The following is an 89,775-nucleotide window of genomic DNA, read 5'->3' on the forward strand; positions in this document are numbered from 1 at the left end:
ATTGTGCAGTCCGGTTTTTTCGATTTCTTTTCTACAAGTATGAAAAAGGTGTTTTACCGTAAACATGTACAAAGTGATTTGAAAACGATGCGACCACCTTCTGAAGCCATATCAATGAAAGCTTCATTTTTCTTCCTTTCCGGATTGCCAATCATCCTTTTCATGCTTGTTGCACTATTCTTCTATTCAGCCTAAACGATTCATCGTGTTTATGTGTATGGAAAGAGTGGTACCGATTAGGTAAGTGTAAAAGTATTGGATTGGAGTGATAGGTGGATGGAGATTCTCCTCTATATAAGTGCAAGCATAGCAGCTGCATCCTTACTATTGATCGCTATCTTTGTCATTATCGCTATACGGAATGCGAAAAAGATGATGAATGAAGTATCCGAAACGATGGCCAGGATGGAAAATAAGATAAGTGGCATTACGACAAAATCCGATCAGTTGATGGAAAGGACAAATCGATTAGCCGCCGATGTGGAAAGCAAGGTGCAATCCCTTGAAAGCCTTGCACAATCAACCCAGCATTTCAGACAGTCTTCTGAAAATCTCAATCGTTCTTTTCATTCGATTTCCGAGAAGATTGCTGCACCTGACCCGAAGCGTCTTGAATTGATGGAGAAACTGGCGGCATTGACGGAAGCAGCTTCCCGAATCTACTTTAAATTCAAATCAGAGAAACAGAATCAAAATTCATACGTTCAGCAAGAGTTGAAGCAACTCCCTTCACCACAAAAAGTGAAGTAATCTAAATACGGAGGGGATTCTTATGGATTGGCTCGGTATAGGGGTTCTGATCATCGGTATCGCTTTTGCGGTACTGACAGTGCTACTGATCAGACCTTTACGGAAATTGACTGATGCATTGGATGGGATGAAACAGGCAACAGATCGCCTGCCTGAAATGGTTGACGACCTATCCACTCAAACAACCGAATTGATGCAATCAAGCAATGAGACAATTGCAAATGTCAATGAACAAGTAAGGGAAGTCAGCCCTTTCTTCCATATTATCGGCGACACTGGCGAGGCAACCCGGAAACTGACACTTTCGGCACTCGGAAAAGCGAATGCGTTGAAAACAAATACAGATGATGCATCCGATTTTACCAAACGTGAAAAGTATGAAGGCATTTACGGCATCCTTTCATTCATCTTCTTTCTATCGGAACGAAAAAACAATTCGAAGAGTGTTCCAAGTAAAAAATAAAAGTAAGAAGCTATGGAGGATCATTGATCCCCCATAGCTTCTTACTTGTCTTGGCTAATGTATTTTCCTTCTCTTGCAGCCTCTTTCGCTTCCTCTTTCATCCTGTCGACGTCGAATGCACGTTGTTCACCGGATATATATAAGGAAGATGGCCGTTTGTAAGATCCTTTATTCCGTTCCTTGCCATTCTGGAATGCATAAAATGCAAGTGCCGCTGATCCATATAATCCACCTAACCGATTATTTCGAGTCTCCTCATCAACCGATTCCGTCTTCTTTTTGACGGATCCCGCGAAATCGTTGAGGGAAGATGTGAGTTTTCTTGTTGATTCTCCTACGTCACCAACAATATGGAAGAGAGGTGTAAGCGTGCCTAACTTTTCATTCACATCCGCAAGTGTGTTGTTGGAATTCTGGATCATCTGTCCTGTTTCATACAATACATCGTCCAGTTGATCTGGCAGCTTTTCGACGGTACGGCCAACACCTTCCAAAATGGATGCCGTATTACTGAGCACCTTTGCAAGGTAAATGGAAAGAATGAGAAATGCAATTCCTATTAATAAAACACCGACTCCAGTCAAGCTCAATTTGCTCTCCCCTTTCTATTTCGAGGAAAACGCTTGTCCGCGTTTCCATGATTTCAGTAAACTTTTTGCAAATTCCGCACCTTGGATCATAAGAATGAACGGTTTTACACCCGGTGTACCTACACTGTTTGAATAATCTTTTGTTAAATTTTCCATTTCCTTACCCATTGCATTCGCTGCATCCCCTAATTTTTCCGCGGAAAAGAACACACTATCAAGCGCATTCAATTTTACTTCCATATCGGATATGGTTCCGCTCGCCTCATCCAATGTTCCTTCAAGCACTTGAAGCGTTCCATCCAATTTGGTTTCCATCTTTCCTGCAGCAAATTGGATTGCCTCTATGCTTGTTGATGCACGAAGCAGCAACTTCGAGAGAGCGGCCGCAAAGATGGCAAAGGAAACAGCCATTATGAATACTCCGATTTGCACTAACATCTAGTCATCCCTCCCTTTCCGTCTATACCACATATTGTTTGACGATAAGCTTCTTCTATTATAATAGATAAAACCCTATTCCAATAATGACGTATGCTGCGAGCAATGTCAGGCCTTCAAACCAGTTCGACTCACCATCGTTCGAGAGGTTGATGACAAGGAATGTGGCAGTTATCATTGCAACGAGTTCAGGTATCGTGAAAACGAGCGGCATTGATTGAGGCATCATAAGAGATAACAGTACGAGTATCGGAGCTACAAACATCGCAACTTGCAATGTAGAACCGACTGCAATTTCCACGGCGACATCCATCCTGTTCTTCATTGCCATCGTAATAGCGGAAAAGTGTTCAGCCGCATTGCCGACAATCGCTACGATGATGACACCGATAAACAATTCTGACCATCCGAACTTCTCGCCAAGCGTCTCAAAAGTATGTACAAGTTGTTCTGAGACGTATGCAACCGCAATGGTCGATAGAAGCAAGATGATAATCGCCTTCCCCTTGGACCATTCGGGGATCTCCTCTTCTTCCTTATTCGTATCGGCAGATGAAAATACACCCCTGTGCGTGACGAGCTTAAAAAACAGGCCAGCAAGATATAAAGTGATTAAAATGATGGAAATGCCAATACTTAAAGTGACCGTATCCACCTGATCCATCGTCTGCGTAAAAATTTCAGGGATGACAAAAGCGACAATAACTGCAAAGATCAATAATCCCGAATTGTATCTTGCGTCATGGATGCCAAATTTCTGCGTTTTGAATTTAATGCCTCCTGCAAAGAACGAAACGCCAAGTACGAGTAATAGATTCCCTAATACCGAACCGGTTAATGATGCCAGTACAATTCCTATTAACCCTGCTTTCAAAGTGAAAAATGAAATGATCAATTCGACAGCATTACCGAATGTTGCGTTCAAGAATCCACCGATTCTTGGGCCGCTTACTATTGCAAGGCTTTCTGTCGCTCTTCCAATGAATCCCGCAAGCGCAATGATGCTGATACAACTGATAATGAATATCGGAATATCGGGCCAATCCATCACTGATCCGATGATGATCATCGGCACGCCAATAAATGCAAGCAAAGTAAATATTCGATTCACCGGATCACTTCCTTTCTAATCGCTTCCCACATATCTTTCCCTGTAAGCGAACGAAACAAACAGATTTCAACATGGTGAACTCCCGACTGGAATATATTTTCATTGATAATTTCTATTTTAAAGTGTAGTATATATACATAAGCTGCATTGTTCGTATACACATTAAGTTTTAACCTTTAAGCTGTAAAAGGGAGTTTTATATCGGGGCTGGAATGGTATGCCTGATTCATTTTCAATCAGGACGGACAGGATCGCCTCTGCGGACACCCACTTTGAGGAGTGGTGGTTTAAAACTTTCATGATTAACGATACGGCAAAGGCGGCTTTTAAATTTATTAATGTCAACCGTCATCCATAAAGGATGATGGTTTTTTTTACCCAAATATAGGAAAACGGATAATTTTAAAGACAAGGGACATCATACATCATGTAGGTGGATTCATTTCACTTAACAAAAAATTTTAAAGGAGATGTCTCACACATGCGGGATAACCGAAATCGGGATAACAATCCGAACAACCGTAACGACAGGAACAACAACAACAACAACAACAACAACAACAACAGGAACACAGAATTTGCCGATGACTTTTTCGGGCAGAACAATAACGACAGAAACAACAATAACAACAACAGAAACAACGACAACAACAACCGCAATAACCGAAACGACAACCGCTAACGACAAAAGAGACCCGTATCGCTTACTATTTGCGATGCGGGTCATTTTATTATGTTAAAAACGAAAAAATTTCATGTTCAAAGCATTTTCAAAAGAGCGTCTTCCCCTGTCATTCCAACACGAATGCCTAGCGTCTCCGCTTCCAAAGTAACGGATTCAAGAGGTGCCTTCAACAATTGGTCAATCGTCTTCACTCCGACCGCCCTGCCAGCGACTATTTTACGATCAGCCAACACATTGTTCAGCAGTCCGACATCCAAAGCACCGCACATGATATATCCCTTGTCATTTGAAACGGTCAATAAAGTTGTTTTCGGCAAACGGACAGTTACAGCCGTAAACGGATTCCCTTCGATAAGTATAGGCGTCAATGTTACCAATCAGCTCTCCCCTTTCACCATTATACATATGGACTTTCATACAAAGTTGTGCCCTTATATGCCCGTCCCGATTCACTGCTATAATAGTAGTAATGAATAACGAGCGACGAGGGAAGTGATATGAATGATAGATGAACAGAATAAAGAAGTTATCCATCCTGATGACGAAAATTTTGAGGACTTGAGTGAGGAAGAAATGCATGAGCTGGTATTGCAGGCACAACAGGATGCACTAATGCAACAGCGGGATGAAACAAAAGTGAAGAAAGAAATCCCGAAATGGTTCATCTGGCTTTTATCGGTAATGCTATTCCTCAGTACCTTTGCTGGACTTTTTCAGGTTTTTTCAATTCCCGCTCTCGATTTTCTCATGGTCTCCGCATCATTGTCCAAACAGGAAGACATCGCAGCGTATAAAAAATCGGTCGTTGTCGTTATCACGGAAGATGGAAAAGGCACAGGCTTCTCCATTTCAGATGATGGGATAATCCTTACCAATTATCATGTCGTAGAGGAAAACCGTGCTATTTCGGTTGTTTTTCCGGAAGATGGCCGGTACGAAGCAAGAGTCAAAAACTCATATCCGATGATCGATATGGCGGTGCTTGAAATTGAGGGCCAAGGACTTCCATCCCTAACGATTGATCATTCCGTGGAAATGGTAAAAAATGACCCGATCACTTTTATTGGCAATCCACTTAGTTTCAAAGGGATTGCAAATGAAGGCTCGATTTTAGCACCTATTAAACTCTCCGGGTGGACAGACGAAGTGATGATGATCAAAGCACCTGTTTATCGTGGAAATAGCGGTAGTCCTGTACTGAACGAAGACGGCAAGGTCATCGGAATTATTTTTGCTACTATGGACCATGAAAAATATGGAAAAGTTGGTTTATTCATCCCGTCAGCCCTGCTTCATGTATATGAAACAAACGATAACGAAGCCCCAAAATGAATTGGTGTCTCTATCACCTCCAATACACAAATACAGGAAAGCATCATTCAGTAATTTTGTGGAACGATACAAGTACGGAGGTGAGAGGATGACTCAGCGAATATTATGTGAAGTGAATAATTGCACGTATTGGGGAGATGGCAATAAGTGTAACGCAGATGTCATTTACGTGGTCAGTCAAACCGGTGATCAGGCGGAAGATAGTGGAGACACGGATTGCAAGACATTTGAACCTGAAGAATGACTCATGGAGAAATGGCCAAGCGGAATACTATCCGCCTGGCCATTTCCGTTGAATTATTTCATACTCACTAATTGCCTTTCCACCACTTCGTATTTCACTTCGGAATTATTCTTAATCAAAAGTTCCTCATGCATAAAATTCCCTGTACGTTTATTAATCGTTTTTCTCCAAATTTCATTTTGCCGAAAAGTCTTTCCATCCTTTTTATAAAATTGATGTTCCCTTTCTTCGATATGGTAGCTAGTTGCAACTTCTTCATTGGAAAAAATAGCGCCTTTCAAATGACGATCTGTCACCCATACACGGATTTGAAAAGCATACTCAGTTGTATTTTTGAATCGGAAGTCGACATAATTATAAAAAACACTTGCCCCGCTCCCGAAAGGAAGAACCCTTCCTTCATCCGGAAATGGATCAAAGCTGTGATGATGCCTTTCAATAACAGTCAACGGCGTATGAAGCACCATCCAATATAGCAGATTTGCAAGTTGGCAAATGCCCCCACCGACGCCTGTTTTCACTTCTCCTCTAGAAAGCTGCATGCCTTCTATATAGCCTTTTTTCTTCGTAGCCCTTCCGACTAATGCCCAAAAAGAAAATATCTCGCCAGGTTGAATGATAATCCCGTCAATACGACTTGCCGCCAAGGAGAGATTCACAATTTTGTTTTCCTGCAACACCGGATCACTGTTCCCTAACCTTCTGCGTAATAGCGACTGATGCCTTTTACATGTGAAAAGGAAATTGGATTCAGCTTTCTGTTTTGCAAATCTTTTTCTCTCTCTTAAATTCTTGATGAAACGGAAAAATCTCTTTTGCTCGATTCGTGCATAGTAAAAAAACGGATGAATTTCTGATAACCTCAATTTTCTCTCCCCTTGTTCGTAGCGTACTCCCTCCTCTACTGTATTCACTTCAGATACTTTTTTTCCTTCCTGTTCTAAAAATATATTTCTATCTTACTAAATCATTCATAAATTCCACTGACACAATTTCCTTTTCGAAATACACAAATATGTCTTCCAACTGTACATTTATTTCCTCCAAGTCAAACGCTTCATTAAATAGATATTCATAATAGATTGTTTCCCGATCTGTTTTAATGACAATCCGAAGCATTTGAAGTGGTTGTCGGCCAGCGGTATCTTCATCCGAAAGAATCGGCTCTTCAAAATTATGATTTGCCTGGTTCACATATATTTTTCCTTTGACTCCTTTATCCATCATCTCCATTGCAAAATCTTTAAGTCCGTTTACTTCCGCTGTTTGCTTCAAGATAATGCCTCCTTTTATTCCACTACCTTTTCCATTCCCTTTCCTTCAAGTTCTATGCATAGGTGAGACGAAAGGAATACAAGCAGCCAAGCAAGGGTATAGAAACATATATGTAGAATTTGGAAATATTATTTTGTTGAAAATGAAAACTTTTTACACTGTATAACGTCTATATGTAGTGGAAATAGTCCTTGCCCATCGAGCGATTAGGTGTTATGATACGCGTGCTAAACAATCTCTTGTTAGATTTTTATAATAGGTGGTGATTTATTTGAGCAGAATAGATATACGAAAGAAGAAAAAAAAGAAGAAATTCGGCATTATCATCAGTATTGTCTTAGTCTTGCTCGGATTAGGCATTTACTACTGGTTTGATCAATATTATCAAGGCTTGGCACTCTCTGATGATGGTACATTAAAGGAGCAAAATGAGGATTTCGGTATTTTCGACGGACCGGAACCACAATTTGGCGAAATCAATATCATGTTGCTTGGATCTGATGCGCGGAAAGATGAAGACGGCCGTTCGGATACATTGATGATAGCGAATTACAACCAAAAAACCGAAAAAGTGAAACTTATATCGATCATGCGTGATACGTATGTCGAGATTCCCGGATATGGCATGCAGAAAATGAATTCTGCATACACACTTGGCGGACCCGAGCTCGTACGTCAGACCATCAAGGAAAACTTCGGCTTGGATGTTCATTACTATGCTATGGTTAATTTTAATGGGTTTCCTAAAATTATAGATATCATTGCGCCAGACGGGATTGAAGTCGACATTCCTTATACGATGTCACACGGAATTTACATGACGCTCCATCCAGGAGTCCAACGATTGCATGGTGATCAGTTATTAGGTTATGTCCGTTTCCGTCACGATAGCAAAAACGACTTCGGTCGGGTGGCACGTCAGCAAGAAGTGCTCTCAAAATTAAAAGATGAAGCAGTGGGAGTACACAGCCTCATGAATTTACCGAAGTTATTAGGGGCAGCGGATGCCTATATTGACACGAATGTTGATAAGATGACAATGCTTTCCATCGGTAAAGGAATTTTGGACAATAAATCCGAAAAAATCGATACACTTCGAATTCCTGTTGACAATTCTTATAGGGATCTTGATGTCCGTGCCGGTAGGGTTCTTGATATTGATTTTGAAAAAAACATTGAGGAATTGAATAAATTCCTAGAAGGCAAGACAGACATTGTCGATAAGGAAAATGGCGTAAAATAAAAACAAGGTATCCCAATTTTACAGGGATACCTTGTTTTAAGTTGTTCTTCGTTCCGGCAGTTCGTCTTCTCTTCTAAAGAAGCCAAAGATACCAACTGTTTGGACGATGTTAGTGAAAGCTTGCGGATCGACTTCGTTAATGATCTTTTCGAGATCATATAACTCGTACCTTGTAATGACCAAATAAAGCATGCTTTTCTCTTCCCTCGAATAAGCGCCTTTTGCAGGTACAATTGTAATACCACGCACCATTTTCTGATGAATCGCCTGCTGAAGCTCTTCGGCCTTATGGGTAATGATCATCGCTGTCACTTTCTCGTGGCGAGTATGGATCATGTCAATGACTGAAGTCGTAACGTAAAGCGCAACCATTGTATATAAAGCGTTCTCCGGTTCATATAATACACCTGCAAGAACAATAATGATTCCGTTCAGCAATAAGAAGTAAGTTCCAATCGGTTTATCCTGCAGACGGGACAATACCATTGCAACAATATCCATACCACCTGTAGATGCTCCTAATTTCAACGATATGCCGACGCCGACACCCGCAATTACTCCACCGAAAACTGCATTCAAGATAATATCATTAGAAAGGGAGAGGACTGGTAAAAGTTCAAGAAAAATCGTTGTGAAGACGACCGAGATGATGCTGTAAATCGTAAACCCCCTACCAACTTTGAACCAACCTAAAATGAATACCGGAATGTTGAATATGAACAGAAGTATTCCCGTGCTGACCGAAACACCCAATTGATCAGACAAAATACTTGAAACAAGCTGGGCAGCCCCCGAAAATCCACTTGCATAAACGTTTGCATTGATCAGGAAAAAGTTCAAGGAAACCGCCATCAGTAAAGAACCGAAAATGACGACCAAAATTCGTTTTGCTTCAATAAAAAACATAAGTACCTCCTCATACAGATCACAATAGCTATTTGATTATACTTCATTAGTGAATAAATTTCCTTGATTGACCATCAAAAAAACACCAGGACGACTGGTGTTTAGGAACTGATCATCTGTTTTTTATATTCAATATAGAAGAAGGAAGTAATTCCGAATAAAAAGATGAGTGAAATGAGTCCAATCAATGCCCCTTCCATGTCAAATCCTTTTAAAAAGGATATTGCTGAAATACTTACGACAGAACCTGCCAACCACGCCATTACGATTATTCGAAGCATGAACTTCATCCTCTCCATCTTTAATGATTGAGAAACATTCTCAAATATATAGTACTGCAAATGAGAAGTTTTATCAATTAAAAACAGGATACCTTAATAATTATGCCGAAATGGCGCTTCCTATGCATTTTTTAAAAACAACTTAAATAGAGTCTTGTATTTCGTGTAACGAAGTATATAATTCAGATTAGCAGGTTGTTCAAATGAATAGAAATGTGGAGAGATTATGCGTACATACAATGAGAAAATCAGCATTTACCACGGAATGGCATCGACCATTGCATTAAATTTTTCAAATAACTTTTTCCCGATTTTTGCAATAACGATGTTAAGCGCGACCAATTACCAAGTCGGTCTAATCAGTTCATTGCCTCCTCTGATGGCATTGATCATGACAATACCCGCCGCAATTTTATTGAACCAGTCGCAAGCACAGAAAAAGCTTGTGGCATTATCAGTCTTACTGGCGCGACTCATGTTCCTACTCATCATCGGAATCGTATACTTGCCTTCCCCATCTACACATGCATGGATCTTTTTAGTTATTATCGCGTTAATGAGTTTGCCGAATACAGTTGCCAATATTGGATGGCAAACTTTCATCAGCGGGCTTGTCGAAGAATCAAGGCGTGGAGCATATTTTAGTGATCGAAACCGGCTGTTGACGGTTGTAGGTTTGGTTTCCATGCTAGTGATCGGGCTTTTGATGAGGGATGCTTCCTCTAGCGTGACAGCCTACCAATTATTGTTTGGATTTGCTTTTTGTTTCGGTATGCTTGAAGTGTTCTTATTGATGAAGCATGAAGAAGAGCCTTTACAATCGGCTGGCGCGTTATTGAAGAAGAAAACGATGGATTGGACCATTTTCAAATATAAAAATTATGTTTCTTTCCTAATAGCGGCTCTATTCTTCAATTTCGCTTGGCAGATGGCTTGGGGCATTTTCAATATTTATCATGTCCGTTATGTAGGCGTGACGATATTCTGGGTGAGTATGTTCGCTGTTGGCAATATGTTGGCACAGTTCCTGTCGTTCCCTCTTTGGAAGAAGTGGGCGGAAAAGCGTTCGAATACGTTAGTTTTTGTGTGGGCTGCGGTTGGAATGGCGACGACTCCGTTTCTGACGGTCCTGTCGACAAATTTGTATTATATCGCGCTAGTGCAGACTTCTTCGGGATTTTTCTTGGCGGGTATTGTGTTATTATTGTTCAATTTATTGCTGGAACAGTCCCCCGATCATGTCAGGACGTATTGCATAACGACTTATAATGTTCTGTTATCAATTGTCGCCTTTGCAGCTCCTCAAATTGGTATTTGGTTATTGGAGCAGCTGGGTGTTGAAGTGGCAATGTATATAAATTCAATGCTAAGGTTGTTGAGTGCTGGTTTGTTCTTTATTGTTTATGTGAGGTATGCAAGGAATCCAAAAGTGAATGTTGTATAATGATTACGATTGAGAGGGGTTATGGTGATGGCAGAACATCTTTTTCATCTTAAGGCGAATTGGCCTGGAGTGCGCAATGACATTGGAACGATTGAAACGTTGAATTTGAAGACAGAAGTATCTATTCCTACCGAAATGGACGGACCTGGGATCGGGACGAATCCGGATGAGATGCTGCTTGGTGCGGCTGCAACATGTTATATCATTACGCTTGCGGCAATGCTTGCGAGGAGCGGTGTTGAAAAGGAAAGCTTGACGATGGAGTCAATCGGGGTCGTCGATTACACAAATGGAATTGTTACATACAAAAAGATCATCCATAAGCCTGAAATTGTTTTAACTGAAGGAATGGCTAATAAGCGGAGTATTGTAGAAAGACTAGTGTTGAAAGCGGAAGCTTCATGCATGATCAGCAGAGCATTACAAGGAAATGTTGAAGTTACAGCAGAAGCAATCATAAAATAGGAAAAAGTCTCTTGTCCGACTTAACGGCCAAGAGACTTTATTTATGCCACATGCATTACTTCAAATTTACATGATCCGTAGTTCCGTCTTCCTGCATGATGAACTGAAGTTCAAAATCCCCAACTTGATAAATATAATTTGTTTCATTTGTTGAATTCATTTCCCTTTTTTGATCAGGTTCTCCGATGTTTTCGATCAAATCCTTTGTCGTAATTCCACCAAGATTTGTTTGACGTTCCACATTTGTTCCGAAATAGCGTGCTTCCTTAAGTATTCCTTTTTCGTTATAGGCTAAATCATAAGATGCATTCCCCATTGACCCGTGATAATGATCGAACGTATCCTTCTCCTCCGGTTCTCCGATCATTTCAATTACCTCTTTACGTGTTGTTTTCCCTATATAAATACCATCAGATAATCGATAAACCTTACCGGTTTTAGCATCTTCAAATATCCCGGCTAATACATCAAGCGCCATCTCCTTTTGCACCTTATCATCAGATGATGTTTCATCTTCATTTTCTGTTTCGTTCCCAATAATTACGTCCGAATCATCAATTGATTGTTCGACATTCTCTATCGGCGTTTCTATTTCTTTTTCATCTTTATTTGTAGTACAAGCGGACAGTATTCCGATTAGAAAAAGTGGCAGCAGGAATGAAAGAAATTTATCCATAGTTAACACCTTCTATCTAAAAATTTATTACTACATATGGATTCCCTATCTCGCCTCCGATAAACTCAAGTCTGCCTAGTTATGATCGAGAAATTCATTCATAGCTAAAAACCGATGGAACACATCCATCGGTTTTTTCAGGTTATGCATTTTGCCACTTCTGAACGAAAAAAGAAGATGTACTTTGCAACTTATGATATCGTTTGGACTTTTTCAAAGCGAAATACAGTGTTTTCATGAACTGCATAATGTTTGTGCGCGCATGATAGAACGATTGAGAATATCCTTGTTCAGGTATTTTCCTATCCAATTTGTCAAAGACTTGCTCGGTCCACTCCACTAAAATGTCTTCTGGATAATCTATCTTCGCCAAGGATACGATAATAGCGACTAACCGTTCATCTTCATCGTCGACGTAGACGCCGCCTTTCCAAAAGCACGATGCCACCCCTTCAAGAATGACCGGAATGAGTCTTTTTTCCACAAGAGGGTGACTTGCAATGATCGCCGCAAGATCCGCGCCGTGAGCAATGCTATGCGCCCAACCTTTCCCATCTATTAATCCACGTGTATCTTGTTCTTTTAATAGGTAAGTTGCACTTTTCTCCATCGCATGACTTCGTAATTCCGAATTCATGAATGGCTGTTCTTGATCCAACCAAAATAATCCGGTCAGCCAAAGTGTTGAGAATGAGCGGGTGAACACATCATCCGAGTCTTTTCCGCCAATTGATAATAATAAATATCGATCGGTAATTAACTCCTTACAGGCATGAATTAATTGATTTGATTCCAAGTGCTGCCCTGTAAGCAACTTAACGAGCAATCTGTAGATCAATTCATCGCGCAATTCGCCATCCGTGGACCCAAGGTTTTCTAACATGAACTCAAAAAGCTGCTCTCCATGCAACTCCATATAGTTTTGACACTGAATATCATCCATTTCCAGCACCATTTTCATCTGCTTTTTCATGAGGGACCTCTTTTCCTTTGCTTCATTCCTCAAATTCAGATTCAAGCCGTTTCTTGAATTCTTCTGCAGCGCTATAACCTTGCTGCTGTAAATACCAGTTATTCGCAGCAGCTTCGATTAAACCTGCTACGTCCCTTCCCGGCTGCAATTGAATTTGGATATGTGGAATCGGGACGTCCATATATGTCTTGAATTTCGTATCCAGTTCAAGTTCATTATTCAATGCATTGTCTTGCCACTCGGTCAATTCGATATCAAGCGCAATCCGACTCTCCTCTTGAAACGCCGCTCGTCCATAAAGCCTGACTACATTGAGGAGACCGATGCTCCGCAACGCGAGGAATTCCTTGTTCTTTTCGTCGTGCGTCCCTAAAAGCGTCTGCGGACTCAGCTTTTTCAGTACTACAATGTCATCTGCAATCAATCGATGCCCTCTGCCGATCAACGTATGTGCCGTTTCACTCTTCCCAACTCCCGACTTTCCACGGAGCAGGATTCCGATGCCGGCTACGTTGACACACACTCCGTGGACCGCTATTTCAGGGGCCATTTCTTTTGTGACATAAGCATCCAGCTTTGCGCTCATTTCGCTCGTCGAGTCGGGAGTCCGCAAGACGGGTATATGTTCCTCCGTGCAGTATTGTCGCAAACCGAGCGGCTCTTCCTGATTGGATGTAATAATAATGCATGGCGGATCATATTGGACAATATTGGCAATCCTCAGCTTACATTCATCATCTGAGAGCGTATGTAAATAGTTGATTTCATTCTTGCCAAGGATTTGGACATGTTCTGTCGCAATAAAATCAAATTTATCCATGAATTCCAAGCCTGGTCTTCTTACTTTTGTCTTTTTCAGGCATTTATCCAGCATATGATGTCCTACTAGAACTTCCAATGAGAATCGCTTGACGATATGTTCGATTGTTACAGTTTTCATATCCAAGCTCACCTCCCGTTTCAATTCGATTTTGTTAATTATTTCATTTCGTTTTAGTATAACATGTTGGACTGCATATGCATTCATGAAGCATTGTTTCGTAACATCATTTTTCATTTTCGGGAAAGACTATGGTTGAAAGGAGATGAGAGGATGGGACGCAATAATCGTATTTTAGTTCCCGAGGCACGAAAGCAATTGGATCAGCTGAAAGTGGATGTGATGAAAGCAAAAGGATACCCGGTGGATGCCGAACAGCCTGATGCAGTGAAGTTTGAAATTGCTAAGGAATTAGGCATTCCCCTATCTGAAGACTACAATGGCAAGCTGACTTCTGAACTGGCGGGGAAAATCGGCGGGCCGATCGGCGGAAATATGGTAAAAGAAATGGTCAGATTAGCTCAAGAACAATTGGCCAAAGATAAAAGATGAAAAAACTTTCGAAAAAGATGTTTATCCAATAAATGAGATGGGTATTTGTAGAATACAAGGCAGAACGAAAGTGGATGAGATTGAAGGATTGTTGATTCCACGAAGATTTGCACAGCCTTGGCGGAAAATTTGCTTTACTGGCAAGTGGAACACTCGTCCGGAGCAAAACGGTAAGAGCTTCGGCCACTTTTAGTACGGTAAGAGGTAGGTTTTTTGTGGAAGTGCAACTTGAAGCTGACACCCAGTATGGCCGATCATGAAAAGGGCTAAACTTTTTAAAGTTAGGGGTCAGAACAATCAAACTGCGCTGACGGGCGTTTACTGTTTGTCAGAAAGAACGGTTTGAGCAAGTGAACAAACAATCAAATTTTCCGGTGCGGAAAGAAGAGCATGGTCCTCTATAGGGATCATGCTCTTTCTATGTGTATGTATATGTAACATTATCCAGGTGTGCCGACTATGAAGGAGAAGTCCAAGTACAAATGAGAATTTATTACAGATGAATGACAAGTCCAAACGCGTGAAAGAGAACTCATGTGATCACTCGAAGCCTGTCATCAATTTTACTCCCCCTTATTACAGCACCGCATTCCAATTTACAGGTTTACATTTCTTATCCATCCATTTTTTATCCGGCGCATCATACGGTGCAGAAGCAACCAAACGGTCATCATGCCATATTGCTGCCTCGGAACGTATCATTTCATCCAGCAGGATTCGAGTAAATTCTTCAGGTTGAAGTTGAAATGAAAAACGAGCGAAGTCGTTGAACCAACCACATGATAATAAATAGTCATCAATATCCTTTTTCGCCAGACCATCTTTAAGCATTAGCGAGAATGCAAAGATTCTCTTACAAGCATGCCATGAAACTTTTTCCGGCGCACCAAGCCACTTTTCTAGTCTAGTTCTTGCCAAATCGATTGAGGCATGTGGATTTTCCATTTCTGGTCCATGTCCTGAAAAAGCCTTTTGAATCCTGAGATTGGATAATCGGTCCAGACTTTCTAAAGACCGCTGAATTGATGAAACACCTTCTCGAAACATATTCAACCATCCGATATCGTTTCCGTGAAAAAGATCACCGGCAATCAAAATCTGTTCCGTCGGATCGTATAAAGAAATATGGCCTAATGTATGACCTGGTGTGTGCAGGACTGTCAATGTTCTGTTCCCCGTTTGGATCTCTTCATTATCCGCGAGTTTTCTATTGACTTCATAAGGCTCGACAGGCTGGTCCAGCCACTCTGCACTACATGCTTCAGCAGCGCGTGAATTAACTAGTTCAGCATCCCATTTATGAGCAGCAGTTGAAACACCATAGTTTTTTTGAAAATGATAATTCCCGCCCACATGGTCGCTATGATAATGTGTATTCACAATGAGGTGTAAATCTTCCGGTGAAACACCAGCTTGTTGGATCAACTGTTCCGTCTCCGTAGCATCACTCCCAAAGCCGGTATCTATAAGAATTGGCAGTTCGTCATTGATGAGAATCATATTTGCACTCGGAAATTTTCTTTCAAAGAAAATAATATTGGAATGTTTCATTTGCATATTTCCCCCTTCAGAATTATTTCTTCATGAAATACTTACGGCCTAATTTTTCCACAAGTCCAGGAGTGAGTGCATACAATTTGCTCGATATTCCCATAATGCCAGGCAGGTTGATTTCCCGAACAGGTTTTTCGATCGTTTGAAGGACTGCATCGGCGACAGTGCCGACTTGCAACAGGTGCTTTCCTAGCGAAGAACGATAGTTTCCGGTTCTATCCGCCGAGTCTATGAACGGCGTGTCAATCGGACCCGGATGGATAATGGAAACATGAATGCCGAAAGGGGCGACTTCCATGCGCAGCGCGTTCGTATAACCGATCAGTGCATGCTTGGTAGCTGCATAGACAGAAGCCTTTGGTGTCGCTACCTTTCCAGCCTGTGAACCAATATAAATGAGATGCCCATCCTGTTGTTCCATCATTTGCGGAAGGACTCGCTTCGTCAGTTCTACCGGCGCAATGAAATTTGTATCCATCATCGATCGGATCGCATCGTCAGAAATCAGATGTGCGGCCTCGAAATGCCCCACTCCAGCTGAAAAGATAACGATATCCAACGGGCCGGTCTGCTCTAATAGGCTATCCAGCTCTTCCACCTTTGTAATATCCGCAGGAATGGCAATTGCCCCTTCATTTTGCAATTCCAACAATTTATCCGGCGCCCTTCCTGTCGCATAAACCGTATAACGGTCGGTGTCGGATAATAGCCGCATGGCCGTTGCATAACCGACACCGCTCGTCGCTCCAGTTACTAAAACTGTCTTACGTTTGTTCATAATACAAAATACCGCCTTCTCCGACCGTTTCTTGTACTAGTCCTTTTGATAGTAAATAATCCGTTTGCCCGATCGTTTCAGATAGTGTAAGACCTAGTTCCCTTTCATACACAGCCGGGAACAATTGCTGCGTCAGCTCATAAATTGTCTTGCTTCCATTTTTCAGCATGGCATGAACTTTCATTGCCCGTTCATGCTGTTTCTGAAGTCTGGATTCAATTAAAGGATGGACATTTCGCACTTCATTCCCATGTCCGCCGTAAACAATGTCAATCGGCAAACCTAAAAGTCGTGTCAATGAAGCATTGTATTGCAATAATGACTTTGGACGCGCCGCTTCACGGTTTGCAGGAGGTTCGATCAATGGATTCGACGATACCTTCTCAAGAACGAGGTCCCCGCCAATCATCTCGCCTGTTTTTTCATTGAAGAGCGCAATATGGCTTTGGGCATGCCCGAGCGTTTCCATGACAATCCATCCCGGATGCCCTGTCCATTCGTCGCCTTCCCCGATCATTCGGTCGAGCGTCCTGTCCCCCATCAATCGTATCGGCCGCTTCATCTTTTCCACCCAATTGAAAAAGGTTTCCGGTACGCCTTCTTCCTTCAAGCATTGCAAATAGAAGCGATCATGGTATTCCATGAAGGACGCATCTCTTTTAAGCCACAGGTCGTTGTATGAATGTCCGATCACTTCCGCCTGATCGAAGGCATCCATCCAGCCGGCATGATCCGGATGATGATGGGTTAAAATGACCTGCTCTATATCATTGAATGAATAACCGATTTCTTTAAGGCCTTGTTTTAGCGCTTCATACGCGTCAGGGGTTTTTGGGCCTGCATCGACGAGCGATAAAGCATCCCCTTTTACAACAAAAGCATTGACATCACCGACTGCGAACGGCGTTGGGATTTCAATTTTATGTATCATATAGGTAAACTCCTTCGACTTAATTCAGATTTAATAGTTATGAATGGTTATTCAGTCCATTGTACCTCTTTTACCAGATCACGTCACTCTTGAAAAACCCCCATTCTTGAAACCTTTAGTAGCGCAATCCGTAGTATACTATAATAAAGATATCTTTTTTTTGAGGGGGATGAATATGGGGATATTCAATTTTTTCAAAAGTCAATTCATCGAAGTCATTGAATGGACAGACCAAAATTCCAATACGATGGTATACCGTTTTCCGGTACAAAACAATGAAATAAAAATGGGCGCGAGTCTTATCGTCCGCGAGTCACAAGTCGCCGTCTTCGTGAATGAAGGAGAAATTGCCGATGTGTTCACTCCTGGACACCATGTCCTTTATACGCAAAATATGCCTATATTGACGAAGCTGAAATCCTGGAAAACCGGATTCAATTCTCCATTCAAGGCAGAAGTCTACTTTGTGAATACCAAGCAATTCATTAACCAAAAATGGGGAACTTCCAATCCGATTATGATGCGTGATGCGGATTTCGGAATGATACGGTTGCGTGGCTACGGCATTTATTCATATAAGGTTTCCGATGCTGCTGTTTTCTTGAGGGAACTATTTGGAACAAACAGTTCTTATGACACGAGCAGCATTGAAAATCATTTGAAGAAGATGATTCTATCCGGCTTGACAGATCTGTTTGCAGAATCACAAATCCCTGCATTAGACCTTGCGATGTATTATGACGAACTAAGTCTGCAAGGAAGAGAGAAGATGAAAGAGCGTTTCGCCGAATTCGGCTTCGATATTACTTCCCTCTATATTGAAAACTTGTCGCTTCCAAAAGAAGTCGAGGAGGCAATGGACAAGCGGACGACGATGGGCGTCCTGGGAAATATGAACACATACACCCAATACCAGGCGGCTGAGGCGATCCGCGATGCTGCAAGAAATGAAGGCGGAGGTATGGCAGCAACCGGAGCCGGTATCGGAGCTGGCGCCGCCATCGGAAATGCGATGGCAGGGGCTTTCAGTGCGAATCAACAGCAGACAGCCCCTTCAGCCGAACCGGCTAAAATCGTTTGCCCACACTGCCAAGCGCAAATTCGGGCAACAGCAAAATTCTGCCCGGAGTGCGGAAATTCTGTTCAGAAGAAGAAAGTTCCTTGTGTCAATTGCCAAGCGGAAATTAATGAAGGATCGAAATTCTGCGGAGAATGCGGCGCCAAACAAATAACGGAGAAAAAATGTACTGGATGCGGAGCAGTTAATGGCCCGACTGCAAAGTTCTGCGGAGATTGCGGAGAGGGCCTTGATGGCTGAACGTAACGGGGTGACGGGATGACGAATGTGGATAATGAATTCGTTGAAGATGGAATCATTGAAGAAACAGAAGTGAATCAATGCAGTTCTTGCGGAGGAAATACAGTATATGATCCTGTTACCCGAGGCTTGAAATGCCCTTTCTGCGGAACTGAAGTGGAAATTGAAGCAACCCGTGAGAATACGACCGAACATGATTATTTAGAGGCATTGGATCAAGCGGACCATAGTTGGAGCAATGAAAAACGTGTATTCAAATGTGAGAACTGTGGTGCAGAAACCTTGTTGGATAATGATAAGGTGGCAGATTTCTGTGCCTTTTGCGGCTCATCTCATATCGCGGTCACTCAGCATGATGCAGGTATCAAGCCCGCTTTGGTGCTTCCCTTTCAAATTTCGAAAGAACAGGCTGTTGAGAAATTCAAAAAATGGATTTCCAAACGATATTTCGCGCCTTCCAGATTAAAAAAGGATCATGAACTGAAAAAAATCAGCGGGGCTTATATCCCCTATTGGACATTCGACTCTCATACAAAATCTGCCTATACGGTCAGGATAGGCACATATTATTATGTCATGGAAACAAGAACTGTCCACCGCGATGGAAAGACGGAGCAAGTTACGGAACAAGTCAGGAAAATTAGATGGCGCACCGAATACGGTAGATATAATAAATTTTTTGATGATGTATTGGTTAAGGCATCACGAAATGTCGCTTCCGGTTTGATTGACAAAGTCGAGCCCTTCCAACTTGACGGTTTACTTGATTATCGAACTGAATATTTATCAGGCTTCCTCGCAGAACGTTATTCGATCCCATTGAAAGAGGGCTGGTATTCAGCGCGAGGTATTATCGATCAACGGATACGGAATGGCATCTTACGAAAGGAAACGGGCGATGAAGTACAAATCGTGAATGTGGATACGTCCTATGATGGCATAACATTCAAGCATATATTATTGCCGCTATGGATATCCTCCTTTGCCTTCAACAATAAAATTTACCGCTTCCTAGTGAATGGGCAGACTGGAAAAGTAAGCGGCAAAGCCCCGATCAGTGTGTGGAAAGTGATGTTCACCATTCTCATGATAGCCCTTGTCGCCGGCATTGTTTATCTATTCCAAGATGTACTATAATCATTGACTTTTATCTGACAACGTGCAATAATCACTATAATTTACAATACTAAGCATTGAAGAAGACGAGTACGGACAGTGAAGGAAACAGGAAATGCGGCCACCGACTGAAAGCCGCTATCCCACTCCTGCCCCGAACCTGCTTCCGAGCTGCCATGGAAACATGGCCGTCCCTTTCACGTTACGAAAGCTAGTAAGTTGTGCCGGACAGATTCCGGCAAATTTAGGTGGTACCGCGGAAACATGCGTTTTCGTCCTGATTTTTCGGGACGGAAGCGCTTTTTTTATTTACAAGAAAGGACGGATGAGGATGGGTACGATTGTGTTCGTAGGAGCCGGTTCAATGGCAGAGGCGATTATTGCTGGTATACTGAATAATGAAGTCATGCAGGCCAAAGATGTTTATCTGATGAATAAATCAGATGATGAGCGGCTTTCCTTCATGCAGAAAACGTATGGGATTTCACTCGTTTGTCAAGAGCGGATCGCTTTGCGGGAGGCGGACCTTATTGTGTTGGCGACAAAACCGAAGGATATCAAGGAGGCGATGCGTGATATCACTAGGTTTCTGAATGACGATGCAGCTGTATTATCCGTCATTGCAGGTGTTTCAATGGAAACGATTGAAAAAGGTCTTGGCAAACGCCCTATCGCCCGTTCCATGCCAAATACTTCTGCAACGATCGGAAAATCTGCAAGCGGTGTTTCGATGAATGATTTAGTGGATTCAACGTTGAGGAAACAGATTTTGGATCTGTTGTCATCCATCGGGGTTGTAAAAGAGGTCCAAGAAGATGAGTTGCATACAGTGACGGCTTTATCCGGCAGCGGACCTGCTTATATTTATTTTATGGTAGAAGCTTTGGAAGAAGCTGCAATTGCAAGGGGGCTCTCCAATGATGTCGCACGCGAGCTGATCATCCAGACATTCGAAGGAGCTGCCGCAATGTTACGCCAAACCGGTGAAGAACCTGAACTGTTAAGAAAGAACGTGACAAGCCCCGGCGGCACAACGGAAGCCGGATTGAAGGCACTTGAAAGTCGGCTATTTAAAGAGACGATTCAAGAGTGCATCAATAGCGCGGAAAGGCGTTCCAGAGAACTGGGAGCTTTGTCTTGATTGATAAGATTAGGGGGTTATTGTATTGGCAAAGTTATTTAAACCTTATACAATTCGTGGAATGGAAATGAAAAACAGGATTGTCATGGCACCAATGTGCATGTATTCTAGCCACAACTTGAACGGAAAAGTTGAGGATTGGCATAAGATCCATTATGCCACACGAGCTGTCGGGCAAGTCGGACTGATCATCGTGGAGGCGACCGCTGTATTGCCGGAAGGCCGTATATCGGATCGGGACCTTGGTATTTGGAGCGATGACCATGTAGAAGGACTTTCTGAAATCGTTCGTTTGATGAAACAGCATGGTGCGAAGGCTGGCATCCAGCTAGCGCATGCAGGCAGAAAGGCAACGGTGGAAGGTGATATTTACGCGCCAAGCGCTATCCGTTTCAATGAACAATATAAAACGCCCGTTGAAATGTCGCTTGCGGAAATCCGGGAGACAGTTGACGCTTTCAAGCAAGGCGCTATCCGGGCGAAAAAAGCCGGGTTTGATTGTCTTGAGCTGCATGCCGCCCATGGTTATTTGATCAATGAATTCCTAACGCCGCTTGCAAATAAAAGAGAAGACGAATATGGAGGCCCTTCGGAAAATAGGTATCGTATTTTGCGCGAAATTATCGATGCTGTCCGTTCTGTGTGGGAGGGTCCATTGTTCGTGCGGATTTCTGCGGAGGATTATTCGGATGGCGGGATGACGACGTCTCAATACATTGAAATGGTGAATTGGATGAAATCACAGGATGTTGACCTGATCGATGTCAGTTCAGGCGCGGTTGTCCCTGCAAAAATCGATGCGTTTCCGGGCTATCAAGTGCCTTTCGCCGAGCAGATTCGAAAAGAGTCCGGTATTGCAACGGGTGCAGTCGGATTGATCACGACAGGTTTGCAGGCTGAGGAAATTTTGAAGAACGGCCGGGCGGATGTCGTACTGTTAGCAAGGGAATTGCTCCGTAATCCATATTGGGCATATTCTGCCGCGAAGGAATTAGGTGTGACAATCGATCCACCTAAGCAATATGATCGAGGATGGATCTTTTAATGAACATATAAAGCTGCCGCTTGTCGATAATGACGGCGGCAGCTTATTTCTTTATCAACTGTTCATTTTTCCATTCAAAATGGCTGAAGTCTTCTGCAATATGGATGTTCGGGAAAATAGCCCTTCCTTGTTCCTTAAGGCTCGTAATATCCCCTGGCATGAACCTTGCGCTAATATGATTTGCAATTAGTGCTTTCACATTTGCCCCTTTCGCTGTTTGCGCTGCATCGCCTACCGTTGAATGGCCATAGTCTTTCGCAAGGTCTCCGGTTTCGTTATCAAAAGTAGCTTCATGAATTAGGATGTCTGCTTCATCCGCCAATTCAATAGCAGCTGAACAGTATTTGGTATCCCCGAGAATAGCAACCGTAAATCCTTTTTGCGCATCGCCCGTTACGTCTTTGCTGTAAACGATTCGCCCATCGGCAAGCTCAATGTCTTCCCCGTCTTTTAACCTTTTAAGCAAAGGTCCTTTTGGCACACCCGCTTCGAATGCTTTATCTACAAGAAGCTTGCCAGGCAGAGGCTTTTGTTCAACTCTGAATCCGAAACATTCGATGACATGCTCAAGTTCTTTTGCTGACACTTTGAACCGGTCATCTTCAAAAATGCTGCCTTCTTGAATCTCCTCTATCTTCAAAGGATATGTCAGGTGTGTTTTCGTTAAACGAAGCGATGTCATGATCCATTCCTTTATGCCAACTGGACCGTAAATAGTTAATTCTTCATCCCCGCCTAAAAAGGAACGCGATCCGAGGAAGCCTGGCAATCCGAAAATGTGGTCGCCATGTAGATGTGTGATGAAAATCTTATTGATTTTACGAGGTTTGATGGACGTTCTCAGCAGTTGATGCTGCGTCGCTTCTCCGCAATCAAACATCCAATAGCCCATCTGTTCCGCGGATAGGTTGAGGATCAGCGACGATGTGTTGCGTTGTTTGGATGGCATGCCGGCACCTGTGCCTAAGAAAAATAACTCCATTATGTTCGCCTACCTTTCTCCAAGTCCTCGTTTGACGGAATTCGGACCGAATTTCTTCTCAAGTTCTGTTACAAGTTCATCCATTTTCGCTTCTTTGGCGTACCTCTCAAAGCTGTCAAACGATAATTGTTCATTCAACTCATTTATCGGAATGACATTCGATACTGTAATTCCTAATAGCCTGATTGGATCTCCATCCCAATGCTGTTTGAAAAGAGCTGCCGCTTCTTTATATAAATCCGGGGCTTTATAAAGCGGATTGATGAGTGTCCTGCTTCGCGTCTGGTTTCGCCAATCAGACGTACGGATCTGAATCATAATAACATTTCCCGCAAGTTGTCTTCTGTCCAATCTTTGGGCAACTTTTTCCGACAACTGCTTGAACACCTCGAGACAGGCAGAAAGCTCCGTTTCGTCGATTGGCAATGTTGTAGAGCTGCCGACGCTTTTCCTTTCTTCTGCTGCATCAGGATCCACCGGCCTGTAATCAACGCCATTCGCCCGGTTCCGGAGTCTAATGCCGTTTTTGCCCAATGTGTTCTTTATTAAAGATTCATCAGCTATCGCCAAATCCCCAATCGTGGAAATACCGATTTCATTCAATCGTTTTTCAGTGCTTTTTCCGATTCCGTGCATTTCAATGACGGGCAGCGGCCACAAAATATCGGGCACTTGCCTTTTTCGCAAAATCGTGATGCCCATCGGTTTCTTCATATCAGAAGCGGTCTTTGCTAAAAATTTATTCGGTGCAATTCCGATGGAGCAAGGCAAGTCCAATTCATGCAGGATCCGCTGTTGCATATGCTCTGCAATTTGCCTGGCATTCGTCAAGCCGCCGATATTTGTAATGTCAATATATGCTTCATCGATTGAGACGGGCTCGACAAGATCGGTGTATAATCTCAAAATCGTGAAGACGGCGTTAGAAGCAACCCGGTATTTTTCATGGTCGGGCGGCACGATGACGAGATTGGGGCAAATCCTTTTCGCTTCGCCGACAGGCATTGTCGTGTAAATGCCAAGCGCTCTTGCCTCGTATGAGCAAGTGACGAGTATGCCCCTCCGTTCTTTAGGATTTCCAGCAACAGCCATCGGTATCCCTTTCAATTTTGGATCATGGGCCTGCTCAACGGAAGCGAAAAAACTATTCATATCAAGATGAAGGATGACTCTTGGCTGTCGTTCCCGGTCGGTAGTCATTCACCTCACCTCCATTGCTTCATTGAAAAACCGGATGGATGGACCCATCCGGTTCTCTTTCATTTTTCCTGCATTCGCTGTGTATGCACATATTCACCGATTTCATCCATGCCAGTCAAAGTCCGTGAAAGGATTTCAGCATCGACAACGGTGATCATCCGATCTTCCAGGTTAGCGACAGTCTTAAAATAAGGGGTTCTCGAATATGCCATCAAGCCTGATGACGTCAATTTGCTTTCAGGGATATCCAAAATCTCCTTCGCATCAAGAACAAGCAAACCAATAAATAAATTTTCGGTTTGCACGACAACGACCCTTGCATTCATGTCGTCTTTGGCAGAGTTGCCGTAAAGGATTTGCTGAAAATCCAATATCGGGACCAATTCTCCTCTGATTTTCATCAAGCCCAGCATATAATCAGGCAAATGTGGAATTGGGTTCACCCGTTCCAGTTTTTCAATCGAGACGACCGTATCAACTGGCAAAGCATATTCCTCTTGACCGCATTGAATGATAACCGCTTTCATGTCATTCATGTCTTAAGCCCCCTTCGTCGCCACAACGCGTACGATTTCAATTAATAATTCAGTGAGCTTATTCAATTCTTCCACTGGCATGCGTTCATTTTTCGTATGGATTTCCTCATATCCGACCGACAATGTCACGGTTGGAACACCCATCCCATTGAACACGTTGCCGTCGCTTCCGCCCCCGCTCGTCATGAGTTCGGGTTCTCTGCCGACATTACGGATCGCTTCCATAGCCGTTTGGACGACTTCCGTGTCTTCCCCGAAGCTGAAGCCCGGATACATGAGCTTCACTTCCGTTTCCGCTTTACCGCCCATCGCAGCTGCCGTTTTTTCAAACGTTTCCACCATATGGGCAGTTTGTTTTTCAAGCTTATCGGAATTGATGGAACGGGCTTCCGCTAAAATATGGACTTCATCACAGACGATATTTGTCGCTTGTCCACCTTCGAAATGGCCGATGTTTGCTGTCGTTTCCGAATCAATTCGTCCCAGTGTCATCGCGGCGATTGATTTTGCAGCAATATTGATTGCCGAAACTCCCTTTTCAGGTGCAACTCCTGCATGGGCTGTCTTACCATGGATAGTTGTCCAAAGCTTAGCCTGGTAAGGGGCCGCTGTAACAATCCCACCAACTTTCCCATCACTATCGACAGCATAGCCATATTTCGCTTTCAATAGCGCCGCGTCCATCGCTTTTGCGCCGACAAGTCCACTTTCTTCTCCCGCCGTAATGATGAATTGAATATCTCCATGTGGCGTGCCTTCTTCCTTTAACACTCTTGCCATTTCAAATAAAGCCGCAATCCCTGCCTTATCGTCCGCTCCTAAAATTGTTGTTCCGTCCGAATAAATATATCCGTCATCACGCAATTCAGGTTTGATTCCTTTTCCGGGAACGACTGTATCCATATGGCATGTAAAGTAAATCGGATCCGCGCCATCGACTGTACCTTTCAATGTTGCGATAAGGTTGCCGGCACCATGTCCAGTCACTTCTTTGGAGTCATCTTCAACAACTGTGAACCCGAGATTCTCCATTTTCTCCTTCAATACAGTGACAATACCTTCTTCATGCTTCGTTTCTGAATCAATCTGTACAAGCTCAAAAAATTCATCCAATAACCGCTGTGCATTCACAATGCATCGCTCCTTCGTTTTAATACCTTACAATGGAATGTTTCCATGTTTTTTCTTCGGTCTCGTCTCTTGCTTATTCCTCATCATTTCAAGTGCCTGCAACAGTTTAATTCTTGTCTCCCTTGGATCGATGACGTCATCAACCATCCCGTGGGAAGCGGCAACATACGGGTTAGCAAACTTCGCACGATATTCTTCGATTTTTTCCGCTCTTGTCGAATCCGGATCATCGCTATTGGCGATTTCACGGGCAAAAATGATATTGGCTGCCCCTTCAGCCCCCATGACGGCTATTTCAGCGTTCGGCCATGCATAGACAACGTCCGCGCCGATCGCTTTAGAGTTCAATGCGACATAGGCTCCGCCGAATGCTTTTCGTAAAATGACTGTAATTTTAGGGACTGTCGCTTCCGAATAGGCATACAAGATCTTCGCGCCATGACGGATGATGCCCCCGTGCTCCTGCTTCACGCCCGGGAAGAATCCGGTGACATCTTCAAACGTGATAAGCGGGATATTGAATGAATCACAAGTTCTGATAAATCGGGCAATCTTATCTGATGAATTAATATCCAATCCGCCTGCCATCACTCTTGGTTGATTGCATATTAACCCGACAGATTCGCCTTTCATTCTGGCGAAACCGACAACCGCATTCTTGGCGAATTCTGCCTGCACTTCGAGGAACGAATTTTCATCGACGACTTGTTCGATGACTTTGCGCACATCATAAGGCCGTATCGTCTCAAATGGCACGACATCCGCCAGATCGTTTCGATAGTCCTCTTCAAATCTTCCTTCAAGGATAGGGGCCTTTTCTTCATTGTTTTGCGGAAGATAGGAAAGGAGATTTCGCACTTGCTCCAATACAGTCTTCTCGTCTTTTCCGCGGAAGTGTGCGTTCCCGCTAATGGAATTATGTACTTTCGATCCACCTAAATCTTCGGATGAAATTTTTTCTCCTGTCACCGTTTCAATAACTTTCGGTCCTGTAATGAACATTTGGCTTGTTTCATCTGTCATGAACACGAAATCAGTGATTGCAGGAGAATAGACCGCCCCACCTGCACATGGCCCTAAAATGACGGAAATTTGCGGAATGACCCCTGAATAAATTGCATTGCGATAGAAGATTTCGCCGTATCCATCCAGTGATACGACCCCTTCTTGAATACGTGCACCGCCCGAATCATTCAAGCCAATGAAAGGTGCGCCATTTTTTGCGGCCAAGTCCATGACATTCGCAATCTTCATTGCATGCATTTCCCCTAGTGCCCCGCCAAAAACGGTGAAATCCTGTGAGAATAAATAGACCGGACGTCCATCGATCTTTCCATATCCTGTTACGACGCCGTCGCCTGGTCCGATTTGCTTGTCCATGCCAAAATCGCGTGTCCTATGTATGACGAAAGGATTCAATTCGACAAAAGTGCCTTCATCGAGCAAAAGATTGATTCGCTCCCTTGCTGTCAATTTCCCTTTTTCATGCTGCTTGGCAATCCGGTCGTCTCCCCCGCCAAGTTCAATTTCTCTTTTTCTATCGTATAATTCATTGATTTTATCATAAATGTCCATTCGGCTTATCCCCTTTGTCACATAGTTCGTACAGCACTCCGAAAGATGACTTCGGATGCATGAAGGCCACTTGAGCACCGCCTGCTCCTAGTTTTGGTTCATCTTGCAGCAATTGAACGCCTTTTTCCTTTAACTCTTTCATCCGCGTCCGGATATCAGAAACACCGAAAGCAATATGATGGATGCCTTCTCCCCGTTTTTCAAGGAATTTAGCAATCGCACAGTCTTCTCCGATCGGCTCAAGGAGCTCGATCTTACAATTTCCTGCATCAATGAAAGCCACTTTCACTTTTTGACTTTCAACCTCTTCGATTCCAATTAATTTCAATCCTAACGTTTCTATGTAATAGGGCAGAGCATTATTCAAATCTTTAATGGCAATTCCGATATGATCCACTTTTTTCATTTGAACGCCTCCTTCAATCCATTGTAACGTTTTCTAATTAAATCCGCTACATCTTGAGAATTTTAAGGAATCTGTTAAAATGGAAGTATCTATAACGGTGAGGAGATTAGCCCGATGAGCAATAAAAAAGTGCAGAAAATTGTCGTCTATCTAATGATTGCGGCTATGGTCGCTTCAAGTGTCCTTATTGGTTTAAGCGTATTTTTATAAGAAAAAAACAGTCCTTGGTGGACTGTTTTTTATATTTCCTCACAATGCTCTTCAAATTGGCCTTGCAAGTTGGTTACAACTGACATTGGGTCATGACCTTCAATCTCATAGCGGCCCACTTCAGCAACAAGCTTTCCATCTTTCAATAATGCAAAGGATGGGGACGAAGGCAGATGATCTTCACCGAATATCATGCGTGCGTATGCAGTCGCTTCCTTGTCTTGTCCTGCAAACACAGTGACAAGATGGTCAGGTCGTTTATCATAATGGATAGCATGTGCTGCAGCAGGACGAGCAATGCCTCCTGCACAACCACAAACGGAGTTCACCATGACAAGAGTCGTTCCCGGGCGTTTAAATGCCGCTTCCACTTCCTCCGGTGTTGTCAACTGTTCATAGCCGCTTGCTTCCATTTCTGACCGCGCTTGCTTCGTAATATCTTCCATATAGAAATTAAAATCCATAGTCATTCGAATTGGCCCCTTTCAAAATATATTTTCATCATAGCAGTTGGTTGTTACACTTGCAAAAAAGCGGATTAAAAGATTGGTTTTTTCATTCCATCGGAAGAATGGAATCTACAGCGCCGGCAACTGTCATTTCACCGGTGAGCAATTGTTTTTCAAGTTCCACTACGAGCTCTTTTTTCCCTTGCTGTGAAAAGAAACTATCGATCAACCGATCCCTTATCATCGAATGGAACCAATCTTTCGTCTGGGACTGCCTACGTTCATGCCAGACGCCGCTTGCTTCCATTTGTTTACGGAACTCTGTGATTGTTTCCCACACCGTTTCAAAGCCGGTACGTTCGAGCGATGATACGGGCAGCGCTGTCGTTGTCCAGCCAGGTGTTGCGGGTTGTAGGAAATGGAGAAGTTGGCGGTATTCCCTAACCGTTTTTTTCGCAAGCTTTAAATTGTCACCATCTGCCTTATGCACGATCATGCAATCTGCAAGCTCCATGATTCCTTTTTTCATGCCTTGCAGCTCATCCCCCGCACCCGTCAAAACGAGCAGCATGAAGAAATCGACCATTCCTCTTACAACGGTTTCACTTTGACCGACCCCAACCGTTTCAATCAGGATGATGTCATAGCCTGCAGCTTCGCAAAGCAGCATCGTTTCGCGAGTCTTTTTATGAACGCCGCCAAGTGTCCCCGATGAAGGCGAAGGCCGGATAAAGGCGTTCGGATGTTTCGCTAGCGCCTCCATTCTCGTCTTATCTCCCAAAATGCTTCCGCCTGTCACCGTTGAACTAGGATCGATGGCGAGCACAGACACCTTATGTCCCGCTTCCGCTAATTGGAGGCCGAACGATTCGATGAAAGTGCTCTTCCCAGCGCCAGGGACCCCTGTCACGCCGATCCGAATGCTATTCCCCGCTTTCGGCAACAGCTTGCGCAGCAACTCCTGTCCTGCTTTCTGATCTTGAACTGCCCGGCTTTCCAATAGTGTGATCGCTTTGGAAAGATACAGCCTCGATCCTTTGCTGATTTCCTCGTACATTCCATCGATGTCGATCGTCTTTTCTTTCTTCACAAATCTTTTGCGTTTAGGGGCAACCATTCCATCATGCCGTGACTCAATGCCGTTCATTACATGCATTGCACTGTCATCCTGTAAACGTTTCTTCTTGTTCACTCCGTCACTTCCTCGTAACCGAGAGCTCTGTAAATGTCCTCTATCACTTTCTGTGCAGCGACTGGTATGACTGTCCCAGGGCCAAAAATCGCCGTCGCGCCATTCTCCCTGAGGAAATTATAATCCTGTGCAGGAATGACTCCGCCGACAACGATCAGAATGTCTGCCCTTCCAATTTTCGAAAGCTCATCGCGCAATGCCGGAACGAGTGTTTTATGCCCCGCGGCAAGCGAACTGACACCGATGACATGGACATCATTTTCCGCCGCCTGCAAAGCTGTCTCTTCTGGAGTCTGGAATAAAGGACCGATATCCACATCAAATCCTAAATCAGCAAATGAGGATGCAATTACTTTCGCTCCTCGGTCATGGCCGTCCTGCCCCATCTTAGCGATAAGAATGCGGGGGCGTCTGCCTTCATTGTCCAAAAACTCGTCTGCCATCGCCTTCACTTCTTCAATCTCTTCCGCGTTGGAGAAGTTGGAGCTGTAGACACCGCTCACAGAACGAATCACCGCTTTATGCCTCCCTGACACTTTCTCGATTGCGTCGGATATTTCACCTATTGTTGCCCTTGCCCTGGCAGCATTCACGGATAACGCCAGGAGATTTCCATTTCCGTTGCGTGCCGCCTCAGTCAACTCTTCCAAAGCCGCAGTAACCTTCATTTCATCCCGCATACTTTTCATGTGTTGGATGCGATCGATCTGTTTTTGGCGTACAACTGTATTGTCAATTTCCAATATATCGATAGGCTCTTCCTTTTCAAGCCTATACTTATTCACACCTACGATCGTTTCCGAACGGGAATCGATTTTCGCTTGGCGCTTGGCAGCAGCTTCTTCGATCTTCATCTTCGGCAAACCGGTTTCAATCGCCTTCGCCATTCCGCCCAAGTCTTCGATTTCCTCGATCAGTTCCCATGCTTTTTCCATAAGATCGGCGGTCAGCCTTTCGACATAATAAGAGCCGCCCCACGGATCGATTGTCTTCGTCATATTCGTTTCTTCTTGCAAGAACAATTGCGTGTTCCGGGCAATCCTTGCCGAGAAATCCGTCGGCAACGCAATCGCTTCATCGAGCGCATTTGTATGCAAAGACTGTGTATGGCCCATAGCGGCTGCATTCGCTTCAACCAATGTTCGCGTCACATTGTTGAAAGGATCCTGCTCCGTCAAACTCCATCCTGACGTCTGGGAATGCGTACGCAATGCAAGAGATTTAGGGTTGGACGGATTGAAGGACTGCATCATTTGTGCCCAGATCTTTCGCGCCGCCCTCATTTTTGCAATTTCCATGAAATAATTCATGCCGATTGCCCAAAAGAACGACAGACGCGGCGCAAATGAATCAATGTCGATGCCTGCCTTCAAGCCGGTACGAACATACTCAAGCCCATCTGCCAATGTGTATGCAAGCTCGATATCCGCCGTTGCCCCCGCTTCCTGCATATGGTAACCCGAAATTGAAATGGAGTTGAATTTCGGCATGTTTTTGGATGTGTACTCAAAAATGTCGGCGATGATGCGCATCGACATTTCCGGCGGAAAAATGTATGTGTTCCGCACCATATATTCTTTTAAAATATCGTTTTGAATCGTGCCCGCAAGCTGCTCAGGGGACACACCCTGTTCCTCCGCCGCAACAATGTAAAAAGCCATGATTGGCAAAACAGCGCCATTCATCGTCATTGATACGGACATTTGGTCAAGCGGTATACCGTCGAAAAGGATTTTCATGTCTTCAACGGAATCGATTGCGACTCCTGCTTTTCCAACGTCTCCTGTCACACGGGGATGATCGGAATCATAACCACGGTGTGTCGCCAGGTCAAACGCTACCGAAAGTCCCTTCTGCCCCATCGCCAAGTTCCTTCTATAAAACGCATTACTCTCTTCTGCCGTTGAGAAACCGGCATATTGACGGACAGTCCATGGTCGCGCGACGTACATTGTCGGGTATGGACCTCTCGTATTCGGGGCGATACCCGGCATGTCATTCAAATGAGCAATGCCTTCTACATCTTTAGTTGTGTAGCTTGATTTGATCGAAATACCCTCATTCGTTAGAAAAGGCGTTTCGTTACCGGAAGGATTTACAGCTGTGTTCAGTTTGCTTATATCAACTTTATTGAAGTCAGGTTTATTCATTCCCGGGTCCCTCCCTGCCACGAAGTCAGTACGCTCTGCAATTTCTCTATTTTGTTCTGGCGATTGAAAATCATACCGTTAAGGCCGAGTTGCTTCCATTTGTGCATTGTATTTTGGTCGATTTTCCCCGCCACGTCCAGCATGATATCCGCCGGCAGCTTTTCAAGGAGACTTTCCATTTCAGCCGATACAATCTCATCTTTGCCGCAGACAATTGCGTAATCGGGCTTTTCAGTATCCAGCCATTCGACTGCCTGCTCAACATTTTCGAAAGCAGGGCTCCAACTGCTCTTAATCCCGCCGGAAGCCAGGAAACTAGTTACGAAATCCGCACGAGGCTTAAAGTCTTTCAATTTGCCGAATGTCAATAGTACCGTTTTCGGTTGATTTTCACTGAATGATTGACGGAGTTTTTCAAAAGGTTCAGACAAACGAGCGATTTGATTAATACCACCCCATTCATCAAAGTTCGTCGAAGTAAGCTCAGCGTACACATTCGTACCGATAAGCGACCGTTTACCGGTAGCAATCTCGTTTTGAAGTTTTAAGAAGTTTTCCTCCAATCGGCCGCTTGCAAGGAATGGATTGATACCGCCCTTGCTCTCAATTTCCAAAAACAGCTTCCAGGACTTTTCGACAAGCTCTTCCGTCAGTTGTTCAATAAAATAAGAACCTCCTGCCGGATCAAGAACTTTTTCCACATGTGCTTCTTCTTTTAAGACTAGTTGCATATTTCGGCTATTCCGTATTGAACTCGCATTTGGACCGGTCAGTATATTATGCGGATGCGCTTGTATAACATCGGCTCCCCCTAAAATAGCGGCAAATGTTTCATTCCCTGCCCGAAGCATGTTGACGTTCGGATCCAGCTTTGAAAAAGAACGCAAAGATGTAACAGCAAACACCGGAATAAATGGGGGCTCGTTGACACCATAGGCTTGTGCGAATGCTTGCCATAACACACGGAATGCCCGCAGCTTAGCGATTTCCATGAAAAAATGTGTGTCAATTGGAAGGCGGACGAAAAAGTTGTCTGCAAATGCTTGGAAGCTTTCGGAACTTGAAGCGATCCGTGAGGCTTCGGACAATGCAATCGCTAGTTCAGTTACCGCATCAGCTCCGTCATGATGCGCTTTCCATAAGTCCGCACCTGCAGTCCGGATGTTGTTATAACCGACAGGAACAGTCCAATCAGCCACCTGTATGATTCCTGTTACTGACTCCCGAACTTCATGATGTACAAAATCGAATGCCCTTAAAATTGCGTCATCTTTACGTACGTTGAAATAAAATACAGGGAATTTTGCTATGAATGAAGATAATTTTTGCAGCTGGTCATCAGTCCAGTTGAATGGATGTTCACCATCATACACAATGGCTTCATTCCCTTTTTCGATCGATTCCTCCAATTGTTCTATGTAGTCTGCTCCGTCACTAGCTATCGTCTGTTGCGCAATGATCCATCCTGCATTCCGTTTAGACGATCGAACTACGGAAGCGCCATCAAAAGCTTTCCTTTCATAATAAAGCGGCTGAAGATCTATGCCTTCTAATGTTTTCGTTGTTAATGCTTCATACGGTTTCCCTCTCAGGGAATTAACAGCAAGTTCTTTCCATTGATTGAAATCCGCTTTTTCAAAGGTCGTTTTTTTCATATTATCAATTGTCAACTTGGTTGCTCCTTTCGTATTGAGCATGCGCGGTCGGCTTCACTGGGACTTCTCCGACTGGGCCAACCTTAAAAATGGAAATACATCAAATACTTCTTCAACTACTTCTAGTTTACCTGACTGGCCAACTGTTTGAAAGCGCAAAAGGGGCGTAGATCAAGTCGATTGGAATCCCGAAAAGAAAAAGCCGCCCCTCTTTACTAGAGGGACAGCCATGCATTTCATCAATAAACAGATGTGTTGTCTGCTGAAATGTTCTCAAGGATTTCCTTGACCCGTGCAAGGAAACGGCCAGCCACTAAACCATCAAGCACGCGATGGTCGAGTGATAGACAGAGGTTTACCATGTCACGGACTGCGATCATACCGCCGTTCATGACAACAGGGCGCTTGACGATCGATTCGACTTGCAGGATTGCTGCTTGTGGGTAGTTGATAATACCCATCGATTGGACCGAACCGAATGAACCTGTGTTATTGACGGTGAATGTCCCGCCTTGCATCTCATCGGACTTCAGCTTGCCAGAACGCACTTTGGATGCTAGCTCATTGATGTCGCGGCCGATGCCTTTAATTGTTTTTTCGTCGGCATGTTTAATGACCGGCACATAAAGGGCATCTTCGGTAGCTACTGCGATGGAGATGTTGATATCTTTTTTCTGGATGATCTTATCCCCCGCCCACATTGAATTCATCATCGGGAATTCTTTTAAGGCTTGGGATACCGCCTTCACGAAGAACGCGAAGTATGTGAGATTGAAGCCTTCCTTCTGCTTGAAATCATTTTTCAAGGAGTCACGGTACTGGACAAGATTCGTTACATCCACTTCAATCATCGTCCACGCGTGAGGCGCTTCGTGTTTAGAACGAAGCATATTCGTCGCTATTGCACGTCGCACTCCCGTAATCGGAATTTCGATATCACCCGCGGCAGTTGGAACTGATGCTGGTTCCGCCGGCTTGCTTGCAGGTGCACTTTGTACAGGAGCAGATGTTTGCTGTTCAACATTTTTCGGCGCCTGTTCGATTTGCACCGTTTCCGCAGTTGGAATTTCACCGCTATCAATAATTCTTTGGAGATCTTTACGTGTGATGCGTCCTTCTTTACCTGAACCCTGGACAAGTGAAAGGTCAATATTATTTTCTTGCGCCATCCGCATGACCGCTGGAGAGTAACGCGCTGCTCCTGCTTCACGTTTAATCGGCGCTGCAGGTTTTTGTGAGCCTGCTGCAGGCATTTCATTAGCCGGTTCTTCTTTTGCAGGAACAGCTTCCACAGGTGCTTCCGTGCCGCCTTCCGTTTCAATCGTACAGACGACGATTCCAACTTCTACGGTTTCACCTTCCTGTACGATGATTTCCTTTATCGTTCCAGCAAATGAGGACGGTATTTCAGCAGTTACTTTATCCGTATTCACTTCTGCCAAAGGGTCGTACTTATTGACAGTGTCACCCGGCTTTACTAACCACTTTTCAATCGTTCCCTCAGTAACACTTTCTCCAAGCTTCGGCATTTCGATTTTTTCGATTGTCATATCATAACCCTCCTTTCCAATTAAAATTCTGCGAGTTCACGTGCAGCTTTTTCAACTTTATCCGGGTTGACCATGAAGAATTTCTCCATCGTAGGCGCGTATGGCATTGCCGGGATATCCGGACCCGCAAGACGCCTAATCGGTGCATCAAGATCGAATAGGCAGTTTTCTGCAATAATTGCAGATACTTCACTCATGATGCTGCCTTCCAAATTGTCCTCCGTGACGAGCAACACTTTCCCCGTTTTCGAAGCCGCTTCAATGATCGCTTCTTTATCTAACGGATAAACGGTGCGCAAGTCTAGGATATGAGTGGAAATTCCATCCTCAGCCAATCTTTCCGCCGCCTGTAAAGCGAAGTGTACACAAAGCCCGTAAGTGATAATTGTAATATCATCCCCTTCACGCTTCACGTCCGCTTTTCCGATAGGCAATACGTATTCCTCTTCAGGCACTTCCCCTTTGATCAATCGGTATGCACGTTTATGTTCGAAGAATAGAACCGGATCATCATCACGGATCGCCGCTTTCAACAACCCTTTTGCATCATAAGGAGTCGAAGGAATGACGATTTTCAAGCCTGGTGTGCTTGCGAACATGGACTCGACTGATTGGGAATGATATAAAGCGCCGTGGATTCCGCCGCCGAACGGAGCACGGATCACGATCGGACAAGACCAGTCATTATTGGATCGATAACGGATTTTTGCAGCTTCAGATACGATTTGGTTCACAGCTGGCATAATGAAATCCGCAAATTGCATTTCAGCGATTGGACGCATGCCATACATTGCGGCTCCGATCCCAACGCCGGCGATTGCGGATTCAGCAAGCGGCGTATCGAGTGCGCGATATTCACCGAATTGATCGTAAAGGCCGGTAGTCGCTTTAAAAACGCCGCCTTTCCTTCCAACGTCTTCTCCAAGAACGAATACATTTTCGTCTCTTTCCATCTCTTCTTTCATGGCAAGTGTAATTGCATCAATATACGAAATGACGGCCATTATTCGTTCCCCCCTTCTTCTTTATAAACATGGCGAAGCGCATATTCTGGTTCTGCGTATGGTGCTTTTTCGGCATAGTCAGTCGCTTCATTGACGATTGCCATGATACGTTCTTCCATTTCTTTTTCATATGCTTCATCGATGACGCCTGCTTCGCGTAAATAAGAAGCAAACTTAGGAATCGGATCGAGCTTTCTTTCGTTTTCAAGCTCCTCAGGATCCCTATAAAGACGATGATCGTCGTCTGAAGAGTGGGCTGTCAATCGATAGCAGATTGTTTCAACAAGGCTTGGACCTTCCCCATTGCGCGCGCGATCAGCAGCTTCCTTCACTACCCTGTATACTTCAAGCGGATCTGTCCCGTCTACAGTTACACCCGGCATTCCGTATCCGATAGCGCGATCGGAAACATTTTCACAAGCGAGCTGTTTTTCAACTGGCACCGAAATGGCATACTTATTGTTTTCGACCATAATGACCGTAGGTAATTTATGGACGCCTGCAAAGTTCATCCCTTCATGGAAATCACCTTGGTTGGAAGAGCCTTCCCCTAAAGTGACGAATGTGATGAAGTCTTCATTTTTCATCTTCGCAGCTAATGCAACGCCGACCGCATGCGGAAGTTGCGTTGTAACTGGGGATGACCCAGTCAAAATGCGGTTTTTCCGTTGTCCGAAGTGACCGGGCATTTGGCGGCCGCCCGAGTTCGGGTCTTCCGCTTTTGCGAATGCCGAAAGCATCAATTCCTTTGGTGTCATTCCAAAATGGAGGACAACGCCCATATCACGGTAATAAGGTGCAATCCAATCTCTTTCCTTATCAAGTGCAAACGCAGCGCCAGCTTGGGCCGCCTCCTGTCCTTGACATGAAATGACAAACGGGATTTTACCCGCACGGTTCAATAGCCACATACGCTCATCCAAACGTCTTGCCATAACCATCGTTTCATATATTTCCAATACGTCTTCATTCGTCAATCCCAGCTCTTCATGACGTGATTTAGTCATGTTTGAAACCCCCTTCTTTTCCAAATCAAAGGATCGGTGTTCCATTCACACGGACAGCCGATGCCGATTAGTTATATTACATATGAATTGCAATACCATCAACTGCAAGGGACGCTTCCCCCATCACTTCAGAAAGCGAAGGATGTGGATGGATTGTTGAAGCCACTTCCCATGGAGTCGCGTCAAGGACCATTGCGAGACCGGCTTCGGAGATCAAATCCGTTACATGCCCGCCAATCATATGGACACCTAAAATATCATTTGATTTTTTTTCGGCGATGATTTTGACAAACCCGTCAGCATTGCCATTGACAAGCGCTTTCCCGATTGCAGCAAACGGGAACTTGCCGACTTTGACGTCAAATCCTTGTTCTTTAGCCTGAACTTCCGTTAGACCGACACTTGCGGCTTCGGGACTTGAATAGATGCATCGGGAAATGTTCGTATAATTGATTGGTTCTGTCATGTGTCCGGCGATATGTTCCACTGCAGCGATTCCTTCATGGGATGCCACATGTGCCAGCTGAAGTCCACCTATACAATCACCAATTGCGTAAATGTGATTTTCTTTCGTCTGGAATGTCGGCCTCGTCTGAATAAAACCGTTTTCAATTTGAATTTCCGTGTTTTCAATGCCAATTCCTTCAACATTAGCTTGCCGTCCTACCGAAACAAGCATCTTTTCAGCAGTGAATTCCTTCATTTCACCTGAAACGTCAGCAGAAATCGAGACAGAGTCCTCCGTTTTTGAAAGACTGTCCGCCGCCACTTTCGCTCCTGTTACGAACGTAATTCCCTTTTTCGACAGCAGCTTTTTCATTTCTTTTGAAATGTCTTCATCTTCCGTAGGGATGATCCGATCTGCATATTCGATCACCGTGACATCGACCCCGAAATCATTCAGCATCGAAGCCCATTCAATTCCAATGACGCCGCCACCGACAATGAGCATTGATTTCGGAAGTTCGGTCATTTGTAAAGCACCATCCGAGGAAAGAACTTGCTGTTCATCAATTTCCAATCCGGGTAACGTGCGAGGTCTGGAACCAGTTGCGATGATAAGGTTTTTCAGGATTAGCATTTCATTTTCTTCTCCGTTATTCATTTCAACGGAAATCGTCCCTGGCATCGGGCTGAAGATTGACGGACCTAACATGCGGCCATAGCCTTCGTAGACATCAATTTTCCCTTTTTTCATCAATCCGATGACACCTTTGTGCAACTGTTGAACAATTTCTTCTTTCCTTGCTTGGACACGCGCGAAATTCAATGAGGCGCCGCTCGTATCGACACCGAAATGGGCTGCTTCATTTTTCGTCATTTGATAAACTTCCGCACTTTTCAATAAGGCTTTGCTTGGAATGCAGCCTCTATGCAAACAAGTCCCGCCGAGTGCATCTTTTTCAACGAGTGCTGTCTTAAGTCCCAATTGTGCGGCTCTTATTGCGGCAACGTATCCGCCGGTCCCTCCGCCTAAAATCACTACATCGTATTCGTTCGCCATAAGTATTCATGGCCTCCTATTCGCTATCCATCAAGCCGGATAGGTTTTTGCTTGCTCTTCTCCGTTCATGACTCGCAGAGCGCCTTCAGCAAGGGCTTGCAATTCGTCTTCACCTGGATAAATGATAACCTCGGAAATCCATCCGACACGTTTTTTAATCATCTCCACATATTCCTTGCCGTATGCGAGACCGCCAGTCAATAAAATCGCATCGACCTTGCCTTCTAGCACTGTAGCGGCGCTTCCGATTTCTTTTGCAACTTGATATGCCATTGCTTCATAGACTAAAGCCGCCTCTTCATCACCGGCTTCTATCCTTTTTTCAACAGTGACAGCATCGTTCGTGCCTAAATAGCCGACAAGTCCGCCTTGCCCGACCAATTTCGCCATGATTTCTTTCCGGTAATACGTACCTGAATAACATAGATCGACCAACTCGCCAATCGGGACAGTTCCGGAACGTTCGGGACTGAATGGCCCGTCGCCATGCAAGCCATTATTGACATCAATTACCTTGCCCTGGCAGTGAGCCCCGACCGTAATGCCGCCTCCCATATGTGTGACGATTAAACGGAGATCCTCATAACCTTTGCCCACTTGCTTCGCATATCTTCTGGCAACCGCTTTCTGATTGAGAGCGTGAAAAATCGATTTTCTGCTTATTGGTGCAAACCCTGAAATTCGGGCTATCGGCTGCATTTCATCGACGACTACAGGGTCGACGATGAATGCAGGGATATTCACTTCAGAAGCAATCTCATGTGCAAGGATGCCGCCAAGATTAGAAGCGTGCTGTCCGGAAAAACCTTTTTCCAAGTCGTTGAGCATCGCTTCATTGACGATATATGTACCGCCCGAAATGGGTCGGAGCAATCCTCCTCTTCCACAGACGGCATCCAAATCCGACGGCTGAATGCCGCAAGTTTCCAAAGAGGAGAGGATGGCGTCTTTCCGGAAATCGTATTGATCGATGACAGAAGCGTATAGTGCAATTTTATCCGCTTGATGCCTCAATGTGTCCTCAAAAATGATCTGATCATTAGCGTACACACCGATTTTCGTTGATGTAGATCCGGGATTGATAATGAGAATCCGGTAACTTTTCTTTTGCACGGCCATCCTCCTCTCGATCGGCACCTGTAAACTAATGATTTTCTATGATGTTTTATTTTTTGCGAGAAAGGACGCTTTTTTCATTTTGCAGGAACTGGCCGCGTGATTTCGCAACTCTGGCAATACGTTCTTCAGCTAGACGGTCCGCTGCGACATAGGACGGGATATTGTCACGCTTGGAAATCGCAAAAATCTTTTCAATCGTATCGTAAATTCCAGCGACGCGTTTCAATGCACGTTCCCGGTTATAACCTGCTAGTTCATCTGCCACATTGATAACGCCGCCAGAGTTGATGACGTAGTCAGGTGCATAGACGATGCCCATTTCATGGATCGTATCTCCGTGCTCTGGATTTTTCAATTGGTTATTCGCTGATCCTGCAATCACTTTCACTTTCAATTGAGGGATCGTTTCATCGTTGATGATGGCGCCTAATGCACAAGGTGCGAAAATATCTGCGTCTTGTGAATAGATTTCGTCCGTCTCGACAGCAGTTGCACCAAACGCATCAACCGCACGTTGAACCGCTTCTTTATTAATATCCGTGACAATCAGCTTTGCGCCTTCTTCATGCAAGTATTCGCAAAGCGTGTAAGCGACGTTGCCAACGCCCTGTACAGCGACAATTTTGCCTTCTAGGGAGTCGCTGCCGAATGCTTCTTTTGCAGCTGCTTTCATTCCTTTATAAACGCCAAATGCCGTCACTGGTGAAGGGTTGCCCGAAGATCCGAACTCCGCTGATACGCCGGTTACATAATCCGTTTCCAAATGAATCAAGTCCATATCCGCTTCTGTCGTGCCCACGTCTTCGGCAGTAATATATCTTCCGTTCAATCCTTCGATGAAGCGTCCGAACGCACGGAACATCTCGTCATTTTTATCCGTTTTTGGGTTGCCGATGATGACTGTCTTTCCGCCGCCTAGATCCAGCCCAGCCGCCGCGTTTTTATACGTCATGCCTTTCGCCAGACGGAGTGCATCCTCGATCGCTTCCTCTTCACTTGCATACGTCCACATCCGTGTACCGCCTAGTGCAGGTCCGAGTGTCGTATCGTGGATTGCGATGATTGCCTTCAACCCTGAAGTTTTGTCCTGACAAATGACCAGTTGTTCGTAATCGTGAGTTTCCATATATTTAAAAATTTCCATGATGTAGTTCCTCCTCCGGAAAAGTCCGTTTTAGTTTTTGGATGTTTGGATGGCTAACGCCAATGAATAAAGCTTAGTTTCTGCACTATCAGATCGCGATGTCAATACGATCGGTGCACTTGCACCTTGTATGATTCCGCCGACCTTCGCTTTCGCAAAGTACATAAGCGATTTATATAAGATATTACCTGCCTCGATTGAAGGCACTACGAGGATGTCCGCAAGTCCGGCAGTTTCGCTCGTTATCCCTTTATGCCTTGCGGAATCGATGGACACCGCATTATCCAACGCAAGTGGGCCGTCAATGATGCAATTCGTTATTTGCCCTCTTTGATTCATGACGACAAGCGATGCAGCATCCGTAGTCGGCGTCATCACCGGATTAATCGTCTCGATTGCTGCAAGCGGAGCAACAATTGGCATGTCGACGCCGCACGCATTTGCTGCTGCAACCGAATTCCTTATGATTTGTGCTTTCTCTTCCAAGTTCGGAGCGATGTTCATGCCAGCGTCCGTCACAAAAAGCAACCGATCATAGCCTTCCACTTCAAAAGCCGCTACATGGGAGAGGACTTTACCTGTCCGTAACCCATACTCGCCGTTCAATACAGCTTTCAGGATGACTGCAGTCGGCAGGTTGCCTTTCATCAGCACTTGCGCATGCCCGCTTGAAACGGCGCGTACGGATTTTTCCGCTGCCTCTTCCTTGCTGTTAGTATGAAATAGTGTGATAAAAGGATGTCCTTCCAGTTCAGGGAAGTGTTCTTTTATCGTCCGATGCATTTTTTCTTCATCATCAAATAGAAGAAAAGATGCAATTCCTTTCATAATTGACATTTCCACTGCCTCTAACACTTCCGAATCCGCAGCGCATGCCACGGATACGACTTGCGTTCCGGAAGCAGCCGTTCTTTCAACTAAAGCGTCCAGTGTCGACATTTCAGCAGCCTCCTTTAGATGAGTTTATATTTCTCCATTTTGTAATATAAGGAACGCAATGAAATGCCTAGACGGTTCGCTGTCAATGATTTATTTCCGTCATGTTCATCCAACGCCTTTTCGAGCACAGTCCGTTCGTAATCATCCATTACAGAGGCCAATGTGCTTTTTTCAGGAAGGACATCTTCGCCTGCTTTCACTTCATTCGTGAAAAGGGACCTTCTTATATCTTCTTCCCCGATGACATCTGATCCATGCTTCATAAAAATCATTGCACGGCTTAAAACATTTTCAAGTTCCCGGACATTGCCCGGCCATTCGTAGCTTTGAAGCCTACGTATCGCTTCTTCCGATAATCTTTCCACATTCATGCCAAACTCCTGATTCAACTTCTTTAAAAGATGAAGTGCAACTTCCGGGATATCCGTCTTCCGCGTTCGCAATGGCGGAATTCGGATAGACAACCGAGTCAGCATATAATAGAAATCCATGTTGAATGTACCTTCATGGATTGCCTTTTCAAGGTTTTTGGATGATGCCACGATGATCCGTGCACTCTCGGAAGAATATTGGCTTACAAAATACTCGAGGAGCCGAGATTGGACCGATAATGGCAAACTTGTCACTTCGTCCAAAAAGAGAGTTCCTTTTCCGGCTTCCTCAAGCAAGCCTGCCCTTAGACTTTTTCCTGGATCCTGTTCTACGTTTTCCCCGAAGATCTCTTTTTCGATTACAGCCGGATCAATCGCTCCGCAGTTCAGGCGGATAAACTTATTGGACTTTCTGTCGCTCCCGCTATGAATGGCGTTTGCGAACAACTCTTTCCCTGCTCCCGCTTCTCCGCGCAACATGACCGGGATATCCGATTTCGAGGCGATTTTTGCCTGATCAATCGCAAGGCCGATATCCGCGGAACTTCCATGGATATCATCGAATGTACATGTCGACTCCAATTTCCTTATCGTTTGTCTTGCCCAATCCAATTCTTTCATCAAACTGCGCATTTCGGTTATGTCATGAATGACACCGATGCTGCCCTTCACTTGCTGATCGACGATAATAGGGGCAACATTCACGATGACATCCCGATTATCTTCCCCGATCCGCATATTGACGCCTCTGACCGGTTTTTTTGTCTTCAACACTTTCATATGAATGCTTTCACCTTCATTGATGTCGACCGATGCGGGTTTTCCGATGACCTCATCTTCAGTTAAGCCAGTGATCCGCGTATAAGCCGGATTGACAAGAATTCCATTCCCTTTTTCATCGACAACTGAAATTGCGTCATCACTTGAATGAATAATTGCCTCCAGCATCGTTTTCACTGATTTCAAATCGGTGATTTCTTCGGCGAGTTTGATCATCTCAGACATATCCTTGAATAATGCAAACGCGCCAAACGTCTCCCCTTCCGCCGAAATAAGCGGATACCGGGAACTGACGATTTTCACACCATTCGGCAGGATCATTTCATCATTCACTTCGGGTTGACCGGATGAAAGCACCCTGACCAATTTGCTGTCAGGTATGATTTCAAAAATCGATTTGCCGATCGCTTCGAAATCAGAAACTTCCAACATCGTGCAAGCGCTTTCATTAATGAAATCGATTACACCTTCATGATTAATTCCAATCATGCCTTCATCAATCGAATTAAAAATGTGACGCTGCCTATACATTTCCGTTTGAATCTTTTGGATGAACTGCTTATTTTCATTCAAGAGACCTACTAGAAGATTCGCGACTGAGCCGGGAATCAATAACGTATTCATCTTAACATTTTTCAGCAATTCATCAAAAACCGCTTTCTCACCTGTTACATCAAATACAATCTGGACATCATTTGTCAGGAACGGCTTCCAATCGGTGCCGTGCGAGATTCCTAGATTCCTGGCAATGGTTAGCCCTGGTGCCTGTTCATCAATGTCGACAATTGCCGACACATTCATGAATTTCGAGTTCAAGAGAAGGTTTAGTATGTTCGTGCCACCAGACCCAGCTCCAACAATGAGTACATTTTGCAAGGATATTCATTCTCCTTTTAGCACCATGCAATCTTTTGCAAATCTATTTTCATCATACACGATTGCACTGTTCTTGACAATATTTGTTGTGCGGGTAAAATTAACTTTGGTAAGGAGACTGATATTATGGCACGTATGGCGGCATTTGTCGTTCTTTTGATTCCTATTCTTATCACTGCAGGCGGCATTAAGCTCATGCGTGATTCACTTTTCGGAATCCAATTCAATCCTTTCCCTTTCATCTGGCTTCAATTCACGGTTGGCTTCCTCATGTTCGGAGCGGGCCTCGCATTCTTTGCAGGTTTTCTCCTACGCCGTGACCGCCGAAAGGGACGGGTACAAGATCGATTCAAATAAATCATTGATACGAATAAAGGACATCGGCTATTTGGCCGATGTCCTTTTATTATTTAAATCTGTCTGGAAAATCCGTTATCCAGCCGTCGATGTATGCAGGCGGTTGGAGAGCGATTGCCTCCTTGCCCGTAACCCCATAGACTCTCAATCTTTTTCCGCTGGCAATCATTGCGCCAATATACGGTTCTTTCAACAAACGTTTATGAAAGTTGAAGCCATTTACGAAATCGTACTTTTCCAAGTGATCCCAATCCGTTGTTTTTGCTTTTACAAGTAATGCCGTTTCAAGAAACGGAGCCATCGCTTTTACCTTCATTAGAATTTCAGGATCGAATGAAGACAAATGGACATCATCCAAAAGCATAGCCATATCGATAATTTCACGCAAAAATTCCGGCCTTTCGGAAACAGTCTCTTTTAACTCAATGTTTAATGCGAGTCGATTCAATTCACAGAATGAAACGACCTCCCGCAATGTCGGTATGCGATGCCCTTTAAAGCGCCTGAAAAACTTGCTGCCGATTTTCACACTTTGCAATTCACTGAAATGGAGGGCGGAAACGCTTTTCCGGATTCCTGCTATTCTGTAAAGATCCGCGTCATGCACCACAACAGGTACTCCGTCAGCTGTCAATTGAACGTCCAATTCAATTCCGTCTGCACTTTGCCTTGCAGCTTCCTTGAATGCACGCATCGTATTTTCAAAACAGATACCTGAAGCACCCCTATGCGCGAATACAATAGGTTTAGACATTAAGGACTTTGTCGACAACTTCGAAGACACCTTTCGTCGTTTTATTCAGCAAGCTTGATTTTGAGCCGATTTGAATGATGACACCTGGATATGCCTCTCGCGCAACTTCAATTTGCGGCGGCTTTGCAGTTTTTATTTTGTAGAGGCCTACTTGGATCTCTCGGTCCAGTTCAAACATCTTATCTCTGCTGGCTTGAAGTGCTTTTTGTAATTTATCATATGCATCTGCCTGCTCTCCGCGCAACTGACTTGAAAGCCCGCCATCAATTACAGCTAATTGCGTTTCAACATTTCCGGCTGTTTTTTGCAGCTCTTTCAATTCCAAAGCCATTTGTTGTATTTCCTGATAGATCACATCTTTATCGATCCCCTTAGCGTACAAATGGGTTGTCCTTTCATGTGTATTGCCGGCGAATCCGCATTCAATCCTGTAAAGCGCTTCAATCCGACCACCGATGATTTTCCCCCTAAGTTTATCTACCAAAACCGTTTCGCCGACTACGTCTGAGCCCAATATGTATAATCCCACATTGATGTTTTTCGCGAAAAGCCTGCAATTGTTTGCATGCTTGATGTACATATCTCCACTTGCCTCAATGAGGGAAATATCCCCGCCGAAGACCCCACCCTTAATATAAAGATCCCCTTCAGACGAACAGATCTCCTTGGCATTCGTCACACCTTCATTCCCCTCAATCGAAATATCACCGGTTGCATTCACAGAGTATCCCGCTATGACAGTTCCATATACTGTCACTGCTCCGTCAAATGTAATTGAACCTGTTTCAGGACCGACGTCACCGTTAATGATCAAATGTTTTCCGACACTTACATTGTCATCAACGAATTCAAGGGCACCGCCGAAAAGGGCGCGAAGCACGATCTTCCCCTGTTCAACCACTTCGACAACAGATTTTCTATCAAATCGAAGCTTTGCATCATTTCCTCGTACTGCAGCCACGTTAATCCCGAAAACATCTTTTCCCGGTTTGCCATCGGTGGGCGGTATTTTCTCGCCTAACCAATCGCCTTCTTCTACATGTGTAACAAAATTCATTTCATAGTAATCCGCCAGGCCATCTTCCCGAATCACAGGCTTTTTCTCAGGCTTTTCGATATATGTAATTTGGGCGTCATCGCCTTTTTCAGGTTCCCGGCCTACAGCCGCCAAGATCGGAGTTCCTGGGTACAACTCATCCTCTGTCAGGTTAGTTATGCCAAAGATGACACCATGATCATCCAATGATTTTCTAATTAAATGGAGCAGTCGGGGCTTCTCTGTTTGAAATTCGGTTATCGTCATATTCATAATGACTTCTGCTTTCATGTGATCCGGAGATACGATCACTTCGATAAGAGGTAAATAATAACCGATTTTATGTCCATCCCCAACTTCCGTGAGCGCTTTTCTTAAAGCCGGAAAGGAAGCTATTTTGATTCTTGGGTGTTGATTCGTAATCATATCGAATGATTTTAACGGAAATCCGGTTTTTTTCAAGTCGATTACAACATCTTCTTCTATTACGTACAAGTCAAAAAAATCATTCTGAACTAGCAATTCGACACCTCTTTTACTCAACTCATCTCCCCTATTATAAAGTTTAAATAATATTTCCACAATAGGAGATGAAAAAAGCACCGCTGCATACACGGTGCCGAGTAAGAAAATTATTTAATAATAACAGTTAGCTTGCTACGTGCTCGAGACGGATCTTATCCGCAATCATTGCAATGAACTCAGAGTTTGTAGGCTTACTTTTCAAATGATGGACTGTATAGCCGAATGTTTTTGAAATAACGTCGTAATTTCCTCGATTCCAAGCCACTTCAATCGCATGCCGAATTGCCCTTTCCACACGAGAAGGGGTTGTTTTGTATTTCTCCGCAATGTCCGGATAAAGAATCTTCGTTACGGAACCAAGCAGATCGACGTCAGTGTAAACCATTTGAATTGCCTCTCTTAAAAATGCATATCCTTTAATATGGGCGGGAACTCCGATTTCCTTTATGATCGAAGTAATCGTATTATCGAGCGCCCTTTGTGTCATCGTTGTATCTGCTTCAACTTGTTTTTGAACGATTGGCCTTGAAGTTTTTGCAGTACCTGAAATTTGGAAGATCTGTGAAACCAATCTGTCAAATTCAAATGGTTTCAACATGAAATAAGAAGCGCCAAGGCTTCCCGCCTGCGCCATGACATCCTCTTGCCCGAATGCGGTCAACATAATGATGTGCATATCCGATAATACTGGATCCGTTTTAATCGTATCCAAAACAGCAATCCCATCCAAATGCGGCATGATAATGTCTAAAAGAAGAAGATCCGGTTTATTTTCCTGCAGCATAGAAAGACATACTTTCCCATTATGCGCTGTCCAAATCACTTCCAATTCAGGGTGTTGCCCGAAATATGCATCCATTGTGCTAACCAGTTCCTTGTTATCGTCCGCTATTGCAATTCTTACTTTCCCCATCCAATTTTCCCCCTACTCGTTTTTCATCCATTACATTTATTCCCATGAATCTATTATTCGCATGAAAACGTTTTGCTGTAAAGGAAAAATTCGACAAACATTTGAACAATCCTCTTGTTTTTCGAAAAATGAAACTTACGGATTACGGTTTCGTCATTATTCGACGAAATTCAATGGAAAAACCGATCCGTGCCCGGATCGGCTATTCCATTTATTTTCGTCTTTCACCGTCTCGCATCGTCACTAAAAACAAGCCCGCGCCTTTTTTCGGTTCGTCGACAAACATATGAGTGACCGCTCCGACGAACTTTCCATTTTGGATAACAGGGCTGCCACTCATTCCTTGTAAGATTCCACCGGTGGCTTCCAGCAATTTCGAATCGGTTAAGATGAAATGAAATTGCTCCTCCTCAACGTCAGTGATTCGGATGGAGAATTTTTCGACTTCCGTCCCTTTTACTGTAGTAAAAATTTCCGCTGCCCCAGCCTGTAATTCCGTGGGCTGCATAATTTCGAGAGGTTCAGCTAACACTTTCTTGTAAGCATCGTTCCACGTCCCGAAAATCCCGTATACTCCATTTTTTTTGATCGTTCCTAAATATTCTTCATCGTCTACAATAGAGGAGATTTTGTATCCTGGAGTTCCTGGTACACTTTTCTTGATCTGTTCAATTTCTGAAAGGTAGATCGCGCCATGTTTAAAAGGAGGTGGTGATTTCAAGGAGCTGTCGACGATTTGGTGGCCTAGGGCTCCGTAAGTGCCTGTCTGCGGATCTACATAGGTAAGTGTCCCGGTTCCTTCCGTTCGGTCTTTGAGGAAAGGCAGAAGGCGTTTCACCGCATCTTTTTCCGCCAGCACTTCAACCGCTGCACCTTTTCGACTGATATTCATGTGGATTTTCTCTTTCTTCGCTTTCATCATGGCGTGTTCAAAATCGCCAAGACTTATGATGTCCGTTCCATTAAGTCGGACGATTGAATCGCCTGCCTTAAGCCATTGTTCATTGTTAACCAGTACATCATTCGTAACGAAAATACCCGACAAATCCATTTGAATACCAATTGAATGGCCCATCGGAATAACCCGGTCACCGGATGAAGCTGAAATATCATGTTGGAACGGCAGGAAAAACAACAGCGTGGCAAACGAAGTGGATAACATCAGTCGTTTACTCCATCCCATGGTTCACCTCCTCAACTGAAAGATACTATTGGTATGTCCGTTCAGGTGAATCTTATGAAAGGTTAAATCATGAAAAAAAACGCATACATAATGTATGCGCCTAAACCCGGAAGGCAATTTTCCGTTCGTCAGCCATTGTCAATAATTCATTGGCATGCTGCAATGTCAGTGAAGTGATTTCCGCTCCCGACAGCATTCTTGATAATTCCTTTGTTCTTTCCAAGTCGGTAATTTCGACAACTCCTGTCGTTGTCCGATTCCCTTTCACTTCCTTCTTGATAAGCAAGTGATGGTCAGCCATTGCTGCAACTTGTGGAAGATGCGATATGCAAAGCACTTGCGAATGAGTGGCGATCATCGCGATTTTATCCGCTATGGCTTGGGCAACGCGTCCGCTTACTCCCGTATCAACTTCATCGAAAATGATGGATGTTACTCCTTGGTGCTTGGAGAAGATTGTTTTCAACGCCAACATGATCCTCGACAATTCGCCTCCGGATGCAATTTTCACAAGCGGTTTCAATGGTTCTCCCAGATTTGTTGAAATGAGGAAGAACACTTCATCAAAACCATTGCTGTCATAACTATTCGACGCTTTTCGATCGATGGAAACCTTGAAAGTCGACTTCTCCATGTGCAGCTCTTTCAGTTGTTGCATAATCGCTTCCTCTAATCGGACTGCCGCTTCTTGTCTGATAATGGATAATTCATTCGCTTCCACTTCTAGATCTTTTTCAAGCTGAGCGAGTTTTTCCTGTTCTTGGCCAAGTCTTTCATCCCGATTGAGCAGTTGGTCAAGATCGTCTGCAATTTTCTCCCGGTAAAGGAGGATATCTTCTATCGTTGCGCCGTACTTCCGCTTTAGCGATACAATCATTGCGAGTCGATCCTCGACCACCGGCAACCTTGTAGGATCATACTCCATACGGTCAATGAGGCTTTTCAATTCATGTGCAGTATCTTGCAATGAATAAAAAGCGCTTGAAATGATTTCCGAGTGGGATTCCAGATCCTTGTCGATTGAAGCTGCGTCTTCCAAATCACTCATTGCGGATCCCACCCAGTCCAATGCATGGTTGTCGCCGCTGATCGACTCATATGCAGTGTTCAAACGTTCAAAGATCCTGTTGAAATGTTGAAGTTTCAGCTTTTCGTCTTCAAGCTCCTCCTCTTCCCCGATGACCAGTTCAGCACTGTCAATTTCTTTAAGTTGGAAGGAATAAAGATCGATGCGCTGCGCCACTTGCTGTTCATTCTCATTTGCCGTTTCAAGCCTGCGTTTCAACTTCGTGTATTGACTATAAATATCGGCATAGTTGCCATGCGCTTCGGCCAAAGGGACTCCCGCAAATTGATCAAGCAGATGGATATGCCGCTTTTCATGCATCAATTCCTGATTATCATGTTGTCCATGAATATCTATCAATTGCGAACCAATTTCCCTTAAACTTGCAATCGTTACTAGTTTGCCATTTACCCGGCAAGTTGTTTTGCCATTCGCGTTCAAATCGCGTCTTAGGATGATACTGCCATCCTCGCATTCAATGCCGAATTCAGAGAGTTTTTCAAAGACAGGATGATGCTCATCATCGATTGTGAACATCCCCTCCAATTCAGCCTTTTTTGCTCCATGTCGGATGAATTCCTGCGAGCCCCTGGCACCGGCAAGAAGCTGAACGGCATCAATGATGATGGACTTTCCAGCACCTGTTTCACCAGTCAGGACAGTCAGTCCTTCTTCAAAAGTCACTTCGAGATGCTCTATGATGGCAAAATTATGAATGGAAATTTCACTTAACATTCAAGTATGCACCTCCTTCATCGAACGTTCAGCTTATATGAGAGCTAATAGCCTGTCTTTCACTTCAACCGTCAAAGACTCATCCCTGCAAATGATCATGCACGTATCATCTCCGCAAATCGTTCCGAGCATTTCATTCCATCCCAAGTTATCGATGAGAGAGCCGACTGCATGCGCATTTCCAGGCAATGTCTTAAGGATGATGAAATGACTCGCGCTGTCAATACCGACGAATGCATCCGTCAACATCCGGCTGAGTTTTTCTTCTGTGTTGTATTTATGGACAGGCGGCAAACTATATTTGTAACGACCGTCAGGCAATGGGACTTTGATCAGATGTAATTCTTTAATATCGCGGGAGACTGTTGCTTGTGTTACGTCCACTCCTGCGTTTTTCAATTTATCGACGAGCTGATCCTGGGTTTCCACTTCTTCATGTGTAATGATTTCCCGGATGCGCAGATGCCGTTGTCCTTTATTCAATACGATTCCTCCCATGCTTTTATTCACACCTTTCTTTTGGAATTATGTCAACGCTTCGTAAGCTTCAGTCACCAATGCACTGAAAGCCGAATCATCATAAGGATTGACCGGATCTTTCTCTGATTGCAAGTGGAATAGGAACTCGATATTCCCTTCCCCGCCTGTTACTGGAGAAAAGGAGATGCCACGTAATGAAAATCCGTTCGATATGGATGAATCCGCTATCTTTCGCAAAACTTCCAAATGAACAGCTCTATCTTTCACAATCCCTTTTTTCCCTACTTTGTCTTTTCCCGCCTCGAATTGAGGTTTGACGAGGGCAACTACGTCACCGCCTTCAGAAATGATTCTTTTCAGCGGCGGCAATATCAAAGCAAGTGATATGAAAGAGACGTCAATTGTAGCTACTTGTGGCGCCCCATTCATGAAATGTTCGGGTACCGCATGCCTGAAGTTTGTTTTCTCCATGACGGTCACCCGCTCATCACTTCGTATTTTCCAGGCAAGCTGGTTTGTTCCAACGTCAAGTGCATAGCAATGCTTTGCACCGTTTTGCAATGCGCAATCAGTAAAGCCGCCCGTTGAAGAACCGATGTCCAAAACGATTTTATCTTCGACTGAGATATCGAAAACTTCAAGGGCTTTTTCTAGCTTCAAGCCGCCCCTACTCACGTATTTTAAAGCGGACCCTTTAACGGATAGCGGCGAGTCCACCCTGATCTTCTCGCCCGGCTTGTCCAATCTTGTTTCGGCAGAGAACACAATTCCCGCCATTATTGAACGTTTCGCCTGCTCCCTCGTCTCGACTAGACCTCTTTGGACAAGGAGAACATCGACGCGTTCTTTTGGTTGGCCGTTCGTCATACGATTTCCCTTTCAGCATGGGTCAAACCTTTTACAGCCAGTTCCATCGTCCTTACAACATTCTCCGCAGTAAAATCAATTTCTTCAAGTAATTTTTCGACACTGCCATGTTCGATGAATTCATCGGGAATGCCTATACGGCTAATGGAAACAGTTGAAGAAACATCATGCGCGTATTCAATGACTGCACTGCCAAACCCACCTGCCAATGCTGCTTCTTCCACTGTGACAATTGGTTTGCCGGTACTGAAAAGTTGATCGAGCATAGCGGTATCCAAAGGTTTGATGAACCTAGCGTTGACCACTTTTACATGAATGCCTTTTTCCGCAAGAGTTTCAGCTGCTTCGAGTGCCATCGGAATCGTCGTTCCGAACGTCAAAATTGTTCCGTCCCTACCTTCACGCAATACTTCCCAAGTACCGATAGGAATCGTTTTCAGTTTCTCGTCCATCACGACGCCCAGACCGTTTCCTCTTGGATATCTCATGGCGATTGGGCCATCATTGTACTCGATAGCCGTCTTTACCATGTGCTGTCCTTCGTTTTCGTCTTTTGGCATCATGATAACAAGATTTGGCATATGCCGTAAAAATGAAATGTCATACACACCATGATGGGTTTCGCCGTCTGCACCTACGAGTCCCGCACGATCGATGCCGATAAATACATTCAGCTTCTGCCTTGTAATATCGTGAAGCATCTGGTCATATGCCCGTTGAAGGAAAGTCGAGTAGATTGCCAAAAATGGTTTCATCCCTTGTGTTGCCAAGCCGGCAGCCATTGTAGTCGCATGCTGTTCAGCAATTCCTACATCAAAGAAACGCTCCGGGAATTCAGCTGCAAATGACTCCAATTTCGAACCTACAGGCATTGCTGGTGTAATTGCAGCAATACGCTTGTCTTCCCTCGCGAGTTTCCTTACAGTTTCAGCTACTAATCCACTCCATGATGGTGCTGTCGTCGGGGATTTCACAAAATCACCAGTTTCGATCTTATACGGACCCGTGCCGTGCCAAGTACCGATTTTGTCATTTTCCGCCGGTCGATAGCCTTTCCCCTTTTTCGTCAGGACATGAAGAAGGACCGGACCTTCAACCTTCTTGGCGTACTGGAGATTCCGTTCCAAGTCATTGAAATCATGGCCGTCAATAGGGCCTAAATAAGTAAATCCGAGCTCTTCGAAAAACACGCCGGAAACGAGCAGATATTTCAAGCTATCCTTTACCCGTTCAGCTGCCGCAGCCACTTTTCCGCCGACCGCCGGTATCTTTTTCAATATATATTCCAACTCGTCTTTAACGCTATTGTATTTACCGGCAGTCCTTAACTTGCCTAGGATATCATGCAGCGCACCGACGTTCGGAGCAATCGACATTTCATTATCATTTAAAATGACAATCATATTCGTCTTCAGATGACCGATATGATTCAATGCCTCCAACGCCATGCCGCCTGTCAGTGCACCGTCGCCGATGACCGGAATGACATGGTTTGAACCGCCCTGCATGTCTCTTGCAGCAGCCATTCCTAAAGCGGCGGACAGGGATGTTGAGCTATGTCCCGTCTCCCAGACATCATGCTCACTTTCCGACATTTTCGGGAAGCCGCTTAAGCCCTTGTATTGGCGGAGAGTCCCGAATTGACCGGCACGTCCTGTCAAAATCTTATGCACATAAGCTTGGTGCCCGACATCCCAAATAATCTTATCTTTAGGGCTGTCGAACAATTTATGCAAAACCATCGTCAATTCGACGACACCCAAGTTCGGACCGATATGACCACCTGTCACCGATAAATTTTCAATGAGAAATTTCCTGATTTCATTTGCCACTTCCGTCATTTGTTCTTTATCAAGTTTTTTTAGAAAAGACGGATTTGAAATTTTAGTGAGATCCACTTCTATCACACACCTTCATAAATTATTGCCGCGTAAGTCCAAGTAATGTTTTCATTATAACAAGAAGGCTCTACAATAGGAACTATTGGACCATTATCCGATCAAAGCTGTTTTCATACCAAAGGAATATCATGTATTTCTTTGGACGATATAATCGGCAAAAAGTTTTAACATGGAGTCTTCCTTCTCTAAAAAGGCGAGGCTCTCCACTGCATCGCGGTGATATCTATCCAGTTGCTGCTGGGCGCCTTCCAGCCCCAAAAGGGAAGGATACGTCGACTTGTCGCTGGCTGCATCGCTATTCGCTGTTTTTCCTAGCTGTTCGGTCGTTGACGTGACATCTAATATATCGTCCTTGATCTGGAATGCCAGCCCAATGTTTTTGGCGTATTTGCGAAGCTGTTCCAACTCATCATCCTGCGCATCGGAAAGGATAGCGCCCGCTTCAATACAGAATGATAATAAAGCGCCGGTTTTATGCAGATGCACCTCTTCAAGCTCCCGAAGCGATAAGGAAGCCGTTTCGCCTTCCATATCAAGGACTTGACCTCCGACCATGCCGCCCGCACCCGAGGCATCCGCCAAAGATGCGACCAATCTGATAACCTGCTCAGGTCTTGTGTGTTCCAACGAAGCCAATACCCCAAATGCTCTCGTCTGCAATGCATCTCCGCCAAGTACAGCTGTCGCTTCGCCGAATACTTTATGATTCGTCGGTTTCCCCCGTCTGAAATCATCATCGTCCATGCAAGGCAGATCGTCGTGGATGAGAGAGTATGTATGGATGAATTCCGCAGCACAAGCGACCTTCAATGCATCTTCTGAATGCTTGCCGAAATCAGCAAGGACCGCCAAGACAAGAAGCGGACGGATTCTTTTGCCGCCTGCATTCACAGAATAGAGCATGGACTCCTTTAATGAGGAAGGGGAAATCTCAGAGTTGATCAACCGATTCATTTCGGCTTCGATTAACGGCGCATTTTCTGAAATGAACGTCTCCAATCGTTTATCCATTCGAATCCCCTCCTTTGGATGGATCGAACGGAGCCGACTGTCCATTATTGTCTATTATTGAAATTAATTGTTTTTCCGCGTCCTGCAATTTCCCATGGCAATAAGCGGAAAGTTCCATTCCTTGCTTATATAATGTGATGGCGTCCTCTAAAGGAACGTCACCCGATTCCAATTTTTGCACAATGCCTTCCAACTTCGACATCGCTTCTTCAAATCGAAGTGTTTCCTCGCTCATTATTTTTCCTCCTCATCCTTCATCGTGATCGACTTGATTTCCGACTCTACTATACCGTCTTGCATCCTGACCTGCAGCGTCTCGCCAATCTCAAGCCCGATGATAGAGTTTGCGACAGTTCCATCTTTATAGGCAATTGAAAATCCGCGTTCCATGACTTCCAGCGGATTTAACGCTTTCAGCATTCTGATTGCTGAACCGAATTGTTCGGTCTTATTCCGCAGTTCACTTTGTATCGCCCTTGTCATTCTTTCGTTTACTAACTTGAGGTTTCGATCTTCTTCTTTAATCCGTTGCAAAGGTGAATAAAATGAAAGCATCCTGTCCAAGCGATTGTGCTCCGCTTTCCTGTTTGCAGTGAGCTCATTCCTGCTCCTGAGAAGCCGGTCATCCAATCCGCTCAACTTTTCCGTGAATGGCCGATAGAGCCTTTCAGGAAATTGCAACGGATAAGATTGCCGAAATGTTGTCAGACGTTTGCGTTCATGTTTGATTTGATTTGAAAGCGAGATATAAATCGAGCGCTTTCGTTCCAATATCCTCTCAAATAACTCTTCCCTTGAAGGCACTGCCAGTTCAGCAGCAGCAGTAGGGGTAGGTGCCCTCATATCGGCTACAAAATCTGCGATTGTCGTATCCGTTTCATGGCCGACGGCGCTAATTATTGGTATCCTGCAAGAAAAGATCGCCCTTGCAACCGCCTCTTCATTGAATGCCCAAAGATCCTCTATGGAACCGCCGCCCCGTCCGAGAATCAAAACGTCAATCGAACCATGTGATTCCGCAAGCTCCAATGCTCGTACGACAGAAGGCGCCGCCTGAGGTCCTTGCACGATTGCGGGGAATAGACAAATTTCGGCTAACGGATATCGCCGCTCTAGCGTGGAGCAGATATCCCGGATTGCAGCACCCGACTGGGCTGTGATGACGCCAATCTTCTGTGGCAAAGCGGGCAGCCGTTGTTTCCAACGCGCATCGAACAGCCCTTCTTTCGCAAGCGTCTTTTTCAATTGTTCATATGCGAGATATAACGCTCCAACGCCGTCCGGCTGCATCGATTGGACATATAGCTGATATTGGCCGCTTGATTCGTAAACATTCACGTCACCGGTGATCAGGACATTCATCCCTTCTTCAGGCTTGAACTTTAATGATCCGGCAGCGGAACGGAACATGGCGGACTGTATCCTGCTTTTATCGTCCTTCAATGTGAAATAAATATGTCCGCTTGGATGAATTTTCACATTGGAAAGCTCACCTTTCACAAATACATTTCTCAAATATGGATCGGCTTCAAATTTACGTTTTATGTATTTTGTCAATGAATGCACAGAGAGATACGCATTTTCACTCAATAACTTCACCCCCTAAGTTTCCGACGTATAGAAACGCTGTCTTTCCTTTGAAAAACAGCGTCGTCCTTCTTTTATTCAGCTTGGAGATCGCCTTTCTTGCAAGCCATCTCAGCGCTTTGCAATGTATTCTTGAGCAGCATCGTAATGGTCATCGGGCCGACACCGCCTGGAACAGGTGTAATTGCGGAAGCAACTGTCTTCGCCTTCTCAAAATCGACGTCTCCACATAATTTGCCATTTTCATCCCGGTTCATTCCGACGTCAATGACAATTGCACCGTCCTTTATATGTTCGTCCGTCACGAATTTCGCACGGCCAATGGCAACAATCAGGATATCTGCCTGCTTCGTGAACGATGGAAGGTCCTTCGTTCTTGAGTGGCAATACGTTACTGTAGCATCTTTTTGGAGCAGCAATTGACCCATCGGTTTTCCGACGATGTTACTTCTTCCGATGATAACAGCATGTTTACCTGCGATTTCAACGCCTGTACGATTCAGCATTTCCATAATTCCATGTGGGGTGCAAGGGAGGAACGTTTCTTGTCCGATCATCATCTTTCCGACACTTTGAGGATGGAAACCGTCTACGTCCTTGCGAGGATCGATTGCTTGAATGACAAGATCTTCATTGATATGTTTCGGCAAAGGTAGTTGGACTAAAATACCATGGATGGTCTCGTCTTTATTCAATTGATCTACATGAGACAATAATTCTTTTTCGGTCACAGTCGCCGGCAATCTGATCAACTCTGATTTCATGCCCGCTTCCACACTGGATTTTTCTTTATTCTTCACATATGTTTGTGATGCGGGATCTTCCCCAACAAGAATGACTGCAAGACCCGGTTTGCATCCGGAAGCTTCCAGAATGCTAACCCCTTCTTTGATTTCGCCTCTGAGTTCTTTGCCGATTGCCACACCATCTATTATTTTTGCTGTCATCCGATTTTCCTCCGCATTACAGTTTTATTTTTCTTCGAATTTCGAAAGGACGCCATTGACAAAGCGGCCCGATTTTTCATCTCCGAATTCTTTACATAGCTCAACAGCTTCGTTCAAAATGACTTTATGGGGTACATCTTCGTGATACAACAGCTCATAGACTGCCAATCTCAGGATCGTTCTTTCGATTTTCGGCAATCTGTCAAGCGACCATTTTTCAAGTTTACTTGCAAGTGCTTCATCCACTTCGTCCCGATGTTCAGTCGTCCCTTTTACGAGTGACTCGTAAAAAGGATCAATCGGCCGTTCCATTATATAGGGAATCGCTTCCTCAATCGACATTTCCGTATTATCCAATTGAAAAAGCGTTTGAACCGCCTTTTCACGTGCTTCTCTTCGTTTCATTCGTTTGTCTCCTCCACTACTGTGTCTCTTGGGCTTTATCATAGCATATTCAGGTGTCGAAGATATAGCAGGACAAGTTGAAAAGCACCATCCAATGGACGATGCTTTTCAGATCATTCAGATTCCGCATTCGTATCGAAATCGATGCCGGTTATATGAACATTTATTTCTTCGGTCTCAAGCGAAGTCATGTTATAGACAGCGTGACGGATCTGCCTTTGGATCTCTGTCGCTACAGTGGGTATCGAGTGGCCATATTGGACGACACAATAGACATCGATGACGAGTTTATCACCAGTCCAATCCGTCTTGACCCCTTTTCCATGGAACACCTTGCCGAACTTCTCCGCAACACCAGTTGCAAAGTTGCCTTTCGTCGTTGCGACGCCGTCGACTTCGTTCGTTGCAATGCCGATGATGACTTCAAGCACTTCAGGAGCCAATTGAACGCGGCCTAGAACCTCGTCACCTTTTGAACTCTTTCCTGCGAATGAAGGATTTGCCTTATCAGCCATTCCACTTCTCCTCCCTCTCATATGCATTTACTCTGACTTACTTCATGACTGTATATTTCTCAAGGAACTTCGTATCAAAATCGCCTGACTTGAACACTTCATGGTCCATCAAATTCAGATGGAAAGGAATCGTCGTATCGACCCCTTCAATAATGAATTCATCGAGTGCACGCTTCATTCTTGCTACAGCTTCCTCGCGTGTATCTGCATGGACGATTAGTTTCGCAACCATGGAATCATAGAACGGTGGAATCGAGTATCCCGTATACATCGCCGAATCGACCCTGACCCCGAATCCGCCCGGTGGCATATACATTGTCACTTTCCCGGGAGACGGCATGAAGTTCTTTGCGGGGTTTTCTGCATTGATGCGGCACTCGATCGCCCATCCGTTGATCTTAATATCCTTTTGACGGTAAGCAAGCTTTTCGCCTGCTGCGACTTTCAGTTGTTGCTGAATGAGATCGATACCGGTGATCATCTCGGTTACTGGATGTTCAACCTGGATTCGTGTATTCATTTCCATGAAGTAAAATTCATTGTTAATATGATCGAAAATGAACTCGACAGTCCCGGCCCCCCGATAGTTGACAGCTTCGGCGGCTTTAACTGCCGCTTCACCCATTCTTTCGCGCAGTTTCGGAGTAAGGGCAGGAGAAGGAGCTTCCTCTACGAGCTTTTGCATCCTTCTTTGAATGGAACAATCGCGTTCCCCCAAGTGGATCGTATTGCCATGCTTATCTGCAAGGACTTGCACTTCAACGTGCCTGAACTCTTCGATAAACTTTTCAAGATACACACCAGGATTGCCGAATGCTGCGGCAGCTTCCTTTTGCGTGATCTTGATGCCTTTGGCGAGTTCTTCTTCATTTCTGGCAACCCGGATTCCTTTACCGCCACCGCCGGCTGTCGCTTTGATAATGACCGGAAAACCGATCTCCTTCGCGACTTTCAAGCCTTCGATTTCATCCGCGACAATTCCATCTGATCCTGGGACAATTGGAACGCCCGCTTGCTTCATCGTTTCTCTTGCTACGTCTTTTGTTCCCATTCTGGAAATCGCGTCGGCAGTAGGTCCGATGAATTCAATATTCACTTCTTCACAAAGTTCTGCGAAGCTTGCATTTTCTGCGAGGAAACCATAACCCGGATGAATACCGTCACACCCGGTCAATTTGGCGATGCTGATGATATTGGAAAAATTCAAGTAGCTGTCTTTTGAAAGTTTCGGTCCGATGCAGTACGCTTCATCGGCAAGCTCTACATGAAGTGCTTCCCGGTCCGCTTCCGAATAAACGGCAACCGTTTGAATATCCAATTCCTTGCATGCACGGATGATTCTTACCGCAATTTCACCCCGGTTTGCTATTAATACTTTTTTCATTTTTGCATTCCCCCTCACTTCTGTTTGACAAGGAAGAGAGGCTGTCCATATTCGACCAATTGACCGTCTTCCACTAGGATCTCCACGATTTCTCCGGAAACTTCCGCTTCGATTTCATTGAAGAGCTTCATTGCTTCAACAATGCAAACGATTGAATCCGATTTTACGGAGTCGCCTTTTTGCACATAAGGATCTGCATCTGGCGATGAAGACTTGTAGAATGTGCCGACCATAGGCGATGTGATTTTATGCAAAGATGGATCGTTTTCTGCAGCTGAAGTACTTGCAGAAGGCTCTTGGCTCTCTTGCTTCGCTGGTGCTTCTTGCTCAGGCTGTTCTTTCTTCGTTTCTTGGACAGCAGGCTGAACATGCTGAACGGGTTCCTCTTTCTTTTGCTCAACTTGTACGGGGTGTTGAACGCCGTTTGCTTTTTCAAGCTTGATTTTTGTTCCTTCTGATTCGAATGTAAATTTTTCAATTGATGATTGATCGATTAATTTAATGATTTCACGGATTTCTTGAATTTTCAACATGACAATTCTCCTGACTCTTTTTTATTTACGAACCTCCTCCCTATTTTAGACGTTTTTCATGCATATTGAAATAGATATACTGTATTTGCTGTGAAATACGGCAAAATAAAAAGAAAAAGACCCATTTAGGGCCTCATTTAATCATTTTTCCATAAAGTCGACTTGGACAGTACGTGCATCTTCCCAGCTTGTTAAAATATATTGCGTAATTTCCGCCGCCATTTTTGTGGAATGGCCGCCGTCTTCCGAAATTACAGACACGCTCACTTTTCCGTTATCTTTACGGACGAACGCATCCGGATAGCCTAGCGCCTTTAATTGCGTTTCCATCAAGTCTTCAGCAGATGTGCGTTTGGTGAGTTCTGCCATTTCATCATATGCCGCGCTTTTTTCTTCCGCTGTTGTATCAGGAGATTGCACTTTAGTAAGCAATTGATCCTTCAAAGAACTTCTTTCATTTAGGACTTGCATTCTCATTTCCTCAAAAAGCATCGAGTCTGCATAGACGGTTTTCGTTTCGCCTTCATTCCCCGGTTTTGAAACGGTCACTGCATCGTTATCACCGAAAATCGCCATTCCATCTAAGGACATCGGTGTTTCCTTTTTCAAATAGTAGATTGAGATGACCGCAACAAGACTTAGTAAAGTCAAGAACCATACTGTACGTTTATTCGCTTTCAACATGTATCCCCCTTTTCATTTCTTCGACGACTATCCGATGTTCAGGCAATTGAAGAACCGTCGACAAGATTCGAGTCAATTCTTTTTTTGTTCTAGGATTGTCCGCCCCTTCTGCAATAACTAAAACCCCTTGGAGCGGATTCTTTTTTACCGATGAAGACCCGGTGCCCGAAAAATATCCGGATAATGGGCTTGGTTCTTCTTTTTGTTCGTAATGGAAGTGGATGTACACTTCCCCAACCCCTTCTATCTTCATCAATGCTTGTTCAAGTTGAGCTTCGTCCCGGCTCTCCTCCCCTTTCCCTTTCTCCCCTCCCATCGAACCAATCGTCGAATTGATGAAAATGATGAAGATCGCGAGCAGCGTCCCAATGAAGAGCATATGAATTTTTCGTTTTGGTTTTTGCATATGATCACCATTTCATCCCTTCAAGACGGATATGGTTCGTGTTATCTATGATGCATATTATGCTTGTTCAGAAGAGGCTATGACCAAAAAATCTCGTGATGGAATGAATGATCCAAATTCCCATCGCAATTTTTACGAGCGGCAGCAATTCCTCCTCCTTGTCATCAGGCAGCAATAATAATATTACGGAGGACAGGACAGTGATGAACAACACGCCTGTCAAAAACTCTAGCATACCAGCCATACCAGCCCTCATTTCACCGCAGTTATCAATTTGACGAGGATGACCGTAAACAGGGCAGTATAGATGAAAGCGAAAGCAACGAGGAAAGAGACTGCGCAAAGTACGAATAACGTCTTTCCGATATCATCGAGTATGCCTGTTATGTCTTCATCTGCGAATGGTTCGATAAGTGCGGCTGTCCACCGATATAAAAAACCTGTCAACAGCGTCTTTAACGTTGGCAAAAGGGCTACCGACCATATTGTGATGATGAGCCATGCCCCGATAAAAACACTCGCGCCTGATGAATAACGTCCGATTGCACCTAAACTATCAGTCATAAAAGAGCCGACGAGAGGAATATTTTGACTGATCAACTTTTTAATCGGTTCACTCGTTACACCCGTCAAAGCCCACGAAATCGTACCGCCTGCAGTGATGAAGATGGAATAGGCAGCAACGAGGGCGGAAACTAGGCCGATCAGTGTCCCCCTGAGCAAATCTGCCATCTTCGTAAATGGAACTGCTGGATGGAATCTTGAAACTATGTCGAACAGCATCGCTGCAGACAACATGGGAATGAGAATCTTGTCCGATAGAATAACAGCACCGTTTGCAAACAACAGCATGGCAGGCTGAAAGTTAAGCATGCTGAAGGAGCCGCCGGAGGCTATGATGCTAGCCGTCAATAACGGATAAATCGAAATGAACATTGTTGCAACCGTTTGTGTGATGGATCGTATCATTTGCAGATGCTCATAGGCAGGGTAAAGGACGACTGTAAGAACGATGAAAAACAGGAAGGTTCTCGTCCACCTGCTGAATGAAGGAAAAAGGAAATCGAGCACCAACGCCATGAAAGTTGAAATGATGACAATAATGAAACTGGAGAGGACTGTCCCGATTACGGATTCTAGCATAGGCATCATGGATTCTTCATCCGATCATTTAATGATAAATTTGGAGAGCGTGTCGAGCAGCATTGACAGCTGTGGGAGCCAGAGCGATAGTATTGCAATTTTAATAGCCAAATGAGCAACCGTTGCAATGGATTCATACCCTGCTTCGGAAACGTGCTTTGCAATCAATTCGGAGAAATAAAACAAAAAGACGCTTCCGATCAAAAGCTTCGCATAGGATCCCGGCAACGGTTCGAACAGATGAATGAAGGTTTTTCCAAATGGTATGATGATTGTCATACCGACATACGACAGAAAGAAGATGAAGATAGCTGCGTAAATGATGGGCTGCAAGCTCTTGGAAGCGAAGGACACAATTAGCAGAAGGAGGTAGATGACGACCAGTTGGAAAAGCGTAACCATTAAAATGCCAAGGAAAGCCATTGAAAGAACTCGGCAATTTCCGAAAAGAAAATTCTAAGGAAACGGAGCATTTCGGCGGCAATGTAAATGTAGGCTACAAAGAAAAGGAAAAACGAGAACTCCTTCTTACCGGTCTGTTCAAAAAAGACATGTAGAAAGCCGATGACCAGCCCAATTCCGGCAATTCGCAATAAATCATTCAATTCCAATTCGGGGTCCCCCTTCATGAACAACTTATGAAAGGGTCAGGGGAAATATGATGGAGTTATTATGAGAAAAAAGGATTTTCAACACACAAAAAAACACCCCGTTCCCCCATTTGGAGGTTCGGAGTGTTCATTAACACATTATGCTCTAGAAACGTATTCGCCTTCTTCTGTGTTGATGATCAATTTGTCGCCAACGTTGACGAAGAATGGAACTTGGACGACGAGGCCAGTTTCCAATGTAGCCGGCTTCGAACCGCCGCTTGCCGTATCGCCTTTGATGCCCGGCTCAGTTTCAGTCACTTCGAGAGTGACAGTAACAGGCAGTTCCACACCGAGGATTTCGCCTTTGAAGGAAACGATATGGATTTCCATATTTTCTCTCAAATAGTTCAGTTCCTCTTCGATTTGTGCTGAAGGCAACTCGATCTGCTCGTAAGATTCGTTGTCCATGAATACATGATCATCGCCGTTTGCATATAAGTATTGCATACGACGGTTGTCAATTTGCGCTTTTTCAACTTTCTCACCTGCACGGAATGTCTTTTCATTCACATTTCCTGTGCGCAGATTACGTAGTTTTGAACGGACGAATGCTGCACCTTTTCCTGGCTTTACGTGTTGGAAATCGATGATGCGCCAGATGTCCCCTTCAAATTCAATTGTAAGCCCTGTTTTAAATTCGTTTACAGAAATCATGCTTTTTCCTCCATTGTGTTCGTTATAGGATGATTAATTCTTTTGGTGAATGCGTCAAACGGACATTGCCGTCTTCCGTGATCAGTATATCATCCTCGATGCGGACACCGCCGATTCCAGGCAAATAGATGCCCGGTTCAACAGTGACAGCCATATTCGGTTCAAGAACCGTTTCAGAACGGAATGATAATCCAGGCCCCTCATGCACTTCCAAGCCGATTCCATGGCCAGTCGAGTGTCCGAAAGCTTCCCCATATCCTTTAGATTTGATGTAGTCACGGGCAATTGCATCTGCTTCTATTCCAGTCATACCCGGTTTGATCTTTTCTAAAGCCAGTTCTTGTGCTGCAAGTGTCACTTCGTAAATCTCTCTCATTTTTTCGGAAGGTTCACCTACCGCGACTGTACGGGTGATGTCCGAAATATATCCATTGTAGAGTGCCCCGAAATCCAATGTGACCATCTCACCGGTTTGGATCACTTTGTCTGAAGCGACACCATGCGGCAATGCGCCGCGTTCCCCTGAAGCTACAATTATATCGAAAGAAGAGGAAGTCGCTCCTTGTTTTCTCATGAACATTTCGAGTTCGTTGGATACTTCAAGCTCCGTAACGCCCGGTTTGATGAAAGTGCAAATATGCGCAAATGCATCATCCGCTATTTTCGCAGCTTGTTTCAGAACTTCGATTTCATCAGCTGACTTCACCATACGCAGCTTTTCGACGATGCCGGATACCGCCTTCAGTTCCGCATCCACTTTGTCATTATATAATTCGTACGTGCCAAATGAAACATTATCTTTTTCGAAGCCTAATGTTTTTATTTTCATCTGTTCCACTTGGTTTGCGACTTCTTCAATGATCGTTTTTTCATGCTTGACGATGCGAAAGCCTTTCACTTGCTCTGCAGCCTGTTCCGTATAGCGGAAATCGGTGATGAATACTGCATCCTCAGCTGAAACAACAGCTACCCCTGCACTTCCTGTAAATCCGGTCAGATAACGTCTGTTATATGGATTCGTCACCAATAATGCATCCAATCCGTGTTCTTTCAATGCTTCCCTCAATTTTGCCAGTTTCATAGCTTAACCCCTTTTCTGCGGAGAAGGAAAGCCCGGAGTGCAAGCTCATAACCGCCTGTGCCAAAACCGGACAATTGTCCGATGCACACCGGCGCGAGCATTGAAGTTTGTCTGAACGGTTCCCGACTATGTATATTCGAAATATGAACTTCTATGACCGGAACATCGACGGAAGCGATTGCATCCCGTAATGCAACACTTGTGTGTGTATAAGCTCCGGGATTGAAAATGATACCGTCACAGCCTGTATCATCGGCTTCATGGATTTTATCGATCAATGCGCCCTCTACATTCGACTGGTAAAAAGAAATGTCAACGAGCTCCTCTTTAGCAATAGCGTGTAGATGGTCTTCAACATCCGATAACGTTTCTGCGCCATAGATTCCAGGTTCCCTTTTGCCTAGACGATTCAAATTCGGTCCATTCAGAACAAGCAGTCTCACAGCCACACCATTCCCCTCACCATTTTCTTCCCCATTTTATCATATCGTTCCAATGGCGCAACCTATTTATAGTCGTCTATCGAAAGTTTCTTCATATAAACTGCGGTCCCAGTGATGAATCTGCTGACGATGGCGATGATTGAAAAGAAGGGAATGGACAATTTCTTGACACCTTCCGTAAAGGTATGTGGCGAATAGATGATCCATTCGATTGCAACAGCCACAATAATGCTGACGACGATAGCAGTAACCGCCGGCGGGATATTCGCCGTGGCGCTCGACAGCCCATAGAATAGACCAAAAACAATAAAGAGGATGATGAATAGGACTGCCCATTTCCATCCGTCATTAGAGGATCCGAATAATAGCCATCTTTTGCCCCAACCGACAGGCGACCAGTTAATGAAATTGAAAAAATGCAGGAACTTTAGAGCTCCCAATGTGAATAAAGTTGCGACGAGTGTCGTCCAAAGCATAGTTTTATTAAACACTTCTACCCCTCCTTACAATAAGTGTCGGGAGATAGGGTATTTTTTAAACCTTTATGGTGGAGTCGACAACTAATTTTTTGTACAATATTAAGATAAGTTATTTGTTATAATGTTATTGAGTAAATCATATTTTAAATTTTTTCATTTGATAAGAGAAGGTGTTGGGTACCCATGACTAAAAAACAGCAACCGCCGACATACGGTGGGCAGGCGCTCATCGAAGGCGTTATGTTCGGCAGCAGAAACCATACTGTGACAGCCATCCGGCGCAAAGACGATTCCCTCGATTATTTCTATGTTCCAAAAGAGCAGAAGCCTTTTTCCATGAAATTGAAAAAGATACCTTTTGTGCGTGGAATTGTCGCTTTAATCGAATCGGCAGGTATCGGATCCCGGCACTTGACGTTTGCGAATGACCGTTATGATGTGATGCCAGGTGAGGAAGTGCAAGAGAATGGCGAAGAAACTTCCAAGCTGGCCATGGTCATCGGTGTCGCAGCTGTCGGCGTTCTTTCATTCTTGTTCGGCAAGTTTGCATTTACGCTTGTGCCTGTCTTTTTGGCGCAAATGCTAGATTTCATCGCCCCCGGAAAGACGGCACAGATCTTGCTGGAGAGCTTTTTCAAACTTACATTATTACTGTTGTACATTTCCCTCATTTCCATGACGCCGTTGATTAAACGTGTTTTCAAATATCATGGAGCCGAGCATAAAGTGATCAACGCTTTTGAAAACGGGCTTCCGCTTACCGTTGAAAATGTTCAAGCGCAGTCCCGCCTGCATTACCGATGCGGAAGCAGCTTCTTGCTCTTTACGGTCATTGTAGGGATGTTCATCTACTTCCTAGTTCCGACAGATCCGCTTTGGTTGAGGATTGTTAACCGGATTCTATTGATTCCCGTTGTCATCGGCATTTCTTTTGAAGTGTTACAGTTTACGAACAGCCTTCGTAATATCCCTGTTTTAAAGTATTTGGGTTATCCGGGGTTATGGCTGCAATTGCTGACAACGAAGGAACCAGAAGATAAACAGGTGGAAGTGGCGATTGCTTCGTTCAATAAGCTGCTTGAAATTGAAGAGCAAGGAATTGAAAACGTCGATATTTTGAAGTCGACTGACACTAAGGTACAAGATTCGACAGTTCCTGCAAATTATTAAAAAGAGGCTGTCCAAGAAAGTCGAAACGACTTTCTGGGCAGCCTTTTTATTGTGATTTGACGGGTCTCAAGTAACGAGATTAGCATAAATGTCGGAGATTGCGCCATAACTATGTCAAACTCGAGCAAAATCTGCTGGAAATCGAGCAAAATACCCGCCAACTCGAGCAATTTCATTTTAAAACTTGAGTATAACATCTCGTGCGCGCTTGAAGCGCCTGATAATCCGTCTTAACCGCCTAATGCAACAACGATACCGCCTGAAAGCTCTTCAGAACCACCTGAACGTATGGCTTACTGTCCGCTCATGTGTTTTTCCTTGAACATCTCGACCCACTTCATATCGATTGGCCCATTAAGAACTTTGTAATATGAAGGATTATTATAAGACATCAGCCTGTTCTTATAAATGGAGGCACCTGTCCCCTTGTCATTTGAATAAATCATGAAACTAAATCCTTTTTCCCCTGTAACATTCCTATCCCACTCAGCGTCCCATTCAGAATCACTCATCTTTTTTACTCGATACTGGCTAAGAAATTCCATTAACTCCTCAACAGGTTCCATCTCTTCCGTTCGCCAATCGGGGAACATGAATACCAGCGCATTGTAATTTGAAGCCTGGTAAATAAATAATTCGTCCAACCCCTTTTCCCTATGGTCGTCATATACATTCCACGAAAACAACAGCACGACACCGATGATTCCGATCATGTGAAACGGCATCGGTATTTTTAGCACAAGTAACCTTGCAGTCAAAAATGCAGCTGGAATGACGATCAAAATGATACCAAGGATTCCGAACAAGTCTGGTATAATGCTCTCGTAAATCCACCGATCCCATACAAAAGCAAAGATCTTAAAGTAAAACAAGAAAAGTAGGACTGCCCAGAAGAATAATACAAACTTGCCCTTTGTTGTGTCCATTTCAGCTCCCCCAAGGTCTTTTTGTTAACCAAGCACCTTATTCTTACGTAGTAATTTCACCGGTGATCAAACCTTTAATAAACAACTCTAAAGAAGAAGCAACCCACATTCTGCTATCATCTTCGTGATTCCATACATAAATATCCTCAGTTTGAATACTACCATTTAAGATTCTGTATCCAAATAGATCTCCACAGCCGTTATCCGAAAAAAATAGCAAGTGATCAAATGGCATGTAAATATCCTTGTAGTCTTTGAAATTCCTGAAAAACGAATTATCCTTTACTATTTGTGAAGTTGACCATATTAAAGGGAAGTTGAAACTATCAAACACTCCATTTGTTTCACTAAATAATTCTAATAACTTTTTGGGTAATTCGACGCTAAGTACCTCATTAATTTGAGTGATTTCTCTGTTAGATGCTGGTTGTTTGAATGAATATTCTTTTGATATTGCGCTAATATAATCCTTCCACATTCATATAGCACATCCTTTACGGCAAGTAGTATTCCAATTTATCTGAAATTATTCTATTTGTGGAATATCAATGAATTCTTTTGAAAATTATTATACCACTAATTCACACAATCTTTTTATAAATAATCTGAAAACAGAAAAAAGGTGAAGAAAAACAAATGTTTTTCCTCACCTTTGATATATTACAGACGGACCGTCAGTTTTTGATTATAGACCACATTTCAACTGGGCATTACAGTTCGTGCATGTGTTGCAACCGCCCATTTCTTCAACAGTACCCTGTCTACATACTGGGCATGTATCGCCGACTTCTGAACCGATTGTGACGTTGGTTGAGCGCAAGTCCTGGATCGTATTCACGAGAACGACTTTTCGTTGCTCCACAGTCTCTTCTACATAATCAGAGTCCATCTCGTTCTCTTCAGCTTTCAGTGTAAGCACTTGCGAGTCACGGCTACCATCGACATACACAGTGCCGCCTTTCGCTCCGCCTTTATACAGACGCTCGTAGACGCTTTCCACCTGCTCGACTGTGTAGCCGCGAGGTGCGTTTACTGTTTTAGAAATCGAGCTGTCAATCCAGCGCTGGATGATGCATTGTACGTCTGCATGTGCTTCCGGTGCAAAGCTCATTGATGAAATGAACCATTCAGGAAGGTTGTCCGGATCAGCTTCCGGATTATTTTGCAAGTATTCCTCAACGATACCCGCTTTTACCTCGATGAATTTCCCGAGACGTCCACTGCGGTAATACGTAAAGGAGAAATAAGGTTCAAGTCCAGTAGAAACTCCAACCATTGTTCCAGTACTCACTTTTGTTACTCTCCATATCAAGGAGGGTGGGATTATTAGTACCCACTCCATATGTCGCCATATGGGTCAGACTATATCATCAACCAAAAGAAATCGGTTGTTAGGCGTTTAGTCGTTGAGGGGTCAGCCATGACTTCCCTGCGGATTGTCTGCACCTTTTGATTTTTACCTTATCGTACTGGCGAAGTACAGGTACAAAAGGATACTCAGAGTTTCCCGCATATAGCCCAATTTGCACGTTGCAATTACTTGCAACGGGGGCAATTCATTTACCCGTCGGAGCAACAGTTAGTAGATGTGAGTTTCTGATACCGTGTTCCAAGATAGCTTCACGGATATCTTCCGGCATCTTCTTCATGAAACCTGTGTTGATGAATGCTTCACGAAGCATTTTTGTCTCCTCGTCAGTTTTGCCGATAAGGAATGGGAAGCTTCCCTTCTCTTTCGCGAGCTCGATCGATTCGCGGTAAGCCGTTGTCGCAATCGTTTCGAACACTTTGTCTACAAGCTCGTTTCCTTCTTCTGAGCCATATTCTTTTTCACAGTAGATCAGAAGGTCGGCAAGTCCCATGACGCCAAGTCCTACACGGCGTTCACCGAGGGCTTGTACTTTATTTTCCTCAAGGAAATAAGGTGTCGCGTCGATGACGTTGTCCTGCATGCGGACTCCGACACGGACTGTTTCTTTCAATTTATCGTAGTTCACTGTTTTTGTTTCTTTATCAGCAAATTCAGCAAGGTTTACAGCAGCAAGGTTACAAACCGAATATGGTGCTAATGGTTGTTCCAATTTTGTTATCCTGAAGGCTTTTTATCCTTCAGTTCTTACAGTTCATTTTCCTGTAAGTTCAGCATACATTTTGACTGTATAAAACAGCCTTGCGGTCTCGTGCCTGGGTTATAGTCTGCTTAACATCGTGTAAGCAGGATCACCAGGTATGCGTTGCCCCTGACTGAAGCTTTACCTTCAGCCTTCGGTTCGGATTGGCATTCTCAGCTTCCCCGCTTCATCCCGCAATTTTTAACGTGAGGCGAAGTCCACCACACGGGTTTGTAGCTACGACTTGCTGGCCGTAAGCTTTAGCGTTCGTTTCGTTATTCGCATTGTCAATAAAGAAGATGCCTGGCTCTGCAGAGTACGTTGCACAAATATTAATGAGATCCCATAGTGCGCGTGCTTTGATCGTCCGGTAAACACGGATTTCATAGCCAAGACGTTCCCATTCACGAACATCTCCGACTTTATGCCACTCCTCATTATAAGCAGCCATTTCTTCTGGAGAATATTTCTCGACTGCAGGGAAACGAAGCTCATAAACCGCATCTTGCTCGACTGCTTTCATGAAATCATCTGTCAGCGTTACGGAAATATTTGCTCCAGTGAGGAACTCTGGATTGTGTACGGAATATGTTCCACCGTCACGTAGTTTCGTTTCAGCATCTTTCAAGATCGCTTCGTTGAAACCGCCCATACCAGGGATGCTGCGATAGTTGAGAATTCCTTGGTACATTGCTTCCTCTTGTGCAGTGAGCGGTTTGAATTTCAGTTTTTCATTTGCGAGCTTCTTAATCATTTCGTCTTCTGTGTTTTCTAGAAGATAACGCAGTATCCTTGGATTTTGCATTTTTGAAATGATGAATTCGCAAATGTCAGGGTGCCACCTAAATACCGTCCTTTTCAGGATATTTCTCTGCAAGAAGCAGACGGAGTAGACTATATCATCACCCTCAGCTTTATCTGTTAGGGGTCGGGCGCTTCGGGAAGAACTGTACTTCCCTACTCTACTTACATTCAATGTGAATGTTTTCGATAGTCGTTGAACCTTCACCTTATACGGTGCTTGGCTGCGGATTGTCCAATGCCATTAATTTTTAAGCATTCACGCCCATCGTTTCCGATCACGTTGTAGCTTAATGGCCTCTAAGGAGTTCTTCGCAATTCACCCGATTTTCTAGTCATCCATTGTCTGGACGACGCGGACTAGCATTGTTACAAACTGTTCTTCTCTTCCGTAAGTTTCTTCGTGACATGGCTTACACAAGGTAATTCCGTTTGCAGTATCAAACTGGATTTCTGGATATTTTTTCTTTGGGTAAATGTGGTGCGCCGCAATATCTCTTGACTGAGAATAACACCCCGGCATTTTACACCTATATCCATCTCTTTTATAAACTTTTAATCTCCAGCTTTTATATTAGGCAGAGTCAGTAATTCTATCTGGGATAACTCGATTTTCTACAAGATACTTTTTAAAGCAAACTTGATCGCAGAAGTTGTTTTGGGATTTTTTAAAAGAAGATAAAACCAATTCTATTTCCATTTGACAATAGGTACACTTTGACAAAACTCTTTTCTTTTGACGTGATTGACGAATTTTCTCCAAGGATTCCTCGCTATGTTTTTTCCCTCTTCGTGGCTCGCCTTTGTCAATATCACTATGACCTCTTACTGGCAAACCAAAATGTATGATGCGACTTAAAATAGTGATATAGCTAACACCAAGTTCATTGGCGATAACTGTGTATCCCTTTTCGAGCATCATGTATTGATTGTATAACCAGTCCCGATCGTCATATGGTTCAGATGTGAGCTTTATTGGTTTTTTACGTATCCCATATCTTCTAAGTCTGCCTCTAATTTGATCTTTTGTTAATTGAGTCTCCAAAGATATTTGATTAACTGTTGCTCCTTCTACTACATAACGTTGATAAAGATACTCTTGTGTAAGTCTCATACACAACGCCTCCAATAGAACATTTGTTTCTATTATAGAGGTTTTGTATATTAATTGGAAGCAAGAACATTATCAATATTTTTAATCCGCTAGCATAATCATCTGAGCTCCGCGTCTCGATCCACCTTGTTCGACAAGATGTGTCAATTTCGCAATGTCATCAAGCCATGAGACCGAACCGGATGATTTTCCGTTGACGCCTCTAGCTAATGTGTTGCGCGGTCGTAATGTGGAACCGTTCGTTCCGACACCGCCGCCACGGCTCATGATTTCCATCACTTGTTTACGGTGATCGGAGATGCCTTCGCGGGAATCAGCCACGAACGGCATGACGTAACAGTTGAAAAATGTCACTTCTGTATCAGATCCAGCCCCGTACAAGACACGGCCCGCTGGAATGAAATTCATCTTGGAGAGTTGTCCATAAAACTGATCAAATGATTTCTTTCGCTGCTCTTCCGTCTTTTCAACAGAAGCAAGCCCTGTTGCATTCCGTTTTGCAATCTGTTCGTAGAACACTTCAAGCGGCTTTTCGATCACATCGATCGGCCTTGTAATGATGCCTGTTTCCTGATTTTCAGGGTTGTCGATCGCACTGCGATATTCTTTTTCAATCCAAATATCCGCTGTTCGATTCTTTTCATCAAGCGCTGTGATGAACCCCAGCCCCCTTGCCGGGAACTTCGGATCCTCCTTGACTGTCAAAACGACGAAATCACCGACTTTCAGTGTTTTCTTTTCAGTATCTTTGAAAGAATACCTGTCAATCATGACGAGCCTTGAAACACCGCTGTGTTCGATTTTCATATCTTCTGTAATTGGATGCACTTGCGGGAATTCGACAATATCCTCATTCAACCGCGCCTTATCCAGAATTGGTTCCTGATGCTTTGAAACAAGTACCATTAACGCATCCTCCCTCTGGTATATTTTTATAAACACAACATGTTGTGTTTAATCTATTCCCTAATCTACTACATATTGAAACCTGCCGCAATAATAAGATTCCGAATCTAAAAATCAAAAAGTTGATATTATGCGGTTCATCATAAAAAATGATCCGAAAGAGCCAGTCTTATTTTTTAAACGTCCAGTCTTTGTTCGCATATTTCCTTTGTTCTATTTCTTCGACATACAGCAGTTGCTCTTCTGTAAGTTCCATCGGCTGAAGAACAATATCCAAAGCTGTTTGGAAGCCTTTCGCGAAAGCTTCTATACATTCATCCACAGAAATTTCACGATCGGTCAGTCGATCGATGGCGACCGCTTTTTCCGGTAGGGCATCGCGCATCCGTTGCCGAATTTCTTCTGATGGGAACTTGAATAACGAGACGAGCTTGTCCTCGTCCAAACTTAATAGAATAGCTCCGTGCTGTAAAATTACACCTTTCTGCCGGGTTTGGGCACTTCCCGCCACCTTCTTCCCTTCAACGACGAGTTCATACCAGCTAGGTGCATCGAAACAAACAGCGCTTTTCGGCTTTTTCAGCCCTTCGCTTTGTTCCTTCGATACAGGTACAGAAAACTCCGCATGCAGACCGAGATTTCGGAAGCCTTCTAACAGACCACCGGAGATGACCCGATAAGCCTCTGTAACAGTTTCCGGCATTCCGGGATATTCTTCTGTAACGATGACGCTATATGTAAGTTCATGTTCATGCAGGACTCCTCTGCCGCCTGTAGGGCGACGCACGAATCCGAGACCGTGCTTCTCGACCGCATCCATATCGATTTCCTTTTCAACGCTTTGAAAATACCCGATCGACAAGGTTGCCGGATCCCACTCATAAAAACGCAGCACAGGACCGATCTCGCCTCTGCTATGCCATTCCAAAAGAGCTTCATCCAGCGCCATATTGTATGATGGAGAACATTTTCCTGAATTGATAAAACTCCAAACCGTCTTCCCCAATTCATCTACCCCCTTACCCGCAATGCATATCATTTTATCATTCCCATTGAACAAGCGCTACTCATTCTTTATAATGGAACTATAGAAAGAAAGGGGAAAAGTGGTTGTGGATTATTATATTCTTGGAGCAGTTATACTCGCCATCATTTTGTATTTCGTCATTATGATGTTTCGTGTCAAAAAAGCAGTTACAAATTTAACGCAGGAGCAATTCATCGAAGGATACCGAAAAGCGCAATTGATCGATGTGCGTGAACCGAAGGAATTCGAGGCGGGACATATTTTAGGTGCCCGCAACATCCCATATTCACAGTTCCGTCAGCGCTTCAAAGAGATCCGTCCGGACAAGCCGGTCTATCTTTATGATCAGAATGGCGGTAAAAGCTCACGAGCCGCTTTGTTTTTGAAGAAACGGGACTATAGCCAGCTCTATCAATTGCAAGGTGGATTCCGCACTTGGACAGGCAAAGTGAAAAGTAAATAATTAGCTGTAATAGATAAAGGAGAGACCCGGTTAAAGGGCCTCTCCTTTCTTTATTCTCTATCAAGCATTCACAAGCTCTTCTTCCTTTGTATACCTCAACACAGGTTGACGAGCCGCCTTCGTCTCATCAAGACGGTTGATTACCGTCGTATGAGGCGCTTCCTGAACGATTTCAGGATTCTCCTCTGCTTCCTTCGCGATTTGGATCATCGTATCGATGAAGGAATCAAGCGTCTCCTTCGATTCCGTTTCCGTCGGCTCGATCATGATCGCCTCTTCAACATTCAGAGGGAAATAGATCGTAGGCGGATGGAATCCGAAGTCGAGCAGGCGTTTCGCCATATCCAGCGTCCGTACGCCCAATTTCTTCTGACGACGGCCTGATAATACGAACTCATGCTTACAGTGCTGCGTGTAAGGCAGGTCGAAATAAGGCTCGAGTCTGCGCATCATATAGTTCGCATTCAACACCGCGTTCTCCGTGACAGCTTTCAAGCCATCCGGACCCATTGAACGGATATATGTGTATGCGCGCAAATAGATGCCGAAGTTGCCGTAGAAAGGCTTGACGCGCCCGATTGATTGAGGAACGTTATATTCGAATGTATAGCGGTCATCCTCTTTGACAAGGATCGGTTTCGGCAAGAACGGAGCCAATTCCTTCGTTACCCCGACAGGACCTGATCCTGGGCCGCCGCCGCCGTGAGGGCCTGTAAATGTCTTATGCAAATTCAAGTGGACCGCATCAAAGCCCATGTCCCCTGGACGCGCTTTTGCCATGACGGCATTCAAGTTTGCACCGTCATAATATAATTTTCCGCCTACACCGTGAACGATTCCAGCCATTTCAAGGATGTCTTCTTCAAAAAGACCTAATGTATTCGGATTTGTCAACATAAGAGCCGCCGTATCCGGACCGACCTTCGATTTTAAGTCTTCGATATCGACAAGACCGAATTCATTGGATTTAACTGTAACGGTATCAAAGCCTGCAACTGTAGCGGAAGCAGGGTTTGTACCGTGCGCGGAATCCGGCACGAGTACTTTCGTACGGTGAGACTCCCCGTTCGCTTCATGGAATGCACGGATCATCATAAGGGCAGTCCATTCTCCGTGTGCACCTGCAGCCGGTTGAAGCGTCACTTCATCCATTCCCGTGATTTCTTCAAGGTGTTCCTGCAGGTCATACATCATTTCCATTGCACCTTGGACAGTTGATTCATCCTGCAACGGATGGATGTTTGCAAATCCAGGGAATCTTGCCACTGCTTCATTAATTTTCGGATTATACTTCATCGTACAGGATCCAAGTGGATAAAAGCCTGTGTCAACTCCATGGTTTCGATTGGATAATGCTGTATAATGGCGCATAATATCCAGCTCGGAAACTTCAGGAAGCTCAGGAGATTCATTTCTGAGAAGACCTTCCGGCAAATGGCTTGAAAGATCAATTTCAGGAACGTCTAGCTCAGGCAAGCTGTAGCCGATGCGGCCTGCCTTTGTAATTTCAAAAATGAGCGGTTGGTTATCTTTATGCATGAAGGGCCTCCATTTCCTGCACAAGTGCATCGATTTCTTCTTTCGTACGCTGTTCAGTCACGGCAATCAAAACATGGTTGGAAAGTTCAGGGTACGTCAATCCAAGATCGTATCCGCCAATGAATCCTTTTTCAAGAAGCTTGGCATTCACTTCTTTCACCGGTTTCTTAAGTGCTACTACAATTTCATTGAAATGAGCTCCGCCGTATTTCACTTCGAATCCAGCTTTCTCAAACACGCTTTTCGCATATGCTGTTTTGGCTATGTTTTGGTATGCAATTTCCTTCGTACCCGCTTTTCCTAACGCTGTCATCGCAACCGAAGCTGCAAGGGCATTCAATGCTTGGTTCGAACAAATATTGGATGTCGCTTTGTCGCGTCGGATATGTTGTTCACGAGCTTGAAGCGTCAGTACGTATCCGCGTCTGCCTTCGCCGTCAGTAGTTTCCCCTACCAATCTTCCCGGCATTTTCCTCATCAGCTTTTTCGTAGTTGCAAAGTATCCGCAATGCGGTCCGCCGAATTGTTCGGAAATGCCGAACGGTTGCGCATCTCCCACAGTGATATCTGCGCCCAATTTGCCTGGCGGTGTCAATACACCTAGAGCAAGCGGGTTCGCCGATACGACTAGCAAGCCGCCTTTGTCATGAGCGATATCCCCGATTTTTTGAAGGTCTTCCACTTGTCCGAAGAAGTTCGGGTATTGGACAAGAACTGCCGCTGTATTATCATCGAACAACTCCTCAAGCGAAGCCAAATCCGTCACACCATCTTTATGAGGGATTGTTACAACATCGATAAATTGACCTGCCGCATAAGACGCCACTACGTCACGCGCTTCAGGATGTACCGTTTCGGAAACGAGGATTTTTGTGCGGCGTGTATGACCTGCCGCCATCGTCCCTGCTTCTGCTAGAGAAGTACCGCCGTCATACATCGATGAGTTGGCAATGTCCATTCCCGTCAATTCACAGATCATCGTTTGGAATTCAAAGATAGCCTGCAATTCACCTTGGGAAATTTCCGGCTGATACGGTGTATAAGCTGTATAGAATTCAGAGCGCGAAATGACATGATCGACGATGATCGGCTTATAGTGATCGTACACACCTGCTCCTAAGAAAGATGCATATGTGCGCGCATCCGCGTTTTTCGCTGCTAGCTGAGCAAGCTCCTTCGTCAAAGCGGACTCCGATTTCGCTGGTTTAATATTCAATTCACCTTTAAAACGGACTTTTTCCGGAATATCTTCAAAAAGCTCATCAACCGTTGCAATTCCGATTGCCGATAGCATTTCTTCCCGATCCGTCTCCGTCATAGGAATATAACGATGCTTCATATCAACATGTCTCCTCTTCATTCATTTATCGTTTATAGAAAGGTGTAGCAATCAAAACCGCTTTCAGACGTTTGCCACGGATTTCGACTTCCACTTCAGTTCCTTCAGCTGTATGTTCCGTAGCAAGAAGTGCGAATCCGATATTCTTTTTCAATGTTGGCGATTGAGTACCGGTCGTGACTTCCCCGATCTCCTCTTCGCCAATGAACACTTTATAGCCAGTCCGTGGAATTCCTTTATCGATCATTTCAAGACCGACAAGCTTCCTTGGAACGCCGTTCTCTTTTTGTGCCGAAAGCACTTCTTTGCCGATGAAATCTGCTTCCTTATTCAATTTCACGACAAAACCTAGGCCTGTTTCAAGCGGAGTAATATCTTTTGACAATTCCTGACCGTAAAGCGGCAGTCCCGCTTCGAATCGAAGAGTATCACGGGCGCCTAAACCTGCAGGCACAACCCCTTCCTCTTCTCCCGCTTCCAAAATTGCAGGCCACAGAGCGACAATCGATTCAGGGGATCCGTAAATCTCGAAACCATCTTCACCCGTATACCCAGTTCGGGAAACGAGAACCCGGTGCCCGGAAATTTCGACGTCTTCTTTGAAACGGAAGAACTTAATTTCATCCAGCTGCTCTGAAGTCAATTTCTGCAATACTTCTTGCGCTTTCGGACCTTGCAATGCAAGCAGGCCGAATTCATCAGAGCGGTCATCAATGACCACATCACCTGTTGCATGCTGTTTCATCCACTCAACGTCCTTTTCAATGTTGGAAGCATTCACGACTAGGAGATAATCATTCTCTTTCCTTTTGTAGATGAGAAGATCATCCACCGTACCGCCGTTCTCATAACACATTGCAGTGTACTGCGCTTGGCCGTCCTTCAGTTTGGAGACGTCATTTGTAACCAACCCTTGTAGAAAGACAAGTGCATCTTCTCCTGAAACAAAAACTTCACCCATATGCGAAACATCAAACAGGCCCGCTTTCGTCCGGACAGCTTCATGTTCAGCCTTAATGCTTGAAAACTGAACAGGCAATTCCCAACCACCGAAATCAATCGTCTTTCCACCGTACTGCTGATAACTATCAAAAAGTGCGGTGCGTTTCAAAGTTCCTGTCAAAGCCATATCCCCCTTGAATTGAATGATGAAAAAAAGACAGAAGTCCCCTTGTAATAAGAGAACCTCTGTCCGTGTACCTGAAAGTTTGACCTTGCGGCTTTCCTCTTTGGTGGCCGAAAATATCGGCACTCTCCAGAGACGCGTCATGAATGAGTCTTTTTACCTGAGAGATTCATAACTTCCGTTACTTGCTCCTTCGGCGACGCCTAATGCGTGCTCTCCCCATTCAATCATCCGCCATATGCAATTAAAAATAAAATGATTAAAATTCGGACAAATAACTGCCCTTTCGCCTTATATCTTAACATTTCATTTTTAAAAGCGCAATCTTTTTTCAAGCAATGTTCATTTAACGAACAAAAATACATCACAATGATTATATCGTTCGTGTTTCAATCATCTGAGATTTCAGGACATCTTCAGCCGTTTTTCAATCTTATAATCTGAGACGCTATATACTGCGTGATTTCATTCAAGGTCCTATTTGCCGTCTCTACTTTGAAATGAGCGCATTGTAAATAAAGCGGCTTCCTTTTTTGATAGAGTCTCTCCAATTCATGCCTGGTAGAACGCTGAACGATCGGCCTGTTGATATCGGTGGAAATCCTTCGCCAAATATCACGAAATGTCGAATTCAAGAAAAAGACAAGTCCTGTCCTTCTCATGATTTTCCTGTTTTCCTCTCTCATTGCAACACCGCCGCCAGTCGCAATGATGCAATAGCCCTCTTGAAAATTGCGCAGGAACTCTGTCTCCATCTCCCTGAAGCCTTCCTCCCCATAAGTTTCAAAAATTTGAGGAATCGTCATGCCTGTCTGGTTAGAAATTTCCGTATCCATATCGTAAAAGGGCAAATTCAGCAATGTCCCCAGCCGTTTGCCGATGGCGCTTTTTCCGCTTCCCATGAAACCGACCAAGTATACTCTCTTCATATCTTTTACCCGCCTTGCCTCATCAACTTTGTTGTTTCTTTCTCGTAATAGATTTCAATTGAATCGAATGTTCTGTATAGATTACTATGCCATGAAACGATAGTAAAAAGAAAGAGGCTGACGAAAAATAGTAAAATAAGTGAAGCGGCTAAAATGGCACCTTGCTCATTCCTGGCGAAACCCAATTGCAAAACTCCTTTCCCGCTTCCTTCCATTGAGCATTCTTGCTTCCACTTTAAGCTCATGTCCTTCATGGACGAAAATCACACTAGAAACGTTTGTGAAGAGAGGGATGTACCCTTTTGAATTGGTCATTTTGCGAATGACATATCCACTTTGACCGACCTCGATTTTTCCTCTCTCAGTCGTAAACAAAATGGCTCTATCACCCATCAGAACTCTGAAATCTTCAACATCGACGAGCAATGCCTGGAGATCGATCGCAAACAATTCCCATTCAGTCGCATAATAATCTTGTAATTGACGCTCGATCGGCTGTTTCCAATAGAAGAACAGGAGGAGGAATTGAACGAATATACCCATAATCAATAGTTGAAACAATGCTTCCAGAAGAGTGTATCCCTCTTCATTACGACATTTCAGAACGCTATGCATTTCACGAGTTCCCGTTCTATGTAATGATAGGTTACACAGATGCGTTCGCTTTCAACCGACCAGTTGTACACGGTCTTTTCAATCCGGTTCACCCCGGCCAACATTCCGTATGCGTGATAGAAGATGGCTCCGTGATAGGCCGATTCCGCTGCGTGCATGCTGAGTTTCTTCATTTCTAGATGTGCCGACATATGTGAATAGAACGGTAATAGTGTTCCGAATATGACTGTTATAATAACAAGGGATAAGATAGATTCCGGCCATGAATACCCTTTTTCATTCATAAACGATCACCCTCCCATGTTGCAGTTGCAACGTCAATCGCTTGTCCCCATTAGTTGTCCTTAAAATGATCGTTCCCGGATTAACAATTTGGCCATCCGGATGAAATTCGATCGTGTGGCCATTAAACAAATGCATACCTTCAGGAAAATCAATCGTGGAATAAGTCACCGTACTAGGAGCAAACAAGCTATAAGACTTGCCGGAATTCCGAAACCTGATTGCCGTACGCGTTTCGTTTGCCATCGCATAGGCTTGCGCATGATGAATCGTTGCGATGAAAGTGTATAGCGCTTCTTTCTCGCTCTGTTTCGTTATCCAGCGATCACCGATAGGCAGAATGACAGCCGTCAGAACAGCGACGACACTTAAAACGAGTAGCATTTCCAGGAATGTGAAGCCAACTTCATTGTTTTTTATATCCCTAAGACTGACCATCTTTGACTGCTATCACTTTTCCATTTTCAATTGAAATGTCTGTTCCGTCCGGACATTTTACATTTCCAGGCAAATATTCACCCTCTGTTAGTTCACTTAAGGTAGGTGTTTTATGATGTTCCATCTTGTATGCTGCAACTTGTCCCTGCACCATTTGTACGTAGGCCACGCAACCTTTTTCATCAATCGACTTTGAATGCTTTGTCACGTTCGGTATGGCGATCAACACCAGAACGGAAATGATGAGCAATACAATCATCATTTCGATTAAAGTGAATCCATCTTCGTTCTTGACTATTTTCAAATCTTCCCTCCTCCTTATAGGCTGTCAAATGTGCTGTAAACCGGCAGTAGCAATGCCAAGTATGCCGCCAAAATGCAGATGGCCAATATCGTGAACAATACCGGCTGCATCAGTGCAAGCCATCTCGTCATCTCCTCTTCAATCATGGCATGCAGATTTTCACTAAACAGAAGAAGTTCCTTTCCCAAATGTCCCGTATCGGAACCGTGTTTTGCATACGTGTTTAATTCCTTGCGGAGACCGGCAGTTAGTAGGATGGCATTGTCAAAAGTTTCACCGTAGATGACATGCCCCTTGATCGTCTCAGCAATTTCGCTTAAAATCGGATCCACCTCTTGCTCCACCAGTACTTCAAGCGCATCCTGCATGGATAGCCCCGATTGAAGAAGGCCACCGATTTCACCTGAGAAATCCCTCGTTTTCCACTTCGAGAATAATGAACCGACAAACGGAATGGAGAGGAGGAAGCGGATTTTTCTGTACGGGAGTAATTTACGATAGATTAGAATCCCGATGCCAGCCGTTATGATGATTAAAATCCCGGACCCAATCATTAGATCTGGAATTCTTGAGACCAGGAGTGGCAACAGGGACACGAAACCGTTCACAGTATCATTCCTTGCGACTGACATCGCTTGCAGATTCGGAAGGAAATAGCTTCTAAAAACTACTAGAAAGATAGTTAGGAAGAAAAACAGAATGATTGGATAGAGCAGCAGATTTCGCAGCTTCCTTTTTCTTTCTTCCGATTGCTTCATTCTTTCTGCAATCCCTTTTAATGCGTCCGCTATTCTCCCATCCAACTCCGCTATGATGACAGGCAAAAGTACGTTCGAAGAAAAACCAAGCCTTCTAAGAATATCCGTCACACCAAGTCCATTCTTCAAATCTAGTTCCAGCAGTTCTAGCAGTTCACTGTACTGCTTGGAATGGTAAGGCATTAGCAACACCAATCCATCATGGAATGTGTACCCTTCTTGCATGAGGAGCGAGAGCCTGCCTAAAAACGAAGCGCGGTTATCAATGTTTGAAAAAGATTTCCTGAATAATCGTGTTCCACGCTTACCCATGGGACATCATTTTTTCAAGGCTATATTTTCTCATGATTGCTTCTATCGTCAATTCCTTCGGCACAGTAACATGTTCGCCCGTTATGATTCCATTCGCAATCGATTCCAACAGTTCACCTTGGACGATTTCAAACACCGCTCCGACATCACCATCTTTTTTTCGAATGAGACGTTGCGCTGCTATGCATACGACCGTTTGCCTCAATTCTTCCGGAGTGATCCCGAAATCCATCATCCTATAAAAGCAACCTTCCGGATCTTTCGAGTGGACGGTAGTCAGGACAAGATGCCCTGTCAACGCAGCGGCCACAGCAGTTTTAGCAGTTTCGGAATCCCTGATTTCACCGATCATGATCACGTCCGGGGAATGCCTAAGTATCGCTTTCAATCCGGCAGCATATGTCATACCGGACCTTTCATTCACCTGAATCTGCAGAAGATGTGAATGATTGTTTTCGACAGGGTCTTCTAAAGAAATCACATGTCGTTCGAGATGATTGACGCAGTGGGCTGTCATGGAATAAATCGTTGTGGTCTTCCCGCTTCCGGTTGGTCCGGTAAGCAGCACTAACCCTTGTCGCTCTTCTGCAGCATGCCGAAGCTTCTGCTCCCAGACGGGATCGATGCAAAGCTTATCTAAAGGAACGATTTGATCATGCCGTTGAATACGGATGACAACACTTTCTTTCATTTGGATAGAGGGAATCGTCGATACACGGAAAGAAAAGTTTTCATTATGCATTTTCTTGTGAAATGAACCGCTTTGGGGGTTTCGTTTATTACTGATATCTAATGAGGAGAGAAATTTATAAAAGGAGATCATACGGGCGGCCAACTGTGGGGGAAATGTACCGGACCGTTCGAGTTTTGAATTCTTCTTGAAACAAATATCATACCGATCTTGCATCGGAACGAGATGGATATCTGTCGCTTCCTGGGCAATCGCCCGTTCCAAAAGGTCAAAGCACTTTTTCTCAATGAGATTGTCACGGTTTTCCATTGAACACCCCTCTTTCAATAATGGTGAAAGACCGCTTTTCACCTTAAAATGAGTATACGTTGAACGAAACGAAAAAGGAATACTTCCAAATGAATTCGATTTTTAAATGCCATTTCCAGCTTAAATTTAAATTTCACATGGCGTTTTCGGCTCAAAAATGAGTTTTACTATAATAAGACCAATTTGCACTCCATGCATTTGTCACAATGTCGACTTGATAGGAGTTTACTTTTCGAGTTACTATCCATTATAATGAATAAGAGATCTTTGTATTGTTTTAGGTTAAGGAGGGACGCACTTATGGATAACATGTTCAAGCTATGCGGTTTTTGGACTGGCATTTTCGCTGTAATGTTTTTCGTCGGCGGGATGATGACAGCTTCCGTCATTTTCGTCGCTAGCACTATTTTCTTCCTGTTGCTTGGATATTTGAATCTAACAGAGCGTATGTATATGTACATGTTTGGAGCTTACCTTATGATTTTCATGGTAGGATTCAGCTATTATGCGACATTCATTCACGTACCAGGTGCAGGACACTAATCGTCCTAAAGAAAAAAACAGCCGATCGGCTGTTTTTTCTTTTTATGAAAACCCGTTCAAAAATGGGTTCATATCCTTTTCCTCTTCAGGAGTTGTTGATGGGCCGTGGCCGGGATAGATAATGAACTCATCATCCAACGTCAAAAGATTGTCATGGATGGACTGAAGCAACGTCCTGGTATCGCCCCCAGGAAGATCCGTCCTGCCTATGCTTCCACGGAAAAGCGTATCACCAACAACAGCCAATTGTGCCTCGTGGAAAATGAAAGAGACGCTGCCGGGAGAATGACCCGGAGTATGACGGATCTCCAATCGGAATGAACCTATTTTCAATTCACCTTCTTGCAGCAATTGATCCGCCGCTTCATTTCTCACAAGAGGCAATCCAGGGTATCTAGAGGAACCGTTCAAATCCGGGTTTCCAAGCCAAGCTTGTTCGGCCTCGTGTATGTAGACGGGTATGTCAAAATGATTCCTCACTCGATCCACCGCCCCGATATGATCAAAATGCGAATGTGTCAAAAGGATTGCAAGCGGTTCGCCATTCGTTTTTTCGATTTCGGCAATTATCCGATCCCCTTCTTCTCCAGGGTCAATCACTAAACATTCCCCATCACGATTGAAGATTAAATAACAATTCGTCTGAATCGGACCTAATGGATATGTACGTATTTCAAGCATCATTCACACCTCCTATACTTGATAGTAATGAACTTGCAATTGAATTTCAAACAATCGTCATTAATATGCCTCGACAAAATTTGTGGGAAACAGTACAATAGAAGAGGAATATTGCTAAATCGGCATTCATTTTTTCTCTGTTGAAAGGAGTGTCTTCCACATGAACATCTTAATGGTAATTTTCGGACTCGTTGCGATCTTCGCTGTCATTGGTACTGTACAAGCTTTCAAAGAGCGCAATGTGTTGAGCATCTTGTTCAACGTTGCAGCTGCTGTCATTTTCGGCGGTTTCACAATCGCAACAATTGTATTCCAAGGATATCCACCTGTTCTTGTACATTAATTAACATTGTCTTTTAAAAAACATCCCCCGCATACATTTGCGGGGGATGTTTTTTAGTTATTAAATTCAATCCACTTATGTTTTTCCTTTGTGCTCATATCAATTAACTCATCCGATGTATAGCCACTCAAACAATATTTACCTGATGGCGAGCATTTCAACGGACCCGCATCCAACCCTTTCATAAGCAGCTCCGGATTACCTTCATCAAAAAGAAATAAATTAAACCCTGCTCCCATTTCATCAAGTTGTCCACTTTTTTCAGCCCCTATCACAATCAGACGGGCGTTATCGAGCCATTGAATCGTGGGTACAACCCACTCCGAATAATTGCTGACAGCGGGCAAAGTCCACCCAGAAACTACGGTACCGTCAAACCTTCTCACTGAATATGAAAAAGCATTTTCATCAATTGACTGAACAGCAATGAAATAATCCTCAAATGCATCAAAATAAATGACATTCCCAATTCCAACAGTCTCGATTTCCCCTGTTTCCAAATGGAATAACTGTACTTCTCCTCCGTCAAGCGGATGACCTTCGACCAACATGCCCATGATTTTGTCATCTCCCGCCCACTTGGGAAATGGGTCATCCAATTCAATTAAGGAAAGATGCTCGTCCAATCCGTCAAAAACGAAAAGATCAAACGACCAATCTTCATGGAAGGCTGTGAATAGGATTTTGTCTGGATTCGAGCGATTCCATTCTATGGCAAGCTCTGTCGAGTCGATTTCCACTTGATGCTGGACGGTGCCATCCATGCCGACCACCTTAACGACAGCCGCATTTGCGTGTTCACTCGTATGTACTAAAAAATAATCACCGGAAGGATGGACAAGGACATCAATAATAAATGCATCGTCCTCGTACACCGAACCGGATTCACCTGTTTCAATGTCAAAGTATTTCACTTGATAGTAGCTGTCATTTTTCTCAACATATAGGATTTGAGAGTCATTCAACCAATCTGCAATGAAATGAAAGTTCGAAGGATCTACCTTAAAAACATGGGGGAATGGCGGATCATCCGGCTCTGTCATAAGCTTGTCCGGCTCTTCAATATCAGGTTGAACAGACGGCGGACCCTTCAGTTCCGAACAACCGGATAAGATGAAGATGACCATTAAAAGCAAATACAGTATTCTTTTCATCCGGCATCCCCTCCTTCCATCTTTCTTTCAAAAAAATATCTGCACGGTAAACGAACCCGTGCAGAACTTAGTCGTTTTGCCTGGAGCGGCTTATTTCTCTTCCTTATCAGTAAATCTGAGCAAGTCTCCATTGATGATCAAGTCGGAGTAGCCGAGTTCAGTATTAGCACGTTCGATATAAGGTTCACATGCGTTACCGTCGGTCGGCTCCCCTGTTTGGATATCGTAGCAAACCTCGTGTGCGTAAATCATATTCTCGGTCACTAAACGGCCATCCCTGAAGATGACGAACGGCTCGTGATCTTTTGAAAAGATATCCGCACCCATTTGCATGTCTTCTTTCGTGTCAATTCCCAACAAATGGAGGACGGTTGGTCGGATGTCCATTTGACCGGAAAGCTCGTCGATTGTTTTCCCTTTTCCATAACCAGGAATATGGATGAACATCGGCACTTTTTGCAACTCGACATTATCAAGTGGAGTAATTTCCTTATCTAAATACATGCCCATCGCTTTATTATGGTTTTCCGAAATACCATAGTGGTCCCCGTACATCACAATAATGGAGTTGTCATATATTCCACTTTTCTTCAGATCCTCGAAGAAAATCTTTATGGCTTCATCCATATAGCGTACTGTTTGGAAGTATTTATTCAATGTTTTTGAATTGGAATCATACGGCGGAATGATCATATCTTCTTCATCCAAATCGAATGGATGGTGATTCGTCAAAGTGATCATTCTTGTAGAAAACGGCTGTGGCATTGTCTTCATGATTTCCACTGATTGTTCTAAGAACGGAATATCTTTCATTCCCCAGTTGACCGCTTCCCCTTCCCCGATCGTATAGCTTTCGACATCATAGAACTTTTGAATGCCTAAAGCTTGATACATAATATCCCGGTTCCAGAAGCTTCGGTTGTTTGCGTGCATGACGCTTGTGAAATATCCGTTATCCCCGAGTTTTTCCGACATGGAATGGTAAGCATTTCCGCTGTTTGTGAAAAAGACAGCTCCGCCATTTCGGCCATATAACGAGTTTTCCACGATGAATTCCGAATCTGACGTTTTTCCTAACCCTGTTTGATGGTAAAAGTTATTGAAATAGAATGTATCAGGATCTTTTGTTAGTTCGTTGAGGAAAGGCGTAATCTCATAGCCATTCATCTCATTGTTAATGACGAAGTTTTGCAGGGACTCAAGTGAAATGAAGATAACATTGCGCCCTTTGGCAACCCCGAACATTTCCGGATTGGGTTCTGCGTAATTTGCATTGATGTAGTTTGCCGCCTCGGCTAGTTCACTGCCGTCAGCAAGCGCACGTTGTGCATGTGTTTTCGATTGGATGAACAAGTCATAAATGTGATAATTGTACGTTCCGATATTTTTAACGAGCAGTTCCCTGTCAAAGCTTCGTGTCAACAGCTGCGGCCTTTGGGCTTCCGATAATCCCAAGTTGACCATCAGTATGGTTGCAGCTATAACAAAGTATAGCTTGCGTCCAATGCTTCGTTGACTCAAAGACCTTTCCGAAGTTGGGATGAATTTAATCGCCAATGCCACAATAATTACGTCGGTGAAAAAGAATATATCCAAAGCATGCACATTCGCACCGATGGAAGATGATAAATCACCGAAATTGCTTGTCTGGAACAATACCGGCAAGGTAATGAAATCATTAAAGAACCGATAAAATACAGCGTTACTAAACATAATGATTGATGTTATCAAACTGATTGAAAATATATAGATGTTGCGTCGTTTCGCACTCTTCATGAATAAGGCCATTCCGTATATGAATAATAGAAAACTAAGTGGATTCATGAACAGGATGAATTCCTGCATCACATTATCGATTTTCATATTAAAGCTAGTGATATAGCCAATATACGTCGTTAGCCAAGTTGCAATAAGAGCAATGACGAGTACGGAATGTTTGGGCCAAGTTACTTTTTTCATACTTGATCTTCCTTTCGTTATTGAAGCATCTATTTGAAAATTCACCCTATCATTTGTACATGCACTTCATATTATAGACGAATGAATCATAAAAAAGTTTCATTTTTAACTTAAAAAATTCTAAAAGGATTTGATATTGGATAAAACTTTAATCGGACCTTTTACTCAATTCCTTTTTCAAAATTAACAGCGCGGGCAAGTAATCCTCTTTCAAAATCAAGCCATTATCGTATAGCTCTTTCACTTCGGACATCATCATTTCGATATCTGTTTGTTGATTCCCTGTATATATAAAAATGCCGAAACGTTTAAGAAGTTGCAGGACATCAAGGAAATGATTCATTTGGCCTCACGTATCTTCCGACATTGTATCACTCTATTTTCAGTAATAATCTTATTGACTGGAATATCATGTTCTTCAATGGGCACTTCTTGAGTAGTCTGTTCGTCAAACGCCAAAGATACTCGATCGCCGCTATAGTCAGTCAAATAGCGATCATAATACCCTCCGCCAAAACCGATTCTGAACCCTTCGTCGGAAAAAACGACGCCCGGAACAATTTGGAGATCGATTTGCCCTTTATCAACAGAAATTGTCCTTGCGACAACCGGTTCCTTTAAATCCATATAGACCGTCTCCAGATCATCGAAAGACGAAATGAGCCTGAAATCCATCTCCCTCGTTCCAGGAATGCATTTCGGCACGGCAACTCGCTTCCCGGACTTCCATGCAGATTCGATCAAAGGATACGTATCCACTTCCGGAAAACGTGATACCGTAACGCCAATCGTCTGAGCTGAAGCATATTCTTCGCATGTGGATAAGCTTTGCAATATCGCTGCGGATTTACTCGCATGTTCAGAATGATTCATATCTTTCATGATTGTTATCATCAGTTTACGTTTGGACAATTTACTCATAGAAGTATTCCCTCCATTCCGAAATAAAAAACCAAAACCCGTGAAGAGTTTTGGCATGAGCGATTATTTCGTTTCACGGTGCAAAGTTTGTTTCTTTTCACGTGAGCAATATTTTTTCATTTCAAGACGTTCCGGATTGTTACGCTTGTTTTTCTTTGTAATATAATTACGCTCTCCACATTCTGTGCAAGCAAGTGTAATATTTACGCGCATTGTTGTCCCTCCCACTCATTGGCAATATAAATTAATATGAGCATGATTTATACGACTTTTCAATTGTATCATATCACACGGTTATGTAAAGAAGAAAGTTTCAAATTACATTTGGAAGATGCATATGATACTATGGGAACAAAGTAATCTATTCCCGGAGGTTGTTCAATTGTGGATATTGAATTAATTTTACTATGCATTGGCATCCTATTTATCATTTTATCATTTTTCATCGGAAAATCCACCCGCAAAAGCGAAGAGGATATTGAGAACATCTCAATCAGCCTCCATCAGGAGACAAATCAATTGAAAAAGCGTTTGAAGGCCGTTGAAGAGGAATTGATGATCGGTGTTGGTCCGATCACAAATGGACAGCGACGAAAAACGAAACCCGTCCACGAAATCATCGTCAATCAAATCTTGTCCTTGAAGGCGCAAGGTTATTCAATTCCTGAAATAGCCAAACGCTCTTCCCTGCCGGCTGAGGAAGTTATGGAAGTATTGAAGTCCCGGGGTGTCGCCTTATGATGAAGGACATTGTACGAGGAGTCGGAATAGGCTGCGTCCTCGCTGGAGGTATCCTTTATTTCACCAATAACAACCAAGATCCGCCCGATGCGGACCAGTATAAAACGCAGGTGGACAAGTTGCAAGCCGAATTGGACATGGTGAAAAAAGAGTTGGCCGTCGCCCAGACACTCACTTCTTCAAAATCGGAAAAAACTACGGATCAAAGTTCGAATGAAAAGAAGGATTCTAAACCTGAGTCGACTTCAAAGCCCATCACTAAAATAATTTTGACGATCGAGGCCGGTTCAACATCTTCAACTGTAGCTGATAAACTCGAACATGCGGGGATCATCAACAGTGCGAAAGAGTTGGAACAATACCTGATTGACAACGGCTTAGCAGGACGTATTCAAATCGGCGTGCACGAAGTCGATACAACGATGGACCTTGGCACAATCGCCCGCATTATAACTAATACTAAATAAAGAAAAAGAGCTGCCCTTTAGACTGACCTAGCCATATGAGACACATACAAAACACCTTGATTAGGCTGCCATTACACCATATTTTGCAGGTGTCAGGTAGCCTAATTTTTCTTGGATACGTTCTTCATTATAGTAATTCAAATAGGTCGCAAT

The 89,775-nt window shown here is 44.0% G+C and carries 103 protein-coding genes, 1 other RNA gene, 4 pseudogenes and 1 riboswitch (1 of these 109 cut by a window edge); of the genes and pseudogenes, 22 read left to right on the plus strand and 86 right to left on the minus strand.

Going from position 1 to position 89,775, the window contains the following annotated elements; genetic code table 11:
* From ACFPTP_RS09465 to ACFPTP_RS09475, 3 genes are all read left to right on the plus strand, one after another.
* Window positions 1–195 carry the 3' portion of a DUF3899 domain-containing protein gene (locus ACFPTP_RS09465; RefSeq protein ID WP_381443935.1) on the plus strand. It extends 150 nt beyond the left edge of the window, so only the last 195 of its 345 coding nucleotides appear in the window; its start codon lies beyond the left edge, outside the window; the stop codon is at window positions 193–195.
* Window positions 196–276: 81 nt separating this feature from the next.
* A complete protein-coding gene (locus tag ACFPTP_RS09470; RefSeq protein ID WP_381443938.1) occupies window positions 277–750 on the plus strand; it encodes a DUF948 domain-containing protein in 474 nt (157 codons plus the stop codon).
* 22 nt (window positions 751–772) lie between these two features.
* Complete coding sequence (locus ACFPTP_RS09475) at window positions 773–1,213, plus strand: DUF948 domain-containing protein (RefSeq protein WP_381443940.1); 441 nt, start codon at window positions 773–775, stop codon at window positions 1,211–1,213.
* Between the two features lie 41 nt (window positions 1,214–1,254).
* On the opposite strand, the gene ACFPTP_RS09480 is transcribed toward ACFPTP_RS09475, so the two are convergent.
* From ACFPTP_RS09480 to cax, 3 genes are read right to left on the minus strand one after another with little or no spacing between them, the layout of a single operon-like run.
* Window positions 1,255–1,803 (minus strand): DUF948 domain-containing protein, encoded by a 549-nt coding sequence (locus tag ACFPTP_RS09480; protein WP_381443941.1) that lies wholly within the window; start codon window positions 1,801–1,803, stop codon window positions 1,255–1,257.
* A 15-nt stretch (window positions 1,804–1,818) separates the two neighbouring features.
* Window positions 1,819–2,241: a DUF948 domain-containing protein gene (locus tag ACFPTP_RS09485; protein ID WP_381443943.1), complete on the minus strand. Its 423-nt coding sequence runs from the start codon at window positions 2,239–2,241 to the stop codon at window positions 1,819–1,821.
* Between the two features lie 58 nt (window positions 2,242–2,299).
* The gene (gene cax / locus ACFPTP_RS09490) at window positions 2,300–3,352 is read right to left on the minus strand and encodes a calcium/proton exchanger (RefSeq protein WP_381443945.1); all 1,053 of its coding nucleotides are present in this window, start codon (window positions 3,350–3,352) and stop codon (window positions 2,300–2,302) included.
* 136 nt (window positions 3,353–3,488) lie between these two features.
* Between cax and ssrS the strand changes: the two genes are divergently transcribed.
* A non-coding RNA gene (ssrS, locus tag ACFPTP_RS09495) (6S RNA) lies at window positions 3,489–3,682 on the plus strand.
* Window positions 3,683–3,827: 145 nt separating this feature from the next.
* On the opposite strand, the gene ACFPTP_RS09500 is transcribed toward ssrS, so the two are convergent.
* Entirely contained in the window at window positions 3,828–4,040 is a 213-nt protein-coding gene (locus ACFPTP_RS09500) for a hypothetical protein (RefSeq protein ID WP_381443947.1), read from the minus strand.
* Window positions 4,041–4,111: 71 nt separating this feature from the next.
* The gene (locus ACFPTP_RS09505) at window positions 4,112–4,414 is read right to left on the minus strand and encodes a YunC family protein (RefSeq protein ID WP_381443950.1); all 303 of its coding nucleotides are present in this window, start codon (window positions 4,412–4,414) and stop codon (window positions 4,112–4,114) included.
* 124 nt (window positions 4,415–4,538) lie between these two features.
* Here ACFPTP_RS09505 and ACFPTP_RS09510 point away from each other — a divergent pair, with 124 nt between their 5' ends.
* Both ACFPTP_RS09510 and ACFPTP_RS09515 read left to right on the plus strand, forming a co-directional pair.
* Entirely contained in the window at window positions 4,539–5,369 is an 831-nt protein-coding gene (locus ACFPTP_RS09510; protein ID WP_381443952.1) for a S1C family serine protease, read from the plus strand.
* Between the two features lie 88 nt (window positions 5,370–5,457).
* A complete protein-coding gene (locus ACFPTP_RS09515; protein WP_381443955.1) occupies window positions 5,458–5,613 on the plus strand; it encodes a DUF1540 domain-containing protein in 156 nt (51 codons plus the stop codon).
* 53 nt (window positions 5,614–5,666) lie between these two features.
* On the opposite strand, the gene ACFPTP_RS09520 is transcribed toward ACFPTP_RS09515, so the two are convergent.
* Window positions 5,667–6,479 carry a VanW family protein gene (locus ACFPTP_RS09520; protein WP_381443958.1) on the minus strand — a complete coding sequence of 271 codons (813 nt, stop codon included), beginning with the start codon at window positions 6,477–6,479 and terminating at the stop codon, window positions 5,667–5,669.
* Window positions 6,480–6,567: 88 nt separating this feature from the next.
* On the minus strand, window positions 6,568–6,888 hold the full coding sequence (locus ACFPTP_RS09525) for a hypothetical protein (RefSeq protein ID WP_381443961.1): 321 nt from the start codon (window positions 6,886–6,888) through the stop codon (window positions 6,568–6,570).
* 271 nt (window positions 6,889–7,159) lie between these two features.
* Here ACFPTP_RS09525 and ACFPTP_RS09530 point away from each other — a divergent pair, with 271 nt between their 5' ends.
* Window positions 7,160–8,131 carry an LCP family protein gene (locus ACFPTP_RS09530; RefSeq protein ID WP_381443963.1) on the plus strand — a complete coding sequence of 324 codons (972 nt, stop codon included), beginning with the start codon at window positions 7,160–7,162 and terminating at the stop codon, window positions 8,129–8,131.
* A 36-nt stretch (window positions 8,132–8,167) separates the two neighbouring features.
* Here the strand turns inward: ACFPTP_RS09530 and ACFPTP_RS09535 are convergent, their stop codons facing one another.
* Window positions 8,168–9,037 (minus strand): YitT family protein, encoded by an 870-nt coding sequence (locus ACFPTP_RS09535; protein WP_381443965.1) that lies wholly within the window; start codon window positions 9,035–9,037, stop codon window positions 8,168–8,170.
* A 101-nt stretch (window positions 9,038–9,138) separates the two neighbouring features.
* On the minus strand, window positions 9,139–9,318 hold the full coding sequence (locus ACFPTP_RS09540; RefSeq protein WP_381443968.1) for a hypothetical protein: 180 nt from the start codon (window positions 9,316–9,318) through the stop codon (window positions 9,139–9,141).
* A 226-nt stretch (window positions 9,319–9,544) separates the two neighbouring features.
* On the opposite strand from ACFPTP_RS09540, the gene ACFPTP_RS09545 reads away from it, so the two are divergent.
* A complete protein-coding gene (locus ACFPTP_RS09545) occupies window positions 9,545–10,762 on the plus strand; it encodes an MFS transporter (protein WP_381443970.1) in 1,218 nt (405 codons plus the stop codon).
* A gap of 27 nt (window positions 10,763–10,789) precedes the next feature.
* Entirely contained in the window at window positions 10,790–11,227 is a 438-nt protein-coding gene (locus tag ACFPTP_RS09550) for an OsmC family protein (protein ID WP_381443972.1), read from the plus strand.
* Window positions 11,228–11,282: 55 nt separating this feature from the next.
* Here the strand turns inward: ACFPTP_RS09550 and ACFPTP_RS09555 are convergent, their stop codons facing one another.
* From ACFPTP_RS09555 to hprK, 3 genes are all read right to left on the minus strand, one after another.
* A complete protein-coding gene (locus ACFPTP_RS09555) occupies window positions 11,283–11,903 on the minus strand; it encodes a DUF4309 domain-containing protein (RefSeq protein WP_381443975.1) in 621 nt (206 codons plus the stop codon).
* A gap of 142 nt (window positions 11,904–12,045) precedes the next feature.
* A complete protein-coding gene (locus ACFPTP_RS09560) occupies window positions 12,046–12,876 on the minus strand; it encodes a DUF2785 domain-containing protein (RefSeq protein WP_381443978.1) in 831 nt (276 codons plus the stop codon).
* 22 nt (window positions 12,877–12,898) lie between these two features.
* Window positions 12,899–13,816: an HPr(Ser) kinase/phosphatase gene (gene hprK / locus ACFPTP_RS09565; protein WP_381443980.1), complete on the minus strand. Its 918-nt coding sequence runs from the start codon at window positions 13,814–13,816 to the stop codon at window positions 12,899–12,901.
* Window positions 13,817–13,969: 153 nt separating this feature from the next.
* On the opposite strand from hprK, the gene ACFPTP_RS09570 reads away from it, so the two are divergent.
* Window positions 13,970–14,248, plus strand: coding sequence for a small, acid-soluble spore protein, alpha/beta type (locus ACFPTP_RS09570; protein ID WP_381443982.1), 279 nt, complete (start codon window positions 13,970–13,972; stop codon window positions 14,246–14,248).
* 576 nt (window positions 14,249–14,824) lie between these two features.
* Here ACFPTP_RS09570 and ACFPTP_RS09575 read toward each other — a convergent pair.
* The 3 genes from ACFPTP_RS09575 to ACFPTP_RS09585 are packed head-to-tail and all read right to left on the minus strand — an operon-like array spanning window position 14,825 to window position 17,511.
* A complete protein-coding gene (locus ACFPTP_RS09575; RefSeq protein ID WP_381443985.1) occupies window positions 14,825–15,799 on the minus strand; it encodes an MBL fold metallo-hydrolase in 975 nt (324 codons plus the stop codon).
* Between the two features lie 22 nt (window positions 15,800–15,821).
* The gene (locus tag ACFPTP_RS09580; protein ID WP_381443988.1) at window positions 15,822–16,580 is read right to left on the minus strand and encodes an SDR family NAD(P)-dependent oxidoreductase; all 759 of its coding nucleotides are present in this window, start codon (window positions 16,578–16,580) and stop codon (window positions 15,822–15,824) included.
* Window positions 16,567–17,511: an MBL fold metallo-hydrolase gene (locus ACFPTP_RS09585; RefSeq protein WP_381443991.1), complete on the minus strand. Its 945-nt coding sequence runs from the start codon at window positions 17,509–17,511 to the stop codon at window positions 16,567–16,569. Before ACFPTP_RS09585 ends, ACFPTP_RS09580 begins: the two co-directional genes overlap by 14 nt.
* A gap of 175 nt (window positions 17,512–17,686) precedes the next feature.
* On the opposite strand from ACFPTP_RS09585, the gene ACFPTP_RS09590 reads away from it, so the two are divergent.
* From ACFPTP_RS09590 to namA, 4 genes are all read left to right on the plus strand, one after another.
* Window positions 17,687–18,829, plus strand: coding sequence for an SPFH domain-containing protein (locus ACFPTP_RS09590; RefSeq protein ID WP_381443993.1), 1,143 nt, complete (start codon window positions 17,687–17,689; stop codon window positions 18,827–18,829).
* 18 nt (window positions 18,830–18,847) lie between these two features.
* Entirely contained in the window at window positions 18,848–19,966 is a 1,119-nt protein-coding gene (locus ACFPTP_RS09595) for a hypothetical protein (protein ID WP_381443995.1), read from the plus strand.
* Between the two features lie 310 nt (window positions 19,967–20,276).
* Window positions 20,277–21,086, plus strand: coding sequence for a pyrroline-5-carboxylate reductase (gene proC, locus ACFPTP_RS09600; protein ID WP_381443997.1), 810 nt, complete (start codon window positions 20,277–20,279; stop codon window positions 21,084–21,086).
* Between the two features lie 25 nt (window positions 21,087–21,111).
* Window positions 21,112–22,131 (plus strand): NADPH dehydrogenase NamA, encoded by a 1,020-nt coding sequence (gene namA, locus ACFPTP_RS09605; RefSeq protein WP_381443999.1) that lies wholly within the window; start codon window positions 21,112–21,114, stop codon window positions 22,129–22,131.
* Between the two features lie 43 nt (window positions 22,132–22,174).
* Here namA and rnz read toward each other — a convergent pair whose 3' ends face one another.
* From rnz to mce, 6 genes are read right to left on the minus strand one after another with little or no spacing between them, the layout of a single operon-like run.
* Window positions 22,175–23,113 carry a ribonuclease Z gene (gene rnz / locus ACFPTP_RS09610; RefSeq protein ID WP_381444002.1) on the minus strand — a complete coding sequence of 313 codons (939 nt, stop codon included), beginning with the start codon at window positions 23,111–23,113 and terminating at the stop codon, window positions 22,175–22,177.
* A 9-nt stretch (window positions 23,114–23,122) separates the two neighbouring features.
* Window positions 23,123–24,313 (minus strand): DNA polymerase IV, encoded by a 1,191-nt coding sequence (locus ACFPTP_RS09615; RefSeq protein WP_381444004.1) that lies wholly within the window; start codon window positions 24,311–24,313, stop codon window positions 23,123–23,125.
* 59 nt (window positions 24,314–24,372) lie between these two features.
* Complete coding sequence (locus ACFPTP_RS09620) at window positions 24,373–24,849, minus strand: chemotaxis protein CheW (RefSeq protein WP_381444007.1); 477 nt, start codon at window positions 24,847–24,849, stop codon at window positions 24,373–24,375.
* Between the two features lie 3 nt (window positions 24,850–24,852).
* Window positions 24,853–25,980, minus strand: a complete 1,128-nt coding sequence (locus ACFPTP_RS09625) for a M20/M25/M40 family metallo-hydrolase (RefSeq protein WP_381444010.1) — start codon at window positions 25,978–25,980, stop codon at window positions 24,853–24,855.
* Window positions 25,981–26,007: 27 nt separating this feature from the next.
* Window positions 26,008–27,555 (minus strand): acyl-CoA carboxylase subunit beta, encoded by a 1,548-nt coding sequence (locus tag ACFPTP_RS09630; protein WP_381444012.1) that lies wholly within the window; start codon window positions 27,553–27,555, stop codon window positions 26,008–26,010.
* On the minus strand, window positions 27,542–27,961 hold the full coding sequence (gene mce, locus ACFPTP_RS09635) for a methylmalonyl-CoA epimerase (RefSeq protein WP_381444015.1): 420 nt from the start codon (window positions 27,959–27,961) through the stop codon (window positions 27,542–27,544). Before mce ends, ACFPTP_RS09630 begins: the two co-directional genes overlap by 14 nt.
* A 114-nt stretch (window positions 27,962–28,075) precedes the next feature.
* On the opposite strand from mce, the gene prli42 reads away from it, so the two are divergent.
* On the plus strand, window positions 28,076–28,171 hold the full coding sequence (prli42, locus tag ACFPTP_RS09640) for a stressosome-associated protein Prli42 (RefSeq protein WP_381444018.1): 96 nt from the start codon (window positions 28,076–28,078) through the stop codon (window positions 28,169–28,171).
* A gap of 29 nt (window positions 28,172–28,200) precedes the next feature.
* On the opposite strand, the gene ACFPTP_RS09645 is transcribed toward prli42, so the two are convergent.
* From ACFPTP_RS09645 to ACFPTP_RS09700, 12 genes are all read right to left on the minus strand, one after another.
* Window positions 28,201–28,641: a BrxA/BrxB family bacilliredoxin gene (locus ACFPTP_RS09645; protein WP_381444020.1), complete on the minus strand. Its 441-nt coding sequence runs from the start codon at window positions 28,639–28,641 to the stop codon at window positions 28,201–28,203.
* A gap of 85 nt (window positions 28,642–28,726) precedes the next feature.
* On the minus strand, window positions 28,727–29,776 hold the full coding sequence (gene meaB, locus ACFPTP_RS09650; RefSeq protein WP_381444240.1) for a methylmalonyl Co-A mutase-associated GTPase MeaB: 1,050 nt from the start codon (window positions 29,774–29,776) through the stop codon (window positions 28,727–28,729).
* A gap of 32 nt (window positions 29,777–29,808) precedes the next feature.
* Window positions 29,809–31,962: a methylmalonyl-CoA mutase gene (gene scpA / locus ACFPTP_RS09655; protein WP_381444024.1), complete on the minus strand. Its 2,154-nt coding sequence runs from the start codon at window positions 31,960–31,962 to the stop codon at window positions 29,809–29,811.
* Window positions 31,959–33,632 carry a methylmalonyl-CoA mutase family protein gene (locus tag ACFPTP_RS09660; protein WP_381444027.1) on the minus strand — a complete coding sequence of 558 codons (1,674 nt, stop codon included), beginning with the start codon at window positions 33,630–33,632 and terminating at the stop codon, window positions 31,959–31,961. The genes scpA and ACFPTP_RS09660 overlap by 4 nt, the downstream gene beginning before the upstream one ends.
* A gap of 224 nt (window positions 33,633–33,856) precedes the next feature.
* Window positions 33,857–35,167, minus strand: a complete 1,311-nt coding sequence (locus tag ACFPTP_RS09665; RefSeq protein WP_381444029.1) for a dihydrolipoamide acetyltransferase family protein — start codon at window positions 35,165–35,167, stop codon at window positions 33,857–33,859.
* A gap of 20 nt (window positions 35,168–35,187) precedes the next feature.
* Window positions 35,188–36,171, minus strand: a complete 984-nt coding sequence (locus ACFPTP_RS09670) for an alpha-ketoacid dehydrogenase subunit beta (protein WP_381444031.1) — start codon at window positions 36,169–36,171, stop codon at window positions 35,188–35,190.
* Window positions 36,171–37,178 carry a thiamine pyrophosphate-dependent dehydrogenase E1 component subunit alpha gene (locus ACFPTP_RS09675; RefSeq protein WP_381444033.1) on the minus strand — a complete coding sequence of 336 codons (1,008 nt, stop codon included), beginning with the start codon at window positions 37,176–37,178 and terminating at the stop codon, window positions 36,171–36,173. The genes ACFPTP_RS09670 and ACFPTP_RS09675 overlap by 1 nt, the downstream gene beginning before the upstream one ends.
* A gap of 76 nt (window positions 37,179–37,254) precedes the next feature.
* Window positions 37,255–38,682, minus strand: coding sequence for a dihydrolipoyl dehydrogenase (gene lpdA / locus ACFPTP_RS09680; RefSeq protein WP_381444036.1), 1,428 nt, complete (start codon window positions 38,680–38,682; stop codon window positions 37,255–37,257).
* A 30-nt stretch (window positions 38,683–38,712) separates the two neighbouring features.
* Window positions 38,713–39,795 carry a butyrate kinase gene (buk, locus tag ACFPTP_RS09685; RefSeq protein ID WP_381444038.1) on the minus strand — a complete coding sequence of 361 codons (1,083 nt, stop codon included), beginning with the start codon at window positions 39,793–39,795 and terminating at the stop codon, window positions 38,713–38,715.
* A gap of 52 nt (window positions 39,796–39,847) precedes the next feature.
* Window positions 39,848–40,945 (minus strand): Leu/Phe/Val dehydrogenase, encoded by a 1,098-nt coding sequence (locus ACFPTP_RS09690; RefSeq protein ID WP_381444041.1) that lies wholly within the window; start codon window positions 40,943–40,945, stop codon window positions 39,848–39,850.
* A 30-nt stretch (window positions 40,946–40,975) separates the two neighbouring features.
* Window positions 40,976–41,884, minus strand: coding sequence for a phosphate butyryltransferase (yqiS, locus tag ACFPTP_RS09695; RefSeq protein ID WP_381444044.1), 909 nt, complete (start codon window positions 41,882–41,884; stop codon window positions 40,976–40,978).
* 14 nt (window positions 41,885–41,898) lie between these two features.
* A complete protein-coding gene (locus ACFPTP_RS09700) occupies window positions 41,899–43,911 on the minus strand; it encodes a sigma 54-interacting transcriptional regulator (protein ID WP_381444046.1) in 2,013 nt (670 codons plus the stop codon).
* Between the two features lie 126 nt (window positions 43,912–44,037).
* Between ACFPTP_RS09700 and ACFPTP_RS09705 the strand changes: the two genes are divergently transcribed.
* On the plus strand, window positions 44,038–44,268 hold the full coding sequence (locus tag ACFPTP_RS09705; RefSeq protein WP_381444048.1) for a DUF2627 domain-containing protein: 231 nt from the start codon (window positions 44,038–44,040) through the stop codon (window positions 44,266–44,268).
* A gap of 49 nt (window positions 44,269–44,317) precedes the next feature.
* Here ACFPTP_RS09705 and ACFPTP_RS09710 read toward each other — a convergent pair whose 3' ends face one another.
* The 26 genes from ACFPTP_RS09710 to ACFPTP_RS09835 all read right to left on the minus strand — a co-directional run bounded on the left by ACFPTP_RS09710 (window position 44,318) and on the right by ACFPTP_RS09835 (window position 65,665).
* Window positions 44,318–45,040, minus strand: coding sequence for a glycerophosphodiester phosphodiesterase (locus tag ACFPTP_RS09710; RefSeq protein ID WP_381444051.1), 723 nt, complete (start codon window positions 45,038–45,040; stop codon window positions 44,318–44,320).
* Window positions 45,015–46,601 (minus strand): DUF342 domain-containing protein, encoded by a 1,587-nt coding sequence (locus tag ACFPTP_RS09715; RefSeq protein WP_381444053.1) that lies wholly within the window; start codon window positions 46,599–46,601, stop codon window positions 45,015–45,017. Before ACFPTP_RS09715 ends, ACFPTP_RS09710 begins: the two co-directional genes overlap by 26 nt.
* A 106-nt stretch (window positions 46,602–46,707) precedes the next feature.
* The gene (spo0A, locus tag ACFPTP_RS09720; protein ID WP_381444057.1) at window positions 46,708–47,496 is read right to left on the minus strand and encodes a sporulation transcription factor Spo0A; all 789 of its coding nucleotides are present in this window, start codon (window positions 47,494–47,496) and stop codon (window positions 46,708–46,710) included.
* Window positions 47,497–47,707: 211 nt separating this feature from the next.
* A complete protein-coding gene (locus ACFPTP_RS09725; RefSeq protein ID WP_381444059.1) occupies window positions 47,708–48,679 on the minus strand; it encodes a SpoIVB peptidase S55 domain-containing protein in 972 nt (323 codons plus the stop codon).
* A gap of 100 nt (window positions 48,680–48,779) precedes the next feature.
* On the minus strand, window positions 48,780–50,480 hold the full coding sequence (gene recN, locus ACFPTP_RS09730; RefSeq protein ID WP_381444061.1) for a DNA repair protein RecN: 1,701 nt from the start codon (window positions 50,478–50,480) through the stop codon (window positions 48,780–48,782).
* 33 nt (window positions 50,481–50,513) lie between these two features.
* The gene (ahrC, locus tag ACFPTP_RS09735) at window positions 50,514–50,963 is read right to left on the minus strand and encodes a transcriptional regulator AhrC/ArgR (RefSeq protein ID WP_381444064.1); all 450 of its coding nucleotides are present in this window, start codon (window positions 50,961–50,963) and stop codon (window positions 50,514–50,516) included.
* A gap of 42 nt (window positions 50,964–51,005) precedes the next feature.
* Entirely contained in the window at window positions 51,006–51,827 is an 822-nt protein-coding gene (locus ACFPTP_RS09740; protein ID WP_381444067.1) for a TlyA family RNA methyltransferase, read from the minus strand.
* Window positions 51,824–53,725, minus strand: coding sequence for a 1-deoxy-D-xylulose-5-phosphate synthase (gene dxs, locus ACFPTP_RS09745; RefSeq protein ID WP_381444070.1), 1,902 nt, complete (start codon window positions 53,723–53,725; stop codon window positions 51,824–51,826). Before dxs ends, ACFPTP_RS09740 begins: the two co-directional genes overlap by 4 nt.
* 129 nt (window positions 53,726–53,854) lie before the next feature.
* Window positions 53,855–54,739, minus strand: coding sequence for a polyprenyl synthetase family protein (locus ACFPTP_RS09750; RefSeq protein ID WP_381444072.1), 885 nt, complete (start codon window positions 54,737–54,739; stop codon window positions 53,855–53,857).
* Window positions 54,732–54,974: an exodeoxyribonuclease VII small subunit gene (locus tag ACFPTP_RS09755; RefSeq protein ID WP_381444076.1), complete on the minus strand. Its 243-nt coding sequence runs from the start codon at window positions 54,972–54,974 to the stop codon at window positions 54,732–54,734. The genes ACFPTP_RS09750 and ACFPTP_RS09755 overlap by 8 nt, the downstream gene beginning before the upstream one ends.
* Window positions 54,974–56,329 (minus strand): exodeoxyribonuclease VII large subunit, encoded by a 1,356-nt coding sequence (gene xseA / locus ACFPTP_RS09760; RefSeq protein ID WP_381444079.1) that lies wholly within the window; start codon window positions 56,327–56,329, stop codon window positions 54,974–54,976. The genes ACFPTP_RS09755 and xseA overlap by 1 nt, the downstream gene beginning before the upstream one ends.
* A gap of 71 nt (window positions 56,330–56,400) precedes the next feature.
* Entirely contained in the window at window positions 56,401–57,273 is an 873-nt protein-coding gene (gene folD, locus ACFPTP_RS09765; protein WP_381444081.1) for a bifunctional methylenetetrahydrofolate dehydrogenase/methenyltetrahydrofolate cyclohydrolase FolD, read from the minus strand.
* A gap of 24 nt (window positions 57,274–57,297) precedes the next feature.
* Window positions 57,298–57,678, minus strand: coding sequence for a transcription antitermination factor NusB (gene nusB, locus ACFPTP_RS09770; RefSeq protein WP_381444084.1), 381 nt, complete (start codon window positions 57,676–57,678; stop codon window positions 57,298–57,300).
* Between the two features lie 113 nt (window positions 57,679–57,791).
* Window positions 57,792–58,193 (minus strand): Asp23/Gls24 family envelope stress response protein, encoded by a 402-nt coding sequence (locus tag ACFPTP_RS09775; protein ID WP_381444088.1) that lies wholly within the window; start codon window positions 58,191–58,193, stop codon window positions 57,792–57,794.
* Between the two features lie 37 nt (window positions 58,194–58,230).
* On the minus strand, window positions 58,231–59,577 hold the full coding sequence (accC, locus tag ACFPTP_RS09780) for an acetyl-CoA carboxylase biotin carboxylase subunit (RefSeq protein WP_381444092.1): 1,347 nt from the start codon (window positions 59,575–59,577) through the stop codon (window positions 58,231–58,233).
* A gap of 14 nt (window positions 59,578–59,591) precedes the next feature.
* Complete coding sequence (gene accB / locus ACFPTP_RS09785) at window positions 59,592–60,110, minus strand: acetyl-CoA carboxylase biotin carboxyl carrier protein (RefSeq protein WP_381444094.1); 519 nt, start codon at window positions 60,108–60,110, stop codon at window positions 59,592–59,594.
* 141 nt (window positions 60,111–60,251) lie between these two features.
* Entirely contained in the window at window positions 60,252–60,791 is a 540-nt protein-coding gene (locus ACFPTP_RS09790; protein WP_381444097.1) for a SpoIIIAH-like family protein, read from the minus strand.
* Window positions 60,778–61,200 carry a hypothetical protein gene (locus ACFPTP_RS09795; protein WP_381444099.1) on the minus strand — a complete coding sequence of 141 codons (423 nt, stop codon included), beginning with the start codon at window positions 61,198–61,200 and terminating at the stop codon, window positions 60,778–60,780. Before ACFPTP_RS09795 ends, ACFPTP_RS09790 begins: the two co-directional genes overlap by 14 nt.
* A 67-nt stretch (window positions 61,201–61,267) precedes the next feature.
* Window positions 61,268–61,444 carry a hypothetical protein gene (locus tag ACFPTP_RS09800; protein ID WP_381444102.1) on the minus strand — a complete coding sequence of 59 codons (177 nt, stop codon included), beginning with the start codon at window positions 61,442–61,444 and terminating at the stop codon, window positions 61,268–61,270.
* Between the two features lie 8 nt (window positions 61,445–61,452).
* Window positions 61,453–62,352, minus strand: a complete 900-nt coding sequence (locus ACFPTP_RS09805; protein ID WP_381444104.1) for a stage III sporulation protein AE — start codon at window positions 62,350–62,352, stop codon at window positions 61,453–61,455.
* 15 nt (window positions 62,353–62,367) lie between these two features.
* Window positions 62,368–62,766 carry a SpoIIIAC/SpoIIIAD family protein gene (locus tag ACFPTP_RS09810; RefSeq protein WP_381444106.1) on the minus strand — a complete coding sequence of 133 codons (399 nt, stop codon included), beginning with the start codon at window positions 62,764–62,766 and terminating at the stop codon, window positions 62,368–62,370.
* Window positions 62,745–62,954 carry a SpoIIIAC/SpoIIIAD family protein gene (locus tag ACFPTP_RS09815; protein WP_060209461.1) on the minus strand — a complete coding sequence of 70 codons (210 nt, stop codon included), beginning with the start codon at window positions 62,952–62,954 and terminating at the stop codon, window positions 62,745–62,747. Before ACFPTP_RS09815 ends, ACFPTP_RS09810 begins: the two co-directional genes overlap by 22 nt.
* Before the next feature lie 138 nt (window positions 62,955–63,092).
* Complete coding sequence (efp, locus tag ACFPTP_RS09820; RefSeq protein ID WP_381444109.1) at window positions 63,093–63,650, minus strand: elongation factor P; 558 nt, start codon at window positions 63,648–63,650, stop codon at window positions 63,093–63,095.
* A 22-nt stretch (window positions 63,651–63,672) separates the two neighbouring features.
* Entirely contained in the window at window positions 63,673–64,731 is a 1,059-nt protein-coding gene (locus ACFPTP_RS09825) for a M24 family metallopeptidase (protein ID WP_381444111.1), read from the minus strand.
* Window positions 64,728–65,174: a type II 3-dehydroquinate dehydratase gene (gene aroQ, locus ACFPTP_RS09830; protein ID WP_381444242.1), complete on the minus strand. Its 447-nt coding sequence runs from the start codon at window positions 65,172–65,174 to the stop codon at window positions 64,728–64,730. Before aroQ ends, ACFPTP_RS09825 begins: the two co-directional genes overlap by 4 nt.
* A 62-nt stretch (window positions 65,175–65,236) precedes the next feature.
* Window positions 65,237–65,665 carry a hypothetical protein gene (locus tag ACFPTP_RS09835; protein ID WP_381444113.1) on the minus strand — a complete coding sequence of 143 codons (429 nt, stop codon included), beginning with the start codon at window positions 65,663–65,665 and terminating at the stop codon, window positions 65,237–65,239.
* 171 nt (window positions 65,666–65,836) lie between these two features.
* Here ACFPTP_RS09835 and ACFPTP_RS09840 point away from each other — a divergent pair, with 171 nt between their 5' ends.
* Window positions 65,837–66,823, plus strand: a complete 987-nt coding sequence (locus ACFPTP_RS09840; protein ID WP_381444115.1) for a DUF1385 domain-containing protein — start codon at window positions 65,837–65,839, stop codon at window positions 66,821–66,823.
* Window positions 66,824–67,116: 293 nt separating this feature from the next.
* Here ACFPTP_RS09840 and ACFPTP_RS09845 read toward each other — a convergent pair whose 3' ends face one another.
* From ACFPTP_RS09845 to ACFPTP_RS09885, 9 genes and pseudogenes are all read right to left on the minus strand, one after another.
* Window positions 67,117–67,749 carry a hypothetical protein gene (locus ACFPTP_RS09845; RefSeq protein ID WP_381444118.1) on the minus strand — a complete coding sequence of 211 codons (633 nt, stop codon included), beginning with the start codon at window positions 67,747–67,749 and terminating at the stop codon, window positions 67,117–67,119.
* A gap of 43 nt (window positions 67,750–67,792) precedes the next feature.
* Window positions 67,793–68,227 carry an SMI1/KNR4 family protein gene (locus ACFPTP_RS09850; protein ID WP_381444122.1) on the minus strand — a complete coding sequence of 145 codons (435 nt, stop codon included), beginning with the start codon at window positions 68,225–68,227 and terminating at the stop codon, window positions 67,793–67,795.
* Between the two features lie 207 nt (window positions 68,228–68,434).
* Window positions 68,435–69,037, minus strand: a pseudogene (locus ACFPTP_RS09855) (vitamin B12-dependent ribonucleotide reductase); the annotation flags it as partial.
* Window positions 69,038–69,305: 268 nt separating this feature from the next.
* Window positions 69,306–69,827, minus strand: a pseudogene (locus ACFPTP_RS09860) (vitamin B12-dependent ribonucleotide reductase); the annotation flags it as partial.
* 253 nt (window positions 69,828–70,080) lie between these two features.
* A pseudogene (locus ACFPTP_RS09865) lies at window positions 70,081–70,701 on the minus strand (vitamin B12-dependent ribonucleotide reductase); the annotation flags it as partial.
* Window positions 70,702–70,992: 291 nt separating this feature from the next.
* Window positions 70,993–71,184 carry an HNH endonuclease gene (locus ACFPTP_RS09870; RefSeq protein WP_381444125.1) on the minus strand — a complete coding sequence of 64 codons (192 nt, stop codon included), beginning with the start codon at window positions 71,182–71,184 and terminating at the stop codon, window positions 70,993–70,995.
* A 51-nt stretch (window positions 71,185–71,235) separates the two neighbouring features.
* On the minus strand, window positions 71,236–71,775 hold the full coding sequence (locus tag ACFPTP_RS09875) for a hypothetical protein (protein WP_381444128.1): 540 nt from the start codon (window positions 71,773–71,775) through the stop codon (window positions 71,236–71,238).
* 84 nt (window positions 71,776–71,859) lie between these two features.
* Window positions 71,860–72,681: pseudogene (locus ACFPTP_RS09880) on the minus strand (ribonucleotide reductase N-terminal alpha domain-containing protein); the annotation flags it as partial.
* A gap of 169 nt (window positions 72,682–72,850) precedes the next feature.
* The gene (locus tag ACFPTP_RS09885; protein ID WP_381444133.1) at window positions 72,851–73,687 is read right to left on the minus strand and encodes a lipoate--protein ligase family protein; all 837 of its coding nucleotides are present in this window, start codon (window positions 73,685–73,687) and stop codon (window positions 72,851–72,853) included.
* A 106-nt stretch (window positions 73,688–73,793) separates the two neighbouring features.
* Between ACFPTP_RS09885 and ACFPTP_RS09890 the strand changes: the two genes are divergently transcribed.
* A complete protein-coding gene (locus ACFPTP_RS09890) occupies window positions 73,794–74,171 on the plus strand; it encodes a rhodanese-like domain-containing protein (RefSeq protein ID WP_381444136.1) in 378 nt (125 codons plus the stop codon).
* A 60-nt stretch (window positions 74,172–74,231) separates the two neighbouring features.
* Here the strand turns inward: ACFPTP_RS09890 and gcvPB are convergent, their stop codons facing one another.
* The 11 genes from gcvPB to comGA form a co-directional block, all read right to left on the minus strand.
* Window positions 74,232–75,710: an aminomethyl-transferring glycine dehydrogenase subunit GcvPB gene (gcvPB, locus tag ACFPTP_RS09895; RefSeq protein WP_381444138.1), complete on the minus strand. Its 1,479-nt coding sequence runs from the start codon at window positions 75,708–75,710 to the stop codon at window positions 74,232–74,234.
* The gene (gene gcvPA / locus ACFPTP_RS09900) at window positions 75,703–77,049 is read right to left on the minus strand and encodes an aminomethyl-transferring glycine dehydrogenase subunit GcvPA (protein WP_381444140.1); all 1,347 of its coding nucleotides are present in this window, start codon (window positions 77,047–77,049) and stop codon (window positions 75,703–75,705) included. Before gcvPA ends, gcvPB begins: the two co-directional genes overlap by 8 nt.
* 25 nt (window positions 77,050–77,074) lie before the next feature.
* Entirely contained in the window at window positions 77,075–78,178 is a 1,104-nt protein-coding gene (gene gcvT, locus ACFPTP_RS09905) for a glycine cleavage system aminomethyltransferase GcvT (protein WP_381444143.1), read from the minus strand.
* Between the two features lie 135 nt (window positions 78,179–78,313).
* A riboswitch (glycine riboswitch) is annotated at window positions 78,314–78,406 on the minus strand.
* Window positions 78,407–78,591: 185 nt separating this feature from the next.
* Window positions 78,592–79,104, minus strand: a complete 513-nt coding sequence (locus ACFPTP_RS09910) for a shikimate kinase (protein ID WP_381444145.1) — start codon at window positions 79,102–79,104, stop codon at window positions 78,592–78,594.
* A 5-nt stretch (window positions 79,105–79,109) separates the two neighbouring features.
* Complete coding sequence (locus ACFPTP_RS09915; RefSeq protein ID WP_381444147.1) at window positions 79,110–79,289, minus strand: hypothetical protein; 180 nt, start codon at window positions 79,287–79,289, stop codon at window positions 79,110–79,112.
* Complete coding sequence (comGF, locus tag ACFPTP_RS09920; protein ID WP_381444150.1) at window positions 79,270–79,719, minus strand: competence type IV pilus minor pilin ComGF; 450 nt, start codon at window positions 79,717–79,719, stop codon at window positions 79,270–79,272. Before comGF ends, ACFPTP_RS09915 begins: the two co-directional genes overlap by 20 nt.
* The gene (locus ACFPTP_RS09925) at window positions 79,704–80,003 is read right to left on the minus strand and encodes a hypothetical protein (protein ID WP_381444153.1); all 300 of its coding nucleotides are present in this window, start codon (window positions 80,001–80,003) and stop codon (window positions 79,704–79,706) included. The genes comGF and ACFPTP_RS09925 overlap by 16 nt, the downstream gene beginning before the upstream one ends.
* A complete protein-coding gene (gene comGD, locus ACFPTP_RS09930; protein WP_381444156.1) occupies window positions 79,996–80,439 on the minus strand; it encodes a competence type IV pilus minor pilin ComGD in 444 nt (147 codons plus the stop codon). The genes ACFPTP_RS09925 and comGD overlap by 8 nt, the downstream gene beginning before the upstream one ends.
* Window positions 80,426–80,743, minus strand: coding sequence for a competence type IV pilus major pilin ComGC (gene comGC, locus ACFPTP_RS09935; protein ID WP_381444158.1), 318 nt, complete (start codon window positions 80,741–80,743; stop codon window positions 80,426–80,428). The genes comGD and comGC overlap by 14 nt, the downstream gene beginning before the upstream one ends.
* A 14-nt stretch (window positions 80,744–80,757) precedes the next feature.
* Window positions 80,758–81,813, minus strand: a complete 1,056-nt coding sequence (comGB, locus tag ACFPTP_RS09940; protein WP_381444160.1) for a competence type IV pilus assembly protein ComGB — start codon at window positions 81,811–81,813, stop codon at window positions 80,758–80,760.
* Window positions 81,806–82,813 (minus strand): competence type IV pilus ATPase ComGA, encoded by a 1,008-nt coding sequence (gene comGA, locus ACFPTP_RS09945; RefSeq protein WP_381444162.1) that lies wholly within the window; start codon window positions 82,811–82,813, stop codon window positions 81,806–81,808. Before comGA ends, comGB begins: the two co-directional genes overlap by 8 nt.
* A gap of 300 nt (window positions 82,814–83,113) precedes the next feature.
* Here comGA and ACFPTP_RS09950 point away from each other — a divergent pair, with 300 nt between their 5' ends.
* A complete protein-coding gene (locus tag ACFPTP_RS09950; protein ID WP_381444165.1) occupies window positions 83,114–83,356 on the plus strand; it encodes a DUF2626 family protein in 243 nt (80 codons plus the stop codon).
* A gap of 42 nt (window positions 83,357–83,398) precedes the next feature.
* Here the strand turns inward: ACFPTP_RS09950 and ACFPTP_RS09955 are convergent, their stop codons facing one another.
* Window positions 83,399–84,037 carry an MBL fold metallo-hydrolase gene (locus ACFPTP_RS09955; RefSeq protein ID WP_381444168.1) on the minus strand — a complete coding sequence of 213 codons (639 nt, stop codon included), beginning with the start codon at window positions 84,035–84,037 and terminating at the stop codon, window positions 83,399–83,401.
* A 160-nt stretch (window positions 84,038–84,197) separates the two neighbouring features.
* Between ACFPTP_RS09955 and ACFPTP_RS09960 the strand changes: the two genes are divergently transcribed.
* The gene (locus ACFPTP_RS09960; RefSeq protein ID WP_381444170.1) at window positions 84,198–84,380 is read left to right on the plus strand and encodes a DUF2759 domain-containing protein; all 183 of its coding nucleotides are present in this window, start codon (window positions 84,198–84,200) and stop codon (window positions 84,378–84,380) included.
* A 53-nt stretch (window positions 84,381–84,433) separates the two neighbouring features.
* Here ACFPTP_RS09960 and ACFPTP_RS09965 read toward each other — a convergent pair whose 3' ends face one another.
* From ACFPTP_RS09965 to rpmG, 5 genes are all read right to left on the minus strand, one after another.
* On the minus strand, window positions 84,434–85,534 hold the full coding sequence (locus tag ACFPTP_RS09965; protein WP_381444171.1) for a YqgU-like beta propeller domain-containing protein: 1,101 nt from the start codon (window positions 85,532–85,534) through the stop codon (window positions 84,434–84,436).
* A gap of 90 nt (window positions 85,535–85,624) precedes the next feature.
* Window positions 85,625–87,493 carry an LTA synthase family protein gene (locus tag ACFPTP_RS09970; RefSeq protein WP_381444174.1) on the minus strand — a complete coding sequence of 623 codons (1,869 nt, stop codon included), beginning with the start codon at window positions 87,491–87,493 and terminating at the stop codon, window positions 85,625–85,627.
* Between the two features lie 148 nt (window positions 87,494–87,641).
* Window positions 87,642–87,836 carry a YqgQ family protein gene (locus ACFPTP_RS09975; RefSeq protein ID WP_381444176.1) on the minus strand — a complete coding sequence of 65 codons (195 nt, stop codon included), beginning with the start codon at window positions 87,834–87,836 and terminating at the stop codon, window positions 87,642–87,644.
* Window positions 87,833–88,414, minus strand: coding sequence for a 5-formyltetrahydrofolate cyclo-ligase (locus tag ACFPTP_RS09980; protein ID WP_381444179.1), 582 nt, complete (start codon window positions 88,412–88,414; stop codon window positions 87,833–87,835). The genes ACFPTP_RS09975 and ACFPTP_RS09980 overlap by 4 nt, the downstream gene beginning before the upstream one ends.
* 63 nt (window positions 88,415–88,477) lie before the next feature.
* Entirely contained in the window at window positions 88,478–88,627 is a 150-nt protein-coding gene (gene rpmG / locus ACFPTP_RS09985) for a 50S ribosomal protein L33 (RefSeq protein ID WP_060210366.1), read from the minus strand.
* 171 nt (window positions 88,628–88,798) lie between these two features.
* Between rpmG and ACFPTP_RS09990 the strand changes: the two genes are divergently transcribed.
* The gene (locus tag ACFPTP_RS09990; protein WP_381444182.1) at window positions 88,799–89,155 is read left to right on the plus strand and encodes a hypothetical protein; all 357 of its coding nucleotides are present in this window, start codon (window positions 88,799–88,801) and stop codon (window positions 89,153–89,155) included.
* Window positions 89,152–89,622 (plus strand): hypothetical protein, encoded by a 471-nt coding sequence (locus ACFPTP_RS09995; RefSeq protein ID WP_381444184.1) that lies wholly within the window; start codon window positions 89,152–89,154, stop codon window positions 89,620–89,622. Before ACFPTP_RS09990 ends, ACFPTP_RS09995 begins: the two co-directional genes overlap by 4 nt.
* 60 nt (window positions 89,623–89,682) lie before the next feature.
* Here the strand turns inward: ACFPTP_RS09995 and ACFPTP_RS10000 are convergent, their stop codons facing one another.
* Complete coding sequence (locus ACFPTP_RS10000) at window positions 89,683–89,775, minus strand: IS3 family transposase (RefSeq protein ID WP_381444244.1); 93 nt, start codon at window positions 89,773–89,775, stop codon at window positions 89,683–89,685.

The sequence above is a fragment of the Sporosarcina koreensis genome (assembly GCF_042655825.1).
Taxonomy (GTDB): domain Bacteria; phylum Bacillota; class Bacilli; order Bacillales_A; family Planococcaceae; genus Sporosarcina; species Sporosarcina koreensis.

Bases quoted from the DNA above. Each gene is read 5' to 3' on its own strand.
- ACFPTP_RS09470 (WP_381443938.1), top strand. From the start codon at position 277: ATGGAGATTCTCCTCTATATAAGTGCAAGCATAGCAGCTGCATCCTTA.
- ACFPTP_RS09475 (WP_381443940.1), top strand. From the start codon at position 773: ATGGATTGGCTCGGTATAGGGGTTCTGATCATCGGTATCGCTTTTGCG.
- ACFPTP_RS09485 (WP_381443943.1), bottom strand. From the start codon at position 2,241: ATGTTAGTGCAAATCGGAGTATTCATAATGGCTGTTTCCTTTGCCATC.
- ACFPTP_RS09510 (WP_381443952.1), top strand. From the start codon at position 4,539: ATGATAGATGAACAGAATAAAGAAGTTATCCATCCTGATGACGAAAAT.
- ACFPTP_RS09515 (WP_381443955.1), top strand. From the start codon at position 5,458: ATGACTCAGCGAATATTATGTGAAGTGAATAATTGCACGTATTGGGGA.
- ACFPTP_RS09535 (WP_381443965.1), bottom strand. From the start codon at position 9,037: ATGTTTTTTATTGAAGCAAAACGAATTTTGGTCGTCATTTTCGGTTCT.
- ACFPTP_RS09540 (WP_381443968.1), bottom strand. From the start codon at position 9,318: ATGCTTCGAATAATCGTAATGGCGTGGTTGGCAGGTTCTGTCGTAAGT.
- ACFPTP_RS09545 (WP_381443970.1), top strand. From the start codon at position 9,545: ATGCGTACATACAATGAGAAAATCAGCATTTACCACGGAATGGCATCG.
- ACFPTP_RS09550 (WP_381443972.1), top strand. From the start codon at position 10,790: ATGGCAGAACATCTTTTTCATCTTAAGGCGAATTGGCCTGGAGTGCGC.
- ACFPTP_RS09555 (WP_381443975.1), bottom strand. From the start codon at position 11,903: ATGGATAAATTTCTTTCATTCCTGCTGCCACTTTTTCTAATCGGAATA.
- ACFPTP_RS09560 (WP_381443978.1), bottom strand. From the start codon at position 12,876: ATGAAAAAGCAGATGAAAATGGTGCTGGAAATGGATGATATTCAGTGT.
- hprK (WP_381443980.1), bottom strand. From the start codon at position 13,816: ATGAAAACTGTAACAATCGAACATATCGTCAAGCGATTCTCATTGGAA.
- ACFPTP_RS09570 (WP_381443982.1), top strand. From the start codon at position 13,970: ATGGGACGCAATAATCGTATTTTAGTTCCCGAGGCACGAAAGCAATTG.
- ACFPTP_RS09575 (WP_381443985.1), bottom strand. From the start codon at position 15,799: ATGAAACATTCCAATATTATTTTCTTTGAAAGAAAATTTCCGAGTGCA.
- ACFPTP_RS09580 (WP_381443988.1), bottom strand. From the start codon at position 16,580: ATGAACAAACGTAAGACAGTTTTAGTAACTGGAGCGACGAGCGGTGTC.
- ACFPTP_RS09585 (WP_381443991.1), bottom strand. From the start codon at position 17,511: ATGATACATAAAATTGAAATCCCAACGCCGTTCGCAGTCGGTGATGTC.
- ACFPTP_RS09590 (WP_381443993.1), top strand. From the start codon at position 17,687: ATGGGGATATTCAATTTTTTCAAAAGTCAATTCATCGAAGTCATTGAA.
- ACFPTP_RS09595 (WP_381443995.1), top strand. From the start codon at position 18,848: ATGACGAATGTGGATAATGAATTCGTTGAAGATGGAATCATTGAAGAA.
- proC (WP_381443997.1), top strand. From the start codon at position 20,277: ATGGGTACGATTGTGTTCGTAGGAGCCGGTTCAATGGCAGAGGCGATT.
- rnz (WP_381444002.1), bottom strand. From the start codon at position 23,113: ATGGAGTTATTTTTCTTAGGCACAGGTGCCGGCATGCCATCCAAACAA.
- ACFPTP_RS09615 (WP_381444004.1), bottom strand. From the start codon at position 24,313: ATGACTACCGACCGGGAACGACAGCCAAGAGTCATCCTTCATCTTGAT.
- ACFPTP_RS09620 (WP_381444007.1), bottom strand. From the start codon at position 24,849: ATGAATGACATGAAAGCGGTTATCATTCAATGCGGTCAAGAGGAATAT.
- ACFPTP_RS09630 (WP_381444012.1), bottom strand. From the start codon at position 27,555: ATGGACATTTATGATAAAATCAATGAATTATACGATAGAAAAAGAGAA.
- mce (WP_381444015.1), bottom strand. From the start codon at position 27,961: ATGAAAAAAGTGGATCATATCGGAATTGCCATTAAAGATTTGAATAAT.
- prli42 (WP_381444018.1), top strand. From the start codon at position 28,076: ATGAGCAATAAAAAAGTGCAGAAAATTGTCGTCTATCTAATGATTGCG.
- ACFPTP_RS09645 (WP_381444020.1), bottom strand. From the start codon at position 28,641: ATGACTATGGATTTTAATTTCTATATGGAAGATATTACGAAGCAAGCG.
- meaB (WP_381444240.1), bottom strand. From the start codon at position 29,776: ATGCATGTAATGAACGGCATTGAGTCACGGCATGATGGAATGGTTGCC.
- scpA (WP_381444024.1), bottom strand. From the start codon at position 31,962: ATGAATAAACCTGACTTCAATAAAGTTGATATAAGCAAACTGAACACA.
- ACFPTP_RS09665 (WP_381444029.1), bottom strand. From the start codon at position 35,167: ATGACAATCGAAAAAATCGAAATGCCGAAGCTTGGAGAAAGTGTTACT.
- ACFPTP_RS09670 (WP_381444031.1), bottom strand. From the start codon at position 36,171: ATGGCCGTCATTTCGTATATTGATGCAATTACACTTGCCATGAAAGAA.
- ACFPTP_RS09675 (WP_381444033.1), bottom strand. From the start codon at position 37,178: ATGACTAAATCACGTCATGAAGAGCTGGGATTGACGAATGAAGACGTA.
- lpdA (WP_381444036.1), bottom strand. From the start codon at position 38,682: ATGGCGAACGAATACGATGTAGTGATTTTAGGCGGAGGGACCGGCGGA.
- ACFPTP_RS09690 (WP_381444041.1), bottom strand. From the start codon at position 40,945: ATGGAAATTTTTAAATATATGGAAACTCACGATTACGAACAACTGGTC.
- yqiS (WP_381444044.1), bottom strand. From the start codon at position 41,884: ATGTCGACACTGGACGCTTTAGTTGAAAGAACGGCTGCTTCCGGAACG.
- ACFPTP_RS09705 (WP_381444048.1), top strand. From the start codon at position 44,038: ATGGCACGTATGGCGGCATTTGTCGTTCTTTTGATTCCTATTCTTATC.
- spo0A (WP_381444057.1), bottom strand. From the start codon at position 47,496: ATGGGGAAAGTAAGAATTGCAATAGCGGACGATAACAAGGAACTGGTT.
- ACFPTP_RS09725 (WP_381444059.1), bottom strand. From the start codon at position 48,679: ATGGGATGGAGTAAACGACTGATGTTATCCACTTCGTTTGCCACGCTG.
- recN (WP_381444061.1), bottom strand. From the start codon at position 50,480: ATGTTAAGTGAAATTTCCATTCATAATTTTGCCATCATAGAGCATCTC.
- ACFPTP_RS09740 (WP_381444067.1), bottom strand. From the start codon at position 51,827: ATGACGAACGGCCAACCAAAAGAACGCGTCGATGTTCTCCTTGTCCAA.
- ACFPTP_RS09750 (WP_381444072.1), bottom strand. From the start codon at position 54,739: ATGGATAAACGATTGGAGACGTTCATTTCAGAAAATGCGCCGTTAATC.
- ACFPTP_RS09755 (WP_381444076.1), bottom strand. From the start codon at position 54,974: ATGAGCGAGGAAACACTTCGATTTGAAGAAGCGATGTCGAAGTTGGAA.
- folD (WP_381444081.1), bottom strand. From the start codon at position 57,273: ATGACAGCAAAAATAATAGATGGTGTGGCAATCGGCAAAGAACTCAGA.
- nusB (WP_381444084.1), bottom strand. From the start codon at position 57,678: ATGAAACGAAGAGAAGCACGTGAAAAGGCGGTTCAAACGCTTTTTCAA.
- ACFPTP_RS09775 (WP_381444088.1), bottom strand. From the start codon at position 58,193: ATGGCTGATAAGGCAAATCCTTCATTCGCAGGAAAGAGTTCAAAAGGT.
- accC (WP_381444092.1), bottom strand. From the start codon at position 59,577: ATGAAAAAAGTATTAATAGCAAACCGGGGTGAAATTGCGGTAAGAATC.
- accB (WP_381444094.1), bottom strand. From the start codon at position 60,110: ATGTTGAAAATTCAAGAAATCCGTGAAATCATTAAATTAATCGATCAA.
- ACFPTP_RS09795 (WP_381444099.1), bottom strand. From the start codon at position 61,200: ATGCAAAAACCAAAACGAAAAATTCATATGCTCTTCATTGGGACGCTG.
- ACFPTP_RS09800 (WP_381444102.1), bottom strand. From the start codon at position 61,444: ATGGCTGGTATGCTAGAGTTTTTGACAGGCGTGTTGTTCATCACTGTC.
- ACFPTP_RS09805 (WP_381444104.1), bottom strand. From the start codon at position 62,352: ATGATGCCTATGCTAGAATCCGTAATCGGGACAGTCCTCTCCAGTTTC.
- ACFPTP_RS09810 (WP_381444106.1), bottom strand. From the start codon at position 62,766: ATGGCTTTCCTTGGCATTTTAATGGTTACGCTTTTCCAACTGGTCGTC.
- efp (WP_381444109.1), bottom strand. From the start codon at position 63,650: ATGATTTCTGTAAACGAATTTAAAACAGGGCTTACAATTGAATTTGAA.
- ACFPTP_RS09825 (WP_381444111.1), bottom strand. From the start codon at position 64,731: ATGAAACTGGCAAAATTGAGGGAAGCATTGAAAGAACACGGATTGGAT.
- ACFPTP_RS09840 (WP_381444115.1), top strand. From the start codon at position 65,837: ATGACTAAAAAACAGCAACCGCCGACATACGGTGGGCAGGCGCTCATC.
- ACFPTP_RS09845 (WP_381444118.1), bottom strand. From the start codon at position 67,749: ATGGACACAACAAAGGGCAAGTTTGTATTATTCTTCTGGGCAGTCCTA.
- ACFPTP_RS09850 (WP_381444122.1), bottom strand. From the start codon at position 68,227: ATGTGGAAGGATTATATTAGCGCAATATCAAAAGAATATTCATTCAAA.
- ACFPTP_RS09870 (WP_381444125.1), bottom strand. From the start codon at position 71,184: ATGCCGGGGTGTTATTCTCAGTCAAGAGATATTGCGGCGCACCACATT.
- ACFPTP_RS09875 (WP_381444128.1), bottom strand. From the start codon at position 71,775: ATGAGACTTACACAAGAGTATCTTTATCAACGTTATGTAGTAGAAGGA.
- gcvPB (WP_381444138.1), bottom strand. From the start codon at position 75,710: ATGCATAAAGATAACCAACCGCTCATTTTTGAAATTACAAAGGCAGGC.
- gcvPA (WP_381444140.1), bottom strand. From the start codon at position 77,049: ATGAAGCATCGTTATATTCCTATGACGGAGACGGATCGGGAAGAAATG.
- gcvT (WP_381444143.1), bottom strand. From the start codon at position 78,178: ATGGCTTTGACAGGAACTTTGAAACGCACCGCACTTTTTGATAGTTAT.
- ACFPTP_RS09910 (WP_381444145.1), bottom strand. From the start codon at position 79,104: ATGAAGAGAGTATACTTGGTCGGTTTCATGGGAAGCGGAAAAAGCGCC.
- comGF (WP_381444150.1), bottom strand. From the start codon at position 79,719: ATGCATAGCGTTCTGAAATGTCGTAATGAAGAGGGATACACTCTTCTG.
- ACFPTP_RS09925 (WP_381444153.1), bottom strand. From the start codon at position 80,003: ATGAATGAAAAAGGGTATTCATGGCCGGAATCTATCTTATCCCTTGTT.
- comGD (WP_381444156.1), bottom strand. From the start codon at position 80,439: ATGGTCAGTCTTAGGGATATAAAAAACAATGAAGTTGGCTTCACATTC.
- comGB (WP_381444160.1), bottom strand. From the start codon at position 81,813: ATGGGTAAGCGTGGAACACGATTATTCAGGAAATCTTTTTCAAACATT.
- comGA (WP_381444162.1), bottom strand. From the start codon at position 82,813: ATGGAAAACCGTGACAATCTCATTGAGAAAAAGTGCTTTGACCTTTTG.
- ACFPTP_RS09950 (WP_381444165.1), top strand. From the start codon at position 83,114: ATGGATAACATGTTCAAGCTATGCGGTTTTTGGACTGGCATTTTCGCT.
- ACFPTP_RS09955 (WP_381444168.1), bottom strand. From the start codon at position 84,037: ATGCTTGAAATACGTACATATCCATTAGGTCCGATTCAGACGAATTGT.
- ACFPTP_RS09960 (WP_381444170.1), top strand. From the start codon at position 84,198: ATGAACATCTTAATGGTAATTTTCGGACTCGTTGCGATCTTCGCTGTC.
- ACFPTP_RS09965 (WP_381444171.1), bottom strand. From the start codon at position 85,534: ATGAAAAGAATACTGTATTTGCTTTTAATGGTCATCTTCATCTTATCC.
- ACFPTP_RS09970 (WP_381444174.1), bottom strand. From the start codon at position 87,493: ATGAAAAAAGTAACTTGGCCCAAACATTCCGTACTCGTCATTGCTCTT.
- ACFPTP_RS09975 (WP_381444176.1), bottom strand. From the start codon at position 87,836: ATGAATCATTTCCTTGATGTCCTGCAACTTCTTAAACGTTTCGGCATT.
- ACFPTP_RS09980 (WP_381444179.1), bottom strand. From the start codon at position 88,414: ATGAGTAAATTGTCCAAACGTAAACTGATGATAACAATCATGAAAGAT.
- rpmG (WP_060210366.1), bottom strand. From the start codon at position 88,627: ATGCGCGTAAATATTACACTTGCTTGCACAGAATGTGGAGAGCGTAAT.
- ACFPTP_RS09995 (WP_381444184.1), top strand. From the start codon at position 89,152: ATGATGAAGGACATTGTACGAGGAGTCGGAATAGGCTGCGTCCTCGCT.